Origin of the sequence: Bradyrhizobium sp. HKCCYLRH2015 (genome assembly GCF_051168215.1) — a bacterium.
GTDB lineage: Bacteria > Pseudomonadota > Alphaproteobacteria > Rhizobiales > Xanthobacteraceae > Bradyrhizobium.
Genome location: NZ_JBNPUO010000005.1, coordinates 285,001 through 400,343 on the forward strand (window position 1 = coordinate 285,001; position 115,343 = coordinate 400,343).

General features: G+C 66.6%; 69 protein-coding genes (2 of these 69 only partly in view). 56 read left to right on the plus strand and 13 right to left on the minus strand.

Translation table 11 applies throughout. The features are described from left to right. The 3 genes from ACQR1H_RS15335 to ACQR1H_RS15345 all read right to left on the minus strand — a co-directional run. Window positions 1-362 carry the 5' portion of a sterol desaturase family protein gene (locus ACQR1H_RS15335; protein ID WP_316237940.1) on the minus strand. It extends 520 nt beyond the left edge of the window, so only the first 362 of its 882 coding nucleotides appear in the window; it begins with the start codon at window positions 360-362; its stop codon lies beyond the left edge, outside the window. 117 nt (window positions 363-479) lie between these two features. Then, on the minus strand, window positions 480-782 hold the full coding sequence (locus ACQR1H_RS15340) for a hypothetical protein (protein ID WP_315717381.1): 303 nt from the start codon (window positions 780-782) through the stop codon (window positions 480-482). A 237-nt stretch (window positions 783-1,019) separates the two neighbouring features. Further along, window positions 1,020-2,129: a polysaccharide biosynthesis/export family protein gene (locus tag ACQR1H_RS15345; protein WP_316237939.1), complete on the minus strand. Its 1,110-nt coding sequence runs from the start codon at window positions 2,127-2,129 to the stop codon at window positions 1,020-1,022. Window positions 2,130-2,799: 670 nt separating this feature from the next. Between ACQR1H_RS15345 and ACQR1H_RS15350 the strand changes: the two genes are divergently transcribed. The 3 genes from ACQR1H_RS15350 to ACQR1H_RS15360 all read left to right on the plus strand — a co-directional run bounded on the left by ACQR1H_RS15350 (window position 2,800) and on the right by ACQR1H_RS15360 (window position 5,323). Beyond that, window positions 2,800-3,126, plus strand: a complete 327-nt coding sequence (locus ACQR1H_RS15350; protein ID WP_316180484.1) for a hypothetical protein — start codon at window positions 2,800-2,802, stop codon at window positions 3,124-3,126. A 427-nt stretch (window positions 3,127-3,553) separates the two neighbouring features. Next, entirely contained in the window at window positions 3,554-3,958 is a 405-nt protein-coding gene (locus ACQR1H_RS15355) for a hypothetical protein (protein ID WP_315802901.1), read from the plus strand. A 978-nt stretch (window positions 3,959-4,936) separates the two neighbouring features. Next, a complete protein-coding gene (locus tag ACQR1H_RS15360; protein ID WP_315802902.1) occupies window positions 4,937-5,323 on the plus strand; it encodes an H-NS histone family protein in 387 nt (128 codons plus the stop codon). 209 nt (window positions 5,324-5,532) lie between these two features. Here the strand turns inward: ACQR1H_RS15360 and ACQR1H_RS15365 are convergent, their stop codons facing one another. Beyond that, window positions 5,533-7,005, minus strand: a complete 1,473-nt coding sequence (locus tag ACQR1H_RS15365) for an undecaprenyl-phosphate glucose phosphotransferase (protein ID WP_434863896.1) — start codon at window positions 7,003-7,005, stop codon at window positions 5,533-5,535. Window positions 7,006-7,492: 487 nt separating this feature from the next. Here ACQR1H_RS15365 and ACQR1H_RS15370 point away from each other — a divergent pair, with 487 nt between their 5' ends. Both ACQR1H_RS15370 and ACQR1H_RS15375 read left to right on the plus strand, forming a co-directional pair. After that, window positions 7,493-8,290, plus strand: a complete 798-nt coding sequence (locus tag ACQR1H_RS15370; RefSeq protein ID WP_315802904.1) for a glucose-1-phosphate cytidylyltransferase — start codon at window positions 7,493-7,495, stop codon at window positions 8,288-8,290. Continuing rightward, on the plus strand, window positions 8,287-8,940 hold the full coding sequence (locus ACQR1H_RS15375; RefSeq protein WP_316237937.1) for a PIG-L deacetylase family protein: 654 nt from the start codon (window positions 8,287-8,289) through the stop codon (window positions 8,938-8,940). The genes ACQR1H_RS15370 and ACQR1H_RS15375 overlap by 4 nt, the downstream gene beginning before the upstream one ends. A 111-nt stretch (window positions 8,941-9,051) precedes the next feature. Here the strand turns inward: ACQR1H_RS15375 and ACQR1H_RS15380 are convergent, their stop codons facing one another. Next, window positions 9,052-10,152: a hypothetical protein gene (locus ACQR1H_RS15380; protein WP_434907785.1), complete on the minus strand. Its 1,101-nt coding sequence runs from the start codon at window positions 10,150-10,152 to the stop codon at window positions 9,052-9,054. Window positions 10,153-10,542: 390 nt separating this feature from the next. On the opposite strand from ACQR1H_RS15380, the gene ACQR1H_RS15385 reads away from it, so the two are divergent. The 11 genes from ACQR1H_RS15385 to asnB all read left to right on the plus strand — a co-directional run bounded on the left by ACQR1H_RS15385 (window position 10,543) and on the right by asnB (window position 24,376). Continuing rightward, a complete protein-coding gene (locus ACQR1H_RS15385; protein WP_315802907.1) occupies window positions 10,543-11,580 on the plus strand; it encodes an NAD-dependent epimerase/dehydratase family protein in 1,038 nt (345 codons plus the stop codon). Window positions 11,581-11,641: 61 nt separating this feature from the next. Then, the gene (locus tag ACQR1H_RS15390; RefSeq protein ID WP_434907786.1) at window positions 11,642-12,904 is read left to right on the plus strand and encodes a methyltransferase domain-containing protein; all 1,263 of its coding nucleotides are present in this window, start codon (window positions 11,642-11,644) and stop codon (window positions 12,902-12,904) included. 42 nt (window positions 12,905-12,946) lie between these two features. After that, window positions 12,947-13,489: a dTDP-4-dehydrorhamnose 3,5-epimerase family protein gene (locus tag ACQR1H_RS15395; protein WP_316180494.1), complete on the plus strand. Its 543-nt coding sequence runs from the start codon at window positions 12,947-12,949 to the stop codon at window positions 13,487-13,489. Window positions 13,490-13,592: 103 nt separating this feature from the next. After that, a complete protein-coding gene (locus tag ACQR1H_RS15400) occupies window positions 13,593-14,561 on the plus strand; it encodes a phytanoyl-CoA dioxygenase family protein (protein ID WP_434887597.1) in 969 nt (322 codons plus the stop codon). A gap of 24 nt (window positions 14,562-14,585) precedes the next feature. Next, a complete protein-coding gene (locus ACQR1H_RS15405) occupies window positions 14,586-15,905 on the plus strand; it encodes a DUF4910 domain-containing protein (protein ID WP_434887598.1) in 1,320 nt (439 codons plus the stop codon). A gap of 58 nt (window positions 15,906-15,963) precedes the next feature. Beyond that, the gene (locus ACQR1H_RS15410) at window positions 15,964-17,121 is read left to right on the plus strand and encodes a glycosyltransferase family protein (protein WP_434907787.1); all 1,158 of its coding nucleotides are present in this window, start codon (window positions 15,964-15,966) and stop codon (window positions 17,119-17,121) included. 175 nt (window positions 17,122-17,296) lie between these two features. Next, window positions 17,297-18,796, plus strand: coding sequence for a lipopolysaccharide biosynthesis protein (locus tag ACQR1H_RS15415; protein WP_434846679.1), 1,500 nt, complete (start codon window positions 17,297-17,299; stop codon window positions 18,794-18,796). A gap of 138 nt (window positions 18,797-18,934) precedes the next feature. After that, window positions 18,935-20,236, plus strand: a complete 1,302-nt coding sequence (locus ACQR1H_RS15420; protein WP_316216141.1) for a glycosyltransferase family 4 protein — start codon at window positions 18,935-18,937, stop codon at window positions 20,234-20,236. After that, the gene (locus ACQR1H_RS15425; RefSeq protein WP_434907788.1) at window positions 20,236-21,294 is read left to right on the plus strand and encodes a Gfo/Idh/MocA family protein; all 1,059 of its coding nucleotides are present in this window, start codon (window positions 20,236-20,238) and stop codon (window positions 21,292-21,294) included. The genes ACQR1H_RS15420 and ACQR1H_RS15425 overlap by 1 nt, the downstream gene beginning before the upstream one ends. Further along, window positions 21,291-22,322 (plus strand): NAD-dependent epimerase/dehydratase family protein, encoded by a 1,032-nt coding sequence (locus tag ACQR1H_RS15430; protein ID WP_315802916.1) that lies wholly within the window; start codon window positions 21,291-21,293, stop codon window positions 22,320-22,322. The genes ACQR1H_RS15425 and ACQR1H_RS15430 overlap by 4 nt, the downstream gene beginning before the upstream one ends. A gap of 113 nt (window positions 22,323-22,435) precedes the next feature. Continuing rightward, on the plus strand, window positions 22,436-24,376 hold the full coding sequence (asnB, locus tag ACQR1H_RS15435; protein ID WP_315802917.1) for an asparagine synthase (glutamine-hydrolyzing): 1,941 nt from the start codon (window positions 22,436-22,438) through the stop codon (window positions 24,374-24,376). Window positions 24,377-24,422: 46 nt separating this feature from the next. On the opposite strand, the gene ACQR1H_RS15440 is transcribed toward asnB, so the two are convergent. The 3 genes from ACQR1H_RS15440 to ACQR1H_RS15450 form a co-directional block, all read right to left on the minus strand. Further along, on the minus strand, window positions 24,423-25,199 hold the full coding sequence (locus tag ACQR1H_RS15440; protein WP_315802918.1) for an SDR family NAD(P)-dependent oxidoreductase: 777 nt from the start codon (window positions 25,197-25,199) through the stop codon (window positions 24,423-24,425). Window positions 25,200-25,405: 206 nt separating this feature from the next. Then, window positions 25,406-26,677, minus strand: a complete 1,272-nt coding sequence (locus ACQR1H_RS15445) for an acyltransferase family protein (RefSeq protein ID WP_315802919.1) — start codon at window positions 26,675-26,677, stop codon at window positions 25,406-25,408. Between the two features lie 76 nt (window positions 26,678-26,753). Next, window positions 26,754-27,704, minus strand: coding sequence for a glycosyltransferase (locus tag ACQR1H_RS15450; protein WP_315802920.1), 951 nt, complete (start codon window positions 27,702-27,704; stop codon window positions 26,754-26,756). A gap of 180 nt (window positions 27,705-27,884) precedes the next feature. Between ACQR1H_RS15450 and ACQR1H_RS15455 the strand changes: the two genes are divergently transcribed. Further along, entirely contained in the window at window positions 27,885-29,936 is a 2,052-nt protein-coding gene (locus tag ACQR1H_RS15455) for a right-handed parallel beta-helix repeat-containing protein (protein ID WP_315802921.1), read from the plus strand. A 30-nt stretch (window positions 29,937-29,966) separates the two neighbouring features. On the opposite strand, the gene ACQR1H_RS15460 is transcribed toward ACQR1H_RS15455, so the two are convergent. Then, window positions 29,967-31,358, minus strand: a complete 1,392-nt coding sequence (locus tag ACQR1H_RS15460) for an O-antigen ligase family protein (protein WP_315802922.1) — start codon at window positions 31,356-31,358, stop codon at window positions 29,967-29,969. Between the two features lie 233 nt (window positions 31,359-31,591). Here ACQR1H_RS15460 and ACQR1H_RS15465 point away from each other — a divergent pair, with 233 nt between their 5' ends. From ACQR1H_RS15465 to ACQR1H_RS15475, 3 genes are all read left to right on the plus strand, one after another. Further along, on the plus strand, window positions 31,592-32,863 hold the full coding sequence (locus ACQR1H_RS15465; RefSeq protein WP_434907789.1) for a WecB/TagA/CpsF family glycosyltransferase: 1,272 nt from the start codon (window positions 31,592-31,594) through the stop codon (window positions 32,861-32,863). Between the two features lie 168 nt (window positions 32,864-33,031). Further along, complete coding sequence (gene opgC, locus ACQR1H_RS15470) at window positions 33,032-34,066, plus strand: OpgC domain-containing protein (RefSeq protein WP_434893925.1); 1,035 nt, start codon at window positions 33,032-33,034, stop codon at window positions 34,064-34,066. Between the two features lie 119 nt (window positions 34,067-34,185). Next, window positions 34,186-34,446: a hypothetical protein gene (locus tag ACQR1H_RS15475; protein ID WP_316180516.1), complete on the plus strand. Its 261-nt coding sequence runs from the start codon at window positions 34,186-34,188 to the stop codon at window positions 34,444-34,446. A 66-nt stretch (window positions 34,447-34,512) separates the two neighbouring features. Here ACQR1H_RS15475 and ACQR1H_RS15480 read toward each other — a convergent pair whose 3' ends face one another. Further along, a complete protein-coding gene (locus tag ACQR1H_RS15480) occupies window positions 34,513-36,876 on the minus strand; it encodes a polysaccharide biosynthesis tyrosine autokinase (protein WP_434907865.1) in 2,364 nt (787 codons plus the stop codon). A 323-nt stretch (window positions 36,877-37,199) separates the two neighbouring features. Between ACQR1H_RS15480 and ACQR1H_RS15485 the strand changes: the two genes are divergently transcribed. The 3 genes from ACQR1H_RS15485 to ACQR1H_RS15495 all read left to right on the plus strand — a co-directional run bounded on the left by ACQR1H_RS15485 (window position 37,200) and on the right by ACQR1H_RS15495 (window position 42,787). Then, the gene (locus tag ACQR1H_RS15485) at window positions 37,200-37,922 is read left to right on the plus strand and encodes a response regulator (protein ID WP_434838912.1); all 723 of its coding nucleotides are present in this window, start codon (window positions 37,200-37,202) and stop codon (window positions 37,920-37,922) included. Continuing rightward, window positions 37,922-39,301 (plus strand): ATP-binding protein, encoded by a 1,380-nt coding sequence (locus ACQR1H_RS15490; protein WP_434907790.1) that lies wholly within the window; start codon window positions 37,922-37,924, stop codon window positions 39,299-39,301. The genes ACQR1H_RS15485 and ACQR1H_RS15490 overlap by 1 nt, the downstream gene beginning before the upstream one ends. A 360-nt stretch (window positions 39,302-39,661) precedes the next feature. Further along, window positions 39,662-42,787 carry an NAD(P)-binding protein gene (locus ACQR1H_RS15495; protein ID WP_434907791.1) on the plus strand — a complete coding sequence of 1,042 codons (3,126 nt, stop codon included), beginning with the start codon at window positions 39,662-39,664 and terminating at the stop codon, window positions 42,785-42,787. Between the two features lie 8 nt (window positions 42,788-42,795). Here the strand turns inward: ACQR1H_RS15495 and ACQR1H_RS15500 are convergent, their stop codons facing one another. After that, on the minus strand, window positions 42,796-45,861 hold the full coding sequence (locus ACQR1H_RS15500; protein ID WP_434887603.1) for an ATP-binding protein: 3,066 nt from the start codon (window positions 45,859-45,861) through the stop codon (window positions 42,796-42,798). 1,069 nt (window positions 45,862-46,930) lie between these two features. Beyond that, entirely contained in the window at window positions 46,931-47,824 is an 894-nt protein-coding gene (locus ACQR1H_RS15505; RefSeq protein WP_434846668.1) for a helix-turn-helix domain-containing protein, read from the minus strand. A 219-nt stretch (window positions 47,825-48,043) separates the two neighbouring features. On the opposite strand from ACQR1H_RS15505, the gene ACQR1H_RS15510 reads away from it, so the two are divergent. From ACQR1H_RS15510 to ACQR1H_RS15540, 7 genes are all read left to right on the plus strand, one after another. Further along, window positions 48,044-49,264 carry an amino acid ABC transporter substrate-binding protein gene (locus ACQR1H_RS15510; RefSeq protein ID WP_434907792.1) on the plus strand — a complete coding sequence of 407 codons (1,221 nt, stop codon included), beginning with the start codon at window positions 48,044-48,046 and terminating at the stop codon, window positions 49,262-49,264. 75 nt (window positions 49,265-49,339) lie between these two features. Next, entirely contained in the window at window positions 49,340-50,215 is an 876-nt protein-coding gene (locus ACQR1H_RS15515; RefSeq protein ID WP_434907793.1) for a branched-chain amino acid ABC transporter permease, read from the plus strand. Then, window positions 50,212-51,879, plus strand: a complete 1,668-nt coding sequence (locus tag ACQR1H_RS15520; RefSeq protein WP_434907794.1) for a branched-chain amino acid ABC transporter ATP-binding protein/permease — start codon at window positions 50,212-50,214, stop codon at window positions 51,877-51,879. Before ACQR1H_RS15515 ends, ACQR1H_RS15520 begins: the two co-directional genes overlap by 4 nt. Next, entirely contained in the window at window positions 51,872-52,630 is a 759-nt protein-coding gene (locus ACQR1H_RS15525; RefSeq protein ID WP_316216154.1) for an ABC transporter ATP-binding protein, read from the plus strand. Before ACQR1H_RS15520 ends, ACQR1H_RS15525 begins: the two co-directional genes overlap by 8 nt. Beyond that, complete coding sequence (locus ACQR1H_RS15530) at window positions 52,627-54,078, plus strand: aldehyde dehydrogenase (RefSeq protein WP_434907795.1); 1,452 nt, start codon at window positions 52,627-52,629, stop codon at window positions 54,076-54,078. Before ACQR1H_RS15525 ends, ACQR1H_RS15530 begins: the two co-directional genes overlap by 4 nt. Before the next feature lie 346 nt (window positions 54,079-54,424). Next, on the plus strand, window positions 54,425-55,555 hold the full coding sequence (locus tag ACQR1H_RS15535; protein ID WP_434885723.1) for a PepSY-associated TM helix domain-containing protein: 1,131 nt from the start codon (window positions 54,425-54,427) through the stop codon (window positions 55,553-55,555). Continuing rightward, window positions 55,552-55,800 carry a hypothetical protein gene (locus ACQR1H_RS15540; protein ID WP_434838919.1) on the plus strand — a complete coding sequence of 83 codons (249 nt, stop codon included), beginning with the start codon at window positions 55,552-55,554 and terminating at the stop codon, window positions 55,798-55,800. Before ACQR1H_RS15535 ends, ACQR1H_RS15540 begins: the two co-directional genes overlap by 4 nt. A 67-nt stretch (window positions 55,801-55,867) precedes the next feature. Here the strand turns inward: ACQR1H_RS15540 and ACQR1H_RS15545 are convergent, their stop codons facing one another. After that, window positions 55,868-56,212 carry a hypothetical protein gene (locus tag ACQR1H_RS15545; RefSeq protein ID WP_316180539.1) on the minus strand — a complete coding sequence of 115 codons (345 nt, stop codon included), beginning with the start codon at window positions 56,210-56,212 and terminating at the stop codon, window positions 55,868-55,870. A gap of 252 nt (window positions 56,213-56,464) precedes the next feature. Here ACQR1H_RS15545 and ACQR1H_RS15550 point away from each other — a divergent pair, with 252 nt between their 5' ends. The 26 genes from ACQR1H_RS15550 to ACQR1H_RS15675 form a co-directional block, all read left to right on the plus strand. After that, window positions 56,465-58,759 carry a TonB-dependent receptor gene (locus ACQR1H_RS15550; protein WP_434907796.1) on the plus strand — a complete coding sequence of 765 codons (2,295 nt, stop codon included), beginning with the start codon at window positions 56,465-56,467 and terminating at the stop codon, window positions 58,757-58,759. 355 nt (window positions 58,760-59,114) lie between these two features. Then, complete coding sequence (locus tag ACQR1H_RS15555; protein WP_316237917.1) at window positions 59,115-59,345, plus strand: MbtH family protein; 231 nt, start codon at window positions 59,115-59,117, stop codon at window positions 59,343-59,345. Window positions 59,346-59,365: 20 nt separating this feature from the next. Beyond that, entirely contained in the window at window positions 59,366-60,094 is a 729-nt protein-coding gene (locus ACQR1H_RS15560) for a thioesterase II family protein (RefSeq protein WP_434907797.1), read from the plus strand. A gap of 122 nt (window positions 60,095-60,216) precedes the next feature. Next, complete coding sequence (locus tag ACQR1H_RS15565; protein ID WP_316180544.1) at window positions 60,217-61,143, plus strand: TauD/TfdA family dioxygenase; 927 nt, start codon at window positions 60,217-60,219, stop codon at window positions 61,141-61,143. Between the two features lie 43 nt (window positions 61,144-61,186). Continuing rightward, window positions 61,187-70,906 carry an amino acid adenylation domain-containing protein gene (locus tag ACQR1H_RS15570; protein ID WP_434907798.1) on the plus strand — a complete coding sequence of 3,240 codons (9,720 nt, stop codon included), beginning with the start codon at window positions 61,187-61,189 and terminating at the stop codon, window positions 70,904-70,906. Next, window positions 70,903-77,481 (plus strand): amino acid adenylation domain-containing protein, encoded by a 6,579-nt coding sequence (locus ACQR1H_RS15575; RefSeq protein ID WP_434907799.1) that lies wholly within the window; start codon window positions 70,903-70,905, stop codon window positions 77,479-77,481. Before ACQR1H_RS15570 ends, ACQR1H_RS15575 begins: the two co-directional genes overlap by 4 nt. Then, window positions 77,474-93,874, plus strand: coding sequence for a non-ribosomal peptide synthase/polyketide synthase (locus ACQR1H_RS15580; RefSeq protein WP_434907800.1), 16,401 nt, complete (start codon window positions 77,474-77,476; stop codon window positions 93,872-93,874). Before ACQR1H_RS15575 ends, ACQR1H_RS15580 begins: the two co-directional genes overlap by 8 nt. Window positions 93,875-93,881: 7 nt before the next feature. After that, the gene (locus ACQR1H_RS15585; RefSeq protein ID WP_434907801.1) at window positions 93,882-94,865 is read left to right on the plus strand and encodes an alpha/beta hydrolase fold domain-containing protein; all 984 of its coding nucleotides are present in this window, start codon (window positions 93,882-93,884) and stop codon (window positions 94,863-94,865) included. After that, window positions 94,862-96,595: a cyclic peptide export ABC transporter gene (locus ACQR1H_RS15590; RefSeq protein ID WP_434907802.1), complete on the plus strand. Its 1,734-nt coding sequence runs from the start codon at window positions 94,862-94,864 to the stop codon at window positions 96,593-96,595. The genes ACQR1H_RS15585 and ACQR1H_RS15590 overlap by 4 nt, the downstream gene beginning before the upstream one ends. Before the next feature lie 133 nt (window positions 96,596-96,728). After that, window positions 96,729-97,790, plus strand: a complete 1,062-nt coding sequence (locus ACQR1H_RS15595) for a GNAT family N-acetyltransferase (protein ID WP_434863901.1) — start codon at window positions 96,729-96,731, stop codon at window positions 97,788-97,790. An 18-nt stretch (window positions 97,791-97,808) separates the two neighbouring features. Further along, window positions 97,809-99,140 (plus strand): lysine N(6)-hydroxylase/L-ornithine N(5)-oxygenase family protein, encoded by a 1,332-nt coding sequence (locus ACQR1H_RS15600; protein ID WP_434863902.1) that lies wholly within the window; start codon window positions 97,809-97,811, stop codon window positions 99,138-99,140. A gap of 182 nt (window positions 99,141-99,322) precedes the next feature. Continuing rightward, window positions 99,323-99,676, plus strand: a complete 354-nt coding sequence (locus tag ACQR1H_RS15605; RefSeq protein WP_316216403.1) for a hypothetical protein — start codon at window positions 99,323-99,325, stop codon at window positions 99,674-99,676. Window positions 99,677-99,993: 317 nt separating this feature from the next. Beyond that, window positions 99,994-101,244 (plus strand): ABC transporter substrate-binding protein, encoded by a 1,251-nt coding sequence (locus ACQR1H_RS15610; RefSeq protein WP_315802947.1) that lies wholly within the window; start codon window positions 99,994-99,996, stop codon window positions 101,242-101,244. Between the two features lie 119 nt (window positions 101,245-101,363). Continuing rightward, window positions 101,364-102,188 (plus strand): AraC family transcriptional regulator, encoded by an 825-nt coding sequence (locus tag ACQR1H_RS15615; RefSeq protein WP_316237908.1) that lies wholly within the window; start codon window positions 101,364-101,366, stop codon window positions 102,186-102,188. A gap of 199 nt (window positions 102,189-102,387) precedes the next feature. Beyond that, complete coding sequence (locus tag ACQR1H_RS15620; protein ID WP_434907803.1) at window positions 102,388-103,398, plus strand: branched-chain amino acid ABC transporter permease; 1,011 nt, start codon at window positions 102,388-102,390, stop codon at window positions 103,396-103,398. A 1-nt stretch (window position 103,399) separates the two neighbouring features. Beyond that, window positions 103,400-104,488, plus strand: a complete 1,089-nt coding sequence (locus tag ACQR1H_RS15625; RefSeq protein WP_409997935.1) for a branched-chain amino acid ABC transporter permease — start codon at window positions 103,400-103,402, stop codon at window positions 104,486-104,488. Next, window positions 104,481-105,263 (plus strand): ABC transporter ATP-binding protein, encoded by a 783-nt coding sequence (locus tag ACQR1H_RS15630; protein WP_315717437.1) that lies wholly within the window; start codon window positions 104,481-104,483, stop codon window positions 105,261-105,263. The genes ACQR1H_RS15625 and ACQR1H_RS15630 overlap by 8 nt, the downstream gene beginning before the upstream one ends. After that, window positions 105,256-107,475 (plus strand): ABC transporter permease, encoded by a 2,220-nt coding sequence (locus ACQR1H_RS15635; protein WP_315802950.1) that lies wholly within the window; start codon window positions 105,256-105,258, stop codon window positions 107,473-107,475. The genes ACQR1H_RS15630 and ACQR1H_RS15635 overlap by 8 nt, the downstream gene beginning before the upstream one ends. A gap of 5 nt (window positions 107,476-107,480) precedes the next feature. After that, entirely contained in the window at window positions 107,481-108,326 is an 846-nt protein-coding gene (locus ACQR1H_RS15640; protein ID WP_315802951.1) for a phosphoenolpyruvate hydrolase family protein, read from the plus strand. Between the two features lie 74 nt (window positions 108,327-108,400). Continuing rightward, the gene (locus ACQR1H_RS15645) at window positions 108,401-111,298 is read left to right on the plus strand and encodes a flotillin family protein (RefSeq protein ID WP_315802952.1); all 2,898 of its coding nucleotides are present in this window, start codon (window positions 108,401-108,403) and stop codon (window positions 111,296-111,298) included. Window positions 111,299-111,304: 6 nt separating this feature from the next. Further along, entirely contained in the window at window positions 111,305-111,742 is a 438-nt protein-coding gene (locus tag ACQR1H_RS15650; RefSeq protein WP_315802953.1) for an SRPBCC family protein, read from the plus strand. 4 nt (window positions 111,743-111,746) lie between these two features. Continuing rightward, window positions 111,747-112,190, plus strand: a complete 444-nt coding sequence (locus ACQR1H_RS15655; protein ID WP_315802954.1) for an SRPBCC family protein — start codon at window positions 111,747-111,749, stop codon at window positions 112,188-112,190. A gap of 15 nt (window positions 112,191-112,205) precedes the next feature. Further along, window positions 112,206-113,027: an FAD binding domain-containing protein gene (locus ACQR1H_RS15660; protein WP_434907804.1), complete on the plus strand. Its 822-nt coding sequence runs from the start codon at window positions 112,206-112,208 to the stop codon at window positions 113,025-113,027. A 3-nt stretch (window positions 113,028-113,030) separates the two neighbouring features. Continuing rightward, the gene (locus tag ACQR1H_RS15665) at window positions 113,031-113,510 is read left to right on the plus strand and encodes a (2Fe-2S)-binding protein (RefSeq protein WP_315802956.1); all 480 of its coding nucleotides are present in this window, start codon (window positions 113,031-113,033) and stop codon (window positions 113,508-113,510) included. A gap of 12 nt (window positions 113,511-113,522) precedes the next feature. Then, window positions 113,523-115,097 carry a xanthine dehydrogenase family protein molybdopterin-binding subunit gene (locus ACQR1H_RS15670; protein ID WP_434887622.1) on the plus strand — a complete coding sequence of 525 codons (1,575 nt, stop codon included), beginning with the start codon at window positions 113,523-113,525 and terminating at the stop codon, window positions 115,095-115,097. Window position 115,098: 1 nt separating this feature from the next. Further along, on the plus strand, window positions 115,099-115,343 hold the 5' end (the start) of the coding sequence (locus tag ACQR1H_RS15675; RefSeq protein ID WP_434907805.1) for a xanthine dehydrogenase family protein molybdopterin-binding subunit. 778 nt of this gene lie beyond the right edge of the window; only the first 245 of its 1,023 coding nucleotides appear in the window; it begins with the start codon at window positions 115,099-115,101; the stop codon falls past the right edge of the window.

Sequence of the window (115,343 nt, forward strand, 5' to 3'; positions counted from 1 at the left end):
GAAGAGTGATGCACGGCATGCGTGGCCCACAGCCAGCGAACCCGATGCGAGGCGCGATGGTGCCAGTAATAGACGAACTCGCTGGCGAGAAACAATGCGAGCAGGGCCAGCGGCCGGCTCGGATCGAAATCGAAGATCCTGTGGCGATAGGCGATGATGAAGGGAACGGCCGCGACGAGCGCGACCATTGCGCGGATCAGGTGCTGTCCGACCGCGACGGCGAACGAGGCTGCGGTCTCACGCAGGTCGTGAGTCTCGCGACCGGCGAGCCGGCTGAGCCCATATTCCAGCGTCATGAAGCCGATCGCCGTCAGCAGCACGATCATGCGCGTCGACGGGGGCAGGGAAGAGAGGATGGGCATGGCGCGTGTCCGGCGTCATCGGATGGAGACGGCGCGCCGGCCCGCTCCGGAACAGCAGGCGGACCGGCGATGTCAATGCTTCCGGAGGGCCGCGGCCAGCGGCGCCGCGGCGTCTGCTCAGCGCGTGACGGTGCGGCTGTAGCTGTAGGAATTGCCGCGCGGTCCCGTGCCCTGGCCCTGCCGGGTGCAGCTGCCGTCGCTGCAGCTCGCGGAGCCGGAGCGCGACCAGCTGCGGCCGGCGGGACCGGTGCCGCCACCCTGCCAGGCGCAGGCGCCGCCGGAGCAGCTGCCTGAGCCGCCAAATGAGGTGGTGCCGCGCGGTCCGGTGACCGAGCCGCTGCGGGTCCAGGCATTCGCGTCGACCGCTGCTGCCGCCGAAAGCACTGCCACGAGCAGAAATGTCGCGATGGATGTCTTCACGTCAGTCTCCCAATTCGTTCGCGCGGGCGATCGCGTCGCCTGCAAGGGGATACTGCGCGTTCGATGTCGCGGCCTGATGCACCGCCGGTGTCGTTTGGTCGCGGTGATTGGCTGGATTGTAACGGCTTGTCACACGACGGCCGTCCGATGCCACGACATCGCGCGGGGCGGACTCCGGTCCGCCGCCCCTCGACGCTCCGGCGCCCGTTCAGGCCGCTACCGGCCCGCCGTTGCGCTTCACCACCGGGTCTTCGTCGCCGTGTTGACGTTGATCACCGAAGTCGCCGTGTTGGACGTCGTCGTCGCCGTGGTGTTGATCAGGGTCAGAAGCTTGTAGTAGTCGACGACCTTGGCATTGGCGACGTACATCACGTCCTTGCTGCGCATCTGGAAGCCCGAAGCCAGCAGCATGCCGGAGGGATCGCGCAGGTTGATATGATAGATGGTCGGAATGCGGTCGTAGATGAAGCGGCTGGTATCGACGCCGAGCTTCTGCAGCAGCGGGCGCTCCTCGTAGCGATACAGGAAGACCTCGGCCGGATCAGATTGCTGATCGTTCAGTCCGCCCGCCTTGCCGATCGCCTGGGCCAGCGTGAGGGTCTCGGTATCGAACGAAATCTCGGAATTGAAGCCGAAGACGTTCTGATTGAGGGCGCCGAGGGCCGTGAAAGTCGGGGATTCCCGCGTGATGTAGACGACGTCGTTCGGACGGATGAAGATGTTCTCGCGCGGATCCTGCACGACGCGGCTGAGCAGCACGCGCACGCGCTTGCCGTCCCGCTGCAGGGTCACATAGCTTTCGATGGCCTCGTGCTTCGGGCCGCCCGCACGTGCGATCACGGCCAGCAGGCGTTCGCCCACGCTGTTGAGGGCAAGCACGCCCGGCGTATTGACGTCGCCGAGCACGCTGACCACGCTGGAATGCTGCTGGTTCAGGCTGACCACGACCTGCGGCTCGAGCGCGCGCTTCTGCAGCCGGAAGACGATCTCCTGCTCGATCTGCGGCAGCGTCCGGCCGGCGGCGGTGATCTCGCCCGCATAGGGAACGCGGATATTGCCTTGCTGGTCCACCGCCTGCGCCGGCAGATCCACGAAGTTGCCCGGGCGGGCGCCGGCGGCCGTGGGCGGCGTGAACAGCCCGCCGGGCGCCGCTTCGAAGATGGAAACGTTCAGCACGTCACCAACGCCCGCGACCTGCACCGGCTTCGGCCGCTTGTCCGGGAATACGCCCTGGAACGTGATCAGATTGGGCTGCGACAGGAAGCCGATCGTTTCGGAGCTGACGTCGACCAGCGCATAGGGAAGCGCCGTGTTCGACCGCACGCTGGCCGTGGCATTGTCGTTCACGGCGTCGCTGGTCGGTCCTGTCCCGGGGAGCAAGGAACAGGCGGGCAGAAGCGCCAAGATCGCCAGGGTGAGGAGCGCGCGCGAGCGGCGGCAAAGGCCATGAAAGCTGCGCGGGTCCACTGTACTGCTGCGCACAGGAGACCCCCCGCCGCCGGTCGGCCCGGGCGGATTGATCAAGGCCTTCAAACGCGTCCCCGAATACAGCAAAAAAACATTTCCCCACGCTGCTCCCTCCACCAAGAAGGGAGAACGTCCCACGTGTTTCAACCTACCCGGCGGCCATACTGGACGAAAGCGTACGGCCGTTCGGATTGGTCCGCTTTTGCCCGGCCGTGCCAATTAGGTCACAGTCTGACATCACCATATTACCGCCCCAAGCTGTCGGCGCTGCCGGAGGTCCCACGGTGAAGGGATGATCCATTCGACCTAACAGGGTCCGAACAATTTTAAGCACAAAGCCGTTGCGCAACGGTTAGCCCGAGTCGCTTGCTCGCGCAGGGGGCGACGACATCGCAGCCCGCGCAGCGCGTCGGTGAGCCGAGGCAGCCGGACAGCCGAGGGAGGCGGACCGGCGCCGCCAAGGCGGGCTGTAGCTGGCGAGATTCGAAGGCCGTGCGGGCGTCGGGACTGCAAGCGGGCGGCCGGTTGTCCAAGGCCGCCGATCAAGTCTATGCTGCTGCGCCAGCCCTTGAGGCTCTTTTTGCAACGGAGCACGCAATTGTCGAACGTGATCAGGATCGCCGCAGCCGCTTTCGCGATCGCCTTCACGGGCCTATCCGATCCCGCGTCGGCGCGCGGCCTCTATCCGCTGACGGAGTGCGGGCCAGATCTCAGCAGACTCTGCCGGCTGCACGGGACATTCGAGGCCACTCCGTTTCATTACAATCTTGCGATTCATCCCGGGTGCATTCGGCGTGTCGCCGTCGAGACGCCCCAGGGCGTATTGTACCGCCGCGCGGTGGTGTGCGGGGCGCCGGAGCGGCCCATGGTGTGGTAACCCGACCCCTTCCTCGTCGTCTCCGAAGGAGCTGGACGCTCCGCTCGGCCGAGTCATGGTCAAGCTTGGCGGCGAGGACTGATGAGGGCCGTGCTCGGCCGGTCCGGCCGCGTTCGGCAACGTCGATCGTCGCTCAGACGATTAAATGGGCAAGTTCCACACCGTATTCTTACGTAATCTAGAATTAAATTAATTGTGTAGAGACGATTCTGCACGGTCGGAGACATAAAAGGGTAGACTGAACAAACTAAAGCTTCAATTGTACCGGACGAAAGGTGCTTAAAAAGGTCTTTCTGGCAACGCGGTAGCATTTTACGGCAAACCGTAGCGAGTGCCAGAAGTATTTAATGTCTTGCTGTCAGATGGTAAATTAACTTGTCGCGAGTGGTTAATTTAATGCCGAAAATCGAATCCGTGCATCATCGCGATGACGGTTCGGCATTCGGGGAAGATGCCCTCAAAACTCGCCAACGAGTGGGGTCCGTCCTTGTGTGACGAGCTTGGTGCCGCGTTGATTGAGGATATTGAGATGGATGGCGGCGGTCGCGCTTTGAATGCCGTCCTGAAATCGCTGAATAAAATACGCCTTGCCAAATTACGTTTCGGCCGGCCAAGGTCGGGCCGTTCGCAGCAATCCGTGCTGCGGTCGCAGATCGAGCTTTGTGATGTCCTGCTCGATGAGATCCAATCCATCAGCACCAGCCTCGGCAAACGCGCGAAGAAGTCCGCGGCACCCAGGCGTCGCCCGATGGCCACGCGGCACGGCCGCGGGACGGCGCACGTGATTCCGCCCCGGCCGGCGGTGCCGGGTCGAACCAGGCAGCAGAAATAATCGCATCGGAATTTGATCGCTGCGGCGGCCGGCCGTCATGGCCGCGCCGCTTGCCGGCGCGAGACGACAGCCGTTCGGCATTGACCCTGATGACGCGTCAGGTCGCCCCGTGCTGCTGTCGGCGGCCGCTCGACGGCCGGACGTCCTTCAGCCGTCGTGTCGGGCAAGGACGGCGCTCCAAGACGGGCCCGAAACCATATCGCGGCGAGCCATGCGATGCGGCCGCTTCATCCGGCACACAGGCCGCTGATGTCGCCTCCACGGACGATGACTTTGGACAACGGGTTTTCGGGATCGGCCGCGGGTGTCCGCAGCCGTCCTCAACCTCACGGCCGATCGCAGCGGCAGTTAGTTCCGCTGCCGGTGTGTGCCTGTCTGACGCCGCGCGCCCCGCTGTCGGCGCGACGTGCGCAAGTCTGATCTGCGTGAGCGCATCTGAAGGATCCAATATTTAGGGAAGGCGTTTGATTCGCCGGAACGATGTCGGCTGCTTTGCGGCATATTCACGGTGGCGTGCTCAATTAAACCCGGTGGCGGCATTTTGTGCGCATGCAAAAATATCTCGATCCGGGTCTTCAGGGGGCTCGCTCGAAAAGGTTGTAAGTCCGTCGCGGCAGCTTTGAAAACCATGTCGTGGTGAGAATGTCAGCTATCAAATACGCGCAAGTTCGATCATCGAAACTACGTCACTTTGACGCGGTCTTGCCGTAGTATGCGACGAATCCGTTGCAGATCGTGTTGATTCGGTGGCTTCTTCCGGCGTGCAAACGAATGCTGCCGCAATCTCGAAGGCGGCGCGACATCGTTTCGGAAATGGGGTTGCGGGTTGAGTTTTATTTGAGTTACAACCATATGGCTTGGCCGGGTTGGTATAACTCAAATATTCAGTTTTTCCGACCGCGAGCCACTTGCGGAACGAAATACCGAATTATATGACGTTAATCCGGCAGGATAGAGATCACAGACAAAGGTCGCTGTATGTCCACCAAGAAGATCGATTTCGAGGCGATGTCTTTCGATGACCTCTGGTCTCTCCACGAGCAGATCAGTCAGATCCTCGCCGTGAGGATCACGTCGGAGAAGCGCGAGCTCGAACGTCGTCTGGCGGTTCTCAACCGCAGCCGCGGTGCCATCGAAGGTGCCGGCAGTGAGGGTGGGCAGTCCTACACCACGAGCGGCAAGGCGCGGCGCAAATATCCCCGGGTTCTGCCGAAGTATCGCAACCCGCAGACTTCCGAGACCTGGTCCGGCCGAGGCAAGCAGCCGCGTTGGCTGGTGGCGGCGATCAAGACCGGGCATCGGATCGAGGAGTTTGCGATCAATGGAGCGGCGGGCGGTTCGAAAAGTCGCCGTCAGCGGGCCTAATCGGGGCCGACTGAGTCAAGCCCGTCGATAGCCCGAGCGACGCGCAGCGTCGGTTCTGCACCTGATTCGCTCCCTCAACATCAGCGAACGACATGTGAGCGGTCTGACGCCCCCGCGTCGCGATCCGCAGTCTCGAGCCTGAGATCGGTCCGATCCGCCCGCACGGCTCCGCCGGTAGGCTTGCGATCATCATCCCTTGCGAATATGCGCTAATAGGCATTGTTGCCGCGGATCAGCTCGATCGGCGTCCTCAGCAGGATCGCGACGTCGAGCGACAGGCTCCAATTGTCGATGTACCAGAGATCGAATTCGACGCGCTGTTCGATCGACGCACGCGTGGGCGTCGGGCCGCGGCAGCCATGCACCTGCGCCCAGCCGGTCAGTCCGGGCTTGACGCGGCGACGGAATGCGTAGTTGCGCACGAGCTTGTCGAATTCGTTGTCGTGCGCCAAGGCGTGGGGGCGGGGGCCGACCAGCGACATGCTGCCGTCCAGAACGTTGAGCAGCTGCGGCAGCTCATCAATGCTGGTCCGGCGCAGCCAGGTCCCGAGCCGGGTGAACCGACTGTCGCCGATCTGGGCCTGGACGATGGAGGGCCCGTCCTCGAGCACGGACATCGTGCGAAACTTGTAGATCTGGAACGCCCGGCCGTTGAATCCGCAACGCTGCTGCCGGAACAGCACCGGTCCGGCCGAGTCGAGCTTGATGGCGATCGCCACCAGCAGCAGCAGCGGCGACATCAAGGCCAGCGCGATGCCGGCCAGCATGACATCCATGAGCCGCTTGGTGGCGTGTTCGAGCGGGCTCAGCAGGCCGCGCTGCAGCTCGATGGAGACGGCATTGCCGAGCTCGCGGCACGGCCGCTTGAAGATGTCCGACGCCGCTCCGACCGGCACGAAGCTCACTGGAAACGGCAGGACTCTCAGCTCGGCGCCGAGCGTGCGCAGGTCGGACAAGGGTTCGGGATTGGCGCCGACGACGATCTCTTCGATGTCGGAGCCGCGCACATAGTCGATCACGCTGGACACGATCCGCTGCCGCTGATCCGGATCCGCACCGGGCTCGGGAAGCAGGAAATGCCGCTGGACGCGAAAGCCGGTGTCGGTGAGCACCTGGGTCAGCCCGGCGTTGTCCTTGCTTGCTTCATCGGTGATCAGAACGATGTTTCGGCCCGAGAACCGTCTCTCCGCCAAGCCCTTTGCCAGCAGATATGCGGTGGTGCGGCGATGCAGGATCAGCGCCGCGAGCCCGAACATCGCGAAGACGATGCTCGTGCCGCGCGAGAATTCGCTGCCGATCTTGAGCGCAAACAGGGCGCCGGCCAGCACGAGGAACGCCGTGACCCAGGTCAGGCAGGCCGCGCGGATCTGGCGCGGCAGGATCAGCAGCTCGGCCGGCCGGTACATCCCGCGGATCTTCATCAGCGAGACGAACAGCGCCGACACGAGGATCGCCAGGCCGAGCGATTTGCTGACGTCGTTGGCGCCCGCCGCATCCTGCAGGTGATACAGAAACCCGGACAGGACGCTCGACATGGTGATCGTCGCAATGTCCGCCACGATCGCGAACGGCTCCACCGAGTCGTAGTGGACGGGCCATTTGCGCCCCTGGAACTGCCGTTCCACCAGGACGGCCGGCATGCCGTTTCGATCGAGAGTCTCGGGCTGATCCACGTAATGCATGGGATGTCGGTGTTCGAAACTCGGTTAAATAGCGATTAGCTATTTATTATATGTTTTGGCATTTAATTTAAACAATGAAAAATTGCCATTGGAATTTATTCGCGCGGTCGGATTATCCCCCGATACCTGCGTCGCGGGCAGCGTGACGCCTGACGGTGGCGCTTAGGCGCCGAAAGATACCGCCCGTGCCCGCTACGGAAGCGGCTCCGGAAAATCAAGGTAGTCAAATTAATGTTTGAGGCGACGGATATTTCGATGCTCGCCGCCAAGAATGGCATTTAAAAAGAGATATAATTGGATTATTAATCCGGTGCCGGGTGCCCGTGACGCGGGTGGCGTCCGTAGCCGACCGGATGCGGAGGGAGTTTTTCCCTGCGCGGACGGAAGGGCGACACGAGGGCACGGCGAGCTGTCGTCGAGGCCCGCCGGCGAGGTTGAAGATAGTGCTGCTCATTTCAGAGATTGAGAACCCGAAGGACGTCGCGCCATGAAGGTCGTATTGTTCTGTGGAGGACTCGGGACGCGGATCCGGGAATATTCCGAGAGCATTCCGAAGCCGATGATTCCGATCGGCCACCAGCCGATCCTCTGGCACGTCATGCAGTATTACAGCCAGTACGGGCACCGGGATTTCGTTCTGTGCCTGGGCTACAAGGCCAATGTGGTGAAGGACTATTTCCTGAACTACAATCAGGCGGCGACCACCGACTGCACGATCTCGCAGTTCGGCAAGAAGGTCGAGCTATTGGGCGACCGCCCGCCGGACTGGCGGGTGTCGCTGGTCGACACCGGCATCTGGCGCAACATCGGCCAGCGACTGCGGGCCGTCCGGCACCTGGTCGAGGGCGAGGAGATCTTTCTCGCCAACTACAGCGACGGCCTGACGGACGCGCCGCTGCCGGAGATGATCGATCGCTTCAAGCGCAGCGGCAAGATCGGCTGCTTCATCGCCATCCATCCGCCGATCAGCTTTCACCTCGCCGAATTCGACGCCGACGGCACCGTGGGCCGCATGGCGGCGAGCAACGATTCCGATATCTGGATCAACGGCGGCTACTTCATCTTCCGCAAGGAGATCTTCGATTACATCGAGGAAGGGGACGAGCTCGTCGTGCAGCCGTTCAAGCGGCTGATCGACCGCGGCGAGCTGATGGCCTACCGCTACGAAGGGTTCTGGCGGGCCATGGACACGCTCCGCGACCGCCAGGTGCTCGAGGAGATGATCGAGCGCGGCGACACGCCCTGGCATCTCGGCTCCAGTCTTCCGGCGGTGGTGAACGGATGAGGGCGTTGCAGCTCGCCGGTCGCGGCGACCGGCTGTCGGTCCTGTGTCTCGGCGCGCATTCCGACGACATCGAGATCGGGGCCGGAGGCACGCTGCTGTCGTGGCTCGACCAGGGCATCCGCCTGGATGTTCATTGGTGCGTGCTCAGCGGCAATGGCGAGCGCGGCGTCGAGGCGCGGGCGTCGGCCGATGATTTCCTCGCCGAGGTCGCCAGCCGCAATCTCGAGATCATGCAGTTCCGCGACGGCTTCTTCCCCGAGCAGGGCGAGGAGATCAAGGCCTGGTTCGAGCAGCTCAAGGGCCGGATCAACCCGGACGTCATTCTCGCGCACCGCCGCGACGACGCCCATCAGGACCATCGGCAGGTCAACCGCCTGGTCTGGAACACATTCCGCGATCATCTCGTCCTGGAATACGAGATTCCGAAATGGGACGGCGATCTCGGACGGCCCAACGTCTACATGCCCCTCTCCGAGCGGATCATGAAGCGGAAGGTCGCGCTGCTGATGACGCATTTCGGCAGCCAGCGCTCCAAGCAATGGTTCGATCCGGAAACATTCATGGGCCTGGCGCGGTTGCGGGGCATGGAATGCCGCGCCGCCGAGCGCTACGCCGAGGCCTTCGTCGCGCGCAAGCTGTCACTGGGGTGAACGGCGGCTGAAGCCGCCGCCTCGCCGCGAGGCCCTCGCACACGGTCTATCCATGCCCGATGGCGAGGCGATGAGCGGCGCCCGGCCGCTTTGCCCGGCGGCGGCCTGCCGTCAGCCGGCCGCCCGCCGCGGAAGTTCGACGATCTCCTCTGCCGGCGGACGCTCGATCGCGGTGGCCGGCACCTTCTCCAGCCAGACCTCGCGCCACCATGCATAGATGCCGCGCGGGCAGAACAACCGGTTCTCGCTGTAGCGCGACTGGCAATAGACGCCGTCGAGGATGACGGCCGGTGTCTTCATCCGCCGGATGTAGCCGGTGCGCTCGTCGATGAACTTTTCGACCCGCGTCCGTACCCGGAACACCTTTCCGCAATAGGGCACCATCTCGGCGTCGAAGCCCATGCCGCGGTTGTTGGTCTGCTTGTCGATGGTGGCCAGGATCTCCTGGTGCGGGCGCACGCGGACGAGATCGCCGGGCTGCAGCCCGAGATCGGCGATCGGCGCGTCCTTGTCGGTCAGGAGGACGCCGCGCTTGCGCGGGAACGGTACGCCGCCCCACAGCGACTGGATGCGGTCGTAGATCCAGCGCGCGGGCCGGCCGAGCCGCGGACGGCGGGCCATGGTGGCGCCGACATAGGCGAAGTAGAGGAGGCCCTTGAACATCTTCGCGAGCGAGACATTGCCGGACGCGATGTCATCGGCGTACTGCCGGGCGTCCCACCATTTGAGCGGCTGAGTGTAGGTCGGGAGCTCGGTCGCCTGGCAGGCATAGCGGGGGCCTTTTCCCGGCTGCTGGTCCGGCGACTTGGTCGCATCCCACACCGCGCGCACCGTGCATCCGCCGGGCGGTTGAAGCGCAGCGGCGCGGTCCGGGATGGCCGCGGCGGGCTTGGCCGGATCGACCGGGGTCAGCCACGCCTCTTTCCAGAAGATCAGGCAGGCCGCCTGGCAGCCGCCATAGGCCTCGCCGTCGCAGCGATGCTCGAGATGCACGGCGTTGGGGAGGCGCCGTCCGAGCCACTCGCCGGTGTTGTATCCGGTGACCGTGTCGCAGGTCTTGTGGGCGCGCTTGTAGACCTGGAAGCGCTGGCCGCACCATTTGAACATCTGTGGCATGAACGGCAACCCTTCGAGGCGCCCGTTGGCATCGAGCGTCGCCAGGATCTCTTCCTTGCTGCGCACTTCGACCCAGTCGCCGGCGGATAGTGTCATGCTCTGTCTTTCAATGCTTCAATCAATGCGTCGTCAGGCCGGGGCGTTCCCGCACGCGGGACGTCCTCATTTCCATGGATCGAATTAAAGCTGCCGAGATTTGCGGTCAACATTTGTTCCTATTGTGGCATTATTTAATTTGGTGGAATAAATTAAATGGGAGAGGTTGCCTGATGCCGCATCGATCGGCGCCGTCCGGATGGGGCACGGTAACAGGCGGATCGAGATGGCGGAGAAGGGATTTTTACCGAGTTTTGCGTATCCCGCCGAAGAAGGCGGGCGGCACCGCCGCTGCCGACGGATTCACTGGACGCCGGCTGGAATATTAAATTATAATCGATTGCAGGTGATTTAAATTTTGTTTTGGTCGGTATCGTAGAGGGTGAGATTTTGAAGGTCCTGATCACCGGAAACATGGGCTATGTGGGTCCGGTCGTCGCGCGGCATCTGCGGGCGCAGCGCCCGGATGCGACGCTGCACGGCTTCGACAACGCCTATTTCGCCCACTGCCTGACCGGAGCGCCTGTCGTTCCCGAGCGATATCTCGACGAGCAGATCCATGGCGACGTCCGCGACATGTCGCTCGACCTCCGCGGCTATGATGCCGTGGTTCAGCTGGCGGCGATCTCCAACGATCCGATGGGCAATCGCTTCCAGGACGTGACGCTCGACATCAACCAGAACACCACCGTGTCGCTCGCCAGGAAGGCTGCGGCGGCCGGCGTGAAGAACTTCGTGTTCGCGTCGAGCTGCAGCGTCTACGGCATCGCCGACGGACCGCCGCGCAAGGAGGGCGATCCGCTCAATCCCATCACGGCCTACGCCAAGTCGAAGATCGGATCGGAGCAGGAGCTCGCCGCGATCGACACCGGCATGACCATCACCTGTCTGCGCTTTGCGACCGCCTGCGGCATGTCGGATCGGCTGCGGCTCGACCTCGTCCTCAACGATTTCGTGGCCTGCGCGCTCACCCGCCGCCAGATCAGCGTGCTCTCCGACGGCACGCCGTGGCGCCCCCTGATCGACGTGGCCGACATGGCGCGGGCGATCGACTGGGCGATCGACCGGCCGGCGGCGACGGGCGGCCGCTTCCTCACCATCAATGCCGGCTCGGACGACCGCAACTACCAGGTCAAGGATCTCGCCAACGCGGTGGCCGCGCGCGTGCCGGGGACCAGCGTGTCGATCAACACCTCCGCGCCGGTGGACAGCCGCTCCTACAAGGTCGATTTCGGCCTGTACCGCTCGCTGGCCCCCGATCATCAGCCGCAGGTCACCCTGGACCAGTCGATCCAGAACCTTGTCGATGGTCTCAAGAGGATGCAGTTCAAGGATGCCGAGTTTCGCTCGTCCGATCTGATCCGTCTCAAGGTCCTGCAGGACCACATGGAGACGGCCCGGATCAACGACAGGCTGCAATGGACGTGATCGCGCCGGCCGCGCCGGGCAGATGCTCGCCTCAGCCGGCAAGGACAGTGACGGAGACACCATGGAACTGACCCTTCCCACCGCCGTCGGCGTCGCGCCCAAGTGCCGGCACTGCGGCGACGACCTGACCCTCAAGCTGATCGATCTCGGCGCCTCGCCGGTCGCGAACGACTACATCGATCCGACCAACTACATGCGGGCGGAGCCGTTCTATCCGCTGGAGACCTTCGTCTGCCGCGAGTGCCGTCTGGCGCAGACGCGCGACCTCCTGGCCGCGTCCGAGATCTTCCGCGCCGACTATGCCTATTTCTCCTCGCACTCGACCTCATGGCTCGAGCACGCGCGCCGCTATGTCGAAGCCATGGCCGATCGCTTCAAGCTCGGCCCGGCCTCGCGGCATGTCGAGATCGCGTCGAATGACGGCTATCTGCTGCAATACTCGCTCCAGAAGGGCATCAACTGTCTCGGCGTCGAACCCTGCGAAAGCGTCGCGCTGGCCGCGCGCGCCAAGGGCATCGAGACCCGGGTCGAATTCTTCGGCCGCGACTATGCGACCCGTCTCCGGGAGGAGGGCTGGTCGGCCGATCTCCTCACGGCCAACAACGTGCTCGCGCACGTTCCCGACATCAACGACTTCGTCGGCGGCGTCAAAATCCTCCTGGCGCCGGAGGGCGTCGCGACCTTCGAGGTCCAGCACCTGCTGACCTTGATGCAGCGGCATCAGTTCGACACCATCTATCACGAGCATTTCTCGTATCTGTCGCTGATCGCGGGCCTGCGCATCTTCGCCCAAGCGGGCCTGCGGGTGTTCGACGTCGAGCTTCCGGAGACGCATGGCGGCTCGATCAGGTTCTTCGTCTGCCACGCGGAGGCCGCTCATGCGGAGAGCCCGAACGTTGCCGATGTCCTGGCGCGGGAGCGGGCCTATGGGCTGCATGACGATGCCATCTACATGGCCTGGAACGAGCAGGTCAAAGAGACCAAGCGTGCGCTGCTCGAATTGCTGACGGCGCTCAAGCGCGATAACAAGAAGATCGTCGGCTACGGTGCCCCGGCGAAGGGTGTGACGCTGCTGAATTATTGCGGCATCCGCACCGATTTTCTCGACTTCACGGTCGATCGCGCCCCGTCCAAGCAGGGCCGCTACATGCCGGGCGTGCGCATTCCGATCCTGCCGCCGGAAGCGATCTTCGAAGCCAGGCCAGATTACGTCCTGATCCTGCCGTGGAACATCAAGAGCGAGATCAAGGCACAGATGGCGGCGATCCGCGACTGGGGCGGCCGCTTCATCGTGCCGGTCCCCAAGGCGACGATCGAGGAGTAGAGCAGGGCATTGCCGCACCATATGCGCGAAGAGTGTTGAGCCATGAGGTTTGTCCCGCTTGGACGGTCGGATGCGCGGCTGATCGAGCTGACCGTTCGCTCCGACGAGCGCGGCAGCTTCACGCGGACCTGGTGCGCGAAGACTTTTGCCGAGCAGGGCATCGCGTTCGTCCCGATGCAGGGCAACAGCTCGGTGACGCGTCTCCGCGGCAGCGTCCGCGGCATGCATTTCCAGCGTGCGCCGAAGCCTGACGCCAAGATCGTCCGCTGCAGCGCCGGGCTGATCCATGACGTCATCGTCGACATCAGGCCGAACTCGCCGACGCGCGGCGAGGTCTATGCCTGCGAGCTCGGCCCCTCGACGGCGCGGATGCTCTACGTTCCCGCCGGTTTTGCCCATGGATTCCAGACGCTGACCGACGACGTCACGGTCGAGTATCTGATGGGCGAAGACTATGTCGAGCAGCTCTCGGACGGCTTCCGGCACGACGATCCGATGATCGGCATCCGATGGCCGCAGCCGGTGACGGTGTTGTCAGCCAAGGATGCCGCTTGGCCCTCGCTTGCCGAACGGGGTCTTTGGTGAAGCAGCATGACGACAGCGCGGTATCCTGGGGGAGGGATCTGGCGGCCACGGAGCGGCCCGATCGTCTCGAACGTTCTGACGATTTGTCGAGGAGGATCACGGAATGACGAACATTTTCGTTGATGCCACGATGCCCGATGACGAGCGGCGCCGGAAACTGTATGAGGGCGCGCTGTTCCTGCATTCGCCGACGCCCTCGCTCAATGCGCTGGTCGCGTTCGCCAGGGAGCTGATCGAGGAGGCGTTTCATCCCTACGATCCCCGGACGGCGCAATTCGAGCTCCCGGTCGAGCGCTACGTCGAGATCCTCGCCAGGCTGAAGCCGTTCTTCATCCATCACGCCCGGTCGAAGGAGCTGGTGCAGGGCACGCTCCGCGAGTTCGGCTGCGATCCCGAGCTGACCTATTTCGACGTGCCGCGGCTGCGGTCGGCAACCAGCAACGACTATCTCACCACCGGGATCGCGTTCGCATTCCACCCTCATCGCGACACCTGGTACTCGGCGCCGCCGTGCCAGCTCAATTGGTGGCTGCCGGTGTATGACATCGCGCCGGACAACGGCCTTGCATTTCATCCGCGCTATTTCGATGAAGCGATCAAGAACGGCTCCAGGACCTATAACTACTACGAGTGGAACAGGACCTCGCGTGCGTCGGCGGCGCAGCACATCAAGACGGATACACGGGTGCAGCCGAAGCCGGAGCAGGAGATTGCACTGGATCCGCAGATCCGGGTGATCGCGCCGAGCGGCGGCGTCACGATCTTCTCCGGAGCGCATCTGCATTCGTCCGTCCCGAACACCTCGGGCGTGACGCGCTTCAGCATCGATTTCCGTACCGTGCATTTTGCCGATGTCAGCAGCCGGCGCGGCGCCGTCAACATCGATTCGGAATCGACCGGCACGAACCTGCGCGACTTCCTGCGGGTGGCCGATCTCGCGCGGCTGCCCGAGGAGATCGTCACGACATACGATCAGGTGGAAGCTCCGGCGGAGCATCTGGTCTACCAGCCGACGATCGTGCCGCTGCCGGCCGGCGATCTCGCGGCCGATGCCGCGCAGGCGTCGGCCTGACCGATGAAGTAGGGCTGACGCGTCATGCTGGACATCCTCAAATCCCCGGCTGGTCCGAGAACGCCGGCGATCGATCTCCACAATCTGGTCGCCGAACTGTTTCCGATCAACCGCAGCCTCACCGGGGCGGGTGTCCGTCAGACGCTCGGCATCGTCGCTCGGAATGTCGGGCTTGCGATTCACGAGGTGCCGTCCGGCACGCCGGTCCTGGACTGGCACGTGCCGGCGGAGTGGAACATTCGTCGCGCGACGATCTCGACCCTGTCGGGCCGCGTTCTCGTCGACTTCGCCGACAACAATCTGCACGTGATGGGCTACAGCAAGCCGGTCCAGGCGGTGCTCAGCCGTGCCGAGCTTGCCAAGCACGTCCATACCTTGCCGGACCAGCCTGATCTCATTCCCTACCGGACCGGCTACTATGCCGACGATTGGGGCTTCTGCCTGCAAGATCGTCTGTGGCGGGGGATGACGGACGACAGCTACCGCGTCGAGATCGACAGCGAGCTCTCGCAGGGGGCGTTGACCTACGGCGAATTCTTCGTCCCCGGGCAGACGGACAAGGAAGTCCTGATCACCTGCCATATCTGTCACCCGAGTCTCGCCAACGACAATCTCTCAGGGATTGCCGTCATGACGGCGCTGGCGATGCGGCAGGCGCAGCAGCCGCGCCGACTCGGATACCGATTTCTGTTCCTGCCGGCGACCATCGGCGCGCTCGCGTGGCTCGACCGCAACGAGCGGAATCTCGGACGTGTTGAACACGGCCTCGTCCTCACCTGTCTCGGCGATTCCAGTGGATTTCACTACAAGCAGAGCCGGAGCGGGGCGAGCATCGATCGCGCCGTCGCGCATGTCCTGAAGCACTCAGGCCATCCTCATGAGATTCTGCCATTCAGCCCCTATGGATATGACGAGCGGCAGTTCTGCTCGCCGGGATTCGATCTGCCGGTCGGGTGCCTGATGCGCGGCGTGCACGGCACGTTTCCCGAATATCACACCTCGGCGGACAATCTGGATTTCGTCAAGCCGGACTGTCTCGAGCAGTCCTACGCGGTCATCGAGGAGGTGCTGGATCTGCTCGATCGCGACCGCATCTATGAGCGCGTCGATGGGCGAGGGGAGCCGCAACTGGGACGGCGCGGCCTGTATCGCGCGATTGCCGGCCAGCGCGAGGCGGGCGGGGCGACGCAGATGGACCTGCTATGGGTCCTCAACCTCGCGGATGGCAGGCACAGCCTGCTCGACATGGCAATCCGGGCCGACGTTCCGTTCGCGCGCATCGAGGCCGCTGCGCGGATCGCGCTGGACGCCGATCTCATCAGAACACCGGTTTCATCATCGTGACGTCGCCGCCTTCGTACAGCACCGTGCAAGTGGTCCAACAACACCAGAGTGAGGCGTCATGAGTTCGCAGCCGGGCAAGCCCCGCATCGCCGTCTTCTCACTCAGAAACATCTTCGGCAAAGCCCTCAACCGCGGTCCTCACGTCGAGTTCGAGGACATCATCTGCGAGGTCGATTCCGCCGAGCTGTTCGCACCCGAGCTCGACCCGTCGAGCCGACGGGCGAGCTTCGCGACCCGGCTGGGCTACCACGCGCCCGTGCTGCTGAATCCCGGGCTCACGCGGATCAAGCCGCAGCAGCAATACGACGTTCTGTTCGCGATCTGCGGGTTCCCGCAGGACCTGATCATGTTCGACGCGATCGAGGATCTGAGAGGTGCGTGCGGGACCTCGGTGTGTCTGCTGGACGAGCTCTGGATCAAGGAGATCGCCAAGCACCGGCATTTCCTGAAGATCCTCGCCAAGTTCGATGTCGTGATGCCGTTCCAGATCGGCACGGTGAAGCCGCTCGGCGAGGAGATCGGCAAGGCTTGCGTGCATCTTCCGCTCGCCATCGACGCGATCCGCTTTTGTCCCTATCCCGATCCGCCCGAGAGGGTCATCGACGTCTTCAGCATGGGGCGTCGCTCCCGTATCACCCACCAGTCGCTGCTCGCGATGGCGCAGCAGAGCGGCCTGTTCTATCTCCACGACACGATCGGCGGCAGCCAGGCCATCGACCTCCGGGAGCACCGGACGCAGATGGCAAACCTCGCCAAGAGAAGCAGGTATTTTCTGGTCAATCCCGGCAAGTTCGACGAGCCGCGGGAGACCGGGCGGCAAGTCGAGTTCGGCTACCGGTATTTCGAGGGCGCGGCGGCGGGCGCCATCATGCTCGGCGAGCGTCCCGACAATGACCTGTTTCCGCGGCTGTTCGATTGGCCCGAGGTGATGATCGACGTGCCGCACACATCGCCCGACATCGACCGGGTCATCAGGGAGCTGGACGGCGATCCGGTCCGCCAGGACCGGATGCGGCGAACCGGCATGGCCCAGACCTTGATGCGGCACGACTGGGTGTATCGGTGGGAGACGATCCTGGAGGCCACGGGTCTGCAGCCGATGCCGGGCCTCGCTGCCCGCAAGGATCGGCTGAAGAGGCTGGCGGAGATGGCGGCTGGCTCGGGGATGGCTCGCGAGCAGGAATTAAATCGCAAGCCGGTATTGTTGGCGCAGTGACGTTTCAATCCTTTTCTCCGCCACAAAGTGGCGTCATCGCTCCAGCGGCCTCCGCGAGCTATTTTATACCGGCTGCATTTTCGACGATCGGATTTTCATTGCCCTGGACGGATCTGTTTGGCCGTGACTGGGAATCGAAAGGTTGGTTACGATGATTGAAAGCGATTGAACGGAGATGTCGGAAGCCGTCGCCGCTTACTTCGAGGAACATCGGGAATCGAGCGATCTCGGACGCCGTGCGTTGCGCGGCGGCCTGATTTCCATCGTCATCCAATACGGCAATGCCGTGCTCCAGATCGGAGCGGCCATCGTCCTGGCCCGGCTGCTCGCGCCGGAGGATTTCGGGCTCGTCGCCATCGTCACCGTGCTGACGAGCTTCGCGCCGCTGCTGATCGACTTCGGCCTGCTCGATGCCACCGCTCAGCGCAGCAGGATCACGCCGGCCCAGGTCAGCGGCCTGTTCTGGGTCAGCACCGGCATCGGCGTTGCGGTGGCGATCGTCGTCGCGGCATCCAGCCCGCTGATTGCCTGGGTCTACGGTGATCCGCGACTGGAGCCGATCGCGCTTTGCGTCGCGATCACCTTCGTGCTGTCCGGGCTGACCAACCAGCATATGGCGCTGCTCCGGCGCACGCTGCAGTTCGGTCGCATCGGCCGGATCCAGTTGTTGGGCACGCTGGCAGGGACGGTTGCCGCCGTCGCCATGGCGTTCGAGGGCTACGGCTATTGGGCGCTGGTCATTCGTCCCGTCGTGACATCGATTTGCGTCGTGGTCGCCGCGTGGTCGGCCTGTCGCTGGAGGCCCGGCGTCCCCGTTTTCGATGCTGAGGTGAGGTCGATGGTCCGGTTCGGGCTGCACGTGGTCGGCTTCACCGTGGCCTATACCTTGTCGCGGGCGGTGGACCGGATCGCGCTCGGGCTGCTCTACCGGCCCGATCAGGTCGGCTACTACCAGAATGCGATGAACCTGTACGACAACTCGATCTATGCGGCGCTCAATCAGACGCATGCGGTGGGAAGCTCGGCGCTGAGCAAGCTGCAGGCGAATCCGGCTGCGCTTCGGCAGAAGTACGAGGTGGCACTCTCGATGCTGGCGTTCTTCCTGATGCCGGCGGCGGCGATCCTCTCCGTCACCGCGGAGGACCTCACCGTCGTGCTGTTGGGGCAGAAGTGGCAGGCTGCGGGAGGGCTGCTCAGCATCATTGCGCTGCGCGGCATTTCGCACGTCGTCGAGGGCTCGCAGGGCTGGCTGCATCTGTCGCTCGGGAGGGCGGACCGCTGGCAGACCTGGGGCATCATCTCTCTCTTTGCGCAGGTCGTTGCGGTGCTGGCCGGGCTGCCCTTTGGGCCGGTCGGCGTCGCCTGGGGCGTCGTGGCCGGATACTCGCTGATCGCGTTGCCGTCGGTGATGTATGCCGGACGTCCGATCGGGATCGGTGCGGAACTGGTGATCCGGGCCGTCGGTCCGCAGACCGTCGGCGCCGTTGCGACTGCGGCTGCGGGCTGGTGGATGCAAGCGACGCTTCTCGGAGCCTATCCCGCGCTCGTGCGCATGGTTCTGTCCGGCTGCTTCTGCGGCTGTCTCTATCTCGCGATCGTGGTCGGAATGTTCCGGGTCCGCGAGCCGCTCAGGATCGCAGGTACGATCATCCATGATTTCGCCGGCAGGCGCTGAGATGGAACGAAGGGGCCTCGGACAGCACCGCACGTCGCGATTAACTATCGCAATCGTTAAATGCCACATATAAAATATCCCGTGATTTAAATGCTTTAAATGGTCATGGCCCGCGACAACCACCAAGGCTTGGATGTGATGGAGGTCGAGCCTGCGCCGCCGGCGCAGCGCGATCCCGAATGGTCGGTGGCCGGTTTCGCCGACCGACGGCGGCTCAGCATCCTCTGCGTCTCGCATATGCCGGCGAGCCCGCCGCGGTTCGGGGCACAGGCGCGCATGCACGGGCTGATGACCCAGCTCGCGCGCCGCCACGACCTCACGGCGGTGATGCTGGTCGATGACGCCTTCGACATCGACGAGTGCCGGCTGGCCATGCAGTCCTATTGCCGCGACGTGGTGCTGGTGCCGAACCCTTACGGCCGCGACGGTCTCGCGAAGCGGCTGCTGCAGCTGCGCTCGCTGGTCTCGGTGCGGAGCTTCGACCGGCTGCGCGTGGCCCTGCCGGAATTGCAGCGGGTGCTGGATCGGGTGCTGCGGTCCACGCGGTTCGACATCGTCAATCTCGAATTTCCCTATCTCGGTCACTGCCTGTTCCGTCAGGCGCCGGCAGGCGCTACGCCGCCGCGGCTGATCGTGGACTCGCATGAGATCGCCTACGATCTGGCGCGGCAGTTCGCGGCCACGGGGGCGAGCCTGGGCCGCCGGCTCTATGCCGGCGCGAACTGGCGCAAGCTGCGCCGCGAGGAGATCGCAGCCTATCGCCAAGCTGACGGCGTCTATCTCTGCAGCACGGACGATGAGAAGCGTCTGCATGACGACATTCCGAACGCCCGCACGGCGGTCATCCCCAATGCCGCCGATGTCGACTTCTATCAGCCGCGCGGTACCGATCCCGCGCCCGACGGCCGTACGCTGGTCTATTTCGGCCTGCTGTCGACGGTGCCCAACATCGATGCGGTCACGCATTTCGTGCAGGACATCTGGCCCCGCATCGCCGCGCGGCACCCGGATGCGCGCTGCAAGATCATCGGCGGCCGGCCGCCGCAGGCGTTGACGGCACTGGCCGGGCCGCGGATCGAGCTGACCGGTTTCGTGCCGGACCTGCGGCCGCACCTCGCCGCCGCGGCGGCGGTGATCGTCCCGCTCCGTCTCGGTGGCGGCACGCGGCTCAAGATCGTCGAGGCCATGGCGATGGGCAAGGCGATCGTCTCGACCAGCCTGGGTGCCGAGGGCATCGAGGCCATGCCCGGGCGTGACATCCTCATCGCAGACGAGCCGGATGCCTTTGCAGATGCGGTCAGCGGGCTGCTCGCCGAGCCCGATCTCGCGGCGCGGATCGGCGGCTCGGCGCGGCAGGTCGCGGTCGAGAAGTATGCCTGGAGCGCGGCGGCGCAGGCGCTCGAAGACTTTTATTGCGAGATACTGGAGGCAAGTTCGTGATGAAGGCCGTGCTCATCGGGGCAGGGCAGATCGCCCGCCAGCATCTTGCCTGCCTCAACACCTTGCCGGGCGTTCAGCTGGCCGGCATCTGCGACCTGTCGCCAGCGACCGCGGAGGCCGCGGCCGAGCGCTACGCGATTCCGTCCTGGTTCACCGATCATCGCGCGATGCTGCAGACGGTGCGGCCCGATGTGGTGCATGTGACGACGCCGCCGACCTCGCATTTCCGGCTCGTGATGGACGCGCTGGAGGCCGGAGCGCATGTGATCGTCGAGAAGCCCGCGACCTCGACCTTCGACGAGCTGCAGACCCTGACGTTGCGCGCCAAGCAGACCGGCCGCCACGTCGTCGAGGACTACAACTACGTCTTCAACCGGGCGCCGCAGGACATCCTGCGCCGGATCGAGACCGGCGAGTTCGGCGCAGTGACCCATGTCGACGTGCTGATCTGCCTCGACATCCTCGGCCCCGACGGCTTTGCCGATCCGAACTCGCCGCATCCGGCGCTCAAATTGGCGGGTGGCGCGATCGCCGACTTCCTGCCGCATCTCGCCTCGCTGTCACATGCGTTCGTCGGCCCGCACCGCAAGGCGGAGACGGTCTGGAGCAAGCGCAAGCCGTCGCCGCTGCCGTACGACGAGTTTCGCTGTGTGGTCGAAGCCGAGCGCGGCACGGCGACGCTCGGCTTCAGCGCCAGCGCTCAGCCCGACGCGTTCTGGCTGCGGGTCTATGGCGAGCGGATGCAGGCGACCGCCAATCTGTTCGAAACGCGGTTGACCTTCGATGGCCCGCGCAACGTGCCGAAGCCGCTGCGCCCGTTCTTCAGCGGATTGGAGGAGGGCCGCGACATCCGCCGCGCGGCGCTCTCGACCCTGCTGCGCAAGTTCAAGGGCCCGGGCGCCTATGAGGGGCTGTGGGAGTGTCTGGCGCGCACCTATCAGGCGCTCGGCGCGGGAACGGCCCTGCCGATCACGATCGAGGACGTCCTCGCGGTCAATCGGATGGTCGAGGCAATGAAGCCGACCGAGCAGGCGAACATGAGGGAGCTGGCGATATGAGAGCCCTGGTCACGGGCGCCAACGGTTTTCTCGGCCGGCATGTCGTCGATGCGCTGCTCGCCCGCGGCGTCGAGGTTCGCGCCATGGTGCGCCCGGCGACGCGCGTCGATGCGCTCGGCTGGCCGTCGTCGGTCGACGTCGTCAGGGCCGACCTGCGCACCTCGCGCGACCTTGTCGGCGCGTTCGAGAATGTGGACGTGCTGATCCATCTGGCGGCCGTGGTCTCCGGCGGCGAGGACGCGCAATTCGCCGGCACCGTGGGCGGAACCGAGCGGCTGCTCGAGGCGATGGCGGGCAGTGCCTGCCGCCGGCTCGTGCTGTGCAGCAGCTTCTCGGTCTACGACTACACGGCGACGCGCGATGTCCTCGACGAACGCGCGCCGCTGCAGCAGACACCTGACGTCTACACCCGTGGCGGATACACCGTCGCCAAATGGTGGCAGGAGCGGGTGACGCGCCGCTGCGTCGAGACGCATGGCTGGGATCTCACCGTGCTGCGTCCCGGGTTCATCTGGGGTCGCGGCCACGGCTATCTCGCCGCGCTCGGCCAGCAGATCGGACGCCACCACGTCGTGATCGGGCCGCTGACCCGCATCCCGATGACTCATGTCGAGAACTGCGCCGACGTCTTCGCGCTGGCGGCCAGGGATTCGCGGGCGATCGGCCAGACGCTGAACGTCGTGGATGGTCCCGGCGAGCGGGTCTGGTCCTATCTGTCGGACTACATGCGCGGCACCGGCGCGCGCGGCTTGCGGTTGCCCATCCCTCATTGGCTGGCCAGCGCCGTCGTGCGGCTGGCGTTTGCGACCGTGTTCAGGCGGGCCACGAAAGTGCCGGCGATCCTGACGCCCAAGAAATTCGATGCGATGCTCAAGCCGCTGCGCTTCGACAATCGCAAGCTGAGGGAGACGCTCGGCTGGACGCCGCCGCTCGACTACGAACAATGCCTGGCGCGGACCTACGGGCCGCTGCCGGCTTCGGCGCCAGCGCCGGCGTCCTGGTCGTCCGGAACGGCTGCTTCCATTTGAGGGCCGACAATGGTCCAGCGATGCCCGTGCCCTGTTAGTCCGCGATCTCGCGGGCGAGGCCATTCCGTGCCGTCCGTCATTTTGACGTCGCGCGTCTCAAACGGATTGTTCTGATGTGTGGCATCGCTGGGATCATCGGACGGGTGGACGACGACAACCGCGCCGCGCTGCAGCGGATGAACGACGCCATGCTCCATCGCGGTCCGGATGCCGGCGGAATTTGGACCTCGCCCGCGGACGAGCGTGGCTGGGGCGCGCTGCTGGCGCACCGCCGGCTCGCGATCCTCGATTTGTCGCCGGCCGGTGTGCAGCCCATGATCGACCCGGTCAGCGGGCACGTCATCGTCTTCAACGGCGAGATCTACAATTTCGCCGACCTGCGGCAGCGTCTGGTCGCCGACGGCCAGCATTTCAGCTCCACGGGCGATACCGCGGTGATGCTGCGCGCGCTCGGCCTTCATGGGCCGGAGGCGGTGGCGTGGCTGCGCGGCATGTTCGCGTTCGCCTGCTGGGATCCGAAGCAGCGCCGGCTGCTGCTGGCGCGCGATCCGCTCGGCATCAAGCCGCTGTACGTCGCCCGCGCCTCGAACCCAGACGCGGGGTGGTCGGTCGCCTTCGCATCCGAGCTGCGTGCTCTCCTGGCGTCGGGCCTTCTGGGCAGCGCCCAGCTCGATCCGCAGGCCGTCGCCAGCGGCGTCTGGAACGGTTTCGTGGTCGGCCCCGGTACCGCGGTGAAGGGCGTCGAGCTGCTGCCTCCCGGCCATCTCACCGCATTCGACGGCGTCGGCAACACCGTCCGCGATGAGGATTTCTGGTCGATCCCGGAGCGGGCTCCGGATCCGACGATGGATGAGGACCAGCTTGCCGAGATCCTCGAGGAGGGGCTGAGGCTGCACCTCGCCAGCGACGTGCCGCTCGCAGTGTTTCTCTCGGGCGGCATCGATTCCTCGGTCATGGCCAATCTGGCGCAGCGTGCGGCCAGGAGCCCGATCCACACCTTCACGCTGGCGTTCGAGGAGCAGGAGCTGAACGAGGGGCCGATCGCGCGACAGATCGCCGCCGCCATCGGCACCGAGCATCATGAGGTGGTGCTGACGGAGCAGCACTTCGTCGACAACCTCGATGCCGCGCTCGACAGCCTCGACCAGCCGACCTTCGACGGCTTGAACTCCTACTTCATGTCGCACGCCATCCGCGGCGCAGGCTTCACGGTGGCGCTGTCGGGGACCGGCGGCGACGAGCTGTTCGGCGGCTACACGTCATTTCGCGACCTGCCCATCCTGCAGCGATGGTCGGAGCGCACCGCCTGGGTGCCGGCCGGCGTCAAAGCCGCTGCGGCGAAGCTGGCCGCGCAGATGCTGTCGCCGTCGCGCGGGACGGTGGCGCCGCAGACGCGCTGGGCCAAGCTGCCGGAGATGGTCCGGTGCGGCGACGATCTCCTGGCGCTGTACCAAATGGCCTATGCGCTGTTCCTCCCCGGCTTTCAGCGCGAGCTGCTCGCGCCTGATCTCGTCGACACGCTGAACGATGGGCTGCCCGCCGCGATGAGAGCGAAGATCACCGCGGAGACCCGCGCGCGCACCCCGCTGTCGGCGATCAGCGTCATGGAGCAGCGCCTGTTTCTCGGCGAGCGCCTGTTGCGCGACAATGACGTGGCGAGCATGGCGGCCTCGCTGGAGCAGCGGGTGCCGCTGGTCGATCAGGTGCTGTTCGAAAGCGTCGACCGGCTGCCCGATGCGACGCGCTACGCGCCGCTGCGAAGCAAGGCGATGCTCAGGCGGATCGGCCTGCGTGGCCTCGATCCGTCGTTGTTCGACCGGCCGAAGAGCGGCTTCGTGTTGCCGCTCGATCGCTGGATACGGCGCGGCCTGCAGGATGCGATGGACCGGACCCTGCGCGACCCACAGGCGATTGCGCCGGTGGGGCTTGAGCCTGCGGCCGTGGAGCGCCTCTGGCGCGCCTTCCTCGATGGCGCGCCGGGGATCTATTGGTCGCGCGTCTGGTCGATCTACGTGTTCGTGCGTTGGTGCCACCGTCATCGCGTCTTCCACTGAGGCGCGATCGACATCAGGTGAGCGGGCTGCATCGAAGCGCGCGTGGTCAGGCTTCCGGCATGACGATTCCGCCGCACACTGGCACGCGAACGCCGGTCACGAAGCCGGCGAGGTCCGAGGCCAGAAACGCGATCATGTTGGCGACGTCCTGATCGTAGCCACGCCGCCCGAGCGGCACTGACCGCTCGTAGAGCGGCTGCACCTCGTCGCGGTCGCGGCGGTCCCTGTCGGAGATGACCCAGCCCGGGGCGACCTGATTCACCGTGATGCCATGCCCTCCGAGCTCCCGCGCCAGCGATCGGAGCATGCCGTCCATGGCGCATTTGGCCGCCGTGTATGGCGCGCGGTTGTGCAGGGCCAGGCTCGTCATCTCCGTGCCGAGAGAGATGAGGCGTCCCCATTTCCGCTCGATCATCGGTCCGGAAAACACCCGCGCGGTCGCCCAGGCCTGCAGGACCGAAGAGCGGAACACCTTGTCGAACTGGTCGGGTGTCTGCTCGACCACGGGACGTTCGTCGTACCATGTCACCGCATTGTTCACGACGATATCGACAGGACCGAGCGCGCGCTCGGTGGCGCGGCGCATGGCCTGCACGTCCTCGAGCTCGGCGACGTCGCCCGAGATCGTGCAGGCATGTTGCGGCTGAAGCTCGTTCAGCTCCTCGCACAGTCTTTCGGCGGCAGCCCGCGCCGTCAGATAATGGATCGCGACCTTCGCACCACAGGCCGCGAGCGTCCGGGCGATCGGCCGGCCGAGCTCTCCGGCCGCTCCGGTGACCAGCGCGACCTTGCCCGAGAGATTGATCTGGAGCGGGGACTTCAACGGGCGCAGCGCCGGATCGTCCGGCAGGGGACCGAGCGTGTTTCGCCGAATTCGTCGTGCAACCGCGCGCGCGATCCGCATCCACCCGTCCCCGAAAGTATTCATTCGCCCGGGTCGCAGTATTAAATGCGGGACTAATTATTTAAATTGCACAATTTGACGCATTTGTGCCGCAGCCGATCGAGCGGTGACGTGGGCCGATCCGCTCAGGATGCGCGCGGCGTCGGACTCTCGGCGAGACGGTTGCCGAGCGGCCAGTCTGCGCCGGACGCGTCATGCACCGCTCCGGCAGCAGGCGCAGGCCTGAACTTGTGCCGGAGCTGCCTGAAATACGGCTCGATGAAGCGCTCGATCGCCGCCGCGTAGATGACGGAGATCAGGAGCGCGAGCGGAAACAGGAGGTACGGCTTGGCGGCGATCGCGGGCAGGTTCTTGTCGATCGTTCGGATCACGACGTTGTGGATCAGATAGATCGCATAGGAATAGGTGCCGAGCGTCATCACCCAGGAGCGGTTGAGATCACGAAACAGCGGCGCGTCGGCGAAACGCACCGCGAAATAGAACAACGGCATCAGCGCCAGGCCCTGAAGGCTGTAGCGCGCGGTCTCCCGGAACACCGGATCACGGTAGACCAGCGAGACCAGCAGCGCCGCGACGGCGCCGGCCAGCAGCGCCCATTGGGCCGCCGACATCCGCCCCGAGGCAGAGCGCTGCCGCACCGGGTTCATGACCAGCGCCAGAATGCAGCCATAGGCGATCGAGTCGATGCGGGTGTCCGAGGCGTAATAGGTGCGGTCGGAGAAGAACCCAGGCGCATGCACGAGATGGAAGCGCCAGGCGAGGACGCCGAGACAGACGAGCCCGAGCAGCGCGCCGATGGTGCGCGGCCGCAGCGCCGATCCGAGCAGCAGCGTCATCAGCAAGGGATAAACGATGTAGAAATGCTCTTCGACCGCGAGCGACCAGAGAATGCCGGTGCCGTCGGGCACCGTGTTGCCGGGATCGAAGAACAGGCCGTAATAGTTGGCGAAATACAACACCTGGGCGGCCAGGCCCTTGACGGTCATTCCGCCGTCCAGCAGGCCGGCGGCGGTCAGGCCGTAGGCGATCGCCAGGGACAGCAGCAGAGGCGGCATCAGCCGGAACACGCGCCGCGCATAGAAACTGGGAACGTCGAGCCCCCCGGTTCGCTCATGCTCGGCCAGCATAAGCGTGGAGATCAGGAAACCGCTGAGGAAGAAGAAGATGGTGACGCCGAAGCCGCCGGGGACGATGGCCTGAAGTCCGGAATGGCCCAGCACCACGATCAGCACCGACAGCGCGCGGATGCCGTCGAGTGACGGAATAAGCGTGGATGCACTGCCCTTGATGTTCGTTCCGCGTGATGCCGCTGGCGCGGTCGCCCCGTCGCCGGGCGCCGTCATCGGCGGTAGAGCGGACGCGGCACGAAGGCGGCTGAGCTCGAGAATCTTGGCCATGCTGTCCAGACGGAGTCGGAGAAACACGTAGCTTCGTAATCGTCGTGTCAGTGCCGCGGCGATCGGTCGCCGAGCGTCATCGCGTGTCGGCCGCGGCGTGGCTGGCCCGCCAGAGCTGGGCCCGCTCCGCGTTGATCCGGGCGGTGGCGGCGCGCTTGCCCAGGCGCAGGCAGGCGTGCTGGTAGGCGCGGAGGAAGCGGCGGAATTCGAGATCGTCGTAGCGCGGCAGGCCCGTCAGCCAGCTCCGGAAATAGCCCCACAGCATCGCGGTGCTGCCGATCAGGGCGGGATAGGCCGGCAGGTGATAGACCGCCACCGCGAACTGATACAGCGGCGACGTTCCCATGAAGTACTGGCCAAAACCCTTGCGCAGCCGCCCGGTCCAGATGCCCTTGTGACTGGCGCCCTGCGGCCGCAGATGGATGAAGCGCAGCGCTTCGCTGTCGATGCTCTCGGCGATCCAGCCGAGCATGCGGCAGCGGTGGCAGTCGATGCCGTCCCACATCACCTGGCGCACGAAACCGCCGATCTCCTGGAAGCAGGCGACGCGGTAGAACTTGGTCATCCCGACCGACATCTCGTCGCCGCAGACCTCCGGCTCAAGCGCGCCGGTCTGGGGATGGACGAACCACGGCTTGCCCGAGGTGGTCCCGACCCGCGGATCGCTTTCCATCCGCTCCATCAGCAGCTCGAAGTAGCGCGCGGGCAGATCGAGGTCCATGTCGAGCTTGCAGAGATAGTCGAAATCCTCCAGCCGCACGCTCTCCAGCCCGGCATAGAACGCCTCGATCACGCCGGGCCCGACCTTGCGTCCGCCACGATCGGCGCGGCGGATCACGCGCAGATAGGGCAGGCGCTGGGCGTACTCGTCGAGAATGGCCGGGGTGTCATCGGTCGATCCGTCGTCCACCACGATCCACAGCGCCGGCGGCACCGATTGCGCAGCGACGCTGTCGAGAGTCCGGCGGAGGTATTGGGCCTCGTCCCGGCAGGGCGAGATGAGCAGGTAGCGGCGCGATGGCGTCACGTATCAAATCCCTTGCCGAAGGCGGAAGATTGCGACGAATCTCTGCCGAGCAGGGGCGTCGCCGGCCGCCTTTCAATAAATTAAATCGTGAATTAATATTATGTCAGGGCGCGTGTCAAAGTCATGGTGTTTTTAAATCGGCGCCCTCGTTCGCTGTGACCGGTCCTGCGAGAGGTTAACATGGATGGCATCGGCCCCGTGATCCCCGGCTGCACCCAGGCTTCGGCCCGGCCGGTCGCGCGTGGGACGCGCCGGATCGACGCCGCCTGCATCCGGGCGCTGCTCACGGCGGCGCTTGCCCTGCTGTCTGTCCGCGGCATTGCCGCAGCCGCCGAGCCGACCGCGTCCGCCGGGCCGTCACTGGCCGGCAATCTGCTGCCGGTGGAGCGTCTCGCAGCCTGGAATCCCGGGTTGATGTCAGCCGGCGGTATTCCGAACCGCACCATCATTTATCGCGCGCTGTCTCCGAGCGGGAGAGACGACAGCGGCGCGATCCAGGCCGCCCTGACCGCCGCGCCCGCCGGCCAGGTGGTGATGCTCGGCCCCGGGACGTTCATCGTCAACGAGCCGCTCCTGATCAGCCGGCCGGTGACGCTGCGCGGCGCGGGCGCGGGTGTGACCAGGCTGGTGAAAACCAACGGTGCACGGGCACGAACGTCGGCCGTGATTGCCGGCACCAAGGGAATCCTGACGCCGGTCGATCCGAGCACGTACAGCTATGATCCCAAGCCGATCATCATCGTCGGACCTTCGCGCTGGAACAATGGCCCCGACAGCAGCGCGTCGCAGGACCTGCTGGCCGACGGCGTTCAGGGAACGTCGACTGTGACCCTTGCCAACACCGCGAACCTGAAGCCGGGGGATTTCGTTCTGCTCGACGAGGTCTCGGGCGCATCGTGGCAGGCGACACCGGCCGGCTTTCCGGCGGGAGCGAAGGTCTGGCAAGGCGATCGGGTCGCCTGGAACATGCACGATCCGGTTCAGCCGGGGGACGACAATGCCGGCGCGAATGCCGGAGGTCCATATGACCAGACCCCCGGTATGCTGCCGAAGTCGATGTCGTGGTTCGCCCGGACCGACCGGGCGACCGCCGAAATCAAGGAGATCGCCTCGGTGACCGGCAGCACGGTGACATTCACCTCGCCGCTCACGATCAGCTATCGCAGGGATCACCAGGCGCAGCTCACGCCCTACAGCACCGACCCGAACAGCGGTCGCCACGCCGCCAACAATCGCGACATCCACGTTACCAAGGTGGGCGTCGAAGATCTGAGCATCATCGGCGGGGCCGACGGCGCGTTGCGGTTCGAAGCTGCTGCTTATTCCTGGGCGCGATCCGTCGAGGTGACGCAATGGCTCGGCGAGGGCGTGGCGATCAACAATTCGTTCCGGGTCGAGCTGCGCGACTCCTACATTCACGCCGGCTCGTGGCCGCAGCCGGGCGGGGCGGGCTACGCGATCAGCCTGGCGGCCGGCTCCTCGGAGGTTCTGATCGAGAACAACATCCTGGTCGATGTCTGCAAGAACATGGTGTTTCGGTCGTCAGGCGCGGGCAGCGTCGTCGGTTATAATTATGCCGACGACTCGTTCGATTTCGACAATCCCGGCTGGGTCGAGGTCGGCATCAACGCATCGCACATGGCCGGCGCGCATCACGTCCTGTTCGAAGGCAATCTGTCCCACAATGCCGACAGCGACTACACGCACGGCAACGCGATCTATCTCACTTTTTTCCGCAACCATCTCACCGGCCAGCGCCAGCGCTTCGTCGATCGCTCGGGCATCCGGGCCGTGGGTCTCGCCTACGGCTCGTGGTGGGATTCGTTCGCCGGCAATGTGCTGGGCCGACCCGGACGCATGGGCGGTTGGACCTACGACGATCCATCGATGCGGGCCGGCACGGCCGCCTGGGGGCAGGGCGGTGTCGGCAACGTCTGGATGCTTGGCTACGACCCGGAGCGATGGACCATGGCGCCCGATCCGAAGACGCTGGCCACGGTAATCCGCGGCGGCAATTTCGACTATCTCACCGGCAAGGTGGTCTGGACCGACGCTCTCGCGGCGCAGCCGCTGCCGGCGTCGCTGTATCTCAGAGCCAAACCCGGCTTTTTCGGCGATCATCCGTGGCCCTGGGTGGACCCGACCAGCGATACCAAGCTGCATACGTTGCCGGCCAAGGCGAGATTCGATGCGGGCGCGCCATTCGCGGCCGCGCCGGGATCAACGCAATAGAGCGGGCGTGAGACGTCCAACGGGTTTCCGTCAGGTGCGGACGCCGAGCCGCGGGCGCCAAGCCGGCCGTGTACGGCTCCAACGAGCCGGCCGCCTGTTCGCCGGCTGAGCGGCGGGCATGCTCTGTTGTGACCTCCGCCAGTATCGCGCGGCCTCGACCGTGACGAGCACGAACACCACCCAGGTCACGTCGAACGCGCGCAGCCACAGGGTTTCGAGCAGGTTGTAGAGCATGACGAACAGCGCGACGGACAGCAGGATCCACGCCCGCTTGTAGTCGTGCTTCATCACGCGGCCGATGACGTGAACGGTGGCCGCCAGAAAGACGAGGAGAAAGGCAAAGCCCACATAGCCCAGCTCCAGCATCGCATCGTAGTAGCCGTTGTGGGAGTTCGGCATGGCCTTCACCCAGCCGGGTGCATCGGTGATGCTTGGTGCGTCGGCGCCGACCAGCCAGAAGCTCTGATAGCCCCATCCCAGGAGCGGCCGCTTCGCGATCTCCAGATTCGAGAAGGCCCATATGGTCGTCCGGCCGGTGAAGCTGGAATCACCCGTCAGCAGATAGGCGATGCGGCCGGTCGTGAAGCCCGCGAGCTCGCCGACCACGAAGTAGCCGAGGATGATCGCCATCAGGATCAGAAGCGGTGCAACCCGCAGCGTTCTCGCAAGCGCCAGCGTCAGGACGGCCAGGATCGGGGCGACCAGAGCGAGGCCGAGCGCGGTCTTCGAACTGGACAAGAAGATCAGGACGACGGCAGCGGCGGCGACGACGATCCCAAGCGCGCGGCGCGTGCCGGGATAGAGCAGCTCGTGAACCGACAGCAGGAAGGCGATGGCAGCAAACTCGCCCAGCAGGTTCTTGCCCGAGAAGTAGCCCTGATAACCGATGTCGACCAGCGCGTTGCCGTACTGCGCGTAGGTCGCGTAGCCGCCGGGGATCAGCAGAACATTGAGGATCGCCCCCGCTGCAAAGCAGAGGAACATGCCGCGCAGGACGTCGGCGCTCGGCCTCGATAGCAGGGCGGGCAGCACGATGGCGGTGAGGACCATCGCTTCCTGGACGAAACGGACGAAGGCGAATTCGGGTTTGAATGCCCACGCAATGCTGGCGCCAGCCAATCCAAAATAGGCGCAGAGACTGATGATGTTGGGCGGAACGGAAAACCGCTCGCCGCGGGCGAGGCGTTGCATCGTAACGATGATGGCGACGGCCGCGAGAACAGGCCAGAAGACCCGGTTCTCGACCCTGCTCTCGAGCAAGCCCTGGAGTCCGGGCGATGGCGGGAAGCTGAAATAGATCAGCGGCTGAATGAGCGACGAGTAGGCGAAGGCGAGGACCGGAATCAGCGCGCAGACGTCGAACGTCCCCGCGGAGGCCTGCGGCCCGGCCGACATCGACGTGCTCGCTGCAATTCTCGGCATCAATCTCACTCGGATATTCGAACGGGGCGGCCCCCGGCAGCCGCCGGGAATACCGTCCATGATATTATCCAGAGATGGAATTAAATAAAAGAACCTTCGACGCGTGCTCGGAAGGTATCGCTGCGGACGCGCCGAAAATCTGCTCTGGCATTCACAAATAAATCGTATTAAATAAATCATGTGATTTAAAATTAAATAGTGGCTTTTAGGTCGCACGTTTTTCGGTCGGGGAGGTGCGGCAGGGGTCCGCGGCCCGGCATCCTCGTGCGGCGGGGCAGATTGAGGGAGAGCGGTTGATGCTGACCACGCATGAATTGCAGGAGCCGGGATCCTCCCTTTATCGCGTGGGGCGCTCCGGGGCGGGTCGCGATCGGCCGGAGGTCGATGCTGTCGCCCCGGCCGACGCCGCAATTCCCGACGACCTCGCGCGCGACGTCTATTGCGTCCTCGGAATACCGGTCGATGCCATCAACATGCGCGGCGTGCTGCGCCGCATCCGCGATGCTGCTCAACAAAGAACGCGGCTTCTCATTTCGACCCCTAATCTCAACTTCCTTGTCGCCAGCCAGTCGAACAGGAGTTTCAGGGAGTCGCTGATCCTGAGCGATCTCTGCACGGTGGACGGCATGCCGGTGGTCTGGATCGCCAGGCTGCTCGGGATTCCGATCAAGAGCCGGACGGCCGGCGCGGACATCTTCGACGCGCTGAAGTCGGAGGCCGCGCCGGCAAGCGCGCTGAAGCTCTTTCTTTTCGGTGGCCCGGAGGGGGCCGCCGAACGGGCCGCCCGGACGCTGAACGGTCAGTCGGCGGGATTGCAGTGCGTGGGCTGGTCGAACCCCGGTTATTTGTCGGCCGAGGAGCTGAGCCGGGATCACATCATCGACGAGATCAATTCCAGCGGGGCGGACTTCCTGGTTGCCTCGCTCAGCAGCGTGAAGGGACAATCATGGCTGCAGCGCAACCATGAGCGCCTCGAGATTCCAGTTCGCGCCCACCTCGGCGCCGCGCTCAACTTCCAGGCCGGCACCGTGAAGCGAGCACCGGCGTTCCTGCGCCGATCAGGCTTCGAGTGGCTGTGGCGCATCAAGGAGGAGCCCTATCTCTGGCGCCGCTACTGGAACGACGGCACGGCGATGCTCGGCCTCATGCTCACCCACGTGTTGCCGTTCGTGGTGTGGACCTGGTGGATGCGCCGCACGCATGAGCGGGGTGAGGCGCTGACCATCACGCAGGACTATGGGACACGCGCGGTCACGCTCAGCCTGTCGGGGCCCGCCGACTCGCGCCACGTCGACCGGGCCATTCCGGTTTTCCGCGCCGCGACGGCGTCCCGTAAGCCGGTCACGGTCGATTTCTCCAACGTCTGCGCCATCGATGCGCGCTTCCTTGGATTGCTGCTGATGCTGAGGAAGCAGTTGGAAGCCCAGGGCTGTACCGCGACCTTCGTGGGCGTTTCGCCGCTGATGGCCCGCATCTTCCGCTTCGGCGGTCTGGACCGGCAATGAGAGGGGGAGGCCTGTCATCGGTGGCATCACGGCTTCAGCAGTCGATGGTTCGATGATCGCCGCCGCGACGCTTGCCCGCGTTGCGAAGGATTGTCGGAGTCGTCAGTCCCGCTGGCGCCCATCGGCCGATCGTCGCCCATGGTGCGGCGCATGTTCGGAGCTCGAGCGATGAGCGCAGCCGGCGGAAAGCGGCGCGAGCTTCTGATCGACTTCTATCGAAGCTGCGCGATGCTGTTCGTGTTCTATCATCACACGGCCAACGTCTTTCCGGACTCCGTCGATCTGTTCACGAAATTCAATCCCTTCGCCGAGCTGTTCGTCGTGATCTCGGGGTTCATGGTCGGGTACGTCTACCTGCACAAGGAGAGACACGGAGAACTCGTCGTCCGCGGCTTGAAGGTGCTCGCCGCCTATTTCGTCATCTCGGTGCCGGTCGCGATCGGCATGGCTGTTCTGGGGAACAAACGAGAGCCGGTGGGGCAGGCGATTTTCGACGTGCTGACGTTCCAGTCCGAGCCGACCGCCATCACGATCCTCAAATTCTACGGGCTGATCTTCCTGCTGCTGCCGGTGATCCTGCCGATGTTCAAGCGCAGCAGGCTCCTGGTGCTGGCGCTGTCTGCTGCGATCTTCGTGGCCTGCACCTGGTTCAGCAATACGAGCACGGCCGCCGAGCTCGAGAATCCGGCCGCCATACTGTTGCTGTTCTCGCTCCAGGCGCAGATGTTCTTCGTGGTCGGTATCTGGCTCGGAGATCTCCATCGGTCCAACCGTCTGATCGGACCCGCGTTCTACACGGCGCTGGCGGGGATCTTCATCTTCGGGCTGCTGCTCGATTACAGCCTCGGCTTTCCCAGCAACGGCGAAAAATACCCCTATCGGTTCGACAAGCTCCTCAACCTGCTTTGGACATTGCCGCTGCTGTTGGCGCTGCTGTGGGCGGTGTACGCGCGCACCCGGCGATCGCCGGCAGTCGCGCTCATCCTCAACGTCGGCCAGAACTCGCTGATCGCGTTCCTCGGGTCGGAGGTGGTGCGGCAATCGGTAAAACTCGCGCTCCTCCTGGGCGGCGTCCACCCGCAGGTTTACGGCCAGACCGTGATGGGTCTGTTCGATGTCGTCCTGGTGACCGCGGTGCTTTGGCTCTACCGGGCGCACTGGCAGAACCGCCAGACAATGCTGCACCCGCTCAGCGGGCCGTAGGCGCATCTTTCGCCTGAAAGTGTTGCTCCGATGCGCTTGTTCGAATCTTCCCGGGCGGCTTAGCTCATCGCTAACCATTGGCCGCTAGCCTCTCGAGACGCCCGAGGAGGCATGAACTGATGTGGGTGATAGCGCTTCATTTTGCAGCCGGAGTGGTTGCCGGGACGATGTTCACGGTGCGCACGCTGCTGGCGCTTGCCGCGATCGTCTTCATGGAGTGCATCGCCGCGTCGATCATCAGCGGGCTGCCGGCCGCGCTCTATGCCGGCGCCGGTCTGGTTGCAGTCCAGGTCGGCTATCTCTCAGGGATCTACGTTCGCAGCGCTCTGGAGCGTGCCGGCATCGCCCAGCCATCCATTCGCGCCGAGCACCAGCGCTGACGGCCGATCGATCTCCGTCATCGGTTGCCGTCCATGGCGCGCACCGGCCGGCGCGCGCCGATGGACCTACTCGGCCATCACGCTCCCGTAACGAGCATAGTATTTATGGTTGTAGTAGTCGCCGAAGTGATTGGCGTAGCGCTTCAGCGCCTTCATGTCGGTCTTGTTGAGCACGACGCCGAACAGGGCATCGTAGACGTTGGGCGCCGTGTTCAGCGCATGCTCGACCACCTCGGCGGGCGTCCGTCCCCATTCCACGACAAGGACGAAGCTGTCGAGCAGCGCCGAGATGGCCCGCGCATCGACGACGGGGGCGAGCGGCGGAAGATCGACGATGACGTAGTCATAGGCTTCGCGGAGCTGCTCGAACAGCTTGCGCATCTGCTCGTTGCCGAGGATATCGCTGGTGTCGCGCTGTGCGGCGCCCATTCCGGGCAGAAAATCCAGGCGCGTCACCGGGTCGGTCCAGACGGCGTCCGCGAGCTGACGCCCTCCCGAGACGATGTCGGCGATCCCGGTCCCGGCATCGGGGGCGAGCATGGCGGAGAGCGACGGATTCCTGAGGTCGCAGTCGACCACGATCACCCGCTTGCCTGAATTGGCGACCAACTGCGCCAGCGACGCGGCGATGACGGACTTGCCCTCGTTCGGCAGGGCGGACGTCAGTCCGAAGACCTTCCGCGACGTCCGGTTCGGGTCCTGGTCGATGGCGACTTTCAACGAGCGGATGGATTCGGCGAAGCGCGAAGTGGGCATCGCGGATGCGGCCCAGCAGGTCCCGGGGCCTCTTGAGACCATTCGCTGGCTGCCGTCCGGTTCGACCTTGGCGACGGCGTTGGCCGTCGCTTTCTTGGTGAACTTGTCGACTTCGCCTCGTTTGAGCAGAGGGACGACCGAGAGGCAGGGCAGGCGCAGGCGATCCTCGACCTGGTCGGTCGTTCGAAAGCTGCGGTCCTTGGCCTCTGCGAGCAGGCCAAAGCCGCCCCCGAGCGCCAGGCCGCCGAACAGGCCGATCGCCATCAGCACGATGGACTTCGGCTTGATCTTCTTCTTCGGTGGTGTGGCGGCGGAGATCACACGCGCCTTGGCGATCGGGAAGGAGCCCTGCTGGACCGAGCCCATGTAGCGCTGAAGGAAGGTGTCGTAGAGGGCACGATAGCTCTTGGCGCTCGTCTCCAGCTCGCGGATGCTGACCTCCGCGGCCCTGGTGTCCTGCGACTTGCCAACGGCTTGCGCCAGCTGCCTCTCGATCTCCTGCTGCTGCTGCTTGGCCTCCGCATAGTCATGCTTGGCGACGTCGGCAAGGCGCCGCACCTCGTCGAGCATGGCCTGACGGATGCTCTTCATCGTCGCACGGATATTGACGACGGCGACGTGATCGTTGCCATATTTCGCAGCATATTCGTACTCGCGCTTGGCGTTATCGAGATATTGCTGACGCAGGCTGTTGATGATCGTCGTGCTGTTGGAATTGCTCAAGGAGAGGCCGTCCGGCGGATTGAGATTGCCGCTGAGTTCCGCCGGGGAGAAGTCGGAGACGGCGGCAATGCGGTCGACCGGCATATCGGCATTGCTCGTCGCGAGCATGTCGTCGAACCGATTGAGCCGGGTCATCAGCGAGGCGGTATGGGTGCGCGCCGCCACCAGACGGTTGGTGAGTTCTGTGACCTGCTGCTGGTCGATGAGCTTGCCGTCTGCCGAAACGATATTGTACCGGCTCTTCAGCTCGTTGACGGCGCGCTCGGCCGTCGTCGCGTCGTTGCCGAGGTCCTGCAGGCGGTCGTGGAGCCAAGCCGTGATGGTGCGCTGCTCGTTGGCCTCCGCCTTGAGCTGCTGATCGAAATACTCCTTGGCGATGGCATTGGCGATCATCGCCGCCCGATGGGGATCGCTGGCGCTGAAATCGACCTCGACGACCGAGCTGGTGCCGATCCTGAAGGCGTTCATCCGGCGCTGGAATTCGTCGAGGAGATCGTCCATGGACGGCGCGTTTGGCTCCGGCGCCAAACCGACGAGCCTGCGGACCGCGTTGACCGCACCGTGCAGCGGGCTGCCTTTACCGTTGAAGTCGGGGTCGTCGGCCAGGTTCAACTGGTTGATGACGCTGGTCGCGATCGACTTGGATTTCAGGATCTCGATCTGCGACTCCATGTCGAGCGGGGGCTCGTCCTGAACCGCAGGTTGCGGCTGCACGACCGCGGCCTTGGAGGTGCCCAGCATGATCTTGACGTCCGCCGAGTAGGTCGGCGGGAGGATTTTCAGCAGGGCGAAGCTTGCCAGTAGCGAAAGCACCGTGGTGATCGCAATCACCAGATAGTGCCGGCGCAGGAATCCCAGCGCCATGTCAAACGGCCCGGGTCCGTTCCGGTCCCAACCCTGCTCCTGCTGAGGGGGGTAGGCAGGCGTGCTCGCGTTGGGATTGTGCAGCATGTTTTGAAGCTTCATCAGTTGCGTTTCGGACGTCGGAGCCGTCCGATTGCCTGCGAGAACGAGAATTTATATATTCGGAACCATTAAATGATCTGGGACCGCCGCGCGATTTAATTTATATTAAATAAGGTTTTGCTCAGCAAGTGGCCTTTCGAATTAAATATCGCCGTTGTGGAGCGCGCCCTTGCGCCCGCAAGGGCTTCTCCAGCCGGATACCGGCGTCCCGCTCGCCTGGGTCTCGGTCTTTGGCCGTCGCGTAACGGTGTGTAACGGCCGTCGCCGGACCATTGCCAAGCCACGGGTTTTGGGCATCAGTCCTGGCGATGAGCATGCCTGCGGCCACGCTTTTGATGGTGGAGGACGACCCGGAGATCAGCCGGCTCGTGAGCGATTTCATGCGCCGGGAAGGGTTCGAGATCGAGGTCGCCGCCACGGCCGCGGCGATGGATGCCGTGCTGCGGCGGCTGCGCCCCGATCTCATCATTCTCGACCTGATGCTGCCGGGAGAGGACGGGCTTTCGATCTGCCGCCGGCTGCGGGCGAGCGACGACATTCCCATCCTGATGCTGTCGGCCAAGAGCGACGAGATCGACCGCGTGGTTGGGCTGGAGCTCGGCGCCGATGACTATATGGTCAAGCCTTTCGGGCCACGCGAGCTTCTGGCCCGCGTGCGCGCGCTGTTGCGGCGTACCCAGGCGAGCCCGCCGCGAGACGCGAGCCGGCGTTTCGGTTTCGACCGCTTCGTGCTCGACGTTGATGCCCGCAGCATCGAGATCCCGGATGCGCAGGGCGCGCCGATCCAGCTGACCTCGGCGGAGTTCGACCTGCTCGCCTGCTTCGTGCAGCGGCCGCGGCGGGTGCTGAGCCGAGACCAGATCCTGGATTGGACGCGCGGCCGCTCCGCCGAGCCTTTCGACCGCACCGTCGACATGCTGATCTCGCGGTTGCGGCGCAAGCTCGAGGCCGCAAGCCCGGGAACGAACCTGATCACCACCGTCCGCAACGGCGGATACCTGTTCACGGCGACGGTGAGGCCGGTGGCGTGATGATGCGGCTGACGCTTGCGATGCGTATCGGCCTCATCGTCATCATCGGCCTGCTGGCGATCTGGATCATCACCCTGGCGCGGTTCTACCGCGCCCGTACCGCGGAGCTCGAAGGCGCGTCGCCGCCGCCGATGCGGCTGGCCGCGCTGGCCGAGCTGATCGAGCGAACGCCCCTGATGGAGCGGGGCCGGGTCGCCGATGCCGTGTCCTCCGACCGGTTCGAGGTCAGACTGGTCGGACCCGACGCGGCGGCCCGGCTTCCGCGGACGGAGCCCGCGGCGGTCCGGTCCGGATTGCGCGAGGCCTATGCCGAAGCGCTCGGTACGCGCTCGCTGGCCATCACCTCCGTGCAGCAGTCGGAGGGGAGGTGGTTTCCTCGGCTCGCGCGGGCACCGCAGAATGCCCTGGAGTTCCGCATCGGCCTGAACGGCGGCGACGTTCTCGTCGTGGATTCGCGCTCGTCGCTGGTGTTGACCCAGCAGGGGTTGCCGATCGGCCTCGGCGCGGGCCTGTTCGGAACGGTGGTCGCGCTGTTCGCGCTTCTCATCATGCAGCGCGAGACGCGGCCGCTGGCACGCCTTGCCGCCGCCGTCGACCGGGTTGACCTCGGCGGAGCGGCGGTGCCACTGCCCGACGTCCGCCGCAACGCGCCCGAGGTGCGCGCCGTGGTCACGGCGTTCGGGCGGCTGCAGGACCGGCTCGCCGATCTGATGCAGGCGCGCATGGCGCTGGTCGGCGGCATTGCTCACGACGTCCGCACCTTCGCCACGCGGCTGCGGCTGCGTATCGACCAGATCCCGGACGACGCCGAGCGGCAGCGCGCCGTGGTCGATATCTCCGACATGATCCGTCTGCTCGACGACGCGCTGCTCGCGAGCCGGGCGGGGGCCGGCGAGCTGCCGCAGGAGCTCATCGCCTTCGACGAGCTGGTGCGGGCCGAGGTCGAGGATCGCTGTGCGCACCGGGCGCGGGTGCGTCTCGACCATGCGGGCGATGGACGCGAGCTGCTGATGCTCGGTGACCGCGTCGCGCTGCGCCGGATCGTCGCCAACATCATCGACAACGCGCTCAAATATGGCGAGGCTGCGCATGTCTCGCTGCAACGCCAGCCGGAGCACGCCGTGCTGACGGTCGATGACGAAGGTCCCGGGATTCCCGGCGACCAGCGCAAGGCCATGCTTGAGCCGTTCACGCGCCTGGACACGTCGCGCAATCGTGGCACCGGAGGAGCCGGGCTCGGACTGGCGGTGGTGCGGACGCTGGTGGAGGCGCATCGTGGCAGCATCGAGATCACTGACGCGCCGCGCGGCGCCCGCATCGTCGTGCGGCTGCCGCTGTTTCTCGACGGGCCCGGCGATGTGCATTCCGATCTGACGTGATCGATGGCAGCGTGGTGATCGGAGCGCTGTCTTCAAGCGATGGCAATTCGCCGTTCTTCCCGCAAAAGTTGAGATAACGACGTAGCGGGCGGGAAGGACGCGGCGGCTTGGTCTTCGCCTTACGCGACGTCGACGATGCGCCCGCTTGATGATCGCGTGGAGATTGTGATAGGTATTCGATGCATCCTCATTGCATCGCCACGCGGATTGAACTGGGCGCGGCGCCGATTTTGTAAACCCATCGTACCGAATGTCATTCAACCGCACGGGCCGCGCGGACCGCGGACTCGTGCGCCGATGGACGACGTCGTTCCGGCTCGCCCGGGCGAGAACGTCCGAGGTCAGGGCAGGATCATCGACATGGCAGCAAGAAAGACCCGCGTGGCGATATTGGGCGGCGGCATCGGCGCGTTGAGTGCGGCCTTTGCCTTGAGCGAGATCGATCCGCGCGGCGAGCTCTACGAGATCACCTTGTATCAGCTCGGCTGGCGTCTCGGAGGCAAGACCGCCAGCGGACGCAATGCCAAGCAGGGCCAGCGCATCGAGGAGCATGGGCTGCATATCTGGGCCGGCTTCTACGAGAACGCATTCACCATCCTGCGTGCCGCGCTGAAGGCACTCGATGCACCGCCGAGCGATCCGATCAGGACGATCGATGACGCGTTCAAGCGGCAGAACGAGATCTTCTACGCCGAGTATACCGACAACCAATGGCTGCCCTGGCCATTCTGGTTTCAGCCGGATGTCGACGAATCGGTCTATCCCGGCCGTGATAGCCTGTGGGCGCCCGCCGACAACATCGTGCCACCGCTTTCGACCCTGCTGCTGCGGACCATCGCCAGCATCATCTTCAACCTGAACTACTATCTCGAGGACTGGCCGGGCGACCAGAATGCCGAGCTGGCGAAGGCGGTCGCCGCCATGCCCCCCGAGCGACGGGCCCGGCTGGCGGCCGTCCCGTCCAATGGCAAGGGCCATCCGCTGCTTCTTCTGGCTCACCGCGTCGGCGAGAATCTGCACAGTGACGTCGAAGCGATCCGCCGCGATGCCCAGGGCGACATGGCGGCGCTTCTCCATGCGTTCCGCGGCATCGTCAAGGAGCATCAGAAGATCGATGGCCTCGAGGAAGGCCTGCGCCGGCTGTTGATCCTCGCCAATCTCGGCATCTGCATGCTGCTCGGCATCATCGAGAACGACTGCCTGACGGATGGGCTGGAGGTTCTCGACAGGTTCGAATTCCGCAGCTTTCTGGCGCAGCAGGATGAAGAGGCTGCCAACAACGCCATCGTGACCGCTCTCTATGAGTACATCTTCGCCTTTCGCAGCGGCTCCCGCGAGCCGTCGGAGCAGCAGGTGTCGGCCTGCTCGGCCGTTCAGGGACTGCTGCGGCTGTTCTTCACCTACAAGGGGGCGTTCTTCTATAAGTCCGTCGTCGGCATGGGGGATACAATCTGCACCCCGATCTACCAGCTGCTGGCGCGGCGCGGCGTGAACTTCAAGTTCTTCCACAAGGTCACGAGTCTCGAGCCGACCGAGGACGGCCGCAACATCGCGACCATCCATATCGACAAGCAGGTCGAGTTCGTCGATGGCAAATATGATCCGCTGGTCCTGGTGAAGAACTACTGGTGCTGGCCGTCCGAGCCCAAATGGACAGAGATCGAGAACGGCGAGTACTACGCGCTGAAGGGCTACAATTTCGAGAACGCCTATGGTCCTCCCAACCCGCCGCAGCCGCCTCCGGCGGCGCGTCTCAGCCTGCAGCTCGGCCAGGATTTCGACCAGGTGGTGCTGGGCATCGCGGTCGGCGCGCTCGATGAGATCTGCCGGCCCTTGGTGCAGCAGAAGCCGGCCTGGGCCGACATGGTCGGCAATCTCCCAACCGTGCGCACCATGGCGCTGCAGCTCTGGCTCGACTGCCCGGTCGGGGATCTCGGCGGCCCCTATGTGGCGCCTGGACCGTCGCTGGAGACGATGGGGCCGATCGTCACCACCTGCAAGCCGCCGCTGGACACCTATTCCGACATGTCGCAATTGCTGCCGGCCGAGGACTGGCCGGCGCCGGGGCCGCGCTCGATCGCCTATTATTGTGCCATCATGAGCGACAAGAGCGCGCCGGACAATGAGGAACTGGCGGCGGACTATGTGAAAAACGCATCGAAGGACTGGATGACGTCCTGGCTCGATACGTTGTGGACGAACATCGGCAGCGGCAGCACGTTCCGCTGGGATCTGCTGCACGCGCCGAGCGACATCAGCGGATCGGCGCGGCTCGATTTCCAGTTCTGGCGCGCCAACATCAATCCGAGCGAACGCTATGTGCTGAGCCTGCCGGGCACGCTGCGGCACCGGATGGAGCCCGGCAAGTCCGGCTACGACAATCTCTTCCTCGCCGGCGACTGGACCCGTGTGCCTGAGATCAACGCCGGATGCGTGGAGGTCGCGGCGATGTCCGGCCTTGCCGCGGCGTCGGCGCTGTCGGGCGTCTACATTCCGATCGTCTCCACCAGCCCTGAGCCGTACATCACCAACGCCTATGTCGACTACGCCGGATGGATCACGCTTCCGCCGGCGCCCTATCTCTGCAACGACTCGACCTTCTACGGCTTCGCCGTGCCGGCCGACCTCGGTGCCTGCCAGCGATTCCTCGACCGCTCCTTCAACCGCGTCGCGGGCCGCGACCAGTTCCGCGTGATGCTGGACATGGCGTTCGTCAACGTCATCCAGGTGCGCAAGAGCCAGGCCGCGACGCCGCCATTCGCGGAGCAGGGGACGATGTCCGAGACCGATATCGGGCTGTGGCTCCTGGTCGGCAGCTATGAGCGGGGTGCCCTGCTGCCGAAATCGATCGGCTTCGTGCCGGCCTATCTGTTCGTCGACAATGCCTGGTCGGTGGTTGCGGGGCAGGAGGTCTGGGGCTTTCCCAAATATCACGCGACCATCGTCCAGCCGGCCAGCGCGCCATCGAACGACCCGTTCGACGTCTCGGGGCTGGCGATTGCCTGCTACGGGCCGGATGCCCATGCCTGCCAGCAGCGCATCATCCGAATCGAAGGCACGGACGGATCGCCCCCGACCGCGACCGCGGTGGCCTCGCCGGCGGATGCGTTCCAGCGGCTCTGTGCCGGAGCCGACGACGAGCGGCTGAAGCAGGTGACGACCGGGCCCGGCATGGCGTCGTTTCTGGGCGGCGTCTGGGGTCTGCCGATTCCCGTGTTCTATCTCAAGCAGGCGCGGTCGGCGGACAGTCTCACCGCGGCGAGCTACAAGACGCTGTTGAACGGCGCGCTTGACCTGACGGCGCTGCGCAGCTGGCAACTGCAATCGGGCAACTGGACGATCGAGATGAGCGCGCTCGACAGCCTGCCGTTCATTCGCGACCTCGGGCTCGGCACGCCCGTCGACGGCAAGCTCGTCCTGACCGCGACCACGCGCATCTGGGCCGAGATCGACTTCACCGTCGCGACGGCCACCCCCATGGCCTGAACAGGTCGTCACGCCGATTGTCGCCTCGGCGCGTCATCATCGACGGCGGCGAGCCGCGCCGCCGCCCGGCGCAGGAACGCCGCCGCGCCCTGCGCCTCGGCCACCGTGACGGCCTCGCGCAGCGCGGCCGTCACCTGGCCCGGCGCATGATCCGGAACGGCGGCCAGGATCTCGGCGCGCCGCCGATGCAGCGGCGACAGGAAATAGCCGTCGCCATAGCGCCGCGCGGCGTCGATCGCCGCATCGATCGTCTGCATCGCCTCGGCCGTGTTGCCGACGATCAGTTGCAGGCCGGCGACCTCGCCGAGATAGAAGCAGGAGAAATGCATCATGCCGAGCGTCTGGAACGCCGGCAGCGCCTCGCACGCCGCCGCCAGCGCCTCGTCTGGATTCCTGCCGAGATGGCCGCGGGCGTGCGCCTGCAGGCTGCCCGCCACCAGCTGATAGAGCGGATAGCCATGGTCGCGGCAGATGGTCAGGGCTTCCTCGGTGGCGAGGAGGACATCCTCGTAGTCGCCGCGTGCGAGCTGATAGAAGGCGAGCCACGACAGCGCCCAGGCGAGGTCGAACGGACGTCCGAGCCGGCGCGCATGCGCGATGAGATCGCTGGCGACCGCGGCCGCACCAGCGTCGTCGCCCATCGCATGCAGCACCTGCAGCAGCGAGGCCTGGGCGGCGACCAGCGGATCCTGCGAGGACAGTTGCGGCAGCCGCGCGCCGTCCGACGCCTGATAGAGCTGCACCGCGGCGGCCAGCAGCCGGCGCGCGGCGGGGAGGTCGCCTCTGGCGAAGAGAATGTAGCCCAACGCAACGCCGCTCTCGATGCGGTGCTCGGGAAGGCCGGTCTGCTCGCCGATTCCCAGGCACAGATGCGCCATCTCCTCGGCACCGTCGAGATCGCCCGCGATGATCAGGAAACTGCAGATGCCGCGCAGCACGGCGAACAGGCCGGCGGTGTTGCCGAGTGCGTCGCAGATCGCCCGTGCCTCGGACAGCGCCTTGCCGACCTCGGGCACGGTGTAGCCGCGCGAGGCGGCGAGGCTGACGGCAAGCCCGATCAGGAGCTCGAGCTCCAAGTCGGCGCGCTCGCCGTCGGCGGATTGATGACGCAGCAGGTCGAGCGCCGTTTGCAGATGTCGCGCCGCTTCGACATGCGCGGCGCGCGAGGCGGCGCGCCGGCCCGCGGCCGCCCATAGCGGGATGGCTTCGGCGATCGCGCCGCTCTCGGTGAAATGGTAGGCCAGCAACTCCGGCTCGGTGTCCCGCGTCTCGGGAAAGCGATCGCGCAGCACCGCGGCGATCCTGCCATGCAATGTCTGGCGTTCGCGCCGGAGCAGGGACTCGTAGGCGGCGTCGCGGATCAACGCGTGCTTGAACGTGTAGAGGCCGTCGGGCGGCGCGCCGCTGCTCTCCACGAGGCCGGACTTGACGAGCTGATCCAGGCTCTCGCCGAGCCTGGCTTCGGGCTCCGCCACGATGGCCGACAACAGATCGTAGCTGAAGCGGCGACCGATGGCGGCGCCGAGATTGGCAATCCGGCGCGCCGGCCCCAATCGGTCGAGCCGCGCAACCAGGGAGTCCTGCAGCGAGGCAGGAATGGCCACGCTCGCATGGCCGTCCCGTGCGGGCGCCGCGGAGGCTTCGACGACGTACTTCGCCAGCTCTTCCAGGAATAGCGGAATGCCTTCTCCACGGCTGACGATCTGGCGCAGCGTCGCTGCCGGCAGCGCGGCCGAAGCGGCCACATGGGTGCAGATCCGCTCGGCGTCGCCGTGACTCAATCGCCCGAGCGGGAGCCGCGTGACCTGCGGGCTCCCGGCCCAGGGCGGCTCATATTCGAGCCGGGCCGTGACCACGATCAGCCAGCGGCGTTGTGCGGCGCGCCGGATCGCCCGATCGAGCAGCTCGAGCGTGGTCGTGTCGCTCCAATGCGCGTCTTCCAGCACCAGCAGCGCGGGCCCGGTCGGCACCATCATGTCGATCAGCCGGAGCAGCGTCTCCCGCGTGACCTCCGAGCGCTTCTCGACGGTCATCGTCTGCAGCGGACTGTCCGGCTCGGGAGCGACGCCCAGGATATCGGCGAGCACGGCGCGCGCCGTGGCGTCGCCGACGCCGTGCGCGTTCATGAAGCGATCGAGCTTGTCGCGACGCGTCGCTGCGCCGTCGGAGCGGTCGAAGCCGGCGATGAGCGCGAGCTGCTCCGAGATCGGATACAGCACGCTGTCACAACGGGTGGGGCTGCAGTGCCAGATCATCTGGAGCTGGGAGACGTCGGCCACGCGCCGACGCAGCTCCTCGACCAGCCGCGACTTGCCGATGCCCGGCTCGCCATGGAGCAGCACCACCTGTCCGCTGCCGAACCGCGCCGCCGCCCAGCAATCGAATAGACGCGCCAGCTCCTGGTCGCGCCCGACCAGAGGGGAGCTTTCGCCGCGAATGCGGGCGTGGAAACGGCTCGCGACGGCGGCTTCCTCCAGCACCTCGAACGCCTCGACCGGTGCGGCGAATCCCTTCAGCGCGAACGTGCCGAGATCGCGGAAGTCGAACATGCCGCGCGCGATGCGCTCGGTGGTCCGGGCCACGACGATGCTGTCGGGGGCGGCGATCGATTGCAGCCGCGCCGCCAGATTCGGCGTCTCGCCGACGATGTCGACCGGGCGGCCGTCGGCGCGGGGCATGAGGTCGCTGACCACGACGAGGCCGGTGGCGATGCCGATGCGCAGGCGCAGCTTCTGTCCATGCGGGGCCTCGAGCCGGCCGACGGCGTCGCGCAGCGCGATGGCGGCGCGGATCGCGGTGGCTGCATCGTCTTCCCCCGCGCGCGGATAGCCGAAATAGGCGAGCACGCCGTCGCCGGCATATTGCGTGATGGCGCCGCCATGGTGGCCGATGACGTTTTCGCAGGTCGTCAGGAAGGCGTCGATGACGCTGGTCATATCTTCCGGATCGAGCCTGACCGTGAGCGAGACGGAGCCGACGAGATCGCAGATCAGCGCCGTGACCTGCCGCCGCTCGGCGCGATGCATGCCGAGCAGGCGCGAGCTCGTCGTCGTATCGGATGACGGCTGTCGCAACGCCCCGCCACACCCGCCGCAGACGTCTGAGCCCGGTGGATTGGGCCGACCACAGGTTTCACAATCCATCTGCGTTCGGGCTCCCGGACACGACTACGGAATGCGAATGAGCGCGAAGCGCGGAGCTTGCGATGAGGGCGCGATCGCGGCGCCCGTATCGACCGACGTCGCGCGCCGAGCGCGAAGCATCGGTTTGCGGTACTGGCATTTCGAGTGCGACCAGGACCGGCTGATCATGTTCAACTCATAGCGCATTCGTGGCAGAGTAGCAACGGTGCCGGCTTGCTCGCGGTCGCTCCGGGGAGGGGGGAACGATGTCGGACGGCTCCCTCGGGTGTCCTCGATGCCGGCGGGACCGTTCAAGCCTGCGACGATTTGACATCAATGTGGAAGCATCAGGTCGCCTCGCTTGCGGAAAGGCGCGCATGATCGCGCGATCCCGCGGCGGATGGCCCGTCCGGGTGATGCGTCGTGAGGCCCTCGGAAAGCGTGAGGGCGCAGGGAAGGCCGGACCTCGACTGAGGCCCGTGGCCCGCCTGCGAAAAAAATGCAGGCGGCAGGTACCACAGGTCAGCCGGAAACCCGGCCCTCCCTGCGCGATGGTTGAACGGCTGCTTCGCGTTCTCCCTGGTGCGCCGGGCTTTCTGGCCACCATCCCCACGCGAAGCCAGGGCCTCGACGTGAGTTGATATCAGCATCGGGATATCAGGACCGCGCGACTTGACCGTGCGTGGCGAATTGTTCGTCGGCGCGAGCAACCCGCGCTGCAATCCACCACGCCCACCGCTCCCCGCCTCGCATGTCGTGACGACCGCGATACGCCCCTCAGCTCGAGACGGGATGTAGGAATAGAACCATGATTTTCGGAAAAACGAAAGAGAAATATTTTCGGCGCGGGGACTGGACAGGCCAAATCAGCTTGATCGCGCAGCGGAAATCAGTTTCTCGGCGCATCGAGCATCCAACGATTGCGCCGCCCGTCCGAACCTCGGGATTTTCTGGTCCGACGCTGACGCGTCGTCCTGGACCGACAAGGAGGACGACCGAGGCGCCTGGCTGCGCCGCTCCGTCACGGCCAGTCGGCGAAGTTGAGGATGGCCCGCGGCTGGCCTTTGGTCCGCTGCGACGAAACGCCCTTGCGCCACGCGCCCGGTGATTGGCCGGTGTGCCTGACGAAGAAGCGGTTGAAATAGGCGCTGTCCTTGAAGCCGAGCGCGAAGGCGATCTGCTTGATCGTCGCGGTGGTGGTTTCGAGCCGGGTCGCCGCCTCCTGAATGACGCGTTGCTGAATCAGCGCGCTCGGTGACCGCTGCAGCACCCGGGTGCACAGCGCGTGCAGGCGATCCGGCGTCACGCCGAGCAGCGCAGCGTAGTCGGCGACCCGCAGTTGCTGATGAAAGCGTTCCTCGACGAGCCGGCGAAAGCGGCTCAGGATCTCGGCGCTGGAGCCCTGCGCCTCGCCGGCGCCGTCGTCGGCAAACAGCCGCCAGAAGCGCAGCACGCACAGGGTCAGCTCCGATGACGTGATCGAGGCCGCGCCGCGCCGTGACGGATTTTCGATCTCGGCTGCGATCGCCGCCATCGAGCGCGCGATGACCGCGGCGAACTCGGCCGTGACCGAGAAGGCCAGGACGGCCTCGGTGCCTGCGAGGTCGAGATAGGCGGGCTCGGCGGAGGAGGGCAGGTGGCGGTGCCAGAGCCCGGAGCGCAGCCGCAGGAGATGGCCGGCCGAGCCGGCCGCGACGTCGAGATGCTCGGCCTCTCCCGCCGGCAGCCAGACCAGCGCCGGACCGGACCAGGTCTGGATTTCGTCATCGGCGAAGCGCGCCGAGGCAGCCCCGGCGGAGAGGCAGAGCAGGTGGACGAACGGCCGCGCGGCATCCGAGCGCAAGGCCCAGCGCCGTGCCTCGAAATGCGTGGGAATGGCTTCGGCGCCGAGCGCTGCCGGGGTGCCGCGAGCCACCGGCGGCAGCGTCCGAGGCGCGGCATTACGCGCAGTCGTCGCCCCAGAAAAGTGCACTCTTTTGCCGGAACTGTCCATTGCGCCACCCAAGCTTGCGGTGTTTCCCTCGTCAAGTCCCGACGACCGCAAACAAAAAACCGCGGACGACGCCGGGGCAGAGGAACGTCACCGATTCACCCGCGCGGTCCGCGCGCGTGAACATGGGAGGAGGACAAGGACATGACTTCGACCAACCGTCGTCAGGTGCTACGGATCGCGGGAGCGGCGGCGATCGCAGCCGGCTTTGCCGTATCGGCCGCGCAGGCCCAGACACAGGACAAGATCCGCATCGGCTACGCGATCTCGAAGACCGGCCCCTATGCCGGCGGCGCGGGCATCACCACGCTGCCGAACTATCAGCTCTGGGTGAAGGACGTGAACGCGGCCGGCGGCATCAAGCTCGGCGACAAGCGACTGCCGGTCGAGATCGTCGAATATGACGACCGCAGCTCGTCGGAAGAGGCGGTGAAGGCGATCGAGCGCCTCGCCAACCAGGACAAGGTCGACTTCATCCTGCCGCCCTGGGGCACCGGTCTCAACCTTGCGGTCGGTCCGACCTTGAACCGGCTCGGCTATCCGCATCTCGCGGTGACGTCGGTGACCGACAAGGCGCCAGAGCTCGCCAAGCGCTGGGCTAATACCACCTTCTGGCTCGGCACGTCGGCACAGATCTCCAACGGGCTCGCCGAGCTGCTCGGCAAGCTGAAGAGCGAGGGCAAGATCGGCGGCACCGTCGCGATGGTCAGCGTCGCCGATCAGTTCGGCATCGAGCTGGCCGCCGCCGGGCGCGAGGCTTTCAAGAAGGCCGGACTGACCGTCGCCTACGACAAGACCTATCCGATGGGCTCGCAGGATCTGCAGCCGCTGCTCAAGGATGCGATCGCGAGCAAAGCCGATGCCTTCGTCGCCTTCAGCTATCCGCCGGATACGATCGGGCTGACCGAGCAGGCGCAACTGCTCAAGTACAATCCGAAGGTCTTCTATGTCGGCGTCGGCACGGCGTTCCCGCTGTTCAAGGGCAAGTTCGGCGCGGGCAGCGACGGCGTGATGGGCATCGGCGGCTGGAACGCCGACGCGCCCGCGCTCAAGGACTATCTCGCCCGCCACAAGGCGGCGACCGGGCAGGAGCCGGATCGCTGGGCGAGCCCGATCACCTATGCCAGCCTGCAGGTGCTGCAGCAGGCGATCGAGAAGGTCGGCAAGGTCGACCGTACCGCGGTCGCCAAGGAGATCCGCGAGGGCTCTTTCGACACCATCATCGGCAAGGTGAAGCTGAAGGACGGCCTGCTGCAGGAGGTCTGGAGCGTCGGCCAGTGGCAGAACGGCGAGTTCTACGCCCTGGCGCCGGCCTCGCTGCCCGGCGCACGCGCCGCGGTCGTGCCGAAGCCCGAGTGGAAATAGCCGGAACCAGGTCGTGAGCTTGCGGACGCGCGTCAATGCGCGCGTCCGCGGGCCTCGCGCAAGAGGCACCATCCCATGCTGCTGTTCGACATCCTGCTGCCCGGTCTGGTGCTGGGGGGCATGTATGCCCTGATCGCGCTCGGCCTGACGCTGCAATATGGCGTGGCGCGCATCATGAACCTGTCCTATGGCGAGTCGCTGGTCGCGGCCGCGTTCGGCACGCTGTCGCTCTATTCCGGCCTGCAACTGAGTCCGCTGCTGGCGCTGCTGCTGGCGATGCCCGCCGCGGGACTGCTGAACTGGCTGCTCTACAGGCTGTTGCTGCAGCGCCTGATCCGCCGCGGCAAGGACGCCGGTGCCCAGGAGGTCGACAGCATCCTCGTCACCTTCGGCGTGCTGTTCGTGATCCAGGGCATCATGCTGGTCGCTTTTGGCGGGCAGTATTACAGCTACAGCTATCTCTCCATTCCCGTGACGGTGCTCGGCTCGACGCTCGCGGTGAACCGGCTGGTGGCGCTCGGTTTCGCCGCGCTGATCGGCACCGGCGTCTATCTCGCGCTGACGCGGACGAGGATCGGTACGGCCGTGCGTGCCATCGCGGTCGATGCCAATGCCGCGCGGCTCGTCGGCATCGATGTCGCTTGGCTCGCAGGACTGGCGTTTGCGTTCGGTGGTGGACTGGTCGCCGCCGGCGGGGTGCTCGTCAGCATGTTCCTCACCTTCAACGCCTCGATGGGCGTCGTCTTCACGATGAAGGCGCTGGTGGTCGTGATCATGGGGGGCGTCGGCAATGTCATGGGCGCGCTGGCCGCAGGGCTGCTGCTCGGCGTCGTCGAGACCGCGGTGGCGCGGCTGGTCGATCCCGGGCTGACCTTGGCCGCGACGTTTGCGATGTTTCTCGCCGTGCTGCTGATCCGGCCGACCGGACTGTTCGGAAAGGCGGCGTCGTGATCAGCCCTGGCAAGATTCTCGCCTGGTGCATCGGGCTCGTCGGCGTTGCCGCAGCGGTCACGCTGCCGCTCTATGCCAACGGCTACTATCTCGCGCTCGGCATCAGCATTCTCTATTTCACCGTGCTGGCAACCGCCTGGGCCATGTTTTCCGGACCGACCCGCTACGTCTCGCTGGCGACGGCTGCGTTCTTCGGCATCGGCGCCTATACGGCGGCGGCGACGGGCGAGACGCTGAGCTGGCCGCTGCAACTGATGACCGCTGCGGGTGTCGGCGCCGTCGTCGCGGCCATCACCGGCCTGTCGACGCTGCGGCTGTCCGGCATCTACTTCATCATCTTCTCGTTCGGCCTGGCCGAGCTGATCCGCCAGCTCGTGATCTGGTACGAGGTCAACATCCACAAATCGGTCGGCCGCTATTTGTTCAGCGACATCACCCAGGAGATGCTGTACTGGCAGCTCTGCGCGCTGACGGCGCTGGTCTTCCTCACGGGCTTTCTGCTGACGCGCTCGCGCTATGGCCTCGCGCTGCGCGCGATCGGCGCCGACGAGACCGCCGCGCGCCATTCCGGCATCGATGCGACGGCGGTGAAGCTCGGGGTCTTCATCCTCAGCGCGATGTTCATGTCGGTGACCGGCGCGATCATGGCGCCGCGCTGGACCTATATCGATCCGGCGATCGCCTTCAATCCGATGATCTCGTTCCAGGTCGTGATCATGGCGCTGCTCGGCGGCGCCGGCTCGCTGATCGGCCCGGTGCTCGGCGTCATCCCGCTGGTGCTGCTGTTCGAGGTGCTGACAGCCGCGCTGCCGAACCATTTCAGCATCGTGCTCGGCCTCATCTTCATCGGCATCGTGATGGCGCTCCCGAAGGGCGTGATCGGGGTGGTCGATCGGGTCTGGCGGCGCGAGCCCAAGGTCGCCGGCGCCAAGCCGGAGCAGGGCGGAACGCTGCTCATCGCCGAGACCGTCGGCAAATCCTTCGGCGGCCTGCGCGCCGTCGACAAGGTCAGTCTCGACGTCCGCGCCGGCGAGATCCTCGGCGTCATCGGTCCCAACGGCTCCGGCAAGACGACGCTGCTCAACATGCTCTCTGGCGCGCTGGTGCCGTCGGACGGCACCATCCGCTTCGACGGCACCGTCATCAACGGCATGGCCGCCCACCGGATCGCGCGGCTCGGGCTTGCCCGCACCTTCCAGTTGGTGCGGGTGATGCCAGACCTGACGGTCGCCGAGAATGTCGCGGCGTCGGCGTTGTTCCGCACGCGCCAGACCGGTGCGGCCGCGGAATCGATCCATGAGCTGCTCGCCCTGGTCGGCCTCGATGGCATGGCGGAGATGCTGGCGGGCGATCTCACTTACATCGACCAGAAGCGGCTGGAGCTCGCCCGCGCGCTGGCGTTGCATCCGCGTGTTGTGCTGCTCGACGAATGGCTGGCCGGGCTCAATCCGACCGAGCTGGAGACCGGCATCGGGCTGATCGCCTCGCTGCGCGACCGCGGCATCACCATCGTGATGGTCGAGCATGTGATGGATGCGATCCGCGCGCTGTGCGACCGCTGCGTGGTCATGAGCGCGGGCAACGTGATCGCGCGCGGCACGCCGGGCGAGGTGCTCGCCGATCCCACCGTGATCACGGCCTATCTCGGAGAGCCCGATGCTTGAGATCGCGCGGCTGTCGCATGCCTACGGCAAGCACCAGGCGCTCACCGACGTCGCGCTCGAGGTCGCGCGCGGCGAGATCGTCGCCATCCTCGGCGCCAATGGCGCCGGCAAGTCGACCCTGCTGAAGGCGATCGCGGGACTGATCCGGCCGTCGCCCGGGGCCGTGATCCGGCTCGGCGGGACGGACATCGCCTCGCTCGCGCCGCATCTGATCGTCGAGCGCGGCATCGCGCTGGTGCCGGAAGGCCGCGGCGTCTTCGGCGATCTCACCGTCGCCGAGAACCTCCAGCTCGGCGCCTATCCGGCGCGCGCCCGCGACGGCGAGGCCGCGCGGCTCGCGCACGTGCTGCAACTGTTTCCGCGCCTTACCGAGCGCATGAGCCAGGCCGTGAGGACCATGAGCGGCGGCGAGCAGCAGATGGTCGCGATCGGCCGCGCGCTGATGTCGCGGCCCGAGCTGCTGCTGCTCGACGAGCCGTCGCTCGGACTGTCGCCGCTCTTGAGCCGCGAGGTGTTCCGGGCGCTCAAGACGATCCGCGGCGACGGCGTCGGCATCCTGATGGTCGAGCAGAACGCGCGCGCCAGCCTGGACATCGCCGACCGCGTCTACCTGATCGAGCAGGGGCGCAATGCCGGCGAAGGCGCGGCGTCCGAGATGAAGAACAATCCCGACATCCAGCGCGCCTATCTCGGCCAGTCGCGCGCGCCGAAATCTCCAGCAACCTCCAGCGAATCCGGGAGTCTTCCATGAACGCGATCAATCTCCTGATTGGCGGCAAGGATCAGTCCGCCGCCAATCAGCGCACCTTCCAGCGCCTCAATCCGATCAGCGGCGAGATCGCAACCATCGTCGCGGCGGCGTCGATCGACGACGCGCTGCGCGCCGCCGATGCCGCCGCGGCGGCGTTTCCGGCGTGGTCCCGGCTCGGCCCTGGCGAACGCCGCAAGCGGCTCAATGCGGCAGCCGATGCGCTGGCGCGCAATGCACCGGAGTTCGTCGCGCTGATGATGGCCGAGACCGGCGCCACCGCGGGCTGGGCCGGCTTCAACGTGCATCTCGCCGAGGGCATGCTGCGCGAGGCCGCGGCGATGACGACGCAGATCGCGGGCGAGGTGATTCCGACCGACGTGCCCGACAACATCGCGCTGGCGCATCGCCAGCCGGTCGGCGTCGTGCTCGGCATCGCGCCGTGGAATGCGCCGGTCATCCTCGGTGTCCGCTCGGTGGCGATGCCGCTCGCTTGCGGCAACACCGTGGTGCTGAAGGCCTCGGAGATGAGCCCGGGCGTGCATCGGCTGATCGGCGCGTGCCTGGCCGAAGGCGGTCTCGGCGACGGCGTCGTCAACGTCGTGACCAACGCGCCCGAGGATGCGCAGGCCGTGGTCGAGGCGCTGATCGCCCATCCCGCGATCCGCCGTGTCAACTTCACCGGCTCGACCCGCGTCGGCCGTCTCATCGCCATGGCCTGTGCCAGGCAATTGAAGCGCGCGCTGCTCGAGCTCGGCGGCAAGGCGCCGCTCGTCATTCTCGACGACGCCGATCTCGACGCCGCGGTGAATGCCGCCGCGTTCGGCGCCTTCATGAACCAGGGCCAGATCTGCATGTCGACCGAGCGCATCGTGGTCGACGACAAGGTGGCGGATGCATTCGTCGCGAAGTTCGCCGCCAAGGCCAACAGCCTGCCTTACGGAGATCCGCGCAAGGGCGATGTGGTGCTGGGCTCGCTGGTCAGCGCCGCCGCCTGCGACCGTGTCGGCGGCCTGATCGAGGACGCGGTGGCCAAGGGCGCGGTGCTGGCGGCCGGCGGCCGCGGCAGCGGCACGATCATGCCCGCGACCATCGTCGATCATGTCACGCCGCCGATGCGCATCTATGGCGAGGAGAGTTTTGGTCCCGTCGTCACCGTCGTGCGCGTCAGCGGCGTCGACGAGGCCGTGCGCGTCGCCAACGACACCGAATATGGCCTGTCGTCGGCGGTGTTCGGCCGCGACATCGCTCGCGCGATCGCTGTCGCCAAGCGGATCGAATCCGGCATCTGCCACGTCAACGCGCCGACGGTGCATGACGAGCCGCAGATGCCGTTCGGTGGCGTCAAGGCCTCCGGCTATGGCCGCTTCGGCGGCAAGGCCGCGATCGACGAGTTCACCGAGCTGCGCTGGATCACGGTGCAGACCGGCGAGCGGCACTACCCATTCTGAGGCGGGAACTCATCTGTGGCCCGGCTCTGGCGCATCGTTGGATGCAGCCGGAGCCGGTTGCATTCCGCGCGGCCATGCGCGGAAACGATTCGAACTGTGTCCGAGACATCGGCAGCAGCGACGTCGGCGCGCGACGTCGCGGCGGTGAGACGCGCCCCCGCTGGGCATCGATGGTGCGAGGTACGATCGAAATTCACGTTGCAGCTCCGCTGGTTGCGGCAGACAGGCGCGCTACTTTAAAGAAATTCCAACGGCTTTAGATCGATTCAGTTTGCTGCCGCCCTTCTCTTGCCGGACGTTCGGCTCAACACGTGCAACGTCGATGACGAAGGGTGGGTTCGAGCGCATGCGGCTGTGGGTTCAGGTTCATACGTGGACGTCGCTGATCAGCATGATCTTCCTGCTGATGCTGTGCCTGACCGGGCTTCCGCTGATCTTCCATGAGGAAATCGATCATCTGTTCGAGGACGAGATCGCCGCGCCGGTGATGCCGGCCGACACGCCGCTGCTGCCGCTCGACCGCCTGATCGCGGCGGCCAAGCAGCAGTTGCCGCAGCAGCATGCGCTGTTCGTGAGCCTGAAGCAGGCGGAGCCGCTGATCGTGGTCGCGATGTCGCCGACCGCCATTCCGGTGCCCGGGCAGTTTCATCGGCTCACCGTTGATGCGCGCACCGGCGTCGTGCTCGGCGAGGAGGCGCCGCATCAGGACGTCATGGACGTGATCCTGCGCATCCACCGCGACATGTTCACCGGCCTGCCGGGCGAGCTCTTTCTCGGACTGATGGGACTGGTGTTCGCGGCGTCCATCGTCTCGGGCGTCGTCGTCTACTGGCCCTTCATGCGGCGCCTGCAGTTCGGCACGGTGCGGGATCGCTCGGCGCGGCTGAAATGGCTCGACCTGCACAATCTGCTCGGCATCGTCACGGTGAGCTGGGCGCTCGCGGTCGGTCTGACCGGCACCATCAACACGCTGGCGGTGCCGCTGTTCGACCTCTGGCGCGCAAAGACCATGCCGGCGCTGCTCGCGCCCTATCAGGGCAAGCCGCTGGCGGAAGCAAAGTCGATCGAGGCCGCCGTCGGCGCCGTCCGCACCGCATTCCCGGACCGGCTGGTGACGTCCATCACCCTGCCGACGACGACGCGGTTCGGCAGCCCGCAGCACCTGATGATCTGGACCAAGGGCCGCACGCCGTTCACCGCGCGCATGTTCAAGCCGGTCCTGGTCGACGCCCAGGACAGCAGCAAGATGGTCGTGCCCGAGCTCGCCTGGTACCTCACCGCGTTGCAGGTATCGCGGCCGCTGCACTTCGGTGACTACGGCGGCTTGCCGCTGAAGATCATCTGGGCCGCTCTCGACGTGATCACGATCATCGTGCTGTGCAGTGGACTCTATCTGTGGGCCGCCAAGCGCTGGGGCTTCCGCAGGAAGGCGTCAGGTGTCGTGGCATCGGCCGCGCCGGCAGTGGTGTCGACATGAGCTCCTCCGCTGCCTCGGCGACGCCGTCCTCCCGCGTCGCGCAACTCTCGACCTGGCAGGTGTTTCGTGCGCCGCTGCTGATCGGCCTCGTCGCCGCGGCCGGGCTCGCCTTCGGACTGTTCGGCGACGGCCTGTGGGATGGCCTGTGCTGGCTCGGGCTGTCGATTCCGATCCTGTTGTCGCTCGCCTACGGCACGAGACGGAGCCGCGGCGCGAAGGCCGGAACGCAGGATGGGCCGCTCTGAGCGCTGACGTCCGCCGCCGGTCGGCGGAAGACGCCCCGCATCATTGACCTCGATCCGGGCCGCGGGACTACGCGCTCGGCCGGCCAACGATCCCACGCATCTCTTCTCTTACGCGTCTTCTCTCGCGCGCCGCGTCATCGCGATGGCCGCACGCTGCGTCGGCGGCGCGTGATCGGTCTCGCGCAGTGAGCGCCGCCGCGAGCGGCGTCTCTCCGCCCCGGAAACAAACAGATACAACGGTCACGATGCTCTCTCCGATCTGCGCGCGGCGCGGCGGAGATGCGGCGCATTTGAACGCAAAGATTGATTCAAAAGTGGCAATGTGATTAGTTATCATCGTACGATTGATCGAAATGATTTCGATGAGTTCGAGACGATTGGTGTCCTGAGTTGTATCAGCCGACACGATCACGTCGGCCTTCCGCGCGACATGCGCTTCTTTGGAAGGCTTCAAAGAAGCGGCGGGAAAAAAATCTCGTAGTAGCGGCAATCTGTTGAGCTGACCGATTCGGCGAGACTGTCGCTCGTTAGACGAGTTCTACGTCGCGCGACGCCATCCTCAAATACCTGTGTGTTAGGACCACCGACGAGCCGAGTTGGAACTTGGAATGATCGGGGTGTCAGGATGGTTTGTCGCATTTTGGATAAAGACGTTGGATTGACGATGTCGTTGGGACTTGTGAGCTCATTGGCGCTCACGCTGAATGTCGGAGGCGTTCAACCGGCCTTCGCGCAGACCAAGCTCCCCGACGTGACCGTCGACGCGCCGAAGCCGAAAGTCCGGCAGACCGCCTCGAGACCGCAGGCGACCGCGACGCGAACCGTTCAGCGGCGCCGCGTCGCGCCGCGCAACCTGCCGCCGACCGCCCCGGTGGCCTACGTGACGCCGTCGACGGGAACAGTCGGCGCGCCGCCGTCGCCCTATGCCGGCGGCCAGGTCGCCAGCGGCGGCGGCCTCGGACTCCTCGGCAATCGCGGCATCATGAACACGCCCTTCAACCAAACGAGCTTCACCTCGCAGCTCATCCAGAACCAGCAGGCCCGCACAATTCGCGACGTGCTGATCAATGATCCCTCGGTGCGGACGATCCAGGCGGCCGGCGGCGGCGCCGACAGCCTGTTCATCCGCGGCTTCTACTATGACAGCGGCGACTACGCCTTGAACGGCCTCGCCGGCATTGCGCCGTATTATTCGACGGGCGCCAATTTCATCGAGCGGGTCGAGCTGCTCAAGGGGCCGGCGGCTCTGCTCAACGGCATGACGGTCGGCGGCACCGGCGCCTCGAGCGGCGGTGCGGTCGGCGGCAGCGTCAATCTCATCACCAAGCACGCGCCCGACACCGACATCACGCAACTCACGGCGACCTTCGCGTCGCGATCGCAATTCGGCGAGGAGGTCGATGTCAGCCGCCGCTACGGCGAGCACAAGGAGTGGGGCGTCCGTCTCAACAGCAAGTATTCCAACGGCAATACGCCGTGGGACCGCCAGACCGACGAGTTCGGAAATGCTCACCTCGCGGTCGACTATCACGGCGAGAACGTCCGCATCGACGCCGATATCGGCTATCAGGCGGACAAGCTGAATCCGCCGCTGCGCTTCTTCACGGTCGGCCCGACCACGACCAGCATCGCGTCGCCGCCGCCGTCCGGCACCAACTTCCAGATGCCGTGGGCCTATTATGCGCCGACCGATTTCTTCTCGACGGTCAAGGGCGAGGTCGATCTCAGCGATCACATCACGGCCTACGCAGGGTTCGGCTATCACGACAGCAACATCAACTATCGCTATACGTCGCCGGTTCTCGGCAATAACGGCGTTCTCACCGGAACCCCGCTCACGGGGAGCGAGACCTATGAGACGTTGGCGGGCGAAGCCGGCCTTCGGCTGACCGCCGACACCGGGCCCGTCAACCACGCCATCAATGTCGGCTACTCCGTCACCGATCGCACCTATACCCAGCGTGTGGTCACGGGGACGCTGTCGGCGGCGACGCCTTGGAATCTCTATCGTGATCCCTCGAACATCGCGCTGCCGGGATTCTCGTCGACGCTGGCAGCCAATCAGATCGTCGGCGCGAATCTCTGGAGCGTCGGCGTCTCCGACACGATGTCCATTCTCGACAAGAGGATCCAACTGACCGTCGGTGCGCGCCGCCAGACCGCGGGGACCGAGATAACGAATTTCGTCGCGCCGGGGTCGAGCAGGCCGTTCGCGGACACCTCGGTTTGGACGCCGGCCTATGCGCTCGTCATCAAGCCGGTCCAGCAGGTCGCGCTCTACGCCAACTATATCGAGGGTTTGCAGACCCCGGCCGTCGTCACCGGCAATTTCAGCAATGTCGGCACGGTGTTCCCTCCGGGGCAGACCAAGCAGGTGGAGACCGGAATCAAGGTCGATTTCGGCCGCATCACGACGACGCTCAGCGCCTTCGACATCTCGCGCCCGAGCATCATCAGCGTCGCAACGGCAGGGGTGGCATTGCCCGCCCAGGTGCTCAACGGCTTGCAGCGAAATACCGGAGCTGAGTTCAACGTGTTCGGCGAGATCACGCCGGAGCTGCGCCTGCTCGGAGGCGCGGCCTACACCCACGGCGTGCAGGAGAAGACGCAAGGCGGCACGACGGACGGCAAGCGCGCCATCGGTGTGCCCGAACTGACGGTCAATCTCGGCGCCGAATGGGACACGCCGTTCGCACGCGACCTGACCCTGACGGGCCGGGTCGTCTACACGGCCGCGCAATATGTCAACGCAACCAATACGCTCTCGTTGCCAGATTGGACGCGAGTGGACCTGGGCGCGCGCTACAAGTTCACCTCGCCGTGGAACGGCAAGCCGATCATCGTTCGCGCCAGCGTCGAGAACGTGTTCGACAAGACCTATTGGGCGTCCGCCTATAGTGGCGTGATCACGCTGGGCGCGCCGCGCACCTACCTCGTTTCCACGACGTTCAACTTCTGAAGCGTCGACGTACATGAGGGCGACCAGGCCGCCGCACGGCAGATGTGCGGCGGCTTGGTTAGTTGGAGCGACGCGTAGAGTTGCATGTCCAAGCGACGGAGAGCGTGCGGTCCGTGGCGCGCATGCCAAGGCGGGCAAGCGAATGGAGCGTGATGCAACACCGAACTACACGGCAATTGCTGTAGAGCCGCCGGAATCACCGACTTGAAGCCGATGCATCCAGATGTTGAGTCGTCACCCGCGTGTCACCTTGGAGAGATTAAAAACTTCGATCGGCGGTATCCTTTTGACTGTCATTATCAACTGCATTACTCGTAGTTCATCAACGTCGCTTGTTAGTAGGGAGTAGCCGGTCATGATGGTCTTCGACAGGGACGACGTCACCTTCACCGTCGTCGTGAATCACGAAGAGCAATATTCGATCTGGCCGACATTCAAGGACATTCCGAACGGGTGGACGGCCAAAGGCGTCACCGGGAACAAGAAGGAATGTCTGGACCATATCGAACAGGTGTGGACCGACATGCGGCCGCTCTCGCTGCGGAAATTCATGCAGGAGAACACGCAGGCCTCTGCCGAATCCTGAAGCGAGGGAGGATGGCTGCCATGCGGCTGATCTGTTTGCCCCATGCCGGCGGCAGCGCCATGGTCTACGCGCGCTGGAGGAGAGGTCTTCCGTCCTGGATCGAGGTCCTGCCGCTGGAGCTTCCAGGACGCGGGGCGCGGATGGACGAGCCGCTGCAGACGGATGCGGCCGTGCTGGCCGATCAGCTCGCGTCCGAACTGATCGGGGCGCCGTTGGCGCAGCCCTACGCTCTGTTCGGGCACAGTCTTGGCGGCTTGCTCGCCTTCGAGCTCGCGCACCGGCTGCTCGCGCGCGGTGCGCCGGGGCCGCAGATGTTGCTCGTGTCCGGAACGGAAGCGCCGGCCGTGCGCGACGGCAGCCGCTGGCGCGAGCCGCTCGGCGACGACGCGTTGCGCGACGAGCTTCTCAGGCTGAACGGCACACCGCCGGAGGCGTTCGAAAGCATGGAGATCATGCGCAGCGCGCTGCCGATCCTGCGGGCCGACTTCGTGATGTGCGGGACCTACGTCTATCAGCGGCGCCAGCCGTTGCCCTGTCCGCTGCACGTGTTCGGCGGCGATCTCGACGAGACGCGCGCCGAGGCGCTGGAGGCGTGGCGGGCCGAGACCTCCGGCGCGTTCGGCCGAGACACGTTGCCGGGCGACCATTTCTTCATCCATAGCCGGCAGGCGGATCTGCTGAATCTCCTTGCCGCATTGCTGGCACGCGCGGCCCGGCCGGAGCTCGCCGTTGCTCGCGCGGGGCCTTGAGCGGCGTGCCGAAAGCGTGGCCCAGCTGGCGAGCCGGCTGGTGATGAGACTTCGATGCTGAAATCGACGGGAGACGGGGAGAGGTCATGTTCGCAATACAATCTAAAGTAGAACAAGAATCGTTGCCGTTCCTTCTGCGGGCCAGCCGCGAGCAGCAGCCGCTGATGGAGGCCGTCAGCGACGTCCGCGACATGATCGAGCGCCAGCTCTACGCCTGCGGCGGAATTCTCTTCCGTGGCTTCCATCTCGATGGCGCCGAGGCGTTCAGGAGCTTTGCCGCGAGCTTCGGCCATCCGCTGCTGTCCTACGAATTCGGCTCGACGCCGCGATCGAAGGTCAGCGCCGGCGTCTACACATCGACCGAATATCCGCCGCACCAGAGCATCCCGCTGCACAACGAGCAGGCCTATACGCGCGACTGGCCGATGAAGATCTGGTTCTATTGCGAGCAGGCGGCGCAGCAGGGTGGCGAAACGCCGGTCGCCGACAGCCGGCTCATTCACCGCGACATGCCTGCCGCGATCCGCAACCGTTTCGCCGAGCGCGGCGTCATGTATGTCCGCAACTATGGCAGCGGTCTCGACGTCGACTGGCGGCAGGTGTTCGGCACGGAGTCGAAGGCCGAAGTCGAGGCCTATTGTGCCGCGCATGCCATCGCCTGCGAATGGAAGGATGGCGACGAATTGCGGACACGGCAGGTCTGCCAGGGGACCGCGGTGCACCCCGTGACCGGGGACATGGTGTGGTTCAATCAGGCGCATCTGTTCCACGTCTCCAGCCTCGCGCCCGAGGTTCGGGAGAGTCTTCTCGACATCGTTGGCGATCCGCTCGAGCTGCCGCGCAATGCGTTCTACGGCGACGGCGCGCCGATCGAGGATGAGACGCTGGCCACGGTCCGCCGCGTGCTCGACCGGCACAAGATCGTCTTCCCGTGGCAGACCGGCGACGTCGTCATGCTCGACAACATGCTGACGGCGCACGCGCGCGAGCCGTTCAAGGGGCCGCGCAGGGTGATCGTCGCGATGGCGCAGGCCCATCGCGTGAACTGAATCCCGCGCAATCGACCACCAGCCGCGATCGGACCTTCGCAAGATGCCGCCACAGACCCTCGTCGAACGACTCCGTGAGTATGCCGCCTCGCGCGCCGACCATCCGGCGTTGCGCTTCATCGAAGGCGACGACGTCGTCGACGAGCTGTCATTCGCCGCGCTGGACCGGCGCATCCGCGCTCTTGCCGCGCATCTGCAGGAGCGCGCGCGAGCCGGCGAGCGGGCCGTGATCCTGCTGCCGAACGGGCCGGACTATGCAGTCGCGTTCTACGCCTGCCTCTATGCCGGGGTCATCGCCGTGCCGGCCTATCCGCCGGAGGCCGGCAGGGAGCGCTACGCGAGCCGTCTCGACGGCATCCTGCGCGACGCCGCGCCGCGGCTCATTCTTACCCAGGCGCGGCTTCGCGACGCCGTCACGGCCTGTGTGGGCCAGACCCGGGCCGATGTCGTTGCCGTCGACGAGGTGCCGGTCGGCGCGGCCGTCTCCTGGCGGGAGACGGAGCTGAACGGCGATGCGATCGCGTTCCTCCAATATACGTCGGGTTCGACATCGCAGCCGAAGGGCGTCTGCGTCACCCACCGAAACCTCGTCGCCAATGAGATTGCGATGGAGGCGGTGCTCGGCGGCACCCGGGATGACGTGTTCGTCAGCTGGCTGCCGCTCTATCACGACATGGGATTGATGGGCGGATTGCTCAATCCGCTGTTCACGGGTTTCACCGCCGTGCTGATGACGCCGCGCAATTTCCTCGAGCAGCCGCGGCGCTGGCTCGAGGCCATCGATCGCCACGGCGGCACCTGCAGCGGCGGGCCGGACTTCGCATTCGCGCTCTGCGCGGACCGGATATCGGATGCGGCGATCGCGCACCTGGACCTTAGCCGCTGGCGCTTCGCGTTCTCCGGCTCGGAGTTCGTGCGGCGCGCGACGCTGGATCGCTTTGCCGCGCGCTTCCGGCCTGCGGGCCTCGATCCTCGCGTTCTGACGCCTTGCTACGGCCTTGCCGAGGCGACCTTGCTGGTGACCGCAGGCGACAGCGCGAGCCTGGCGGCTTGTCATACGCTCGATTCCGCAGCACTCGCCGGCGGCCGTGTTGCCGATACCGACGCAGGGACGGACCTGATGGTCTGCGGCACCGTGGCCGACGGTCACGCCGTCCGCATCATGAGAACCGATGCGTCCGCCCAGGCCGAGGCGAACGAAGTCGGAGAGATCTGGGTCGCGGGTCCGAGCGTCGCGCAGGGCTATTGGAACAATCCGGAGGCGACGCGGCAGACCTTCGTCGCGCGTGACGGCGCGCGCTGGCTGCGGACCGGCGACCTCGGCTTCGTCCGCGACGGCGAGCTCGTCGTCACCGGCAGGCTCAAGGATCTGCTGATCGTTCGCGGCCAGAACATCTATCCATTCGACCTGGAGCAGGCCGTCGAGTCCGACGTGGCCTCGGTCCGGAAGGGGCGCGTCGCGGCCTTCCCGGTCGAGATCGATGGCACCGAAGGCATCGGCGTGGCGGCCGAGTTCAGCAGGGCGGTGCTGCGGCGGACGCCGGCCGATGTGCTGATCAAGGCGATCGGCGATGCGGTCATGCGGCAGACGCAAGATTATCCGGCGGTGGTCGTGCTGCTGAACCCGCAGGGCATGCCGTTGACCACCAGCGGCAAGCTGCAGCGCTCCGCCTGCCGCGCCGGGTGGGCGCACGGCACGCTCGACAGTTTTAGGGTGTTCGAGCGGCGGCGTGAGGCGGCGGACCGGTCGCCGTCCTCGGAGCTTGCAACGGAAACCGAACGCCGTCTTGCGCTGATCTGGCGGGATGTGCTCCGGGTCACGGCCGTCGGCTGCGGCGACGACTTCTTCATGCTCGGCGGCAATTCGGTCGCAGCCGCCCAGGTCGCGGCGATGGTGCGCGAGCAGTTCGGAATCGAGCTCGCGCTGCGCAGCTTCTTCGATGCGCCGACGCTCGCAGCGCTTGCGGCGCTGGTCGATGCGGCCGGCACCGATGCAAGAGCGCTGGCGCCGCTGCAGCCGGCCCCGGAGGGCGTGCGCGAACTGCTGTCGCCCGCGCAGGAGCGGCTGTGGTTCCTCTGGAGCATGGACCCGGCCAGCACGGCCTACACCATCGCCTGCACGCTCCGCTTCGACGGCGCGCTCGATCAGGCGCTGCTGGTGCAGGCGCTGACCGAGATCGTCGCGCGGCACGAGACGCTGCGCACCAGCTTTGCCGCGCCGGATGGCCGCGTCGTGCAGGTGATCCATGCGGCAACCGAGATTCCCGTCGCGGTCGAGGATCTACGGCGCAGGCCGGCAGCGGAGCGCGCGTCGCGGGCCGCGGCGCGGACACGCGAGGAGCTGGCGCGGCCGTTCGATCTCGTCGATGGCCCGCTGCTGCGCGCGGTGCTGATGCAGCTCGCGGACGATCGCCACGAGCTGCTGCTCTCGGCGCATCACATTGTCGCCGATGGCCTCTCGCTCGACGTGCTGCTGGCTGAGATCGCTACGCTTTATGACGGGCTCCGGCGCGGAGCAGTCGCGCTGCCGCCGCCATCCGCCATCCAATATGCCGACTACGCCGCCTGGCAGCGGGAGTGGCTCGCCGGCCCCGAGGCCGCGCAGCAGCTCGCCTATTGGCGCGGGCGGCTCGGCGATGCGGATACGCCGCTCGCCTTGCCGTTCGACCGGCCGCGACCGGCGGTGCCGAGCTATCGCGGCGACACCATCCACCTCGCGATCCAGCCCGATCTGGCGCTGAAGCTGCGCGCGCTCGCCAGAGAGCATCGCGTCAGCATGTTCATGCTTTTGCTCGCCGCCTATCAGTTGCTGCTGTTCCGCTACTCCGGCCGCTCCGACCTGCGCGTCGGGGTGCCCGTCGCCGGCCGCCGGCAGGCCGAGCTGGCATCGTTGATCGGCTGCTTCGTCAATACGCTGGTGTTGCGGGCCGACGTGGCCGACGGCATGAGCTTCGCCGAACTGCTGGCGCAGGCGAAAGAGGAGGTCATCACCGGGCTCGCGCATCAGGATCTGCCGTTCGACCGTCTCGTCGATGCGCTCAAGCCGGCCCGCTCCGGCGGCCACAATCCGCTGTTCCAGGTCAAGTTCAACTACATGGCCGCGCCGGCCGGACTTGCGCTCGGCGACGGCCTGCGCGCCGAGACGCGCATCGTCGATCTCGCCGGCTCGCATTTCGATCTCGCGCTCGATATCGTCGACGGCCCGGCGGGCATGGATGCGAGCCTGAATTTTGCGACGGATCTGTTCGATGCGGCCACGGTCGAGCGGATCGGCGGCCAGCTCGTCGATTTTCTGCGGCAGATCGCGGCCGGTCCCGACCGGCCGCTGCGCGACTTCGCGATCGCGCGGGAAGTCAGGCAGACCGTCGCAGCGGAGGCGAAGAGCTTCCCCGCGACGGATATCCTCGATCTGATCGGCACTGCGTTTGCGGGCCGCGACGACCGGGTCGCGCTGCGTCAGGGACAGGACACTGTCAGCGCAGCCGGGCTGGCGCGCTGGTCGGACCACATCGCGGGCGCGCTCGTCGCGGCCGGCGTCACGCGCGAGACGCCGGTGGCGTTGTGGATCGAGCGGTCGCCGGCCTTCGTCGCGGCGCTGCTCGGCGTCCTCAAGGCGGGCGGCGCCGTCGTGCCGCTCGATCCGGCGTGGCCGGTGGCGCGCGTTGCGCGCATCCTTCGGGACGGCGAGATTGGCATCCTGATCGCAACCGGCGAGCATCTGGCTGCGGCGAGGGCGCTGGCCTGTCGTACACTCGACGGCACTGAGCGCGGCGATGCGTCCGCGTTCGATGCCCCGCGGCCCCGTCCGGCGCAGACCGCCTACATCATCTACACCTCGGGTTCGACCGGCGCGCCCAAGGGAGTTGCCGTCTCGCACGGCGCGCTCGCCAACTACGTGCAGGCGCTGCTGTCCCGACTGCAGCCGCCTGCCGGCGGCGGCATGGCGATGGTCTCGACGGTCGCCGCCGATCTCGGCCACACCGTGCTGTTCGGCGCGCTCGCGAGCGGTGTGACCTTGAACCTGCTGCCGGCCGATGCTGCGTTCGATGCGGATGCGTTTTCGCAAGCGATGCGCGATGGCGAGATCGGCGTCCTCAAGATCGTGCCGAGCCATCTGCGCGGCCTGTTGCGGGCGCGGCGCTCGGCCGACATCCTGCCACGCGACGTGCTGATCCTCGGCGGCGAGGCCTGCGATCCCGGCCTGATCGCAGAGGTCCGTCGGCTGCGGCCGCACTGCCGGATCGTCAATCACTACGGCCCGACCGAGACGACGGTCGGCGTGATGACCCATGAGTGGACGGACGCCGACGCCGAAGGTGTGGTGCCGGTCGGATTGCCGCTTGCGAACCTGCGCGCCTACGTTCTCGACGATGCGTTGAATATCGTGCCGGCCGGGGTCGCTGGTGAGCTCTACATCGGTGGCGCCGGGCTGGCGCGCGGCTATCGCGGCGCGCCTGGACAGACGGCCGAGCGCTTCGTCCCCGATCCGTTCGGAGTCTCAGGCGAACGCCTCTACCGCACCGGCGATTTGGTGCGCTGTGATCAGGCGGGTCGGGTCGTGTTCGTGGGCCGGCGCGACGATCAGGTGAAGCTGCGCGGCTACCGCGTCGAGCCCGCCGAGATCGGCCGCGCCGTCTGCTCGTTGAATGGCGTCGCCGATGCCGCCGTCGTGGTCCGCGCCGTCGACGCGGAGCGGGAACGCCAGGAGCTCGTGGCCTATTGTGTTGCCGCGACAAACGTCGTGTTGCAGCCGGAGGCGCTGCGGCACCAGCTCTCGGCGATGCTGCCGGACTACATGGTGCCCTCGCGCTTCGTCGTGCTTGAGCGGCTGCCGCTGACCGCCAACGGCAAGCTCGACCGAGCGGCGCTGCCGCAGCCGGACGAGGACGTCGTGCTGTCCTATGCCGCCCCTGTCGGCGCGGTGGAGCAGGCGATCGCGGAGGTCTGGCAGGACGTGCTCGGCCGCGAGCGGATCGGCCGCAATGACAATTTCTTCGAGCTCGGCGGCGACTCCATTCTGAGCCTCCAGATCATCGCGCGGCTGCGCAAGCGCGGCGTCAGGCTGACGCCGAAGCAAATGTTCGCGCAGCAGACGATAGCGGCGCTGGCCGGTGTGGTTGCGACCACCTCCGCACCGGCCATGACGCCGCCGGCAGCAGCACGCAACGCAATGAACGCCTGCGCTGCGGAGCTGCTGCCGATCCAATTGCGCTTCTTTGCCGACGACATTCCCAACCGCGATCACTTCAACCAGGCGGCGCTTCTGATCCCGCGGGACCGGATCGACTGGAGCGTGTTGCAGCGGGCACTCGCCGCCATCGTGAGGCATCACGACGCGCTTCGCATGACGTACCGTCAGGTCGCGGGCGAATGGCAGGCGGCGCCGGTCGATCTGCCTGCCGAGGCTGAGCTGCTTTGGATCCGCACGGCGGCCGAGCCGGCCGACATCGGTGCGATCGCGGCGGCGGCACAGGCGAGCCTGTCATTGGCAGCGGGATCGCTGCTGCGCGCGGTCGGGTTAGACATGGCCGACGGCAGCCAGCGGCTGCTGATCGCGGTCCATCACCTCGCCGTCGACGGCGTGTCATGGCGGATCCTGCTCGAAGACATCACGATGGCCTATGAGCAACTGGCAGGGCGGGCGGCCGCCGTCACCCTGCCGTCCACGAGCTCCGCACCGTCGTCATGGGTGCAACGGCTGCGCGCGCATGCGGCGTCCGATCGGTTGGCTGGCGAGATGGCCTTCTGGCTGGCGTCCTCGCGCGGCCGCGCGCTGCCCTGTGACGACGATCATGGCGGCGCCGATGTCGAGGCCGAGGCCGAGGAGGTCGTGCTCAACGTCGAGGCGGAGCTGACCGAACAGCTGCTCGATGCCGCGCCTGCGGCCTATCGCACGCAGGTCAACGACCTGCTGCTGGCCGCGCTGGCGCGTGCGCTCTGGAATTGGAGCGGGATCGATGGCGTCGCGATCGAGCTCGAGGGCCACGGCCGCGAGGATGTCTTTGCGGACGTCGATCTCACGCGGACGGTGGGCTGGTTCACCACCGCATTTCCGGTCTGTCTCGACGGCGGCAGCGAGACCGACCGTGCGCTCATCGCCCGCGTCAAGGAGAGCTTGCGCGCCGTGCCCGACCGCGGGCTCGGCTATGGCGTCCTGCGCTATCTCGGCGCGAAGGAGCAGCGTGAGGCGCTATCGCAGACGCCAAGCCCGCGCATCGTCTTCAACTATCTCGGCCGCTTCGATGGGCAGCTCGGCGCGTCGGCGCCGTACCGGATCGCGCCGGAGAATCCGGGACCGATGCGGGCCACAGACACGCCGTTGCGGGCTTGGCTCACCATCAATGGCGAGGTGCGCGACGGACAGCTGCGTCTCGGCTTCCGCTATGGCAGCCGGCGCTATCGGCGCGCCACCGTCGAACGGCTCGCGGAGCTCTATCGCGCGGCGCTGCGTGGTCTCGTCGATCACTGCCTCGGCGCTGCCGGCGGTCTGACCCCGTCCGACGTTCCGGTCGCGGGGCTCGATCAGGCGGCGCTCGACAGGCTCTGCGCGACGATCGACTGTCGCTCCGTCGAGGACATCTATCCGCTGTCGCCTATGCAGCAGGGCTTGCTGTTCCATGCGCTGCGCGATGGCGCTGATGACGTCTATGTCAACCAGCTCTCGATCGAGCTCCGCGGGGTGACGCCGTCGCAGGTGCGTGCGGCATGGCAGGCGGCGAGCGCGCGGCATGCGGCGCTGCGGACGGGGTTTGTCTGGCAGCAATTGTCCGGCGCGGCCCAGCAGATCGTATACCGCCAGCTCGACGTGCCCGTGGTCGAGGAGGATTGGCGTGGCCGTATCGCGGATGGGGCCGCGGCGGCGGAGATCGATGCGGCGCTTGCGGAGGCGGCGGTGCACGAGCGCGAGCCTGGCTTCGACATCACGCGGCCGCCGCTGCAGCGGCTGCGGCTGATCCGGCTCGGCGAAGACAGGCTGTGGCTGATCTGGACGCATCATCACATCGTGCTTGACGGCTGGAGCTCGGCGCGGCTGCTTGCCGACGTCCTTCAGCAGATCGGCGGCCATGCGCCGTCGGCGGCGCAAGGCAGCTACCGCGACTACATCGCCTGGCTGCAGACGCGCGACCAGGCGGCAGCCGCGGATGTCTGGCGCGAGACGCTGCGCAATTTCGAGCCCACGCCGCTGGCCGGTGCCTTGCGCGCCAGCCGCGCGATCGACGCTGCGAGCGGCCATGGCCGGCTGACTTTGCGCGTGGACGGCGATCTCGCGGCTCGCCTGCGGCGGTTCGCGACACAGCAGCGCATCACGATGAACACGCTGCTGCAGGGGACCTGGGCGCAATTGCTGCGGCAGTATACCGGGCAAAGAGCGGTCTGCTTTGGCGTCACGGTCTCGGGCCGTCCGGCCGAGCTGGCCGGCGCCGAGCATATCGTCGGCCTCTTCATCAACACGCTGCCGCTGATCGACCGCGCGCATCCGCACACCGCGACCGGCGACTGGCTGCGCGCGCTGCAGGCGCACAGCGTCGCGGCGCGCGACTATGAGTGGCTGCCGCTGCACGAGATCCAGCGCCTGGCCGACAGGGCCGGGCAGCCACTGTTCGACAGCCTGATGGTGTTCGAGAACTATCCGATCGATCGGACGCTCACCGCGCGCGACGGAGCCGGGACGCAGATCGGGCGGGTCGACCACGTGACGCCGACCAACTATCCGATCGCGGTCATCGTGTTCGACGGACCGGAGGGGCTGCGCCTCGACTTCAACTACGATCGCGCGCAATTGGACGACCATGCGGTCCGCCAGGTGAGCGCGTCGTTGCGGGACTGGCTGACGCAGATATCGGCGGATGCCACCCGTCCGGTCGGCAGCCTTCGAATGGTCGACGGTGAGGCGCTGGCGTGCGTCCTGCGCTGGAGCGGAGCAGCGGTCGGCGAGACCTCATGCCGGCCGCCGTTCAGCGATTTGGTGCCCGGCCTTGTGGCGCAGATCGAGACGCGCGCGAAGGCCATCCCGGACGCGGTTGCGATCGTCAGCGGCGACCGCCGGATCAGCTACGGCGAGTTGAACGCACGCGCCAACCGGCTGGCGCGGCGACTGCGCGCGCGCGGGATCGGCGCCGGTGCCGTGGTCGGACTGGCGCTGGAGCGCGACGCCGAGATGATCGTGGCGCTGCTCGCCGTGCTGAAGGCCGGCGCCGCCTACCTGCCGCTCGATCCGGACTATCCGGAAGAGCGTCTCGCCCACATGCTCGGCGACAGCAGTGTAAAACTGCTGCTGACGCAGACCGGGCTGCAGGATCGGTTCACGCGCGCGCTGGCCGACGGCGGAGTGGAGGCCTGGCTGCTGGATCGTGCCGACGAGGGCGGCAACGCCGACAATCTCGACCTTGCCATTCATCCTGAGAGCCTTGCCTACGTCATCTATACCTCGGGCTCGACCGGCTTGCCCAAGGGCGTGATGGTACGCCACGGCGCATTGACGAACTTCCTGGCGACCATGGCCGAGCAGCCGGGGATCACGTCCGACGACCGCGTGCTGGCCCTGACCTCGTTGTCGTTCGACATCGCGGTGCTGGAGCTGTGGCTGCCGCTGACACGGGGCGCACGCATCGTGCTGGCCGACCGGGCGTCGGCGCAGGATCCGGCGGCGCTGAAGGCGATCGTGGCCAGGCACGGCGTGACCTTGATCCAGGCGACGCCGTCGAGCTGGCGCATGCTGCTCGATCATGACGGCGCCGCGAGGCTGCCGCCTGGCTGTCGCGCGCTCAGCGGCGGCGAGGCGCTGGCTCCCGATCTGGCGCGGCGGCTCGTCGCGCTGAGCGGCGAGGTGTGGAACCTGTATGGGCCGACCGAGACCACGGTGTGGTCCGCGCGTCACCGGCTGGACTCCGATGATCCAACGCCGGTGCTCGGCGGTCCGATCGGCAACACCACGCTTTACGTGCTGGACGCCAATCTCAATCTGCTGCCGCCCGGGGTGGCCGGCGAGCTGTTCATCGGCGGCGAGGGATTGGCCCGCGGTTATTGGAGGCGCGCCGGGCTCAGCGCGGAGCGCTTCATTCCGGATCCGTTCGGCCGCCCCGGTGCGCGGCTGTACCGGACCGGCGATCTGGCGCGCTGGCGTGCCGATCGCGCGCTCGACTATGTCGGCCGCGCCGATCACCAGGTGAAGATCCGCGGACATCGCATCGAGCTCGGCGAGATCGAGGCGCGGCTGCGCGCGCTGCCCGGCGTCCGCGACAGCGTCGTGGTCGCGCAGGAGTTCGGCGGCGGCAGGACCCTGGTCGGCTATGTCAGCAGCGAGAGCATGCTGGATGGCGGCGAGCTTCGCGCGGCGCTCGCGGCCGTGCTGCCGGACTACATGGTGCCGTTGCGCGTCGTCGTGCTGCCGCGGCTGCCGCTGACGCCGAACGGCAAGATCGACCGCAAGGCGCTGCCGACGACGTCGCAAGGCGAGGCGTGGGACGACTATCAGGCTCCGGTCGGCGAGATCGAGAGCACGCTGGCCGGCATCTGGGCGGAGCTGCTCGGTCTCGACCGTGTCGGGCGGGCGGATCACTTCTTCAAGCTCGGCGGCCACTCTCTGCTGGCGGTACGGCTGCTCAGCCGCGTCGCGCAGGAGTTCGGCACGTCGATGCCATTGTCCGAGCTGTTCGCTCATCCCGAATTGGCGGAGCTCGCGCGCGTCCTCTCGATCAGGCTGATCGAGCAGGAGTTCGCCGAAGGTGAGCTCGAGGACCTGATGACGGCGGAGCTATCATGAGCGGACAATCAGGACAGCCTCGACTGCGCGACCTCGATCCGGACGCATTGCGCCAGCTGGCTTCGCGCGCACGGCAGCGCGGCCGCAACGCCGGCAGACGCGACGTCAACACCATCCCAAGCATCGATCGCGGGGGTCGGCTACCGCTCTCCTTCGCGCAGCAGCAGCTCTGGCTGCTGGCACAGCTCGAGGGCGGAGGCACGAACTATCACATCGACGTCGCGCTGCGGCTGCGGGGCCCGCTCGACATCGGCGCATGGCGCCGCAGCCTCGACCGGCTGTTCTCCCGCCACGAGGCGCTGCGAACGATCTTCGTTGCCGAGCAGGGCGAGCCGCGAGCCGTACTGTTGCCGCCGGATACCGGCCTGCCGCTGGAGATGCACGATCTTCGCAGCCGGCCGGACCGCGAGACGCGGCTGGCCGACCTGCTGAATGCGTGTACGCGCGCGCCGTTCGATCTCGCTCGGGGCCCGTTGATCCGCGGCCATCTGATCAGTCTCGGCGACGACGATCACGTCTTTCTGCTCAGCCAGCACCACATCATCTCCGACGGATGGTCGATGGGCGTCATCGTCCGCGAGCTGTCGGCGCTGTATGGCGCCTTCGCCGGAGGCGGCGACGATCCGTCGCCACCGCTGGCGATTCAGTATCCGGACTATGCGGCATGGCAGCGCGATGCGCTCACGGCGGATCGGCTGCGGCGGCAGCTCGATCATTGGACCACCGTGCTGCGGGACGCGCCATCCGTGCTGGCATTGCCGACGGACCGTCCGCGTCCCGCGCCGCGGTCCGACGCCGGCGCTGCTGTGGCTGTCGAGATCGACGACGGTCTTACGGCCGATATCAGGCAATTGAGCATCGCGCTCGGCGCCACCCCGTTCGTCATCGTGCTGGCGGCCTGGGCGATCGTGCTGTCGCGGCTGGCCGGCCAGCAGGATCTCGTCATCGGCACGCCGACGGCCAATCGGATGCGTTCGGAGCTCGAAGGGCTTGTCGGCTTCTTCGTCAACATGCTGGCGCTGCGGCTCGACCTCTCGGATGATCCTGCTGTGGTCGAGCTGATCGAGCGAGTGAAGACGGCCGTTCTTGCGGCGCAGGATCATCAGGACCTGCCATTCGAGCATCTTGTCGAGGCGCTCCAGCCGCCGCGGCATCCGGAATACACGCCCGTGTTCCAGGTGGTGTTCGCATGGCAGAGCAATGAAATCGGCTCATTGGCGCTGCCCGGCCTGGCGGTCGAGCGCCTTGCGACCGAGCAGCACAAGGTCAAGTTCGATCTCGAGCTCGATCTCAGTGAGAGCCGTGGCCGCATCTCCGGCAAGATCAACTACGTGACGGCGCTGTTCGACGCCGAGACCGTGCGGCGCTATCGCGGCTATCTGCTGGCTACGCTGCGCGCCATGGTCGCTGACACCAGCCAGCCGGTCGACCGCATCGAGCTGCTACCGGCCGAGGAACGTGCGCTGCTGCTGGACAGCTGGAATTGCACCCGATCGTTCACGCCGGCCGACTGCTGCATCCAGGATCTCATTGCCGAGCAGGCACGCCGCCGGCCGTCAGCGGTGGCGCTGGTCCATGACGAGGTCAGACTGACCTATCGGGAGCTCGAGCTGCGCGCCAATCGCCTCGCGCATCACCTCGTCGCGCTGGGCGCCGGTCCGGACCGGCTGATCGCGATCTGCCAGCAGCGCGGCGTCGATACGATCGTCAGCGTGCTCGCGGTGCTCAAGGCCGGGGCCGCCTATCTGCCGCTGGATCCGACCTATCCGCTGCAGCGGCTGCGCGAGATCGTGGCCGATGCCCAGCCGATGCTGCTGCTCCGTGACCGCGAGAGCGCCGGTGCGCTCGGCGACGTGGCATGCCCCGTGGTCGATGTGGAAAGCGATGCACCGGCCTGGAGCGGGCTGCCGGACAGCGCGCCGGATGTTGATGCCCGCGGCGTGACGCCGCGCAATCTCGCTTATGTCATCTACACCTCGGGCTCCACCGGGCGGCCGAAGGGGGTGATGATCGAGCACCATGGCCTGGTCAATCTCGCGCAGGCCCAGATCGGGCTGTTCGACACCGGTCCGGACAGCCGGGTCGCGCAGTTCGCCTCCTTCAGTTTCGACGCAAGCGTGTGGGACATCGTCATGGCGCTCTGCGCCGGCGCCGAGCTGCATCTGCTCGGAAGCCGCGAGCATCGCGACGCAGCCGAGCTGTTGAACTATCTCGCCGACCATCGCATCACCCACGCCACCCTGCCGCCCGCGATGCTGCAGGGCCGCTCGGACCTCGCGCGGCTCTCCGGGCTCGAGGTGCTGGTTCTTGCCGGCGAGTTGCCGAAGTCGGAGCTGTTCGAGGTTTTGCCGTCGGAGATTGCGGTCTTCAACGCCTACGGCCCGACGGAAGCGACCGTCTGCGCCACCGCGTGGCGTCGTCCAGCCGGCTTTGCCGGCGGTATCGTCCCGATCGGGCGCCCGATCGCCAATGCGCGCATCTATCTGCTCGACGCCCAGGGCATGCCGGTGCCGCGCGGTGCCGTGGGTGAGATCTGGATCGGCGGGGCAGGGGTTGCGCGCGGCTATCTGAACCGTCCGGATCTGTCGGCGCAGCGCTTTGCTGCCGATCCCTTCGGGCTGTCGGCCGACGCGCGGATGTATCGAACCGGTGACCTCGGCCGCCATCTGGCCGACGGCAATATCGAATTTCTTGGCCGCAACGACCATCAGGTGAAGATCCGCGGCTTCCGTATCGAACTCGGTGAGATCGAGCATCGGCTGAATGCGCAAACCGGCGTGCGGGACTCGGCGGCGCTGGCGCGGCGCGATGCGCAGGGCGATCTCAGGCTCGTCGCCTATGTGGTGCCGGCAGACGACACCGATGACGCCGCCGCATGGGCCGCGCAGCTGCGCGGGCAATTGCAGGCGTGCCTGCCGGATTACATGGTTCCCTCGGCGATCGTCCGCCTCGATGCGTTTCCGCTGACACCCAACGGCAAGGTCGATCGGCAGGCGCTGCCGGCGCCGGACGACGAAGCGTTCGGCCGCGGCGCCTATGATCCACCCCGGGGCGAAATCGAACAGGCCCTCGCGGCCATCTGGCGCGAGCTGCTGGGCATCGAGCGCGTCGGCCGCAACGATCATTTCTTCGAGCTCGGCGGCCATTCGCTGCTCGTCGTCCGCATGCTGGACCGGCTGAAGCGCCATGCACTGACGCTCGATGCGCACATGGTGTTCGCCAGGCCGGTGCTGCGCGATCTAGCGGCCAGCCTGCGGCCCGGCGAGGAGATTGCGATCCCCGCCAACCTGATCGCGCCGGAGAGCGCGGCCATCACGCCGGACATGCTGCCGCTGATCGCGCTGAGCCAGCCCGAGATCGACCGCGTGGTCGCCCAGGTGCCGGGCGGCGTCGCCAACGTCCAGGACATCTACGCGCTGTCGCCGTTGCAGGAAGGCATCCTGTTCCATCATCTGCTGGCGACCGAGGGCGATCCTTACGTGCTGGTCGCACAGATGGCATTCGCGGGCCGCGATCTGCTGGATCGTTATCTCGCCGCGGTTCAGGACGTGATCGACCGGCACGACGTGCTGCGGACGTCGTTCCTCTGGGATGGGTTGTCGGTTCCGGCGCAGGTGGTCTGGCGCCACGCACCGCTGAGCGTCACCGAAGTCGCGCTCGAAGGTCACGCGCCGGCTCAGGTCGAGCTGGCCCGCCGCTTCGATCCGGGATCCTGCCGGCTCGATCTGACCCGGGCGCCGTTGCTGCGTCTGGTTGTCGCCCGTGACGAGGAAAATGATCGCCTGCTGCTGCTGGTCCTGCTGCATCACATGGTCGGCGACCATACCACGCTGCAGGCGTTGCATGAGGAGGTGCAGCTGATTCTGTCGGGGCGCCGCGCTGATCTGCCTCCGCCGATTCCATTCCGCAATCTTGTCGCCGAAACGCGCAAGCCCGCCGGGCAGGATGCGCAGCAGCGTTTCTTCCGCGGCATGCTCGCCGACATCGATGCACCCACGGCACCGTTCGGATTGATGGAGGTGCGCAGCGACGGCGACGGCGTGCGCGAGGCAAGGCTGCCCCTGCCGGCCGCGCTCGACGCGCGGCTGCGTGCACAGGCGCGGCGCCTTGGCGCGAGCCTCGCCAGCCTCTGTCATGTCGCCTGGGGGCAGGTGCTGGCGCGCAGCAGCGGGCGCGAGCAGGTCGTGTTCGGCACCGTGCTGCTCGGCCGCATGCAGGCCGGTCACGATACCGGCCGCAGCCTGGGCCTGTTCATCAACACGCTGCCGGTGCGGCTCGATCTCGACGGCACGTCGGTGGAGGACAGCGTTCGCGCGGCGCATGCGCGGCTGGCGGAGCTGATGGCGCATGAGCATGCCTCGCTGGCGATGGCCCAGCGCTGCAGCGGTGTCGCGCCGCCGACGCCGCTGTTTTCCGCGATCTTGAACTATCGGCACGGCCGGAGACAGGATGCGCAGGTGGATGCTGAGCTCCCGCAAGGCGTCGAATGGCTCGGCGGCGAGGAGCGCACCAACTATCCGCTGATGCTGGCGGTGGACGATGACGGCCATGGGCTTCACCTGACGGTCCAGGTCGCGGCGCCGGTCGCGCCCGAGCGGGTCGGCGCGATGATGCAGCAATCGCTCGATCAACTCGCGTTGGCACTGGAAGAGGCGCTCCATACGCCGGTGCGCCGGATCGACGTCGTTCCGGACGATGATCGCGCGCGGCTGCTGCAGGCCTGGAATGCGACGGCGACCAACGCTGCGAATGCGCCCTGCGTGTATCGACAGTTCGAGGCGCATGCGGCGCGAACGCCCGATGCGGTCGCGCTGGTGCATGGACCGGAGACGATCAGCTACGGTGCGCTGAATGCGCGGGCGAACCGGCTGGCGCGGCGGCTGCGGGATCGCGGCGTCGGCCCCGATGTGGTGGTCGGGCTCGCGCTGGAGCGCGGCGTCGCGATGATGGTGGCGCTGCTCGCGGTGCTCAAGGCGGGCGCGGCCTATCTGCCGCTCGATCCGGACTATCCCGCCGAGCGTCTCGCGCACATGCTGAACGACAGCGGTGCCAAGCTGCTGCTGACACAGGCCACGCTGCACGACCGGTTCGCGCCGGTGCTGGAGCGGAGCGAGGCCGAGGCTTGGCTGCTCGAGGTCGCGGCCGGCGATGGCCTCGGCCAGACCGACAATCTTTCCGTCGACGTGCACCCCGAGAGCCTCGCCTACGTCATCTACACCTCCGGCTCGACCGGGCTGCCGAAGGGCGTGATGGTGCGCCATGCCGCGCTGACGAACTTCCTGGCGACGATGGCCGAACAGCCGGGCATCGCGGCCGGCGACCGCGTGCTCGCGCTGACGTCGTTGTCCTTCGACATCGCCGTTCTGGAGCTGTGGTTGCCACTCACAAATGGCGCCCAGGTCGTGCTCGCCGACCGTGCCGCGGCCCATGATCCCGAGGCCCTCAAGGCGATGGTCGCACGGCACGGCGTGACCATGATCCAGGCGACGCCATCGAGCTGGCGCATGCTGCTCGATCACGACGCGGCCAATCCTGATCCATGGCTGCGGAAGGGCTGCCGCCTGCTGAGCGGCGGGGAGGCGCTGGCCTCGGATCTGGCGCGGCGGCTGAACGCAGAGAGCAGCGAGGTCTGGAATCTGTATGGGCCGACCGAGACCACGGTGTGGTCGGCGCGCCACCGCCTCGATGGCGCGAATCCGGTGCCGCTGCTCGGCAGCCCGATCGGCAACACCGCACTGTACGTGCTCGACGGCGAGCTCAACCTCGCGCCGGTCGGCGTCACCGGCGAGCTCTTCATCGGTGGTGACGGGCTCGCGCGCGGCTATTGGAAACGCGCGGCGCTGAGTGCCGAGCGCTTCATTCCGGATGCGTTCGGCGACGACGGCGCGCGGCTGTACCGGACCGGGGACCTCGCGCGCTGGCGGGCCGATGGCGTGCTCGACTATGTCGGCCGCGCCGATCATCAGGTGAAGATCCGCGGACATCGAATCGAGCTGGGCGAGATCGAGGCGCGGCTGCGGGAGCTGCCGGGCGTGCGCGACAGCGTCGTCGTCGCGCACGAGCTCGGCGGCGGCCGTCAGTTGGTCGGTTATGTCAGCGGCGAGGCCTCGCTCGATGGCAGTGATCTTCGCGCCGCGCTCGCAACGGCGCTGCCGGACTACATGGTGCCCTCGCGCGTCATCGTGCTGCCGGAGCTGCCGCTGACCCCGAACGGCAAGATCGACCGCAAGGCGCTGCCGCGGCCGGATGCGACGCCGCCGGGGGCGCGGCGCGTCGATCCGCGCAATCCGACCGAGGCTGCGCTCGCGACGATCTGGGCCGAGCTGCTGCACAAGCCGGCGGTCGGCGTCACCGATGATTTCTTCGAGCTCGGCGGCGACTCGCTGGTGGCCGTCCAGCTCGTCGGCCGCATCAAGCGCGATCTCGCGCGGGAGCTGCCGTTGAAGCGGCTGTTCGAACTGACCACGGTCGAGACCATGGCATCGGCGCTCGCCGCGGACCCGCCGCCGAGGCGCAGCGACGACATCGCCGCCATGTTCGATCTGCTTGAAGAAGTCGAGTTCGCCAATGAATGATCAGTCCGGACTTCAGGCCCAGCAGCTCAGCGAGATCGCGCGCCGGTTGGTGCGTCTCGACGCGCCAAAGCAGCGCGCCTTCCTGACGCAGTTGGCGGCCAAGGGCATCGATCTTTCGATTCTGCCGATCGCCCGGCAGCAGCTGCAGCGCGCGCTGTTGTCGTTCGCGCAGGCCCGCCTCTGGTTCCTGTGGCGGATGGATCCGGACGGCTCCGCCTACAACATGCCGGTCGCGATCCGGCTGCGGGGCCGTCTCGATGCCGCCGCGCTTCAACGGGCGCTCGACGAGCTGGTCATGCGCCATGCCGCGCTCCGCACCACGTTCCGGCAGGACGGCGGCGAGCCGGAGCAGATCGTGGGACCGCCGGCGCCGGTCGCGCTTCGCCGCATCGAGATTGCCGGCGATGATTGCGAGCAGCAGGCGCGCCGGCTGCTGCGTGAGGAAGCGGCGCTGCCGTTCGATCTCGAATCCGGACCGCTGCTGCGCGCGGCGCTGCTGAGGCTCGACGAGCACGACCATGTTCTCTCGGTGACGCTGCACCACATCGTCGCCGATGGCTGGTCGATGCAGGTCCTCACCGACGAGTTCTGGCAGCTCTATCGCGCAGCCGTCCGCGGCGAGACCGCCTCGCTGCCGGCGCTCGAGATCGACTACGCCGATTTCTCCGCCTGGCAGCGGCTGTGGCTCGGCGCGGTGGAGGAGGAGCGGCAGCTCCGCTACTGGACCGGCCGGCTGCACGACACGGCGATGCTGCAACTGCCGTTCGATCGGCCGCGTTCGGTCCAGACCGACCAATCCGGCGGTGCCATACGCCTGTCACTCGGCGCCGAGCTTTCCGATCGTCTGCGCGAGCTTGCGCGGCAACATCACACGACGCTGTTCGTCGTGCTGCTCGCGGCACTGAAGGTGGTGCTCTATCGCTACAGCGGCCAGGACGACATCAGCATCGGCGTTCCCCTCGCCAATCGCGATCGGCCGGAAACGCGGCGCCTGATCGGGCTGTTGGTCAACACCCAGGTGCTGCGGACGCGGATCGACAGCCTGGGGACGATCGCCGACGTCGTCGAAACGCTGCGCGCGGCTTCGCTCGAGGCCAGGGATCACCAGGACCTTCCGTTCGAACGGCTGCTCGACGTGTTGCAGCCACAGCGCAGCCTGAGCCAGACGCCGCTGTTCCAGGTGCTCTACAACCATCAGCATCGGCGCGGGCCGGCGCATGCGCCGGCTAGCTCTGAATTGCAGATCGAGACGATCGCGGCCGAGATTGAGACGGTGAAATTCGACCTCGCGCTCGACAGCGAGGAATTGCCGTCGGGGGACGTCTCGGCGCTGTTTTCCTTTGCCACCGCGTTGTTCGAGCGGTCGACCATCACGCGGCTCGCCGGCCATTGGCTGACGATCCTGCAGGAAATGGTCGCAGATCCCACGCGCCGGATCGCGGCGCTGGAGCTGTTGTCGGACCGGCAGCGCGACGACGTCAGGCAGTGGAATGCCTGCGCGCCCGCGCGCGCGGCCTTCCAGTCGGTGCACCGGATGTTCGCGCGGCACGCCAAGGACACGCCGGGCGCGACAGCCCTGGTGTTCGGAGCCGAGACGATCAGCTATCAGGCGCTCGATCGCCGCGCCAATGCCATCGCGCAGCATCTGCTGGCGCTCGGCGTTCGACCCGGCGAGCTCGTCGCGCTCTCGATGCAGCGTTCGCCCGATCTCGTCGCCGGTTTCGTTGCCGTCCTCAAGGCCGGCGCCGCCTATCTGCCGCTCGATCCCGATCATCCACCAGCGCGGCTTGCTGCAACCGTTCGCGATGCCGGCGCGCGCGTCGTGCTGGTCGATGCGGCGGGACGATCGCAATGGCCGCCGATGCCGGGCATCGCAGTCGTCGATCTCGGCGTGATCCCGGCCGAGACGACGGAGATTGATCCCGCGGTCGATGTCCATCCCGCGAGCTTCGCCTACGTGATCTATACGTCCGGCTCCACCGGTGTACCGAAGGGCGTCGCGGTCGCGCATGGACCGTTCGCGATGCATTGCGACGCCACGGCCGGTCTCTACGAGATGGACCAGCAGTCGCGCGAACTGCACTTCCTTTCCTTCACCTTCGACGGCGCGCATGAGCGGTTGTGGACCGCGCTGAGCTGCGGCGCGGCCTTGGTGATGCGCGACGCCGATCTCTGGTCGGCGGAGAAGACGCTCGAGGTGATGCGCGCGGAGCGCGTGACCAATGCCGGCTTTCCGCCGGCCTACCTGCAGCAGCTCGCCGAATTCGCGGCGTGGCGCGGCGATCCGCCGCCCGTGTCGCTGTATTCGTTCGGCGGCGAGGCGATGCCCAAATCGGGCTTCGACAAGGTCAGGCAGGCGCTGCGGCCGCGCAAGCTGATCAACGGCTACGGTCCGACGGAGACGGTGGTCACGCCGCTGGTCTGGAAGGTCGACGCCGATGCCGAGATCGACTGCGCCTATGCGCCGATCGGCCGTCCGGTCGGCCGGCGCTCGGCCTATGTTCTCGACGGCGATCTGAACATCGTTCCGGTCGGCGTCATCGGCGAGCTTCATATCGGCGGCGAGGGGCTCGCGGCCGGCTATTGGAATCGGCCGGCGCTGACGGCGGAGCGCTTCATCCCCGATCCGTTCGGCGCACCCGGCGCGCGGCTGTATCGCACGGGCGATCTGGCGTGCTGGCGTGCCGACGGCGTCATCGACTATGTCGGCCGGTCCGATCATCAACTCAAGATCCGTGGCTTCCGCATCGAGCCGGGCGAGGTCGAGGCGCGGCTGACGCGGCAGACGGGCGTGCAGTCGGCGGTGGTGGTGGCACGCGAGATCGGCGGACGCCAGCAGCTGATCGGCTATGTCTGCGGCGAGGATGGCCTCGACGAGGCAACGCTGCGCGCGGCGCTGACGAAGGAGCTGCCGGACTACATGGTTCCGGCCCGCATCGTGCCGATGTCGCAGATGCCGCTCACGGCGCATGGCAAGGTCGATCGCGACGCCCTGCCGGTGCCCGATTCATTGTGTGCCGAGACAGACTATGTCGCGCCGCAATCGGCCGTGGAATTGGAGCTGGCGGCGATCTGGGCCGAACTGCTCGGCCATTCGCGGATCGGGCTCACCGACAATTTCTTCGAGCTCGGCGGCGATTCCATCATCTCACTGCAGGTGGTCGGCCGGGCGCGGCAGCGTGGCCTGTCAATCGAGCCGCGCGATCTGTTCCGGCATCAGACGCTGCAGGAGCTGGCGCGGGTCGCGCGCCGCGATCGGGCGGTCATTGTCTCCGCTGAGCCCGGCGCGCGCGACGGCGATCCGGTGCCGCTGTTGCCGATCCAGCGCCGCTTCTCTGCCGAGGACGCGGGCGAACGGCATCACTGGAACCAGGCCTTGATGCTCGTACCCTCGGCGCGGTTCGACTGGCGCGTGATGGCGCGGGCGGTCGATGCCGTGGTGGCGCATCACGATGCCCTGCGGCTGCAATTCGAGCAAAGCGACGGCACGTGGCACGCGAGATACGGCAAGATGCCGGCGAGCGCCGATCTGCTCTGGATCCGCACTGTTCAGGACGCGGCGGAGATCACCTCGGTTGCGGCTGCCGCGCAGGCGAGCCTGTCCTTGCAGGGGCCGTTGCTGCGCCTCGTCGGCATGGACGTTGCGGACGGCAGCCAGCGGCTTCTGATCGTCGTGCATCATCTCGTCGTCGATGGCGTGTCGTGGCGCGTCCTGCTCGAGGACATCGCCGCGGCGTATCGACAGGCGGCACAGGGCGCGGCCGCGATTGTTTTGCCTCCCAAGAGCCAGTCCGTGGCGTCGTGGGGCAGGAGGCTCGAAGACTACGCCGCGAGCAAGGAGCTGGCCGACCAGCTCGTCTATTGGAGACAGCGCAGCGTCGCTGACGATCTGCCGTGCGACGACGATCACGGGGAGACCGATCGCGTCGCCGACGGCGAAGACGTCGCCGTGTCGTTCGATGCCGACGTGACCGGGCAACTGCTCAAGCAGGCGCCCGCCGCCTACAGGACCCAGGTCAATGATCTGCTGCTGGCGGCGCTGGCCCGCGCGGTCAGCCGCTGGTGCGGACTCGGTGAATGCCTGGTCGAGCTCGAGGGCCATGGACGCGAGGATCTGTTCGAAGGCATCGACCTGTCGCGCACGGTCGGCTGGTTCACGACAGCATTTCCGGTTCGGCTCTCCGCTGGCGCGAGCGACGACGCCACCCTCATCAAGTCGATCAAGGAGGACTTGCGGGCCATCCCGGCGCGCGGGCTCGGCTACGGCGTGCTGCGGTATTGCGGCAGCTCCGAGCAGCGCGCCGCCCTGGCGGATGGAGCCGAGCCGCGGATCGTCTTCAACTATCTCGGCCAGTTTGGCGCCGGCTCCGACCTTGCCTTCGCGCTCGCGCCGGAAGGCGCGGGGCCGTCGCGCAGCGCCAGCGCGCCGCTCGGCCGCTGGCTCAGCATCAACGGCCAGGTGCTCGACGGCCGGCTGAAGCTGACATTCAGCTTTGGCCGCCGCCGCTATCGCCGCGCGACGATCGAGCGGCTGGCCGCGTGCTACTCCGCGGCGCTGCGCGAGCTGGTCGCGCATTGCACCGGTGACGCACACGGCCTCACGCCGTCGGACGTTCCGTTGTCGCGCCTCGGCCAGCCGGAGCTCGATTTGCTCGGCGCGACGCGTGATTGGCGCGATGTCGAGGATATCTATCCGCTGTCGCCGATGCAGCAGGGCATGCTGTTCCACACGCTGCGCGACGGCGACAGCGGCAACTATGTCAGCCAGATCGCCGTCGACGTCGAAGGCGCGGACGCGGCGCGCCTGCGCGCGGCGTGGCAGGCGGTGACGGCACGACACGCGGTGCTGCGGACCGCGTTCGTGTGGAGGGAATTATCGAGCGCGCCGCAGCAGGTCGTCCATCGGCAGGTTCCTGTTCCCTTCGTCGAGGAGGATTGGCGCGACCGTGCGGACTCGATGGATCGAGCCACGCGTGACGCGGCGCTGGCCGAGGTGGCGGCGGCCGAATGGCGCGCCGGCTTCGACCTGTCACGGCCGCCGCTGCAGCGGGTCCGTCTCATCGATCTCGGCGGCGGCGTTTGCCGCCTGATCTGGACCCATCATCACATCCTGCTCGACGGCTGGAGCGCGGCGAGGCTGATCGGGGAGATCATGCAGCATGTCGGCGGCGCGTCGCTGGGCGCACCGCGCGGCCGCTATCGCGATTACATTGCCTGGCTGCAACGACAGGATCGCGAGGCGTCGATTGCGTTCTGGTCGCGCTCGCTCTCGACGCTCGGCGAGCCGAGCCTGCTGGCCGATGCGCTTGGCGGGCCGGCCGCACCAGCCGAAGGCCATGCCTCGATCGACCTCGTCATCGATGCAGCGAAAACCGAGCGGCTGCAGCTCGTGGCACGGCGCGAGCGGGTGACCTTGAACACGCTGCTGCAGGGGGCCTGGGGCCAGCTGCTGCGGCGCTTGACCGGCCAGGATGTCGTCTGCTTCGGCGCCACGATTTCCGGCCGGCCGCCCGAGATCGCGGGTGTGGAAGAGACGGTCGGCCTGTTCATCAACACCGTGCCTGTGCTCGAGGACGCGAGACCGCAAACGCTGGTGGGCGACTGGCTGCGCAGCCTGCAGGATCGCAACGTCGACCTGCGCGAGCATGGCTGGATGCCGCTGCACGAGATCCAGCGTCTTGCCGGCCGGGCCGGCCGGCCGCTGTTCGACTCCATCTTCGTGTTCGAGAACTATCCGGTCGACGCGGCGCTGCGCGATCAGGCCGGCGAGGGGCCGCGCGCCAGCCGCGCCGAGCAGATCTCGATCACCAACTATGCGCTGACGGTCGCGGTGTTCGTGACCGACGCCGGCATCCGGCTCGGATTCCGTTACGATCGCAGCCGGTTCGACCGACCGCAGATCGAGCGGATGCAGGCGGCGTTCGCCTGTCTGCTCGGGCGCATCGCCGACGACAGCAGCCGCCCGGTCGCGGAGCTGCATGGCCTCGACGCCGACGCTTTGCAACGGGTGCTCCGCTGGAGCTCGGGACGCGCCGCGCCGACGGCGAAAGACGGCTTCGTCGACGTCGTGACGCAGATCGAACAGCAGGTCGCACGGTCGCCCGCGGCCGTCGCCCTGATCTCTGATCAGGAGGGGATCAGCTACGCCGAACTGAACGCGCGGGCCAACCGACTGGCGCGACAGATCAGGCAGGCCGGCGTCGCTCTTGATGCTCCCGTCGCCCTCGCATTCGAGCGCAGCGCCGATCTGGTCGTGGCCGTGCTGGCGGTGCTGAAGGCGGGGGCCGGCTACCTGCCGCTCGATCCGGATTATCCCAGCCAGCGGCTCGCCGCGATGCTGGGCGACAGCGGCGCGCGACTGGTGCTGACGCAGCCGCAGTTGCACGATCGGCTGATGGAGATCACGGCAGGGGCGGGCGCCGAGCTGATCGCCGTCGACGACAGCCGCGCTTCGCACGGGATCGATGCCGGCAATTCGGATCTCCGCAGTCCGATCCACGCCGAGAGCCTCGCTTATGTGATCTACACGTCCGGCTCGACCGGCATGCCGAAGGGCGTGGCCTGCACGCGTGGCGCGCTGGCGGCACGGCTGGCCTGGATGCAGCGGGAGTACGGGCTCGATCCCGGCGAAACGCTGTTGCAGAAGACGCCGTTCAGCTTCGACGTCGCGGTGTGGGAAATCCTGTGGCCGTTGACGGTCGGCGCGCGGCTTGCGATCGCAGCGCCGGGCGCCCATCGCGAGCCGAAGCGGCTGATCGATGCGGTCATTGCGCATGGCGTCACGACGCTGCATTTCGTGCCCCAGATGCTCGCGCAATTCGTGGCCGAGCCCGAGGCGCGCCGATGCGTGAGCTTGAAACGCCTGTTCTCTGGCGGCGAGGCTCTGCCGGTCCAGCTGAGGGACCAAGTCTACGCGGTATTTCCAGCGATCCGGTTCGACAACCGCTATGGACCGACCGAAGCGCTCATCAATGCCAGCTTCTGGAGCTGCCGCGAGGCGAGCGGGCCACGCGTGCCGATCGGCGTGCCGATCCCGGGTACGATCCTGCGCATTCTCGATGCCGACCTCAATCCGGTCGCCGAGGGTACGACGGGCGAGCTCCATATCGGCGGCGACGGGCTGGCGCGCGGCTATCTCGGTCGCGCGGCGCTGACGGCCGAGCGCTTCATTCCCGATCCGTTCGGACCTCCCGGCGCGCGGCTGTACCGGAGCGGCGATCTGGCGCGCTGGCGCAGCGACGGCGCCATCGACTATGTCGGCCGCACCGATCATCAGGTGAAGGTTCGCGGCTTCCGCATCGAGCTCGGCGAGATCGAGGCGCGGCTTCGGCAGCAGCCATCGGTCACTGCGGCCGTCGTCATCGCCAGGGAATTCGGGGCAGGCCGCCAACTGATCGGCTATGTCTGCGGTGACGGCACGCTCGACGGCGTCGTGCTGCGTGACACCTTGTCCGCGACGCTGCCGGACTACATGGTGCCGGCGTGGATCGTGGTGCTCGATCGTCTGCCGCTGATGGTGAATGGCAAGGTCGATCGCCATGCGCTGCCAGCGCCGGAGGCGCCCGCATCAGTCACGCGGATTGCGCCGCGGACGGCGGCCGAGGCTGCGCTGGCGGCCATCTGGGCCGAGCTGCTGCATCAGCCCGATGTCGGCATGACCGACAATTTCTTCGAGCTCGGCGGCGATTCCATCATCTCGCTGCAGATGGTCAGTCGCGCGCGGCGAGCCGGCCTTCTGATCGAGCCGCGCGACGTCTTCAAGCATCAGACACTGGAAGCCCTGGCGCGCGACGCGCGGCAGATCGCTCGGCTGGAGACGACGGCGGAGCAGGGCCTCGTCTCCGGGCCACTGCCGTTGTTGCCGATTCAGCTCCGCTTCTTCGAGCAGGAGCTGGACGCGCCCGATCACTGGAACCAGGCCTTGCTGCTGCGGCCGCAGCAGCGGCTCGACTGGGACGTGCTGCGGCGCGCGGCGGTGGCCGTCGTCACCCATCATGATGCGCTGAGGCTGCGCTTCCAACGCATCGACGGCACTTGGCGCGCTGAGCACGCGTCGGCGCCGGCCGCCTCCGGTCTGTTCCGATCGTGCGAGCTGGCCGACGGCGAGGCGGTCACCGCGCTGGCCGCTGAGGTCCAGGCGAGCCTCTCGCTCGCGCAGGGTCGTCTGGTGCAGATGGTCGGCATCGATCTGCCGGACGGCGGGCAGCGCCTCCTGATCGTGATCCATCACCTCGTGATCGACGGCGTGTCGTGGCGTGTGCTGCTGGAGGATCTCGCGGCGGCCTATGATCAGCTCATGCGTGGGCAGGAGGCGACGCTGCCGCCCAAGACGCACGCCTATGCCCAATGGGGCGCAGCACTGCACGCGCACGCGTGCTCGGATGTGCTGGCTGCCGAGCTCGATCATTGGTCCGGTCTCCGGCAGACGGATGACCTGCCGTGCGATGTCGATCATGCGGATCGGGATACGAGCGCCGACGCTGACGACGTGCTGCTCGCGATCGACGCGGAGCTGACCGCGCGCCTGCTGGGCGCGGCGCACGGCGCGTACCGAACCCAGGTCAATGATCTGCTGCTGTCGGCGCTGGCGCGTGCGTTGTGGCAGTGGTTGGGCCGTGAGATCATGGCGATCGAGCTCGAAGGCCACGGCCGCGAGGATCTCGGCGACGGGCTCGATCTGTCGCGAACCATCGGCTGGTTCACAACCGCCTTTCCGGTGCAATTGACGGCTGGATCGCAGCCGCCCGCCGAGCTGATCAAGGCGACCAAGGAGATGCTGCGGTCCGTCCCCAACCGGGGACTTGGCTACGGCGTGCTGCGCTACCTGGGGTCTGATGCCCAGCGTGCGGCGCTGAGGACGGGCGTGCAGCCGCGCATCGGGTTCAACTATCTCGGTCAGGTCGATGGCAGCGCGGACGAGACGGCGCTGTTCTCGATCGCGCCCGAGAGCGCAGGACCTTCGCGTGCGGCGTCGAGCCCGCTCCGCCACCATATCGCGATCAATGCGAGGGTGCTCGACGGCCGTCTGCAGTTGTCGTTCGGCTTCAGCAGGAAGCGCTATCGACGCGAGACCGTGACCCGCGTCGCCGATTGTTTCGGAGCGGCGCTGCGTGAGCTGGTCGACCACTGCACGAGCGGTGTCCATAGCCTGACGCCGTCCGATGTGCCGCTGTCGAAGCTGAGTCAGGCCGAGCTCGATGCGCTGGCGCTGGATTGGCGCGAGGTCGAGGACATCTATCCGCTGTCGCCGATGCAGCAGGGCATGTTGTTTCACGCGCTGCACGACGACGTCACTGGGGTCTACGTCAACCAGGTCGCTGCCGAGATCCGCGGCCTCGACGCCGGTAAGCTGCATGCTGCTTGGCAGGCCGTCAGCGACCGTCATGCCGTGCTTCGCACCGGTTTCCTGTGGCGTGAATTGTCCGGACCGCCGCAGCAAATCGTTTATCGCAATGCCGACGTTGCCTTCGTCGCGGAGGATTGGCGGGAACGTGCGGCGGGACTTACTCCGTCGGCGCTGGAGGCTGCGCTCACGGCGGCCGCGGACCGCGAGCGCGCCGACGGCTTCGATCTCTCGCGGCCGCCGCTGCAGCGCGTGCGGCTGGTCAGGATCGACGACGACCGGCATTGGCTGATCTGGACCCATCATCACATTCTGATGGACGGCTGGAGCTCGGCCCGCTTCATTGCCGAGGTGGTGCAGCAAGGGGGGCAGGGGGCGCTGCAGGGACCGCCGCCGCGCTACCGTGACTACATCGGATGGCTGCAGGCGCAGGACCACGGTGCGGCGGTCGAGTTCTGGCGAGCGGCGTTGGCCGGGCTCGACGAGCCGAGCCTGCTGTCGCAGCCTGCGGCCGGCGCTCGCGTCGGCCATGGCTCGCTCGCCATGGCGGTGGACGCCGATCTCAGCGAGCGGCTGCAACGCTTCGCGACCCGCGAACGGGTCACGCTGAACACGGTGGTGCAGGCGGCATGGGCGCATTTGCTCCGTCGGTTCACCGGCCAACCTATGGTCTGCTTCGGCGTGACGGTATCGGACCGGCCCGCCGGGCTCGCCGGCGCCGAAGAGATGGTCGGCCTCTTCATCAACACCTTGCCGGTGGTCGATACCAAGGATCCGGAGCAGCGCGTCGGCGCGTGGCTGCGGGACTTGCAGGATCGCAATCTCGGCCTGCGGGATCACGGCTGGATGCCGCTGGCCGACATCCAGCGGATCGCGGGCAGGAGCGGGCGTCCACTGTTCGACAGCATCCTCGTGTTCGAGAACTATCCGGTGGACGCGGCCTTGAAGACCCGAGATGGCCGTCTGAGCGTCAGCCGGACGAGGATCCTCGAAACCAGCAACTACCCGCTGTTCGTGAGTGTCGGTCTCGAAAGCGAGCTACGGCTGGTGTTCAATTTCCAGCAGCAACATTTCGACGACGTCCAGATCCGTCGGCTGCAGATGGCGTTCGTGCAACTGCTCGCGGCCATCGCTCGCGATGCGGAGCAGGCGGTCGGCTGCATTGCGGCTGATGATCCCGCTGATATCGCGCTGCTCGCACGGGTGAACGCCACAGCGGCCGCCGTGATATCGCCCGGTGTCGTCGCTCAATTCGAGGCGCAGACGGAGCGCGCACCCGATGCGATCGCGCTCGTGCACAATGAGGAGACGCTCAGCTACGCCGCGCTGAACGCGCGCGCGAACCGGCTGGGCCAAAGGCTCAGGGAGCACGGCGTCGGTCCCGATGTCGTGGTGGGGCTGGCGCTGGAGCGCGGTGTCACGATGATGGTGGCGCTGCTCGCCGTCCTCAAGGCGGGCGGAGCCTATCTGCCGCTCGATCCGGACTACCCGGCTGAGCGTCTCGCGCACATGCTGGCCGACAGCGGCGCCAAGCTGCTGCTGACGCAGGCGGCGCTCCACGACCGGCTCGCGCCGGTGCTGGCGGACGGCCACGCCGAGGTCTGGCTGCTGGACGAGGCGCCTGGAGAGGAAGCTGCCGACGTCGGCAATCTCGATGTCGCCGTCCATCCTGAAAACCTGGCTTACGTCATCTACACCTCGGGCTCGACCGGCCTGCCCAAGGGGGTGATGGTGCGTCATGGCGCGGTGACGAATTTCCTGGCGACCATGGCTGAGCAGCCGGGCATTGCGCGCGATGACCGCGTGCTCGGTTTGACCTCGCTGTCGTTCGACATCGCGGTGCTCGAACTCTGGTTGCCCCTGAGTCATGGCGCGCAGATCGTGCTGGCGGACCGCGCCTCGGCCCATGATCCCGCGGCGTTGAAAGCGATCGTGGCCCGTCATAGCGCGACCATGATCCAGGCCACGCCGTCGAGCTGGCGCATTCTGCTCGACCATGACGACGGCGGGCGTGGATGGCTGCCTCAAGGCTGCCGCTTGCTGAGCGGCGGCGAGGCGCTGGCGCCCGATCTGGCGCTCCGGCTGCTCGCGCTCGGCGGCGAGGTATGGAACCTGTTCGGGCCGACTGAAACCACGGTGTGGTCGGCACGTCATCGGCTCGATGCGCGCGATCCCGCACCCGTCCTCGGCGGCCCGATCGGCAGCACCACGCTCCACGTGCTCGACGGCGATCTCAACCGCGCCCCCGTCGGCGTGACGGGCGAGCTCTTCATTGGCGGCGAAGGCCTGGCCCGCGGCTATTGGCGCCGGGCGGCGCTCAGCGCCGAGCGCTTCGTTCCCGATCCATTCGGCGATCCCGGTGCGCGGCTGTACCGGACCGGCGATCTGGCGCGGTGGCGGGCCGATGGATTGCTCGACTATGTCGGCCGTGCCGACCATCAGGTGAAGATTCGCGGCCACCGCATCGAGCTCGGCGAGATCGAGGCGCGGTTGCGCACGCAGCCCGGCGTCCGCGACAGCGTCGTGGTGGCGCAAGAGCTCGGCGGCGGGCGGCAGCTCGTCGGCTATGTCAGCGGCGACGATCGGCTCGACGGAGCTGAGCTGCGCGCGACGCTCGCGTCGGCGCTGCCGGACTACATGGTGCCGTCGCGCGTCATGGTGCTGCCGCTTCTGCCGCTGACGCCGAACGGCAAGATCGATCGCAAGGCCTTGCCATTGCCCGATAGCCGGCCCGGGCAGGGACAGCGGACCGCGCCACGCAGTCCCGCCGAGGCGACGCTCGCCGCGATCTGGGCCGAGCTGCTGCACCAGCCGGACGTCGGCGTCACCGACAATTTCTTCGAGCTCGGCGGCGACTCGATCATCTCGTTGCAGATGGTCAGTCGCGCACGCCGCGCCGGTCTCGAACTGGAGCCGAGAGACGTATTCCTTCTGCAGACGATCGAGCTGCTCGCGCCGGCCTGCCGAGTGGCGCGGAAAGATCAGCCCGCGATTGCGCTCGCGCGCGGCGCATTGTCCGGGCTGACCAGCGAGGAGCTCGCCCGGCTCGGGGTCGACTGGGATCGCATCGAGGACGTCTACCCACTCTCGCCGATGCAGCAGGGCATGCTGTTCCACAGCCTGCGCGATGCCGGCAGTGGTGTCTATGTCAACCAGATCAGCGTCGAGATCCGCGGGCTGGACGTCGAGCGGCTGCGCAGCGCGTGGCAAGAGGTCTCTGACTCTCATCCGATGCTGCGCACGGGTTTTCTCTGGCGCGAGCTGTCCGGTGCACCGCTGCAGGCCGTCCATCGTGCCGCGAACGCGCCGTTCGTGATGGAGGACTGGCGCGGGCAGGTCGTCGATGAAGCGCGGCTGTCGTCGGCCCTGGCCGCGGAGCGTAACGTCGAGTTCGATCTCGCGGTGCCGCCGCTGCAGCGTGTCCGGCTGCTGCAGCTCGACCACGAGCGCCATCGCCTGATCTGGACCTACCATCACATCCTGATGGATGGCTGGAGCTCGGCCCGCTTCATCGGCGAAATCCTGCAGCGCTATTCCGGGCGGGCGCTCACGGCTCGTTCAGCGCATTATCGCGACTATGTTGCCTGGCTGCTGGCCCAGGACGCGCAGGCCGCCGAGCGCTTCTGGCGCGGACAGCTCACGGCCTTCGACCAGCCGACGCAACTGACCGATGCCTTCGGAGCACGGCGCCACGATGGGCACGGGCACCAGCGCTGCTACACGCGGCTCGACGAAGATGCGACCGCGGCCATGAAGGCGTTTGCGCGGCGCGAGCGCATCACCCTGAACACGCTCATCCAGGGCGTCTGGGCGCTGCTGCTGCAACGCTACACCGGCCAGCAGACCGTCACCTTCGGTGTCACCGTCGCCGGCCGTCCGGCTGGTCTCGACGGGGCCGAGCAGATGATCGGCCTGTTCATCAATACGCTGCCGGTGATCGAGACGCCGTCGCCGGCCACCACGATCGGCGACTGGCTGCGTGCCATGCAGGACCGTAACGCGGCGATGCGCAATTTCGAGCAGACGCCGCTCTACGACATCCAGAGCTGGGCCGGCCGTGCTGGCGAGAGCATGTTCGACAGTATCATCGTGTTCGAGAACTATCCCGTCGACCGGGGCCTGCTGCAGGGCGACGGCTCGCTTCAATTCGGCGAGCTGCGCAATGTCGACGTCACCAACTATCCGATGGACCTGTCCATCATGGTCGAGGATTCGCTGCAGGTCGAGTTCACCTATATGCCGAGCCACTTCACGCCGGATCAGGCGGAGCAGGTGAGGGCGCAATTCGAACATCTGCTCGCGGCTATCATGCGAAGTCCGGAAGCCGCGCTCGGCGCGATCGATGCGGCCACCGCTCAGGATGTGCAGCGCGCAGTCGCCTGCAATGGTCGGGCTGCGTCTTCCGCGACGCGTCCGCTCGTGCACGAGATGATCAGCGGTCATGCCCAGCGCGACCCGGAACGTGTCGCCCTCACGATCGGCGGCAGGAACGTGTCCTACGGTGAGCTCGATCGTCGTGCCAACCGGCTCGCGCTCCGCCTCGTCGGCGCCGGGCTCCAGCCAGACCAGCGCGTCGGCGTCGTCGTCGCGCGCAATGAAGCGACGATGGCCGCGCTGCTCGCCGTGCTGAAGGCCGGCGGAGCCTATGTGCCGCTCGATCCCGAGCTGCCGCCGGACCGCATCGCCCATCTGATGCGCGATTCCGGGATGAGCATGCTGCTGTCCGGCGCGCATGAGATCGCCGCCACCGAAGGTGTCCAGGCCGTCGATCTGGCCTCGTTCGATTTCGACAGCGGTCCGCACCATGCGCCGGATCCGGGCCTGCATCCGGAGAATCTGGCTTATGTAATCTACACGTCCGGCTCGACCGGGCGGCCGAAAGGCGTCGCGGTCGCGCATGGACCGCTGGCGATGCATTGCCGGGCGACCGCTGCGCTCTACGAGCTCGACGAGCACGCAACCGAGCTGCATTTCCTGTCGCTGGCCTTCGACGGCGCGCATGAACGGTGGCTCACGGTGCTGTCGCAGGGCGCACGGCTGGTCATGCGCGATGCGGAGCTGTGGACGCCTGAGCAGACGGTCGCCGAGCTTCATGCGCAGCGCGTGACGCATATCGGTCTGCCGCCGGCCTACCTGCAGCAGGTCGCCGAATGGGTGGAGCAGACCGGAAATCCGCCGCCGGTGCGGTTGTATTCGTTCGGTGGCGAGGCCATGCCGAAGGCCGGCTTCGACAAGGTGAGGCGGGCGCTGAAGCCGCGGATCCTGATCAACGGCTATGGTCCGACCGAGACCGTCGTGACACCGCTGGTGTGGAAGGTCGATGGCAACACGGCATGCGACAAGGCCTATGCGCCGATCGGCATTCCCGTCGGCCGCCGCACCGCCTACATCCTCGATGGCGCGCTGAATCTCGTTCCGGCAGGCGCAGCCGGCGAGCTCTATGTCGGCGGCTTCGGGCTCGCGCGCGGCTACCTCGCCAAGCCAGGCATGACGGCGGAACGCTTCGTGCCGGATCCATTTTCGACGGAGGAGGGCGCACGTCTCTATCGCACCGGCGACCTGGCCCGATGGGATGCGAGCGGCACGATCGAGTATCTCGGGCGCAGCGACGATCAGGTCAAGGTCAGCGGCTTCCGGATCGAGCTTGGCGAAATCCAATCGGCTCTGCTGAGCGACCCCGCAGTCGCACAGGCTGCCGTGCTCGCGGTGGCGGGTGCGGGAGGAAGTCAGCTCGTGGCCTATGTGGCGCCACGGGCGCCGGGTGACGCCGCCGCTGCAGCGGCCGAGCGCCTGTCGGCGGCGCTGACGGCCACGCTGCGCCGGACATTGCCGGCCTACATGGTTCCGGCCCGCATCATCGTGCTCGAGCGCCTGCCCACGCTGTCGAGCGGCAAGGTCGATCGCAAGGCGTTGCCCGCGCCTGGTATCGCAGCCGGGCGCGCGTTCATCGCCCCGGAAAGTCCGCCAGAGGTCGCGATGGCGAAGCTGTGGGCGGAGGTTCTCGGCGTCGCGCAAGTGGGCGTCACCGACAACTTCTTCGAGCTCGGCGGCAACTCGATTCTCAGCCTCAAGGTGATCGCGCGGCTTCGCCGCGAACCGGTCCTCGATGGCGAGATCAAGCTGCGGGATCTCTTGCAGAAGCCGACCATTCGCGCCTTGCTCGGCTCGCCCGCAGCATCATCCACGCGGCCGTCGGCGCTGCTGCCCCTGAGTTCGCCGGTCGATGGCGCGGCGCCCGTGTTCTGCCTTCACGGCGGCTTCGGCACCGTGTTCGACTATGCGCCGCTGGCGCGTCGTCTGGAGGGAGAACGGCAACTGATCGGTCTGCAGTGCCGGACGCTGATCGAGCCGTCCTTCACCGATCGCTCGCTGGCGGCGATGGCCGTGGACTATGCCGATGAGATCGTACAGACGCAGAGCGAGGGGCCCTATCATCTGATCGGCTGGTCGCTCGGCGGGCTGCTCGCGGGCCTGGTTGCCGCCGAATTGGAACGTCTCGGCGCGCGGGTCGAGCGTCTGGCGCTGATCGACAGCTTCGTTCCGCATGGCGGCCAGCAGCCGTCGCTGCATTGGACTGACGACTTGCTCGCGCTGCTCTCGGTCACGGCGCCGGGCGTGCAATTGTCAGCGATCGCGTCGCAGGTGACGGCGATCCGCTCCGCCGATGCGCCGGCGACGGACGAGGTGATCCGGGGCCTCGTCGCCGATGCGATCGGCATGGCACCGCTGCAGCCGCGCGACGGCCTTCTCGGCATCGACGACATCGTCGCGGCCTTCAGGGTCGGACGCCATCTCGCGCACCTGGCGCAGCCGGCCGAATGGCCGGCCGATCTCGCTGTCGCGCCCGGCTGTTGGTGGACCTCCGGCCGGCTTCGACAGCGCGATCGGCTCGTGGCGCAGCTGCCGCAGGCGGCAGACCTCGGCGTGGTCGGCGACGATCACTTCGCGATCCTGAGCAACGAATCCTTCCTGACGGCGCTCGGCGCGTGGCTGGAGCCGGACGAGGCGGCGCAGACATCGCCGGCGCTGCAGTCCGAACCGGCTGAATGAGGTGGTCATGAGCCTTCACCCTGATATCGCCGCGTTGCTCGAGATGATCCAGCTCGGAACCGAAACCGGCGCGCGCATCCCGTTTCCGCAACTCACGCCGGCGCAGGCGCGCGCCGATTTCGACGCGTCGTCACCGCTGCTGGATGTCGATCCGCCGCCGCTCGCGTTCGAGAGGCAGCTTGCGCTGCCGATGCGCGACGGGACGGAGATTGCCGCACGGCTCTATGCAGCGCGGCCGTTGGATGTCGCCGATCCGATGCCCGTGCTGCTCTACATGCATGGCGGCGGCTTCGTCGTCGGCAGCCTCGACTCGCACCAGCCGCTGTGCCGCGGCCTCGCGGATGACAGCGGCGCGGCGGTGCTGTCGATCGACTATCGGCTGGCGCCGGAGCATCGGTTTCCGACGGCGTTCGAGGATTGCGTCGATGCGCTCACCTGGATCGGGCGCGAGGGGCCGGCGCTTGGCTTCGACCCGCGGCGAGTCGCGATCGGCGGCGACAGCGCGGGCGGAACGCTGGCCGCGGCGCTGGCAATCGCCGCGCGCGACGACCGGGCCTTGCCGCAGCCGATCCTTCAGGTCCTCGCTTATCCCGGGCTCAGCCCGCAGCAGATCTCGGACTCCTACGAGAACTACGGCTCGGGCTATCTGCTCGAGCGCGAGACCGTCGACTGGTTCTTCGACCACTATCTGCCCGAAGGCACTGATCGCCACGACTGGCGATTTGCGCCGCTGGCGGCCTCCGACCTCACGCGCGTCGCGCCCGCGCTGATCGTGCTGCCCGAGTTCGATCCGCTGGTCGACGAGGGGCAGGCCTATGCCGCACGCTTGCGCGAGGCCGGCGTCGCTGTGGACTTGAAGGTCTATCCCGGCATGGTCCACGAGTTCCTGCGCATGGGCAACGTCGTGCCCGACGCCCTCCAGGCCCGCGCCGGCATCGGCGACAAGCTCGCCGCTGTCTTCGCCACACGAATGGGAGCCGGCGGCCGATGATGACGCCATCCAATCCGGCAATCGCCAACGTCGGAAGCCTGCTGCGGCCGTATTGGCTGCTGCTGGCGGCAGCCATCCTGCTCGGCCTGCTCGGCGGCGCCAGCGTTGCGGGTCTGCTCGCCGTGGTGAACCGCGGCCTTTACGCAGGCGCAGGCGACGTCGGCGGCCTGATTGCCTCGTTCGCGGGTCTCTGCATCCTGATCGTGATCGGGGCGGTTGGCTCTGACATCAGCGCCAATATCGTCGGGCAGCGGATCGTGGCCTCGTTGCGCAAGTCGCTGGCCGCCAAGATCCTGATGGCGCCGATCGACCAGCTCGAAGCCTATCGGTCGCACCGCCTCATCCCGGTCCTGACCAAGGACGTCGATGCCATCAGCGATTTCGCCTTCTTCTTTCCCGCCTTCCTGGTGTCCGGCGTCATCGTCGCCGGCTGCCTGATCTACCTCGCGGTGCTGTCGTGGCCGTTGTTCCTGGTCACGGCAATCTTGATCGCGCTCGGGTCGTTCGTCCATTACCTCGCCCGCAAGCGCGGAATGACGGGCTTCAATCTCGCGCGCCAATACGAAGACGATCTGCAGAAGCACTACCGCGCGATCTCCGACGGTGCCAAGGAGCTCCGTCTTCATCGCCAGCGTCGGCGCCATGTCCATGTCGATCTGATCGGACGGACGGTCGACCAGATCGGCGACGTGCAGATCAAGGCGATCAATCTGCTGGTGACGGCGCGTGCGCTCGGGACGGTTCTGCTGTTTCTGGTGATCGGGACCGCGCTGGTGCTGCGTCCACTGCTGTGGCCCGACAGCCCGGCCTCGGTGTCCAGCGGCTTCGTGCTGGTGCTGCTGTTCATGCGCGGACCGATCGACCAGTTGATCGGCATGCTGCCGTCGCTCGGCCGCGCCCAGGTTGCGATGCGCCGGATCGCCGAGTTGTCGGAGCGTTTCACCGCCGCAGAGGCTGAACTGCTCGATGATCCCCAGGATCGGACCGCTGAGCAGATCGAATCCATCGAGCTGCGCGGCGTCTCCTATGCATTCCCTGCGTCGTCATCCGAACGCCCCTTTGTCATCGGACCGATCGACCTTCGCATTCGCCGCGGCGAGATCGTCTTCATCGTCGGTGAGAACGGCAGCGGCAAGACGACGCTGATCAAGCTGCTGCTCGGGCTCTATGTGCCGGACCGCGGCGTACTGCTGCGCGACGGCAATCCCGTCGTCAGCGAGACCCGCGACGACTATCGGCAGCTCTTCACCACGATATTCTCGGACTATTTCCTGTTCGACACCCTGGCGCAGCAGAGCAACCAGCCGCCTGACCTCGCACATCGCTATCTCGACCGACTCGAGCTCGCTCACAAGGTCTCGATCGATGGCGGCGCGTTCTCCACCACCGACCTGTCGACGGGCCAGCGCAAGCGGCTCGCCCTGATCAATGCCTGGATCGAGGGACGGCCGGTGCTGGTGTTCGACGAATGGGCGGCCGATCAGGATCCAGCGTTCCGCCAAATCTTCTACACCGAGCTGCTCGCCGACCTCAAACGTCTCGGCAAGACGATCATTGTGATCTCGCACGACGATCGCTACTTCCACTGCGCCGATCGGATCGTGCGTCTGCGCGACGGTCGGATTGACGCCAGCGACGCCGCGGAACGCCGCGAGCCGGCACAAAGGCAGCGCACGCTCACGACTGTTCTGCATGAACCCGCTGCATCGCTTGGAGCATCGAAGCCGTGAGCCGCATCTTTGTAGTTAATCTAAAAACAGCGCTACGGACTTTGTTGTCTTCGTCGTGCCGGCCGATCTACATCCTGAGCGGGAGTGGACAGAGATGACGCCCGTGCAGATCAATGAGAGGGAGGGAGTTCGCATGAGCGCGACCGCGAGCGTTACGGGCAGTATCCGGACATTCCCTGTCGCAACCGACGCGACAATGTCGGTCGTTCGCGACGATGACGGGCTTCGGGTGATCGCGGACGGCGCGCCACTGCTGGCGCTTCGGCCGGATGGCGAACTGACGCGTCTGATCGTGCACGACGGGGTCGATGATTGGCGCCGGCTGTCGCGCGGAGCCGCGGCAATGGCCGAAGCGGTCTTTGCCTGGACGCCGTCACTGCAGAGGCTCGACCTTGCACTCGACGACAACCCGGCAGCAGCATCGGCCCTTGCGAACGATGGCCTCGCGGTGGTGACCGACGGCAGGCTGGCGCTGTATCCGGACATGGTGATGCAGTTTCGCGAGAACTGGCTGACGGACGCCGCGCGCCCGGCGTTTCCACAGTCCTACGCGATGACCGACGGCAGGCGCCATCCGCGGCGGCCGCCCAAGCCGGTCGGCACCGTCTACGCCCGTTTCATTCCCTGGCTGTCCGACGTCGTCAGCTTTCGCGTCATCGACATCGCTCACGATCTCCCGTTGGTCCACCGCTGGCTCAACGATCCGCGGGTGGACTCGTTCTGGAACGAAGCGGGGGACATCGACAAGCACCGGCAATATCTGTCACGGATCATGTCGGACCCGCACATGGTGCCGCTGATCGGCTGCTTCGGAGATCAGCCGTTCGGCTATTTCGAGCTCTACTGGGCGAAGGAAAATCGTATCGCACCGTTCTACGACGCGGCGGACTATGATCGCGGCTGGCACGTGATCGTCGGCGAGGACGGTTTCCGAGGCCGCCGCTTCATCACGGCCTGGCTTCCCTCACTCATGCACTACATGTTCCTCGACGACTGTCGCACCGAACGTGTCGTCGGCGAGCCGGCGGCGGCACATTCCCAGCAGCTTCGCAACCTGGATCTGGCGGGGTTTGCCCGGCTCAAGAATTTCGATTTCCCCCACAAGCGGGCAACCCTCGTCATGTTGCTGCGAGAACGCTTCTTCGGCGACCGGCTGTGGCAGCCGGCGGCCAAGGAAGCACCCACAGAAGCCTAGCGCGGACGGAGCATCACCATGTCGTATCATCCTGCCCCTGATTATGATGTCGTCGGCGTCGGCTTCGGGCCATCGAACCTCGCACTGGCGATCGCGCTCGACGATTGCTTCAGACAGCAGCGTCTGAAATGCCGGTCCGTGTTCCTGGAAAAGCAGCAGGACTTCAAATGGCATGGCGGAATGCTGCTGCCCGGCAGCAACATGCAGATCTCCTTCCTCAAGGACTTGGTATCGCTGCGCGATCCGACCAGTCCGTTCACCTTCGTCAACTACCTGCACAAATCCGGCCGGCTGCTCGACTTCACCAACTGCAAGACATTCTATCCCAGTCGGATCGAGTTCAACGACTATCTCCGATGGGTCGCAGGCCAGTTCAGCACCACGGTTGCCTACGGAGAAACAGTCGAGTCGGTCGAGCCCGTGCATAGCGGTCAATCCGTCACCGCGCTTCGTGTGCTCACGCGCATGACTGACGGAAAGGAGCGATCACGCGTGACGCGTCACCTCGTGGCGGCCGTCGGCGGCGTGCCGCACATCCCTTCCATATTTCAACCGATCGCGAGGGATCCGCGGGTCGTGCACACCAGCGGCTATCTGAGTTCCTCGCTCGCGGCAGGATCGGACGGCCGGTCGCCGCGGGTGGCAGTCATCGGGGGTGGGCAAAGTGCGGCTGAGGTCACGCTCGATCTGAGCGAGCGGCTTCCGGACGCCCAGATCGATCTGGTCTTCCGTGGGCACGCGCTCAAGCCGGCGGACAGCAGCCCGTTCGTGAACGAGATCTTCAATCCGGACTACACCGATTATTTTCATTCGCGGTCCGATCGGCAGCGCGAGACGATCGTCCGCAGCTTCCGCAATACCAATTATGCGGTGGTCGACCCCGACCTGCTCGATCAGCTCTACCGGATGACGTACCAGCAGCGGGTTGCCGGCGCTCAGAAACTGGCTCTCCATCCGCGCAGCGAGATCGTCGCAGCCTATGCCTCCCCTGAGGGGATGGTGCTCGAGATCGTCAACAAGGACGAAGAGGTCCGCCGCCGGGCCGCGTACGATGCTGTCGTGCTCGCCACCGGCTACGAGCGATCTCCGATTCCGGCGTGTCTCGGTCCGATCAGCCGCTACATCGAATCGGCGTCGCTCGACCGCGACTATCGTCTACAGACGAGCCCGGCGTTTCGTCCGCAGGTCTACGTGCAGGGCTGCGCCGAAACCTCGCACGGCCTCAGCGACACACTCTTGTCGGTGCTGCCGATGCGGGCACAGGAGATCACACAGTCGCTGGTGTCGGCAACAGCGAGAGAACATGACGCGGCGCCGTCTCACGACCAGGCTGAGCGCGTGTATTCGTGATGGACGGCCGAATGCAAGCCGCGAGGAGCGCGCCGCGCGCGGCGTCATGAAATGAGACGAAACGATCGGGCCTTCCCTGGCGTGTCGCGGTCGAATTGTCATCGGGGGGCGCCGTGCCTGCAATTGCTGGATTGCCGACATCTCGGGTCGGCCGGCGGGCGCGGTGGAGTGCAGGAATGGAAATGGGTGAGCCGCATCTGCCTGAGCGGGCCGTAACCTTGCTGGTGTCGAGTGAATACGCGCGGCTCGTCGGGCGGACCATGTCGGAACGGCTCGACTACATCGTCGACATCGCCTCGCTGCATACGCGCGACGAGTTGGTGCGGCGGCTGGACCTCGGCCGCGTGGTCGTGCGGCAGGTCGAGAAATGGCTCGCGTTCCATGGGCGCCGTTTGCGGCGTCCGAATGAAAGCATCGATATCGTCATGTGCGGATTGGAGTTTCGGAAGCGGCGTGTCCGGCGCTCCCGGGTGGCGGCACGAACGCGACGATTGAACGGCAGGACGCTCCCGAGGGAGCCAGGCCGAGGCGGCTGAACGGCTCGGGCTCTGCCTGAGCGGCGAGCCCACCGGAGACTCCCATCGAGGCACTGACGGGACCGCGATGCACACGGAATGCACCGCGGGCGTTATCGCGTCGCATCATGGAAAATGAGACTCGTCGTCAAGGTCGAGGCGGGGCGGGTTGCGCGGGGGCTCGGCTCATCCGCTAGCCTCCGTGGTCGATGGGGGCTCACCGTCGCTCGTCAGAGATGACGCGAGGTGACGGGAAGGTCCACTGCCAACATGGCCAAGAAAACAGTGGCCGGCACACGCTCGTGTGCCCCAGCAATGGGCGACAAGGGAGGAGTTCGATGCACATGCGAAGTGTAGGTATCGCCGTGTTCACGGCGCTTTTGCTGTCCAGCACAGCGTTCGCGCAGGAGAAGATCAAGGTCGGCGTCACCGCGACGCTGGAGGGCACCTATACCGTGCTCGGCGAGGACGGAATGCGCGGACATGTCACCGCGCTGAACGTGTTGGGCAAGAAGGTCGGCGACAAGGAGCTGGAATTCGTCGTCGCGTCGACCGACGCCACGCCGGACTCGGCCGTCCGTGCCGTACGCAAGCTGATCGAGCAGGACAAGGTGCAGATCCTGCTGTCGCCGCTGTCGGGTGACGAGGGCATCGCGGTCAAGAACTTCGCCAAGACGCACCCCGAGCTGACCTTCGTCAACGCCGCGTCGGGTGCGCAGGAGACGACCTATGTCGATCCTGCGCCGAACTTCTTCCGCTTCAACATGGATGGCGCCCAATGGCAGGTCGGCCTCGGCAAATACGCCTATGAGACCAAGGGCTACCGCAAGATCGCGACCGTCGGCGAGGACTATTCCTTCATCTACACCCAGGTGTTCGGCCTGGCGCTGGAGTTCTGCGGCCTGGGCGGCAAGATCACCAGCCGGCAATGGGTCCCGCTCGGCACCAAGGATTTCGCGTCGGTGATCGCGGCGCTGCCCGATGATGTCGATGCGATCTATCTCGGCCTCGGCGGCGCCGATGCCGTCAACTTCCTCAACCAGTATCAACAGGCCGGCGGCAAGGCGCACCTGATGGGCGGCTCGATCATGATCGACCAGACCATCCTGTCGTCCAAGGGAAATGCCAAAAACGCCCTGATCGGTACGATTGCTGCATCGGGTCAGGCCGATACCTGGGAGGATCCGCGCTGGCAGAAGTTCGTGAAGGCCTATCAGGACTCGTTCCCGCCGGAGAAGCGCTTCCCGAGTCCGTCGCTGCTGGCGACCAACTATTATGGCTCGACCATGGCGTTAATCCTGGCGCTGCGCGAGGTCAATGGCGATCTGTCGAACAACCAGGCCAAGCTCAAGGCGGCGCTGGCGAAGATCGAGATCGATGCCCCCAACGGCAAGATCAAGCTCGACGCCAACCGCCAGGCCATCGGCACCAACTTCGTCACCGAGGTGGTCGACGACGGCAAGGGCGCGCTGTTCAGCAAGGTCGTGAAGGTGATCCCCGACGTCAACCAGACGCTGGGATACGACGCCGCGACCTTCGCCAAGATCGGCCTGCCGAGCCGCACCGTGCCTGAATGTAAGAAGTACTGACCTTTCGACAGGGAGCGGCGCGGCTCGAGCAGGCTCGGGCCGCGTAGTCGCGTCCCTTGCTTTCTGACATGCAATGATCGACGCTGACGAATAATAAAAGCCATTTCGGTGAGGAAGTGATGAGTAGGGCGCTCGCCGTCTTTCATGCTCGCTTCGGCCGTGCGACGGTTTATCAGCTCAATCGGCCATTCAATGTGCATGCCCATCGCGAGGGACATCTGATCTTTCACGTTGGTGGGACGCCGGCCGACATCGACGTCTGCGACCAGCACTATCAGATCGGCGAGGACTGGATCGTCGCGGTCAATCCGTGGGAACCGCACAATTTCCTGCCGAACGACATCGACAACGGCGCCATCTTTTTTGTGCTCTACGTCAATGCGGAGTGGTTCACGCCCTCGGCTGCGCGCGAGCAGGGCCTGCGGTTTGGCCGTACCTGCTTCCGGCGGACTGCCGCGCTCGATCGCTGTATTCGCCGCACCGCAGCGTTGGTATGTGGCGCGCCATCGCTCGGCTGTCTCGACGGCGAGCTGAGGCAGCTCATCGACAGTTGCTACGAGGAAAGCTGGCGCATCTCGGAGCAGATGCCCGAACGGCCATGCGCGGAAGTGACGGACTTTCGTGTTCGCAAGTGCATCAAGCTGATGTCGGACAGTCCGTGCGCCGAGATCGAGCTCGATCACATCGCCCGCGAATCAGGACTGTCACGGCCTCATTTCTATCGGCTGTTCCGCAGCCAGACCGGTGTGACGCCCAATCTCTATCTGAATACGCTGCTGATGGAGCGAGCGCTCGATGCCGTCGTGGCAACGGAAGCGCCGATCGCCGATATCGGCTTCGATCTCGGATTCACCTCGCAGAGCGGCTTCACGCGGTTCTTCGCCGGCAATGTCGGCATGGCGCCGACCGACTATCGCCGCGCTGCAAAAGTTCTGCGCGCCTGACCTGCTGCTGCGCGTTGCGCGAAAAGAGACTGTCGATCAAGTGCGCACTCTCGTCTGCCGCTACACTCTGGGCAACGTGATCCGCAAAAGGATCCGACGAGGGAGGACGAGCGATGGCCGGCAGACCCGGCGATCTTCGGCTGAATGCGCCTTTCCGCTGTGACGACGGATCCGTCCCTCGTATCCTGAGGGAGGGGTGATGAGCCGCTTCATCGAGCGTCACCCGATCTGGTCCCTCATCATTCTCCTCGCCTTGGCGCTGCTGGCGTGGCTGATCTTCGCCGTGTGGCCGCCGGGGCTCGAGGAGGCGATCGGCCGCAAGAAGGTGTTCCTGAGTGCGGTTTTCAACGGCATCACGCTGGGTGGACTGTATTTCCTTGTCGCGAGCGGATTCACGTTGATCTTCGGCCTGATGCGCAACGTCAATCTTGCGCACGGCTCGCTCTATCTGCTTGGCGGCTATGTGGGCTACGGCGTGTCCGCCGCGACGGGGTCGTGGATCCTCGCCTTCGTCGCCGCCTTCATCGTCGTCGCGGCCATCGGTGTTCTCCTGCAACTGCTCGTCTTCCGCCGCATGGAGGGGCAGGACCTGCGCCAGACCATGGTGACGATCGGCCTCTCGATTGTGTTCGCCGATCTGATGCTGTGGGCGTTCGGCGGCGACTTCTATCAGATCCAGACGCCGGGCTGGCTGATCGGGCCGGTGCAGCTGCCGCTGATGACGGCGATGAAATCGTCGGGCGAGGCGGTGTTCCTGCAATATCCGCTGGTGCGGCTGGTGATCTTCTGCGGCTCGGTCGTGATCGGCATTGCGATGTGGCTCGCGCTCAACCGCACCCGCGTCGGCATGATCGTGCGGGCCGGCGTGGATGATCGCGAGATCCTGGCGGCAACCGGCGTGCAGATCCAGCTCGTCTTCGTGCTGGTGTTCGCACTGGGCGCGGGGCTGGCCGGCATTGCCGGCGTGGTCGGCGGAACCTTCCAGTCCATCTCACCCGGCGAGGACACGCGCTTTCTGCTGGCCTCGCTGGTCGTCGTCATCGTCGGCGGCATGGGATCGATCCCGGGAGCCGCGCTCGGCGCGCTGGTCATTGGGCTCGCCGAGCAGCTCGGCTCGGTCTACATCCCAACCTATGCGATCGTCGTGACCTTCCTGATCATGGTGCTGGTGCTCGCGCTGCGGCCCCAGGGCCTGCTGGCGAGGCGATGAGATGTCGCTGATCCAGGAGGCACGCGCGCGGGAGAGCATGCTGGCAGGCGGCGCCGCACGGCAGCCGGTCGCATGGTCGGCCACCGAGCAGCCCTGGGCCTGGGCGGTCGCCGCGCTGCTGCTGATCATGCCGCTGATCGCCAACGGCTTCTTCCTGATCGAGATCTTCGGCACGACCCTGATCCTCGGCACCATCGCGCTGAGCCTGATGTTCCTCGCCGGTTATGGCGGCATGGTCAGTCTGATGCAGCTGACGATCGCGGGCTTTGCCGGCTACATGGTTGCCGTGTTCGGCGTCAGCGGCAACGCCAATATCAGCCTCGGCTGGCCGTGGTGGTTGGCGACGCCGGTGGCGCTGGTGCTCGCGGTGCTGTTCGGCACGCTGGGTGGTGCGCTGGCGGTGCGCACCGAGGGCATCTACACCATCATGATCACGCTCGCGATCGGCGCGGCGTTCTATTATTTCACCAACCAGAACTGGGCGATCTTCAACGGCCACACCGGCATCAACACGATCGCCACGCCGCATGTTCTCGGCGTCGATTGGCGCACGGATATCGCGTTCTATTACCTGACGCTTGCGGTGGCCGCGCTGTGCTATTTCGCTGTGCTCTATCTGTCGCGCGCGCCGTTCGGCCTGGCGCTGCAGGGCGTGCGCGACAATCCCAGGCGCATGGCCGCGCTCGGCTTCAACGTCAATGCGCATCGCATCGCCGCCTATGCGTTCGCGGCCCTGATCGCCGGCATGGGGGGCGTGCTGCAGGTCTGGAACTATCGGCAGATCTCGCCCGGATCGGTCGCGGTCGAGCGCTGCATCGACATTCTCATCGTCGCCGTCGTCGGCGGAATCACCCGGCCGGTCGGGCCGTATATCGGCGCGTTCATCTTCGTCATCCTGCGCACCTTCGCGCTCGACTTCCTGGTCAAGGTCGGGCTCGACGGCAACCGGTTCCGGCTGCTGATCGGGCTCGGCTTCCTCGCCATCGTGTTCTGGTCCTCCGACGGCGTCATCGGCCTCTATGAGCGGTGGCGCAAACGCGGCCAGCGCACGGAGGAGCGGCCCCGTCCGGGAGGTCACGGCCATGGATAGGGTCGCGGACCGGCTCTCAGCGCTCGGCTCGACCGCAGCCCTCGAATTGCGTGGCGTGACGCGGATGTTCGGCGCGCTCGCCGCGCTGACCGACATCACGATCACGGTGCGGCCTGGCGAGCGGCGCGCGGTGCTCGGTTCGAACGGCGCCGGCAAGACCACCTTGTTCAACTGCGTGACCGGCGACTTCCTGCCGACGTCAGGCACGATCCGTTTCTTCGGCGAGGACATCACCGCCTTTCCGCCCTACGAGCGGATCCGCCGCGGGCTGCGCCGCACCTACCAGATCTCGGCACTGTTCCTCGGCCTGTCGGTACGCGACAATGTCTATCTGGCATGCCGTGGCGTCTCGCGCGCGCGCTTCTCGATGCTGCGTCCCAGCGCCAATGACGCCCTGATGCAGGCGGCCGAGCGCCTGATCGAGGCCGTGCATCTGACGTCGGTGCGTGATCAACTGGTTTCGGAGCTCGCCCATGGCCAGCAGCGGCAGCTCGAGATCGCGCTGGCGCTGGCTGGCGCGCCCCGATTCATCCTGTTCGACGAGCCGGCGGCGGGTCTGTCGCCGACCGAGCGGCGCGAGCTGGTCGAGATTCTGACGTCGCTGCCGCCGCACATCGGTTACATCATCATCGAGCACGACATGGACGTGGCGCTGCGCGTCGTCGAGAGCGTGACGATGATGCACAACGGCCGCATCTTCAAGGAGGGCGCACCGCAGGAGATCGAATCCGATCCGGAGGTGCAGGAGCTCTATCTCGGAGGAGGCCATGAATGATATCCGCCGCTCCGCGCCTGCGCTCGAGGTCCGCGGCCTCGACGTCTACTACGGCCATTCGCATGCGCTGCAGGGCGTCGACCTCCGGCTCGACAGCGGAGTGTTCTCGCTGGTCGGCCGCAACGGCATGGGCAAGACGACGCTGTGCAAGGCCATCATGGGCCTGCTGCGGCCGTCCGGAGGGACGGTGCGGCTGCGGGGAGAGGATATCACGGGCCTCAATCCCGCGCGCATCGCGCGGCTCGGCGTAGGCTACGTGCCGCAGGGGCGGCGTCTGTGGCGCTCGCTCAGCGTCGACGACCATCTGCGGCTCGCGGCCGGCCAGCGCCGCGGCGCCTGGACTGTCGAGCGCGTCTACGAGACGTTTCCGCGGCTCGCCGAGCGCCGCAACAATGGCGGCGGGCAGTTGTCCGGCGGCGAGCAGCAGATGCTGGCGATTTCGCGCGCGCTGCTGACCAATCCGCAGCTGCTGATCATGGATGAGCCGACGGAGGGCTTGGCGCCGGTGATCGTCGCCCAGGTCGAGGAGATGCTGATCCGGCTCGGCCAGGACGGCGACATGGCGGTGCTCGTGATCGAGCAGAACATCGGCGTTGCAACCGCAATCTCGGCCCGCGTCGCGATCATGGTCAATGGCCGCATCAACCGCATCATCGACTCGGCCCGGCTCGCCGCCGACCGCGAGCTGCAGCAGCGCCTGCTCGGCGTCGGCCAGCATGCCGGCGACGAGACGGATCTCGGCACGGGGCAGGACGGCGACGCGCCCGCCGCACGTGCGGCGGCGCCAACGACGCCGAAAGCTGCGCCCGTCAAGGTTTACGTCTCCAATCCCGTGCTGCCGACGCGCTGGTCGCAGCCGGTGCCGATCGCGCAGATCGAGGCCAAGGCGCGCACGCTCTCCACCAGCGTCAGCCGGCTTGACGAGGCCGCGCGCCAGGGCCGTGAGCGCGCCGTGCCGATCGCGTCAGGTCCGCCCGCGGTGATCGTCGCCGGCACGCTCGACACCAAGGGTGACGAACTGCGCTTCATTCGCGATCTCGTCGCGAGCCACGGGCTGCGCACCCGGCTGGTCGACGTCTCCACCAGCGGACGCCATACGAGCTGCGACGTCTCGGCCCAGGAGGTCGCGCTCAATCATCCGCGCGGCGGCTCCGCCGTGTTCGGCACCGATCGCGGTGCATCCGTCACGGCCATGGCCGACGCGTTCGCGCGCTGGCTGCGCCGGCAGGACAATGTCGCAGGCATCATCTCGGCGGGCGGCTCCGGTGGTACGTCGCTGGTCGCACCTGGCATGCGCGAGCTCCCCGTCGGCGTGCCCAAGCTGATCATCTCCTCGGTCGCCTCGGGAGACGTCGGCGCCTATGTCGGGCCGGCCGACATCGCGATGATGTACTCGGTCACCGACGTCCAAGGACTCAATTCGATTTCGCTGATGGTGCTGAGCAATGGCGCGCATGCGCTTGCCGGCATGGTGATGGCGCGCGAGCAACGGTCCGCTGTCGCTGATCGCACCCGACCGCAACGTCCCGCGATCGGCATCACCATGTTCGGCGTAACCACGCCGGCGGTGCAGAAGCTCACCGCCGAGCTGCGCGACGACTACGAGTGCCTCGTCTTCCACGCCACCGGCGTCGGCGGCCGCTCGATGGAGAAGCTGGTCGATTCCGGCATGCTCGCCGGCGTCATCGATCTCACCACGACTGAGGTCTGCGACCTGCTGATGGGCGGCGTGTTTCCGGCAACCGAGGATCGCTTCGGCGCGGTCATCCGCACCCGCGTGCCCTATGTCGGCTCGGTCGGCGCGCTCGACATGGTCAATTTCGGCGCGCCCGAGACCATTCCGGAGCGCTATCGCGGCCGCAAGTTTCACGTCCACAACCCGCAGGTCACGCTGATGCGGACGACGGCGGCGGAGAACGCGCAGATGGGGCGCTGGATCGGCGAGCGGCTCAACCGCATGGACGGGCCGGTCCGGTTCTTCCTGCCCGAGAAGGGCGTGTCGGCCCTTGATGCACAGGGACAGCCGTTCTTCGATCGCGAGGCGGACGAGGCGCTGTTTCGCAGCCTCGAACAGACGGTGCGGCAGACCTCGAACCGGCGCCTGATCCGCGTGCCGCATCACATCAACGACAATGAGTTCGCAGCAGCGATCGTCGGTGCCGTCAGGCCGATGCTCGGGCGGCTGCCGACGCGGCGCAGACAGGCGAGGTGATGGTGATGCCGAGATATGAGCGCGCACCGCTGCTGAAGAAGTTTCGCGACATGGTGCGCCGTGGCGTGCCGATCATCGGCGGCGGGGCCGGCACCGGCCTGTCTGCCAAATGCGAGGAGGCCGGCGGCATCGACCTGATCGTGATCTACAATTCCGGCCGCTATCGCATGGCCGGCCGCGGTTCGCTCGCCGGCCTGATGGCCTATGGCGACGCCAATGCCATCGTGGTCGAGATGGCCAGCGAGGTGCTGCCGGTGGTGAAGTCGACCCCGGTGCTCGCGGGCGTCAACGGCACCGACCCGTTCCGCGACATGGATGTGTTCCTCGACGAGCTGAAGTCGCTCGGCTTCTCCGGTGTGCAGAACTTCCCAACCGTCGGCCTGATCGACGGCACTTTCCGCGCCAACCTCGAGGAGACGGGCATTTCCTACGCGCTGGAGATCGACATGATCGGGCGCGCGCACGACAAGGACCTGCTGACGACGCCTTATGTCTTCAATGAAGCCCAGGCCGCGGGCATGGCGATCGCGGGCGCGGACATCATCGTCTGCCATCTCGGTCTGACAACCGGCGGCTCGATCGGCGCGCAGACCGCGCCCAAGCTCGAAGACTGCCCCGGCCTGATCGACAGCTGGGCCTCGGCCGCGCTCAGCGTCAACCCGGAGATTCTGGTTCTGGCCCATGGCGGCCCGATCGCGGAGCCGTCCGACGCCGACTTCATCATGAAGCACACCAAGAACTGCCACGGCTTCTACGGCGCCTCCTCAATGGAGCGGCTGCCGGTGGAGCGCGCGCTGACGGAGCAGGTACGACATTTCAAGGCAATCAGCGCGCGGCCACGCCGCGTCTGAGGTGACAACACGAGATCCGGCAGCCCTGGCGCTTGGCGCCACGCTCGCCGGACGGAGACTGAGGGAGGAATGAGATGTCCGGGGTTCTGATCGGTGAGCTGATCCTTTGGCTGATCATCGCGATCATCGTCATCGTGGTCGCAGTCTACATCGTCAACTGGCTGTATCATCGTTCGTCGAAGGAGGTCTCCTTCGTCCGAACCGGTTTCATGGGTGAGCGCGTCGTCATCAATGGCGGCGCCTTCGTGATGCCGTTCATTCACGACTATACGCCGGTCAACATGAACGTGCTGCCGATGGGAATCACGCGCGCGAAGCAGGACGCCGTGATCACGCGTGACCGCATGCGGGTCGACGTCGAAGCCGACTTCTACGTGCGTGTGCAGCCGACCAGGGAAGCGGTGTCGATTGCGGCCGCGACGCTCGGCCGGCGCACGCTCGAACCGGAAAAACTGCACGCGTTGCTCTCCGGCAAGTTCATCTCCGCCCTGCGCGCGGTCGCGGCCGAGATGACGATGGAGCAGATGCACGAGGAGCGCGGCGACTACGTGTCCCGCGTGAAGGCGGCCGCCTCCGAGGCGCTGGCGCAGAATGGCCTGGAGCTGGAATCGGTCGCGATCACCGATCTCGACCAGACCGACCTCGAATTCTTCAACCCCTCGAACCGGTTCGATGCCGAGGGTCTGACGCGGCTGATGGAGGACATCGAGAGCAAGCGCAAGCTGCGCAACGACATCGAGCAGGACTCGATGATCAAGATTCGCACCCGCAACCTCGAAGCCGAGCGCGAGGCGCTCGATATCGAGCGCGAGAGCGAGACGGCGCGGCTGGAGCAGGAGCGCGACATCGAGATGCGCCGCGCCCTGCAGCGGACGGAAGTGGCGCGCGAGCGGGCGCTGCGCGAGACCGAGGCCGAGCAGGCACAGATCATGGCGCGCGAGGCGATCGAGAAGGCGCGGATCGCGAACGAGCTGACGATTGCCGAGGCCCGAATCGCGGCCGAGCGCGACACGCGGCAGCGCGAGATCGAGCGGACGCGTGCCGTCGAAGAGAGGGAGCTGCTGGCGCGCGAGGATATCGAGAAGGCTCGTATCGCCAATCAGCGGGCCATCGATGCCGCGCGGATCGAATCCGAGCGCGAGGTGCGCCAACGCGATATCGAGCGGACCCGCACCATCGAGGAAGCAGAGATCGCGGCGCGCGAGGCGGTCGAGAAGGCGCGGATCCAGCAGGATCGCGTCGTCTCCGATGCGCGCATCGCCAATGACGAGGAGACACGCCGCCGCGAGATCGAACGCACCCGCGCGGTCGAGCAGGCGGAGATCGCCGCGCGCGAGGCGACCGAGAAGGCGCGCATCGCGCAGACCATGATCGTCAATCTGGAGCGCATCAGCTCCGACGAGCGCACCCGCGCCACCGAGATTGCCCAGGTGCGCAACATCCAGGAGGCCGAGATCGAAGCGCAGAAGGCGGTCGAGGCCGCCCGGATCGCGCGCGAGCAGGCATTGTCGGCGGAACGGATCGCTGCCGAGCACGCCACGCGCAAGCTGGAGATCGAGCGCAACCAGGGCGTCGAGATCGCCGGCATCGCCGCGCGCGAGGCGACGGAAGCCAGCCGCATCGCGCAGGAGGAGCGGGTGCGTGCGCTGGAGATCGCGCGCATCCGGACCATCGAGGAGGCGGACATCGCCTCGCGCGAGGCGATCGAAGCGGCCCGCATCGCCCAGGAGCTGGCTGTAACAGCCAAGCGGATCCAGTCGGAGAAGGAGACGCGCAGCCTGGAGATCGAGCGCACGGAGGCCGTCGAGGCCGCCGATCTGAAGCGTCGGGAGGCGGTCGAGCGGCGTCGCATCGAGGTCGAGCTGGCGCTGGAGGCCGAGCGCATCGCCTCGTCGCGGACGCGCGAGGTGCTCAACATCGACCAGAAGAAGGCGATCGAGCTCGCCGACGAAACCCGCGTGATCGAGCTCGCTGCCAAGCGCGCCGAGCGCATCGATGCGGATCGCCAGGTCAAGGAAGCCGAGATCGTTGCGCGCAAGCAGGTCGAGACCGCCGATGTCTCGCGCGAGCAGGCGCTGGAGGCTGTCCGGCTGGAGCGTCGCCGGGCGATCGAGCAGCTCGAGGTCGCGCGCGTCCAGTCGCTGCAGGAGGCCGAGATCGCGGCCCGTGAGGAGGTCGAACGCGCCCGCATCGCCTCCGATCGCGGTCTCGACGAGGCCCGCATCGGCCGCGAGCGCGAGCTGCGCAAGCTCGAAGTCAATCGCGAGAAGGACGTCGAGACTGCGCTGATGGAGAAGGCGATCGCGCTGTATCAGAAGTCGCTGGAGGAATCCGCGGCCAAGGTCGCGGCCGAGGAGGCGCGCACGCGCGCAACGGAAGCGGCAGAGAAAGTGGTCACCGCGCGCGAGAGCGAGATCGCCCGCCGCCGTAAGACCGTCGAGGTGCTGCTCGCCGAGAAGCAGGCCGAAGAGACGCGGATCGCGGCCGAGGCCGAGCGGGTTCGTGCCGCGGTCGAAGCCGAAGCGCAGAAGCTGCTCAACGAGGCCGAGAACGTCCTGACCGATCAGGCGCGCTACTCGCTGTTCCGGCGCAAGCTGCTCGACCGCATCGAGGGCATCGTGCGCGAGAGCGTCAAGCCGATGGAGAAGATCGAGGGCATCCGCATCCTGCAGGTCGACGGCTTGAACGGCAATGGCGGCAACGGCAATGGCGGCCGCAGCGCGACCGACGAGGTGATCGACTCCGCGCTGCGCTACCGCGTGCAGGCGCCGCTGATCGACTCCATCCTCTCCGACATCGGAGTCGAGGGCGGCAGCCTCGCCAAGATGCCCGGCCTGATCCGCGAAGCCAGGGACATGCAGGGCATCCGGAAAGAGACGTCCGCGCGCAAGGATGCAGGCGGCGGAGGTGGAGCAAATGATGCCAGCCCATCCGAGCCGCCAGCCGACCGCGGTCCGCGCAAGAAGGGGTGAGGCACCATGGCGAGAGTCTACGTCTCCACCGTCGTCAATGCCCGCAACGACCGGGTGTGGGCGCGGGTGCGCGATTTCAACGGCCTGCCGAACTGGCATCCGGCGATTGCCGAGAGCCGCATCGAGGGCGGCGAGCCCGCCGACAAGATCGGCTGTGTCAGGGATTTCAGGCTGCGCAATGGCGACCGCATCCGCGAGAAGCTGCTCGGCCTGTCCGACTACGACATGTTCTGCACCTATTCGATTTTGGAATCGCCGATGGGCGTGTCGAACTACGTCGCGACCTTGCGCCTGACGCCGGTTACCGACGGCGACAAGACCTTCCTGGAATGGACCGCCGAATTCGACTGCGCCCCGGAGCGCGAGGCCGACCTGGCCGGCTCGATCGGCGGCGGCGTGTTCCAGGGCGGCTTCGATGCGCTCAAGCGGGCGTTCGGAGGCTGACGCCGTGCCGCACGTCGTCAAGAGCACCATCATCGACGCGCCGACTGACCGGGTGTGGGAGGTGCTGCGCGACTTCAACGGTCATGATCGCTGGCACCCGGCGGTGGCGACCTCGGCGATCGAGCGCTCGCAGACGTCCGACAAGATCGGCTGCGTCAGGCGCTTCCGGCTCAAGGACGGGTCGGAGTTGCGCGAGCAACTGCTGGCGCTGTCCGATCTCGAACAGAGCTTCAGCTACTGCCTGCTCGACACGCCGATCCAGCTGTTCAACTACGTCGCCCATGTCCGGCTGCTGCCGGTCACCGATGGTGATCGCACCTTCTGGCACTGGGAGAGCCGCTTCACGACGCGGCCCGAGCAGGCCGAGGCTCTGACGCGCATGGTGGCGGAAGACATCTACCAGGCCGGCTTCGAGGCGATCCGATCGCATCTGAAGCAGGCGGCATGAGCAAGAGGTGAACCGATGCCGGTCACGGTGAAGACGTTTCAGGCCGCGAGCGACGCGGCGTCGGCGCTGTCGTCCGATCGCGCAGCCCGCTATCTCGGCGGCGGCACGCTGGTGATGCGCGATCTGAACGAAGGCGACGTCTCGATTGCGACCGTGGTCCGCGCGACCGACCGCGCGCTGCAGAGCATCGATGCGGCGGGCGCGCGCATCCGCATCGGCGCCGCGGTCACTTTTGCCCGCGTGCTGGCCGAGCGCGAGCTTGCGTTCCTGCATCCGGCGGCGCGCTCGATTGGCGGGCCGGCGGTCCGCAACATGGGCACCGTCGGCGGCAATTTGTTCGCACCTGCGCCATTCGGCGATTTCACCGTGGCGCTGCTGGCGCTGGACGGCACGGTCTCGGTGCAGGGCGGCTTCGGCGTCAGGGACATGCCGCTGGAAGAGTTTCTGCAGTCGCGCGATCGCCAGGCTGGTGCGCTGGTCGTCGCGGTCTCCTGCATTCGGCCGGCATCGGTGGATGCGTTCCGGTATCGCAAGATCGCCCGCATCAAGCCGAAGGGCGGATCTGTGATCACGATCGCCGCGCATGTTCCCCTCGGCGGCGGTCGCGTGACGGGGGCCCGGATCGCGCTGGGATCGATGGCCCCGACCGCCATCCGCGCCAAGGCGGCCGAGCGCGCGCTCGAAGGCCGGCCGTTCGATGCGACCGCGATCAGCGCGGCGGCTGCGGCGGCGGGCGAGGGGACAGCTCCCACGGACAATTCGCTGGCCAGCGCGTGGTACCGCCGCGAAGTCGTGGGCGTGCATCTGCGGCGGCTGCTGTCGGGGCAGGAGAGCTAGGCCATGGCAAAAACTCCCCTTCAATTCCGGCATAACGGCCGCGACGTCGCGCTGTTCGTCGAAGGTGGCACCAACCTCCTGGTCGTGCTGCGCGAGATGATCGGTGACGTCACGCCGAAATTCGGCTGCGGCCAGGGCGGATGCGGCGCCTGCACGGTGCTGATCGATGGCGATGCTCATCTCTCGTGCCTGACCCTGGCGGAGTCCGTCGAGGGCCGTGCGGTCGAAACGCTCGACGGCATCAAGGCCGGGCCGAACCTGCATCCACTGCAGCGGGCGTTCGCCGACGGCTTCGCCGCGCAATGCGGCTATTGCACGCCGGGCATGATCATGGCGGCCAAGGCCCTGCTCGACAAGACCCCGCAGCCGAGCCGCGAGCAGGTCGTCGAGGCCATCTCCGGCAATGTCTGCCGCTGCACCGGCTACGAGCCGATCATCAATGCGGTGTTGGCGGCGGCCGCGTCGCTGCGCGCGAGCGCGTGAGGAGGGATCGCCATGCTGGAATTGCGCAAGGACATCTTCGCCGACGAGCGCGACGACAATCTCAACGAGGTTGGCAAGGGCACCCAGCGCCAGGACATGCTGGGCCATGTCACGGGAACATCGACCTATTTCAACGATCACAAGCTGCAGGGCATGCTGCATCTGAAGGTCGTCAGATCCACGCAGCCGCATGCGCGGCTGCGCCGCATCGACACCAGCGAGGCCGAGCGGAGCGAGGGCGTGCGGCGGATCATCCGCGGCGCCGACGTGCCGCGCAATCTCAACACGCTGCTCAGCCTGATCAATTTCGGCAAGGACGACGAACCGACGCTCGCCGTCGACAAGGTGCGGTACCGCGGCGAGCCGATCATCGCCGTGGTCGCCGAGACGCCGCGCGCGGCAGCCGAGGCGGCGGCCAGGGTACGCGTCGACTATGAGACCTTGCCCGCGGTGTTCGACGTCGAGGAGGCGCTGAAGCCGGGGGCGCCTGTCGTCAACGAGACCTATCCGAAGAACACATTCACCTATCACGAGCGCTACGATCATCAGAAGCTGCGCTTCGGCGACGTCGAGCGTGGCTTCTCCGGCGCCGATCATGTCTTGGAACAGCGCTACCAGATGTCTCCGATCGAGCATGCGCCGGTCGAGACCAACGGCTCGATCGCCGCGCCCGACACCAACGGCCGCTACGTGGTCTATACCTCGACCCAGGCGCTGTTCTTCTCGCTCGACACCTGCGCCAAGATCCTCGATCTGCCGTCGAACACGTTCCACTTCATCGGCGGCACGGTCGGTGGCGGCTTCGGTGGCAAGGTCGACACGCTGACCGAGCCGCTCGCCATTCTCGCTGCGATGTTGACGGGGCGCCCGGTGCGCTACGTGCTCGGGCGAGAGGAGGAGATGCAGTTCGGGCCGCCCCGCGGCGCCGAGCGCATCTACATCAAGGACGGGGTCATGCGCGACGGCCGCATCGTGGCGCGCCAGATCCGCGGCTATTTCGACTCTGGCGCTTATACGCGGCTGTCGAGCTACGCGGTGGTCAAATGTGCCGCGCACCTGCCGGGGCCCTACACGATCCCGAACGTCCATGGCGACATCTACTGTATCTTCACCAACCGCACGCCGGCCACCGCGATGCGGGGCTTCGGCATCACCGGTATGGACTTCGCGCTCGAATGCCAGATGGACAAGCTCGCGCATCTGATCGGCATGAATCCGATGGAGTTTCGTATCCTCAACGCCTATCGCGACGGCGATATGAAGGCGCATCGCCGCGAGGCCAAGAACACCGCCCTGATCGAATGCGTCCAGGTTGCGGCCGAGAAGGCCAAATGGCCGATCCGCGAGGAATTCCGCCGCATGTCGTCGCGCAAGGACGGCGGCGGCGCGCGGGCCGCCGTTCCCTCCACGCCGCGTGAGCCGGTGAGCGCGCGGCCTGCGCCGGCGCAGCAGCGCACGAGCTATGACCGGGGGCTCCCGGTTTCTCCACCTCCTGAGCCGCCGTCACCACCCCCACAGAGCCCGGCACCGGCTCCCGCACACGGCGCGACGCGGTTCTCGTCGGTATTCGGCACGAGGAGGCGCTGACATGACCAGGCACCTCGGCCGCGGCATGGCGGCGATCAACTATCCCATCGGCATGAATCTCGGCGGCGATCCGAGCCAGGCGCTGGTGCACTCCAATCCCAGCGGCAAGTTCACCGTGGCGCTGTCTTCGATCGATCTCGGACAGGGCATGAAGTCGGTGACGCGGCAGATCTGCGCCGAGACGCTCGGCGTGCCGGTCGAGGACGTCTATGTCGACACCGCCGATTCCGACACCGGCCCGCATTG

Coding starts and splice junctions, on each gene's coding strand:
- ACQR1H_RS15350 (WP_316180484.1), top strand. CDS start 2,800: ATGCTGCTGCGCCAGCCCTTGAGGCTCTTTTTGCAACGGAGCACGCAA.
- ACQR1H_RS15355 (WP_315802901.1), top strand. CDS start 3,554: ATGACGGTTCGGCATTCGGGGAAGATGCCCTCAAAACTCGCCAACGAG.
- ACQR1H_RS15360 (WP_315802902.1), top strand. CDS start 4,937: ATGTCCACCAAGAAGATCGATTTCGAGGCGATGTCTTTCGATGACCTC.
- ACQR1H_RS15365 (WP_434863896.1), bottom strand. CDS start 7,005: ATGCATTACGTGGATCAGCCCGAGACTCTCGATCGAAACGGCATGCCG.
- ACQR1H_RS15370 (WP_315802904.1), top strand. CDS start 7,493: ATGAAGGTCGTATTGTTCTGTGGAGGACTCGGGACGCGGATCCGGGAA.
- ACQR1H_RS15375 (WP_316237937.1), top strand. CDS start 8,287: ATGAGGGCGTTGCAGCTCGCCGGTCGCGGCGACCGGCTGTCGGTCCTG.
- ACQR1H_RS15380 (WP_434907785.1), bottom strand. CDS start 10,152: ATGACACTATCCGCCGGCGACTGGGTCGAAGTGCGCAGCAAGGAAGAG.
- ACQR1H_RS15390 (WP_434907786.1), top strand. CDS start 11,642: ATGGAACTGACCCTTCCCACCGCCGTCGGCGTCGCGCCCAAGTGCCGG.
- ACQR1H_RS15395 (WP_316180494.1), top strand. CDS start 12,947: ATGAGGTTTGTCCCGCTTGGACGGTCGGATGCGCGGCTGATCGAGCTG.
- ACQR1H_RS15400 (WP_434887597.1), top strand. CDS start 13,593: ATGACGAACATTTTCGTTGATGCCACGATGCCCGATGACGAGCGGCGC.
- ACQR1H_RS15405 (WP_434887598.1), top strand. CDS start 14,586: ATGCTGGACATCCTCAAATCCCCGGCTGGTCCGAGAACGCCGGCGATC.
- ACQR1H_RS15410 (WP_434907787.1), top strand. CDS start 15,964: ATGAGTTCGCAGCCGGGCAAGCCCCGCATCGCCGTCTTCTCACTCAGA.
- ACQR1H_RS15415 (WP_434846679.1), top strand. CDS start 17,297: ATGTCGGAAGCCGTCGCCGCTTACTTCGAGGAACATCGGGAATCGAGC.
- ACQR1H_RS15420 (WP_316216141.1), top strand. CDS start 18,935: ATGGAGGTCGAGCCTGCGCCGCCGGCGCAGCGCGATCCCGAATGGTCG.
- ACQR1H_RS15425 (WP_434907788.1), top strand. CDS start 20,236: ATGAAGGCCGTGCTCATCGGGGCAGGGCAGATCGCCCGCCAGCATCTT.
- ACQR1H_RS15430 (WP_315802916.1), top strand. CDS start 21,291: ATGAGAGCCCTGGTCACGGGCGCCAACGGTTTTCTCGGCCGGCATGTC.
- asnB (WP_315802917.1), top strand. CDS start 22,436: ATGTGTGGCATCGCTGGGATCATCGGACGGGTGGACGACGACAACCGC.
- ACQR1H_RS15445 (WP_315802919.1), bottom strand. CDS start 26,677: ATGGCCAAGATTCTCGAGCTCAGCCGCCTTCGTGCCGCGTCCGCTCTA.
- ACQR1H_RS15455 (WP_315802921.1), top strand. CDS start 27,885: ATGGATGGCATCGGCCCCGTGATCCCCGGCTGCACCCAGGCTTCGGCC.
- ACQR1H_RS15460 (WP_315802922.1), bottom strand. CDS start 31,358: ATGCCGAGAATTGCAGCGAGCACGTCGATGTCGGCCGGGCCGCAGGCC.
- opgC (WP_434893925.1), top strand. CDS start 33,032: ATGAGCGCAGCCGGCGGAAAGCGGCGCGAGCTTCTGATCGACTTCTAT.
- ACQR1H_RS15475 (WP_316180516.1), top strand. CDS start 34,186: ATGTGGGTGATAGCGCTTCATTTTGCAGCCGGAGTGGTTGCCGGGACG.
- ACQR1H_RS15480 (WP_434907865.1), bottom strand. CDS start 36,876: ATGCTGCACAATCCCAACGCGAGCACGCCTGCCTACCCCCCTCAGCAG.
- ACQR1H_RS15485 (WP_434838912.1), top strand. CDS start 37,200: ATGAGCATGCCTGCGGCCACGCTTTTGATGGTGGAGGACGACCCGGAG.
- ACQR1H_RS15490 (WP_434907790.1), top strand. CDS start 37,922: ATGATGCGGCTGACGCTTGCGATGCGTATCGGCCTCATCGTCATCATC.
- ACQR1H_RS15495 (WP_434907791.1), top strand. CDS start 39,662: ATGGCAGCAAGAAAGACCCGCGTGGCGATATTGGGCGGCGGCATCGGC.
- ACQR1H_RS15510 (WP_434907792.1), top strand. CDS start 48,044: ATGACTTCGACCAACCGTCGTCAGGTGCTACGGATCGCGGGAGCGGCG.
- ACQR1H_RS15515 (WP_434907793.1), top strand. CDS start 49,340: ATGCTGCTGTTCGACATCCTGCTGCCCGGTCTGGTGCTGGGGGGCATG.
- ACQR1H_RS15525 (WP_316216154.1), top strand. CDS start 51,872: ATGCTTGAGATCGCGCGGCTGTCGCATGCCTACGGCAAGCACCAGGCG.
- ACQR1H_RS15530 (WP_434907795.1), top strand. CDS start 52,627: ATGAACGCGATCAATCTCCTGATTGGCGGCAAGGATCAGTCCGCCGCC.
- ACQR1H_RS15535 (WP_434885723.1), top strand. CDS start 54,425: ATGCGGCTGTGGGTTCAGGTTCATACGTGGACGTCGCTGATCAGCATG.
- ACQR1H_RS15540 (WP_434838919.1), top strand. CDS start 55,552: ATGAGCTCCTCCGCTGCCTCGGCGACGCCGTCCTCCCGCGTCGCGCAA.
- ACQR1H_RS15550 (WP_434907796.1), top strand. CDS start 56,465: ATGTCGTTGGGACTTGTGAGCTCATTGGCGCTCACGCTGAATGTCGGA.
- ACQR1H_RS15555 (WP_316237917.1), top strand. CDS start 59,115: ATGATGGTCTTCGACAGGGACGACGTCACCTTCACCGTCGTCGTGAAT.
- ACQR1H_RS15560 (WP_434907797.1), top strand. CDS start 59,366: ATGCGGCTGATCTGTTTGCCCCATGCCGGCGGCAGCGCCATGGTCTAC.
- ACQR1H_RS15570 (WP_434907798.1), top strand. CDS start 61,187: ATGCCGCCACAGACCCTCGTCGAACGACTCCGTGAGTATGCCGCCTCG.
- ACQR1H_RS15575 (WP_434907799.1), top strand. CDS start 70,903: ATGAGCGGACAATCAGGACAGCCTCGACTGCGCGACCTCGATCCGGAC.
- ACQR1H_RS15580 (WP_434907800.1), top strand. CDS start 77,474: ATGAATGATCAGTCCGGACTTCAGGCCCAGCAGCTCAGCGAGATCGCG.
- ACQR1H_RS15585 (WP_434907801.1), top strand. CDS start 93,882: ATGAGCCTTCACCCTGATATCGCCGCGTTGCTCGAGATGATCCAGCTC.
- ACQR1H_RS15590 (WP_434907802.1), top strand. CDS start 94,862: ATGATGACGCCATCCAATCCGGCAATCGCCAACGTCGGAAGCCTGCTG.
- ACQR1H_RS15595 (WP_434863901.1), top strand. CDS start 96,729: ATGAGCGCGACCGCGAGCGTTACGGGCAGTATCCGGACATTCCCTGTC.
- ACQR1H_RS15600 (WP_434863902.1), top strand. CDS start 97,809: ATGTCGTATCATCCTGCCCCTGATTATGATGTCGTCGGCGTCGGCTTC.
- ACQR1H_RS15605 (WP_316216403.1), top strand. CDS start 99,323: ATGGGTGAGCCGCATCTGCCTGAGCGGGCCGTAACCTTGCTGGTGTCG.
- ACQR1H_RS15610 (WP_315802947.1), top strand. CDS start 99,994: ATGCACATGCGAAGTGTAGGTATCGCCGTGTTCACGGCGCTTTTGCTG.
- ACQR1H_RS15615 (WP_316237908.1), top strand. CDS start 101,364: ATGAGTAGGGCGCTCGCCGTCTTTCATGCTCGCTTCGGCCGTGCGACG.
- ACQR1H_RS15620 (WP_434907803.1), top strand. CDS start 102,388: ATGAGCCGCTTCATCGAGCGTCACCCGATCTGGTCCCTCATCATTCTC.
- ACQR1H_RS15625 (WP_409997935.1), top strand. CDS start 103,400: ATGTCGCTGATCCAGGAGGCACGCGCGCGGGAGAGCATGCTGGCAGGC.
- ACQR1H_RS15630 (WP_315717437.1), top strand. CDS start 104,481: ATGGATAGGGTCGCGGACCGGCTCTCAGCGCTCGGCTCGACCGCAGCC.
- ACQR1H_RS15635 (WP_315802950.1), top strand. CDS start 105,256: ATGAATGATATCCGCCGCTCCGCGCCTGCGCTCGAGGTCCGCGGCCTC.
- ACQR1H_RS15640 (WP_315802951.1), top strand. CDS start 107,481: ATGCCGAGATATGAGCGCGCACCGCTGCTGAAGAAGTTTCGCGACATG.
- ACQR1H_RS15645 (WP_315802952.1), top strand. CDS start 108,401: ATGTCCGGGGTTCTGATCGGTGAGCTGATCCTTTGGCTGATCATCGCG.
- ACQR1H_RS15650 (WP_315802953.1), top strand. CDS start 111,305: ATGGCGAGAGTCTACGTCTCCACCGTCGTCAATGCCCGCAACGACCGG.
- ACQR1H_RS15660 (WP_434907804.1), top strand. CDS start 112,206: ATGCCGGTCACGGTGAAGACGTTTCAGGCCGCGAGCGACGCGGCGTCG.
- ACQR1H_RS15665 (WP_315802956.1), top strand. CDS start 113,031: ATGGCAAAAACTCCCCTTCAATTCCGGCATAACGGCCGCGACGTCGCG.
- ACQR1H_RS15670 (WP_434887622.1), top strand. CDS start 113,523: ATGCTGGAATTGCGCAAGGACATCTTCGCCGACGAGCGCGACGACAAT.